The sequence below is a fragment of the Dyella choica genome (assembly GCF_003977665.1).
Taxonomy (GTDB): domain Bacteria; phylum Pseudomonadota; class Gammaproteobacteria; order Xanthomonadales; family Rhodanobacteraceae; genus Dyella_B; species Dyella_B choica.
The window spans coordinates 173,014-288,356 of record NZ_RYYV01000003.1 but is presented as its reverse complement, the minus strand read 5'-3'; the positions used below and the strand labels follow the sequence as shown (position 1 = coordinate 288,356).

Below are 115,343 nucleotides of genomic sequence, written 5' to 3'. Positions count from 1 at the left end.
GATCTGGTGGCCGAAGGCCTGGATGCGGGCATCCGGCTGGGTGAACGCCTGCAGCGCGACATGGTGGCCGTTCCCATCGGCGGACCGATGCGTTCGGTGGTGGTGGGAGCGCCGGCGTACTTCGAGCGCCGTGGCCACCCCAAGGAGCCGAAGGAGCTGCAGCATCACAACTGCATCAAGCATCGCCTCGACAGCAGCGGCGCCATTTATCGCTGGGAATTCGCGCATCGCAGCGGCCCGCAGAAGGGCCGCTGGTACGAGATAGCCGTGGACGGGAGCCTCACCGTGAACGACGTACCGCTTGCGCTACGCGCTGCGGAGGATGGCATCGGCCTGGCCTGCGTATTGGACATCTCCGCGCGCGCCGCCCTCGATGCAGGGCGGCTGGAAAGCGTGCTCGATCCCTGGCTGCCGCCTTTCGACGGCTTCTACCTGTATTACCCGAGCCGTTTCCAGGTCCCGCCCAAACTGCGTGTCTTCATCGACTTCATTCGCGAATGGGGCGCGCGCGATGCGCCCCATCCTGTGCATCCACGTTCTTAGCGATAGCGATAATAACCGCCCACCCACACATGCGCCGGTGACCAATAGCCGGGTACCCAAACGCGAGCCGGACGCGGCTCGACCACGACGCAGCCGGTCTGCGCCAGGACACCGCCCAATACGGCCAGCGCAATCAGCAACTTGGGAAAGGAGCGAAGCATGATGGTTCTCCCTGTTAAGTGGTGGCAACTCCCTGCGAGAAACGCCGGGGAAAATCTTTGCGATGACGGCACCAAGCTGAACTGATGCCGAGGGTTCAGGCAGCGGCGCAACTTGGCGCCTTGGCGTTGCCGGTAAGGCAAGGGAAACGCTGAATAAGTTCAGAGTTTCCGCGGGCCAGGGATGGCCCGCCGCAGATCAGGCACGCAAGTGCCTGATCTGGCGTAGCTTAAGTCCGGGCATGTACCGGACTTGAGCGCGTCTGAAAAAGTCCATGACGGACTTTTTCAGACCATCCCAGGCTGCGCACTCCTTCGCAGCAACGTCATCGTCCAATCCGCTATAACCAGCGGTGTCGATAGGCGGGGGAGCCATGGCGTTGCGCAGTCTTGCGTGGAGATTGGCCCTGTGGCTGCTGGGCAGCGCGACGCTCGTCTTCGTTGCGAGCGGGTACCTGCTGTTTCGCATGGTGGGCCAGCAAGTGCTGCAACAGGCCCAGCGGGAATCGGGCGCCTGGGCCAGCCAGGGCAGCAGCCTGGTGCAGGAGCGGCTGGACAACATCACCAACACGGCCCGGGTGCTGGCTGCCATCATTGGCCCACGCCCGCTGGATGCCGCGCCGCTGATCCACGACGCCATGGCGGGAAATACGGATCTTGCGGGACTGGCCGCCGCCTTCGTGCCCGGCAGTCCCGCCGCGCGTGAAGCCGGGCAATCGCCTTTCGTGGGCAGGAGCAGCGATGCAAGCCTGAGCCAGCGCGACTTGTTCAAGGACACGCAGCCGTACTGGAACGCCACATGGTTCCAGTTCGGGCTGACTTGCAGCCGAGGATGCTGGCATGAGGTCTTCCGATCGCAATCAAGGCAGCGCCTGCTGGTCAGCTATTCGTCGTCCATGCAGGTCGATGGCAAAGTCATCGGCGTAGTGAATGCGGACGTCGCACTTGATTGGCTGCAGGGCATTTTGCTGTCGATGCATCTGCCGGCCGGCACGCATGCCTTCGTGATCGATCAACAGGGCCTGTACCTGGCCAACGATACGGTGGAACGGGTGGGTAAAAGGGCCGATCCCGCCCTGCTCAAGCTGCTGAATGCACCACGCTCGGCGGAATATGCGAATGCGCACCAGCTGGATCAGCAAGGCGTGCACGTGTGGATCTTCGACCAGCCCATCAACGGCACGCATTGGCAGTTCGGTGTAGCGGTGCCCGAGGAACTCATTTACGCGCAGGTGCGTGACGCTTTCGTTGCCGTGCTCGTAGTCGGCGCGCTGACATTGCTGATCCTTGCCTTGATCGTGATGGTCACCCTTCGGCGTACGCTGGCGCCGCTGGGCGTACTCGCCGAGCGTGCGGAGCAGGTCTCGCGCGGCGCACTGGATTTTGCCCTGCCACGAGTGCGTCATCACGATGAAATAGGACGCCTTACCCATGCGTTTGACAAGATGCGGCGCGAATTGGCTGCACACCTGGAAGAACTCACGCGCTTCGCAGGCGAGCAGGCGCGCCTTGCCAGCGAATTGGACATCGCCCAGCAGATCCAGATCGCCCTGCTTCCTGGCTCGCATTATCTGGATGCCCGCTGCCACAACTTCGAGCTGTTCGCCGCCCTGAAGCCCGCGCACAGCGTCGGCGGCGATCTGTACAGCTATTTCATGCTGCCGAGCCAGCGGTTCTGCTTCATGGTGGGCGACGTCGCCGACAAAGGCATTCCGGCCGCCCTGTTCATGGCGCGTACCATTACGCTCGCCAAAGCCATGGCGTCGCGCGCCCAATCGCCGCAACAACTGCTGCAACTGATCAACCAGGAGCTGTGCCGGAACAACGACAACTGCATGTTCGTGACCTTGCTGTGCGGTTTTCTGGATGTGGCGACCGGCCACCTGACGCTGGCCAGCGCTGGCCACGATCCGCCGGTGCTGTGGGGCAATCATGCAGCGCGTTGGTTGCCCGTTGCCTCCGGTCCTGCGCTGGGATTGGACGAGGACGCCTCGTTTCCCGTGATGCGCATGCGCCTGCGCGCGGGCGACACTTTGTTGGTGTATACCGATGGCGTGACCGAAGCCGCCAATGAGGCGCTGGAGCATTACGGCGGCGAAAGGCTGCTGGCCAGGCTGGACCAGTTCCACCAGGCCGGCGACGAAAGTCGGCACGGCGACCCGACCCGATTCCTGGCCGAAGATGTCCAGAGCTATGCGGCGGGCCACGGCCAGAGCGACGATATCGCCTTGCTTGCATTACGCTGGAATCACGTCGGACTGGAGGACGGAACGTCGATGCTCGACCTGGTCTTTCCCGCCACGCTGGAAAAAGTGTTCGACACGCTCGACCACTGCGAAAGGAAACTGCATGACGCCGGCGTACGCAGCGGCGTGCAGGCCGATGTGCGCCTAGTGTTGGAGGAGCTGATGGTGAACATGGTTCATCACGGCTGCTCCGGCAACCCGGAAGGCTGCATCGGCTTGCGCCTGATGATCGTGGAAGAAGCGGTGCTGGTGGAACTCAACCACGAGGGGACTCCGTTCGACCCGCTGCAATTGGCTGAGCCCGCCCTGACCGGGGATCTTGCCGACCGCCATGACGGCGGAGGCCTGGGTATCCATCTGGTACGGGCGATGTCCAGCGAATTGAACTACACCCACGACGAATACGGCAACCATCTGCAATTGCGCTTTGCCAATCCTTCGGAGCACGGCCATGGCACTTAACCTACGCATCGATCCGTTCAGCCCGCAACGGTCCACGTTTTACCTGGAAGGACGCCTGGACGCGATGAGCTTTGGCGAATTCGACAAGGAAGCGGAAAAGGTGCTGGAACAAATGGGGATGGGCAGCACCCTGGTGCTCGATCTGTCCGCGCTCGACTACATCAGCAGTGCGGGGCTCAGAAGCATCGCCAAAGCCAGGAAAGCCATGCGCGCACGCGACGGCCATACCCTGCTGGTGAATCCGCAGGCACAGGTTCGCAAGGTGTTCGACATCGTCAAGGCGGTGCCGGTCAAAGAGATTTTCCAGGACGTACGCGAGCTTGACGATTACCTTGATCGAATTCAGCGCAAGATGGTGAACGAGGGAGGGGAACTGGAGTAAACGGGGACACGGTCATCCCCTTCGCTGCGGCATCACACCGAAATTACGCATTTTCTACGCCGGCGCGTGCGCTCTTTACTCGCTTTACATGCCGCTTCCACCACAATGCCCACAGATGTCCAGCAGGCTTGCAGCCGGAGGCCGCCACCCAAGGTAGCGGGCAGCAGCCTTCCGATGATCCGGCTCCGGCTGCAAACCTGCTGGACATTGCAAACCTACGCGCCGGCCAGGCGCATGACAGCGGCGCGATAACGCGCGGCAATGCGTGTTTCATCGCGATGCACGAAGTCACGCACCACCCATTTACCGCCCGCCATCACGTGGCGTACCGGCGACCTGTTGCCAGCAAACAGCAAACTGTCCATCACCGAACGACTGTCACGCGCAGCCAGCGAGGGCGCTTCCGGATCCAGCACGATGAAATCCGCTCGCTTGCCCACTTCCAGTGCAGCGATCGGCATATCCGCCGCTTGCGCTCCGCCTTTCAAGGCTGCCCGCCACAAGGTTTCGCCCACGCTATCGCCGGCATGGCGTGCAGCAACGTTACGGTGGCGTGTACTGAGGCGCTGGCCGTATTCGAGCCAGCGCAGTTCTTCGATCGGCGATACCGAGATATGCGAGTCGGAACCCACGCCGAGCGTGCCGCCCGCATCCAGATAGCGCGCAAGCGGAAACAGGCCGTCGCCGAGATTGGCTTCGGTGGTTGGGCACAGGCCGGCAATCGCCCCGCTGCGCGCAAGCTGCGCCGTTTCCTGTTCGGTAAGATGCGTGGCATGCACCAGGCACCAGCGGCTGTCGACCGGCGCATGCTCGAACAGCCACTCCACCGGACGGGCACCGCGCGTGGCCAGGCAATCCTGCACCTCGCCGATCTGCTCGGCGATGTGGATATGGACCGGGCCGGTTTTCAGCGCATCCTGTTCAACCACACTGCGCCATGCGCTTTCGGGAATGGCGCGCAGCGAATGCAGGGCAACGCCCACGCGCACGTCACGGCTTTCATGTTTGCGCAGGTTGGCGAGCAGCTGCAGATAGCCGTCCACGTTGTTGCCGAAGCGCCGCTGGCGTTGCGACAGCGCACGGCCATCGAAACCACCGCTCATGTACAGCACGGGTAGCAAAGTGAGTGCGATGCCCGCTTCGCGCGCAGCTTCGATCAGCGCCAGCGACATGGCCTCCGGCTGCGCATAGGGCACGCCGTCGGGCTGGTGATGCAAGTAGTGAAATTCGCAGACCTGCGTATAGCCGGCCTTGAGCATTTCCACGTACAGCTGCGCGGCAATGGCCTGCAAGCTGTCCGGGTCGATGCGCTCGGCGAAGCTGTACATGGTTTCGCGCCAGGTCCAGAAGGAATCGTCGCCCGGGCCGCGGCGTTCGGCGAGGCCCGCCATGGCGCGCTGAAAGGCATGCGAGTGCAGGTTCGGCATGCCGGGCAAGACCCAGCCATCGAGGTAGGTGGGGACATCGCCGGCAGCGGCACAAATACCGCCGTGGCTGTCCACGCCGAAGCTGGCATCGCTGCGCCACTGCGCGTCAGCCCAAGCATGCGCCGCACTGAACTGGTAGACCGCTGCCGTTTCACTCATGAATAATCTCCGTATAGCCCGCCAAGTGTAACCGGCCCAGGGAGATCAAAGGCTCCCCAACGGCCATACTCGCATCTGCTTCACCTTCTCTGCGAAAGGATGAAGAGCATGGCTAAGAAGAATGAAAACGCCCCCCTGCTGAACCTGCGCCAAGCGGTCCCGGGCGATGTGGCCGCGTTGGTCAACCTTACTGCTCGCGTCTACACGCCCGAATGGGGGCACTCGGCGGAAATGCTGCGCTCCCAGCAGACGCATTTCCCCGAAGGCCAATTCGTGGTGGAGTACGAGGGCAACATCGTGGGCTATTGCGCCACCTTCCGCCTCGACGAGTCATTGGCGCTGAAACCGCACACCTGGATGCAGATCACCGGCGGCGGCATGGCCTCGCGCCACAACCCGGACGGCAACTGGCTGTACGGCATGGAGGTGGTGGTGCATCCGGACTACCGCGGCATGCGCATCGGCCAACGGCTGTATCAAGCACGCAAGCGCCTATGCATGGACCTGAAGCTGCGTGGCATCACCTTCGGCGGGCGCATCCCCGGGCTGGCCCGAAACGTCCAGCGGTATGGCGGTCCGGAGACCTATGTACAGGCGGTGGTGGAAGGTCGCCGGCGCGATCCCACCCTGAGTTTCCAGCTGGCGAACGATTTCGAGATCATCGGGCTGCTGCGCGGGTATGTGCCGTCGGACTACGAGTCGCTTGGCTACGCGGCGCACCTGGTATGGCGCAACCCGGCCCTGCTCGATCAACCGGACATACCCGCCGTACAGTCGCCGCGGCACCTGCCCGATTCGGTGCGCGTGGCAACCGTGCAATATCAGCAGCGGCGCATCAAGTCGTTCGACGAATTCGCCACGCAAGTCGAATACTTCACCGACATAGCGGCGGACTACAACGCGGATTTCGTGACGTTCCCGGAAATGCTCACGCTGCAGTTGCTGTCGATCGAGAACGAAGAACTCTCGCCGGTGGAAACCATCCGCAAGCTGAGCCATTACACGCCGCAGGTGAAGGAACTCTTCAACCACCTGGCGGTGCGCTACAACATCAACATCGTGGGCGGTTCGCATCCTACTGAACAGTCCAATGGCGACATTCACAACGTGTGCTACGTATGCCTGCGCGATGGCTCGATCCACGAGCGCGAAAAACTGCATCCCACGCCCAGCGAACGCAACGTGTGGAACGTATCCGGCGGCGACGGCGCCGCGACCATCCAGACCGACTGCGGCCCGATCGGCGTGATGATCTGCTATGACGCCGAGTTTCCCGAAGTAGCGCGGCATCTGGCGGACCAGGGCGCCTTGATGCTGTTCGTGCCCTTCTGCACCGACGTGCGCGAAGGCTATCTGCGCGTTCGCTACTGCGCCCAGGCACGGGCGATCGAAAACCAGTGCTACGTGATCCTTTCCGGCAACGTCGGCAACCTGCCCGGAGTCAACAATTTCGACATCCAGTACGGGCAAAGCTGCATTCTGACGCCCAGCGATTTCCTGTTTGCACGCGATGGGGTGGCGGCGGATTCCACGCCGAACATCGAAACGGTGCTGTTCGCCGATCTCAGGCTGGAAGGCCTGGCGCGCGCGCGCAATGCGGGTACGGTGCAGAACCTGAAGGATCGAAGGTATGACCTGTATGAGACTCGGTGGCTGAGACAGTCGCGCTGAATCGCCTGCCCCTCCCCTACTACCTATAGGAGAGGGAGCAAAGCTGCGCGTCTGCCATAATCTGCCGATGCCCGCGCCAGCCCCCAAAGCCTCCAACCCCCGCCTGCGCGCCGTACTGGGTCACGAATTCTTCGCGCCCTACCAATGGAAACGCCGCATCGCGCTATGGAGCGGCGCGGTACTCGTCGCGCTCGCCGCGATCCTGTTCGCCAAGGCCAGCGACTGGGCATACCGCCTGTTCCAGCTACTGCTGACTCACGGGAGCTGGCTGCCGCTGGTGTTTACTCCGCTGGTTTTCGGCCTGCTGTGCTGGGTTACCGAAGGGCGCCTGCGTGCTGCGCGCGGCAGCGGCATTCCGCAAGTGATTGCGGCCATCCAAGTGGACGATGCCGGCTTTCGCGCAAAGATGCTGGCCCTGCCGATCGCGCTCAGCAAGATGGTGCTGACCCTGCTCGCGCTGGCCGTGGGCGCTTCGATCGGCCGTGAAGGGCCTACCGTGCACGTCGGCGCGGGACTGATGCACTGGCTTGGCCGGCGCTTCGGCTTCGACGATCCCAAGGCCCTGTCGCGCTTCGTGCTTGCCGGTGGCGCCGCCGGCATCGCCGCCGCCTTCAACACGCCGCTGGCGGGCGTGGTGTTCGCCATCGAGGAACTGGCCGGCACCTTCGAACACCGGTTCAGCGGTTTGCTGCTCACCGCCGTGTTCGTGGGTGGCGTAGTGTCGATGGGCATCCTCGGCAACTACGCCTATTTCGGCACAGTGCAGGCCAGCCTGCCCCTGGGGCATGCCTGGCTGGCGGTTCTGGAGTGCGGCGTTGTTTGCGGCCTGGCGGGCGGCCTGTTCGCGCGGCTGATCCTGCTGGGCAGGCAGGGCCCGCTGGCGGCCATCGGCAAGCTGCGCGAACGCCACCCCGTGCCATTCGCGATCGGCTGCGGGTTTGCCCTGGCGGTGATCGGCGTGCTGTCGCATGACACGGTTTATGGCACCGGCTACGCGCAGGCGCGCGCGTTCGTGCAAGGTGCCGCCGATACGCCCGGACAAGGTTTCGGCGTGCTCAAGCTGTTGGCCAACGTGGTGTCCTACTGGGCCGGTATTCCGGGCGGCATCTTCTCGCCGGCATTGGCAGTCGGCGCGGGCCTGGGCCACAACATTGCCTACTTTCTTCCCCATGTACCGGGCGAGGCAGTCGTGCTGCTGGGCATGAGCGCCTATCTCGCAGGTGTGACCGGTTCGCCGCTCACTTCCGCGGTGATCGCGATGGAACTCACCAACAACCAGAACATGGTGATACCGATCATGGCCGCGTGCTTGCTGGCGCGTGCCGCGTCATCCATCGTTTCGCCCACGCCGGTGTACAAGGATTTTGCCGAACGCATGATCCAGGACTTCGAGCGGCTGAGGGCCGTACCGATGGCTCCCATCCATTCCCATAGCGAAGAATCCGACTGATGAACTGGGATCTGCTACTCACCCACGCCTCGCTGGCGACTTTCGTTGGCCAAGCCAGCTATGGTCAGCTGGACGATGCCGCCGTCGCCTGCCAGGACGGACGGATCGTATGGATCGGCTCGATGCGCGACCTGCCTGCAGCATCAGCCTCCGCCGCACGCGTGGTGCATGACGTCGACGGCGCGCTGGTCACGCCAGGCTTGATCGACTGCCATACGCACCTGGTATTCGGCGGCGACCGCGCGCAGGAATTCGATCTGCGTCTCAATGGCGCCACCTACGAAGAGATTGCACGCGCCGGCGGCGGCATCGTCTCCAGCGTGCGCGCCACGCGCAACGCAAGCGAAGACGAGCTGTTCGACCAGTCGCTGCCACGCGCACGCGCTTTGCTTGCCGATGGCGTCACCACGCTGGAAATCAAATCCGGCTACGGCCTTGAGCTGGAAGCGGAACGGCGCATGCTGCGCGTGGCGCGCCGTATCGGCCAGGCGCTGGGGATTCACGTTCAGACCAGCTTGCTTGGCCTGCATGCCCTGCCTCCCGAATACAAGGAGCGCCGGGATGAGTATGTCGACCTGGTCTGCCATGAATGGCTGCCCGCCCTCGCCGGCGAAGGCCTGGTGGACGCGGTGGATGCCTTCTGCGAAGGCATAGGCTTCACCCGCACCGAAACCCAACGCGTGTTCGAGCACGCGCGGCAGCTTGGCTTACGCGTGAAGCTGCATGCCGAGCAACTCTCGGATCTGGACGGTGCCGCGTTGGTAGCCGAATTCGGCGGGCTATCGGCCGATCATCTCGAATACCTCAGCAGCGCGGGCATTCAAGCGATGTCGCGCGCAGGCACCGTCGCCGTGCTGTTGCCAGGCGCATTTTATGCGCTACGCGAAACCAAGCTGCCACCGGTGACGGCTCTGCGCGCCCATGGTGTTCCCATCGCGATCGCGACGGACTGCAATCCCGGCACGTCCCCCCTGCTTTCATTGCGACTTGCCGCAAACATGGCTTGTACGCTATTCCGCATGACGCCCGAGGAGGCCCTGCGCGGTATCACCGTGAACGCCGCGCGCGCGCTTGGCCTGGCGGATCGCGGCACGCTGGCGCTCGGCAAGCGTGCGGACCTGGTGGTGTGGAATGTGAAGCAGCCGGCTGAGCTTTGCTATTGGATCGGCGGCGGGCTGCTGAGACGGCTATGGGTCGGCGGCGTGGCTGTACCGGTTCCATAACAAAAAACCCCCGACTGGCGGGGGCTTTCCGTACCTGCGAGCGGACTCGTTCAGGCCGACTTCTTCTTCGGAGCGGGAGCAGCCTTCTTCACGGCAGCCGGCTTGGTCACGGCCGAGCTGGCGCCGGCCACTGCAGGCTTTGCGGAGTGCAGGCGGGTGTTGCCGTAGCTGCTACGGTAGGTCTTGCCGCGGCGGGTTTTGCGATCGCCCTTGCCCATGGGAAGCTCCTTGATTCGTAATGCTGTTGATGGCCAATCATCGTAGCAGCCGTAGGCCAAAGCGCAAGGCGCCCAGGCTTAATGATGATGCTGCGCATTGCAGCCCGGGCTGCCGTCCGGGCAATCGCCCGGATCGATCTGCACCGTGGCGTGACGGATGCCAAAACGCTCCAGCAAGGTGCGGTTGACCGCTGCCAAGGCACGCGCGCCGGCGTCCCGATCATGCAGTTCCAGGTGCAGCGTGGCCATGCGTGAACCGGAAGCGAGCTGCCACACATGCAGATGGTGCACGTCGCGGATCGATGCATCGGCACTACGCAAGGCCGTTTCCACTTCGTGCGGATCCATGCCTTCGGGCACCCCCTCCAGCAGGATATGCGTGGAACGCCGCAACAACTGCCAGGCGCTGTGCAGGATCAACAGCGACACCAGCACCGATAACGCCGGATCCGCCCAATTCCAGTCCAGCCAGCGAACCGCCAGGGCAGCCAACACGGCACCGACCGATCCGAGCAGATCACCTAGCACGTGCAGGCTCGCCGCGCCGATGTTCACGTCGTCGTGGGCGTGGTCGTGCAGGCTGCGCAGCACGATCAGGTTCACCAGCAGGCCGATGATCGCCACCACCAGCATCACGCCGGAAAGTATCGCCACCGGCTTGAAGAAGCGTTCGATGGCTTCATAGGCGATGAACCCGACCAGCACGAATTGCGTCAGTGCATTCACGAAACCGGCCAGCACTTCCATGCGGCCGTAGCCGTAAGTGCGCTGCGCATCGGCCGGACGCCGTGCCATGCGCGCGGCAAACAAGGCAAGCAGCAATGCGGCCGCGTCCACCAGCATGTGGCCGGCATCGGCGAGCAGTGCCAGCGATCCGGACCACCAGCCGCCGGCGGCTTCGCCAAGCATCATGCCCGTGGTGAGCACGAAGGCAAACAGCAATTTGCGCTCACGCCCGCCTACGTTCGTGGCGTGGGGATGACTGTGATGATCATGATGATCGTGGATGTGGCCGTGCGCGTGATTCATGCCGCCATGCTAGGAACCAACCTGCCCGTTACACAATCACCGCGTCCCTGCACGGTTCAGCCGTGTGCACATTGCGGACCATGCACATGGCCATGCAGCCGGTCGAAACGAAGATTGAAGAAATGCGCGGAGGCGAGCAGCAAGCCACCGCAGGTCACCATCACGCTGTGCACGATGATCGAATGGCTTTCCGCGAAAGTAACGCCTATCACCAGCAGCGTGAGTCCCGGAAACGCCAGGCGCAGCGGCAGCGGTCGATGGTGGCGGCGATAGCCGTTGACCAGTGCGACCAGCGCCAGCGCACTGGCAAACAACACGAAGTTGCGCTCAAAGGCGTGATCGGCGAGAAAGCTCAGGCCGACCAGCGGGAGTATCGCAAGTACGAAGGGCAACGCGGCGCAATGAATGGCGCAAAGGAACGATGCGGCGGCGCCGATGCGATCGGCGAGGTTCCACCAGCGGGCGCTCTTTTGCGTGGGCGTGGTATCCATAGGCAGGGACGGCACAATGCGAAAAGGCCGGCGCGGCACCGGCTTTTGATACATTATAACATTCGCAAGATACCTGCAAGCTTCGTCCCTGCGCGGTCAGGCCTTGCGACACTGCTTGCACACGCCGTGCACTTCCAGCGTCTGCGCCTGGGGACGGAAACCGAACGCCTTGGCCTGGGCTTCGATCAGCTCGGCCACCCGCTCGTCGCACACTTCCTGCGCGCTTGAGCAGATGTCGCAGATCAGGAACGGCACCTGGTGCGCCTCGGCCGGGTGATGGCAGGACACGAAGGCGTTGATCGATTCGAGCTTGTGGATGAAGCCGTTTTCCAGCAGGAAATCCAGCGCGCGATAGACGGTGGGCGGCGCTGCATTGCCATGGCGTTCACGCAGCTGATCGAGCAGGTCATAGGCCTTTACCGGCTTGCCGGCTGCCGCGATCAGCTCCAGCACTTCCTTGCGCAGCGGCGTGAGACGCAGGCCGCGCTCCTCGCTGGCATGCTCCACCGCAGCCACGAACGCCGCGGGGCCTTCATGATGATGGTGGACGTGGGTTTTGCCGGACGTGCTGTCGCTCAAGGGAATTCACCTCGGTAACGATGATACAGCGCCTAGCGCGGCAGCGGCGGCGGTTTGGCTGATTTGGGGGTCAGCAGCACGACCACCCAGCCTATCGGTCCCAGCACCAGCGCCCAGATCACGCCGGCCAGCAGCTTGCCGCGCCACCAGCCGAGCAGGGCGCCCACCGCCACGAACACCAGGTTCCACCAGAACAGCGCGGCCCACGGAATCATTGCCATCAGGTTCATGAGGATGTGCAGATAGGCGTCGGGGGCGTCCAGGTCGACACCCTGGCTGGCTTTGGCGAGGAGTTCTTCCATCTACGACGAGGCTCAAGGATGCAGGCTGGGATGATCATCGTAGGCTGGGATGGCAATCCCAGCACGAAGACGCCGGATGCGAAGCTGGGATTGTCATCCCAGCCTACTTAACTGCTGCCGCCAGCTCAATCCTGGGCCAGCGCCACTGCCTCGTCGATGCGCTTGAGCGCCACCTCGCGCCCGGCGAGGTAGATAGTGTGATCGATCGATGGCGACACTTGCGTGCCGGTCATCGCCACCCGCAGCGGCTGGGCGATCTTGCCCATGCCAAGCTCCAGCTTCGCGGCGATCTGCTCGATCACCTGATGGATACGCTCGGGTTTCCAGACGCAGTCGGCGAGCAGTTCGCGCGCGGCTTGCAATACCTGCACGGCGCTGGCGTTTTTCAGGTGCTTGGCGACTGCCTTGTCGTCCCATTCGGTGATCGGGCCATACCAGATCTTCGCGCGCTCGGCCATTTCATTGAGCGTGTGCACGCGATCGCGCAAGGCGACGATCACGTCGGCCGGTGCGGGGCCCTTGCTGAGATCGACGCCGGCACGCGCGAGGTGCCAGCGGAATTCCGGCGCCAGCGCTTCAGGGTCATCCGTCTTCAGATAATGCTGGTTGAGCCACAGCAGCTTTTCGGTATCGAAGCGCGAGGCAGCCTTGTTGACGTCAGCGGCATCGAACAGCTTGATCATTTCCTCGCGCGAGAAGATTTCCTGGTCGCCGTGCGACCAGCCCAGGCGCACCAGGTAATTCAGGATCGCGTGCGGCAGAAAACCGTTTTCGCGGTACTCCATCACGCTCACCGAATTGGTGCGCTTGGAAAGCTTCTTGCCTTCCTTGTCGAGGATCATCGGCAAGTGCGCGAATTCCGGTACCTGCGCGCCCAACGCCCGATAGATGTTGATCTGGCGTGGAGTGTTGTTGACGTGGTCGTCGCCGCGGATCACCTCGGTGATGCCCATGTCGATATCGTCGACCACCACGGCGAAGTTGTAGGTCGGCCACCCATCGGAACGGAAGATCACCAGGTCGTCCAGCTCGGCATTGGACCATTCCACCCTGCCCTTCACCTTGTCCTCGAACACCACGGTGCCTTCCAACGGGTTCTTGAAGCGAATCACGCGGTTCGGATCGTCGCGGCAGGGCTCATTGCGATCGCGGTAATAGCCGTTGTAGCGCGGCTTCTCACCACGCGCCATGGCGGCTTCACGCATCGCCTCGATTTCTTCCTTGGTTTCGTAGGCGTAGTAGGCCTTGCCGGCCGCCACCAGCTCGAGGGCGACCTGCTTGTAGCGGTCCAGGCGATGCGTCTGGTAGATCGGCGCCTCGTCGGCATTCAGATCCAGCCATTGCATGGCGTCGAGGATCGCCTGCACGGCCTCGTCGGTGGAGCGCTCGCGGTCGGTGTCCTCGATGCGCAGCAGGAACTCGCCGCCGCGGCGGCGCGCTTCCAGCCAGCAGTACAGCGCGGTGCGCGCACCGCCGATGTGCAGGAAACCGGTGGGACTGGGGGCGAAGCGGGTGCGGACGGTCATGAGCTCAAGCGTGGCATCGGGACGGAACCTGAAATTTTAACCGATCGCGCCGCCGAACTCCCCTCTCCCTACCGGGAAAGGGGGTTGATGCCATGGCTACTTCACATGCACCGTGATCGGCTTAGACACCACCGGCGGATCGAACGGAATGTGATTGGTATCGCCCAGCTCCAACTGCAGCGTGTGCGTGCCGGGCGGCAGTTTCAGCGTGGTTTCCGTCTGGCCGCCGCCGAAGTGGATGTGCTGCTCGTCCTTCGGGATGGGCTGGCCGGCCACCGGCAGTGTTTTCACATCCACCAGCAGGTGGTGGTGGCCGGTGTTTTCATGGGCGACGCCGGCAGGTGCCACGCCCATACCCTTCAGGCCGAAACGGACGGTAAAGGATGGCGCTACGGTGGCGCCGTCCTGCGGCGATAGGATGTAGACCTCGGCGCCGGCCGGGGCCTTGGTCACCGGTAGAGCGGGCGCGTCGGCGGCAAAAGCAGCCCCGGCCACGGTGGTCAACGCAAGAGCAAGTAGCATACGTTTCATGCGGGAACCTCCTATGCAAACTTCCGTTCACGCAATTTAGCCGAGTTGGGCCCTCCAGGACACCGTTTTCGCCGTTCCGTAACACGCGTAACCGCCCTGTCACGTTAGCGCCATCGCCGCGAAACGGCGCAAGCTCAAGCTGTCGCCGTACAAGACGAGGATGCGCCATGCGTATCGGCATCATTAGCGAGACGTATCCGCCGGAAATCAACGGTGTCGCCCTCACCGTGCATAGTCTGGCGACCGGCCTGGCCGCGAAAGGCCACGAGATCGATCTCATCCGTCCTCGCCAAACGGTCAGCCACACCGACGAACCCGGCATCGTTGCCCTGGAGACACGCGGCGCGGCCCTGCCCCGCTATCCAGGCCTGCGCTTCGGACTCCCAGTGCCACGTACCTTGCGGCAACGCTGGACCCAACGCCGACCTGATGCAATCTACGTTGCCACCGAAGGCCCGCTCGGCCGTTCGGCAGTCAAAACGGCGCTCCGACTGGGCGTTCCCGTCGCCACGGGTTTCCATACCCGCTTTGACGCCTATGCCAATCACTATGGCGTGGGTTTTCTGACACCTGTGGTGCATGGCTACCTGCGCCGCTTCCACCAGCGTGCAAACGTCACGCTGGTGCCCACCGACGCCCTTGCCGCCGAACTCACGGCGATGGGCGTCGATCACGCGCGTCTGCTGCGTCGCGCCGTGGATACCAGGCTGTTCCATCCATCCAAGCGCGACAACGCCCTGCGCGAAAGCTGGGGTGTGGATGCCGACACGCCGGTGGTGCTCTACGTGGGCCGCATCGCGCCGGAGAAGAACCTGGAGTTGGCGGTGGGAACCTTCCGCGCGATCCAGAAGGCAACGCCCAAGGCCCGCTATGTGTGGGTAGGGGATGGTCCGGCCCGCGCGGCACTGCAGGCTGCGCACCCGGATTTCATCTTCGTCGGCATGCAGCGCGATGAAGCCCTGGCCGCGCATTACGCAAGCGCGGATCTGTTCCCGTTCCCCAGCCTCAGCGAAACCTTCGGCAACGTGATCCTGGAAGCGCTCGCTGCCGGCTTGCCGGTGGTGGCCTATGCGGAAGGTGCCGCACGCGAGCACCTGTTCGATGGCATCAACGGCTTCCGCATCAATTCCGGCGATGCCCAGGCCTTCACGTCGGCTGCCGTGACGTTGGCCGGCGACACTCCATTGATCCGCCACATGGGGCGCGCGGCGGTGGAGAGCGTCGAGCGGCTTTCACCGGAAGCGGTAATCCGCGAATTCGAAAACCTGTTGCGCGAACTGGTCGAGGAGAACATGCATGACCGCCATGTCACCATCGCACCTGCCTGAGCCTGTCGCGCTGCCGCGCCACGCGTTCGACCGGCGCATGTGCATCGCCGCCAACCGCTGGGGCGCGCGACATGCCGTCGGCTTGTTCTTCGGCATCATCAGCCGCCTCGGCGACGGCGTGTTCTGGTACTCGCTGATGCTCGCCCTGGCCCTGATCGACGGCCTGCGCGGGCTGGAAGCCGCTGCGCACATGGCCATTACCGGCCTGGTTGCACTAGGCCTGTATCGCGTCCTGAAGCGCTGGACGCGCCGCCCGCGTCCGTTCCGCACCTGCCCCGGCGTGATCGCGCACGTACCGCCGCTGGATGAATTCAGCTTCCCCTCCGGACACACGCTGCAAGCCGTGGGCTTCACCATCGTCGCATTGGCGTGGTATCCGCTGCTCGCACCGCTGTTGCTGACGTTCACTGCACTGGTAGCGGCATCGCGCGTGATTCTTGGCTTGCATTATCCGAGTGATGTGCTCGCGGCGATTTTCGTTGGCAGCGGCCTAGGCGCGCTGTCGCTTTGGATGGTGCACAGCGCGCCGCAGCTGTTCGGCTGATCAATCGTTGATCACACCGTCCTTGCACGCTTTGCGCTCAACGACATAGCGCACCTATCCACAGGCTCTCCCGGATACTTTCCACAATAGTTGTGGAAAAGTACGCGCATTTGTTGCGCAATTTTTCATCACGCTGTGCCAAGTGCTTGATGGAAAAGATGCCTGCGCGGGTTTTCCACAGGGTTTCCAGCAAGGCTTCCACACAAGTTGTGGAAAACATCCAGCTCACGATGCGTGCGGCTCGTAGGCTGGGATGACAATCCCAGCATCACCACGCATGCAAACCGCAAGATGCTGGGATTGTCATCCCTGCCTACTAGGTAAGCGCAGGACAGAAACGACAACGCCGCCCGAAGGCGGCGTCGTTTCAATACTTCATGCAGCGCAACTCACGCCGCACGCGGCACCTTGCGCAAGATGTTCATCACATCGGCCAGCTTGTCGCGCATCTGCCGGCGATCCACGATCATGTCGACCGCGCCGTGTTCCAGCAGGAATTCCGATCGCTGGAAGCCTTCCGGCAACGTCTCGCGCACCGTCTGCTCGATCACGCGCGGACCGGCGAAGCCGATCAGCGCCTTCGGTTCGGCCACGTTGATGTCGCCCAGCATGCCAAGGCTCGCGGAAACACCGCCGGTGGTCGGATCCGTGAGCACGCTGACGTACGGAATGCCAGCCTCGCGCAACCGCGCCAGCGCAGCGGAGGTCTTGGCCATCTGCATCAACGAAAACAGCGCCTCCTGCATGCGCGCACCACCGGTGGCGGAAAAACACACCAGGGCGCTGCGTTCGCTCAGGGCACGCTCGGCGGCGCGGGTGAACTTCTCGCCAACCACCGAACCCATCGAGCCGCCGATGTAGCGGTACTCGAACGCGACGGCCATCAGCGGGTGATCCTTGAGCTTGCCGCTCATCGCGACCAGCGCATCTTTCTGGCCGCTCGCTTTCTGTGCGGCAGTGATACGGTCGCGGTATTTCTTGGCATCGCGGAACTTCAGTGGATCAATCGGCTCCATGCTGGCCCACAGTTCCTGCGTACTGCCTTCGTCGAGGAACGCCAGCAGGCGCTCGCGCGCACCGATCGCATGATGATGGCTGCACTTGGGGCAGACCATCAGGTTGCGTTCCAGCTCCGGCTTGTACAACACGGCGCCGCAGCCGGCGCATTTTTCCCACACACCTTCGGGTACCTTGCCCTTGCCGGCGGCGGAACCTTGCGTCCGCGCGCGGGGTGTCATGATTTTTTGCAGCCAGTTCATGGATTCCGCCTCAATCTGGAAACAAGCGCGCCTGCTCGGCACGCCTGGGTCACCCCTATCTCCATGGTGTCTTTTCCACCGAGATAAAGGGCGAGGTGACCAAAGCCTCGGGCTGGGGGCCTGGTACACATCCCCTCAGCCGTTTCGTTATGGTTTCGTAACCCCCGACGCCCTCGCCCAGCCTGCTCCGGACAGGAAGAATGAGGTTGTCAGCCGGCGTCCAGTGCCGCGCGTATCGGGCGGAGAAAATCGCCGACCCGGGTCACGATGTCCTGCGCCGTTGCCGCACCCTCCAGCCGCTCCACCAGCGCGCTGCCGATGACCACGGCGTCGGCGAACGCACTGATCGCTTTCGCGCTCTGCGCATCCTTCACGCCAAACCCCACGGCGACGGGTGCTTTCGCACGCTTGCGGATATCGGCCACGCGCACGGCGATATCCTGCGTACTCAAGCGTCCTGCCCCGGTGATCCCGGCGAACGACACATAGTACAGGAAACCTTCGGCAGCCTCGCACAGTTGCGCCATACGCTCGGGTGCGGTAGTGGGCGCAGCCAACAAGATTTGCTTAAGGCCGGCGGCGCGCAGCGGCGCCAGCACTTCAGTTTCCTCCCATGGGCAATCCACCAGCAACACACCATCCACGCCCGCCGCCACCGCTTCCGCTGCAAAGCGCACGTACCCACGGATTTCCACCGGATTGAGGTAGCCCATCAATACGACCGGCGTGGCTTGATCGCGCTGGCGGAATTGGGCCACCCATTTGAGCACGTCGCCCAGACCCACGCCCTTGGCGATGGCACGCTCGCTGGCGTGCTGGATCACCGGACCATCGGCCATCGGATCGGAGAACGGTACACCCAGCTCGATGACGTCGGCGCCGGCATCGACCAACGCATGCATCAAGCTCACCGCATGCTCCGGCACGGGATCGCCGGCGGTGACGAAGGGAATCAAGCCCGTGCGGCCGGCGGCCTGCAACGCGGCGAAGCGCTTGTCCAGGCGGCTCATACCTGCACTCCTTCGCGGGCGGCGATCGTGTGGACGTCTTTATCCCCTCGACCGGAAAGATTGCACAGCACGATGCCGTCCTTCGGCAGTTCACGCGCCAGCTTCAAGGCCTGCGCCACGGCGTGGCTGGATTCGAGTGCGGCCAGAATGCCTTCGGTGCGTGCAAGCAAGTGGAACGCCTCCAGGGCTTCGTCGTCGGTGACGCCAACGTATTGGGCACGGCCGGCGTCTTTCAGGAAGGCGTGCTCAGGACCGACGCCCGGATAATCCAGGCCCGCCGAGACCGAATGCGTTTCGGTGATCTGGCCGTTGTCGTCGCACAGCACGTAGGTGCGATTGCCGTGCAACACGCCAGGCCGCCCGGCCGCCAGCGAAGCGGCATGATGGCCGGTGGCAATGCCTTCTCCCGCCGCTTCGGCGCCGACGAGGCGCACGCTGCGGTCGTTGAGAAACGCATGGAACAGACCGATCGCATTGGAACCGCCACCCACGCAGGCAGTGAGCACGTCCGGCAGACGGCCGTATTGCTCCAGCATCTGTGCGCGTGCCTCGCGCCCCACGATGGCGTTGAAATCGCGCACCATCATCGGATACGGATGCGGCCCCGCCACCGTGCCGATGATGTAGAACGTGTCGGCGACGTTGGTGACCCAATCGCGCATGGCTTCGTTCAACGCATCCTTCAGCGTTTTCGATCCTGACGTGACCGGCACCACGTCCGCACCCAGCAGCTTCATGCGGTACACATTGATTTTCTGCCGCTCGATGTCGACAGCGCCCATATACACCACGCATTTCAAGCCAAATCGTGCGGCTACGGTCGCGGTTGCCACGCCATGCTGGCCGGCGCCGGTTTCGGCGATGACGCGCGGCTTGCCCATGCGCTTGGCTACCAGCGCCTGGCCGATGGTGTTGTTGATCTTGTGCGCTCCAGTGTGGTTCAAGTCCTCGCGTTTGAGCAGGATGCGCGCGCCGCCGACGTGCCTGGACAGCCGCTCGGCGTGGTAGATCGGACTGGGACGGCCCACGTAGTGAGTAAGGTCGCGATCCAGCTCGCGCAGGAATTCGGGGTCCTCGCGCAGGCGCAGATAGGCTTGCTTGAGTTCGGCCAGCGGCGCCATCAAGGTCTCGGCCACGTACTGCCCGCCGAAGTCGCCGAAGCGCCCCTGCTCATCGGGCCATTGATGGAAATCCTGGAGCGTAGGCATTGGTCAGAAATCCTAGGCAATGACGGGCAGCGGAGGGATGCCCTGAAGCCAAGGAAAATAGCGCGAATGTACGGAGCGAAAAAGCGATATGATCGCCCTTAATTGTTAAATAAACTCACAGCATCCGTGCGTGACCTGCCCTCCCTCAACGCCTTGCGCGCCTTCGAGGCCACCGCCCGCCTGGGTAGCGTGGGCCGTGCAGCCGAGGAACTACACGTCACCCACGGCGCCATCAGCCGGCAACTGCGGGTGCTGGAAGAAGCCCTGGGCCAGCCCCTGTTCGCCCGTCAGGGACGCGGCGTAGCCCTTACTTCCATCGGGGAGCAATTGCGTGACCGTGTAAGCGGCGCTTTCGAGCAATTGCGCGATGGCTGGGCCGACTTGCAACGCGGCCGCGCGGATGCGCCCTTCGTGCTCGGCTGCGCCGGCAGCCTGCTTGCCCGCTGGATCATCCCGCGGCTGGAAAGGCTGGAACGCGACATACCGGAGCTAAGGCTGCATTTGTCGCCGGAAGAAGACCCCCTCTTACCACGGCATGCGGAGCCGGATGCCGCGCTTGCGCTGGCTGCACCGCCATGGCCGCCTGGCTGGCAAGTGCATGTCCTGGCGCCTGAGCGCATTGGACCTGTCGTCAGCCCGCGTTATGCGGGCCTGGAGCGCTTACTGGAATGCGGCGCCACTGCCTTGCTGGATGAAGATCTATTGCACACCCGTTCGCGTCCGCAGGCATGGCCCGCCTGGGCGCAGGCGAAGGGAATGGCTGCCCAATCCCTGCATTACGGACAGGGCTTTACGCATCTGTTCTATTTGTTGGAAGCCGCGGTTGCGGGGCTGGGCGTAGCGATCGCACCCATGCAGCTTGTGCAGGACGATCTGGATGCGGGACGCCTGCTTGCGCCGTGGGGGTTTCAGCAGACGGCGGCCAGCTGGATTCTGGCGACGCCACAACACCGAAGCGACAACCGCGTCGATGCGTTGGCGGATTGGATGCGCAATGCATTAAGCACGTAGGCTGGGATGACAATCCCAGCCGTCGTCGTCATTCCCGCGCAAGCGGGAACCCATTTTGATCCGGTACGGAAGGAAAATGGATTGACCAGCATCCGCTGTTGAAAAGCGCTTCCGCTTACGCGGGAATGACGGCAATGAGAGCAAGGACTAAACAGAGCGAACAGCGGCAATGAACTCGCGCATCTTGTCGGCATCCTTGATTCCCGCTGCCGACTCGATCCCGCTCGACACGTCCACCGCCCAAGGCCGCGCGACGCGGATCGCCGTGGCAACATTCGCCGCATTCAAACCACCGGCGAGTATCAGCGGCTGACGCAAATCACGCGGCATCAGCGACCAGTCGAAGGATTTGCCGCTGCCGCCCGCCTCGCCCAGGCCATGTCCATCCAGCAGCAGCGCCGCAGCGTGAGGGTGATCACGCAGCTGATAGAGCGCGGCGGCACCCTCGCCCATCGCGATCGCCTTCAGATAAGGCTGGCCGAATTGCTTGCACCATTCATCGCTCTCGCTGCCGTGGAACTGCAGCATCGAAGGGCGCACGACGTCGATGACCTCCTGCACGAAGCTCGCTTCGTCGTCCATGCACAATGCCACCGTGGTGACGAAGGGAGGCATCGCCTCGACGATGGTGCGCGCCTGCTGCAGCGACACCTGCCGTTTGCTGTGCGCGGTGAGTACCACGCCGATCGCATCGGCGCCCAATTCGGCCGCCAGCAAGGCATCCTCGATCCGAGTCATGCCGCAACATTTGATGCGTGTCATTCGCTCACCTCCTGGGGCAAACCCCAATGTCGTGGGTAGCGCGGACCGATGAACGCAAGCCCTGAAGCTGCCGCGGTGGGCCCGGCCACTTCGCGATTGCGCCCGGCCAGCAGCTCAGCAATCCATGCCGCCGGTTGTTCGCCTCGTCCCACCGGCAAGAGCGAGCCGACGATATTGCGTACCATATGGTGGAGAAACGCATTGGCCTCGATCTCCACGATGACCTGCTCTCCGGCGCGCCGAACGCTCAGGGATTTCACCTCTCGCCGTGCATGCGCCGCCTGGCAGGACAGCGCGCGAAAGGCGGAAAAGTCGTGCTCGCCGATCAGCGCCTGCGCCGCGGCGTGCATTTGCTCCGCATCCAGCGGCAGGCGCTCCCAGGCGACGTAACGCGCATCCAGCGCAGGGCGAATGCCGCGATTGAGAATGGTGTAGCGATAGCGCCGGCTGCGCGCGGAGAAGCGCGCATGAAAATCATCCGGCGTCACCTTCGCCCATAGCACCGCCACGCTGGTGGGAAGGTTGGAGCATGCGCCAAGCACCCAGCCGCGCAGATCGCGCTGCACCCCGGTATCGAAATGCACCACCTGGCAACGGCCATGCACCCCGGCGTCGGTGCGCCCGGCGCAAGTTACCTCGATGGCTTGGGCCGCTACGAACGAAAGCGCCTGCTCCAGGCTGGCCTGCACGCTGGCGCCGTGGCTCAGCCGTTGCCAGCCGAGGAAATCGGTGCCGTCGTATTCGATCCCTAAGGCAATGCGCATGCGTGAGGTAACGCTCGAAAAGCTCAACCAGTGGATAAGAGTAGCAGGTGCCGAAAACGCATCGGGCCGGCATGGCCGGCCCGATCGAGTGCGCCTCTAATTGAGCAAAGGTCAGCTGATCTTTTCCAGCAACTGCTTCGCCATGTCCCGCTGCATCTGGGTGCCTTCGTGGATCACTTCTTCAAGCATCGCGCGAGCGCCGTCCGGGTCGCCCATGTCGAGGTAGGCACGCGCCAGGTCAAGCTTGGTGTCGACCGGATCATCGTGCAGTTCGCCGAAAGCGTCGTGCTCGGTGTGCCCGGCGTGGGCAGTGTGCCCAGGGTGGGCGGCGTGCCCGGCCTGCGGCTCGTCGGCCAGCTCTTCGTCGAACTTCCAGGTGGAAACCGGCTCCTCTTCCGGCTCATGGATCGACGGCGCGGCGCCTTTGGTCACCGGCTCGGGCTGGTGAGGGGTCAGGTCGAAGTCGAAATGGTATTCACTGACCTTGGCGGGCTGCGGCGCCGGGCTCTTGGCCGGGGCAGCCGGCTCTGCAGCCGGCGGATGGCCATAGCTGTCCAGATCGAAATGATGCACCGGCTCGCGTACGGACGTAGCGTCGGCGGCCACTTCGGCGAACAGCGGATGGCCTGGCGCCAGGTCGCGCCCCATGTGCACCACGTCCTGCCATTCCGGCTGGTTCGGATCGGTGATGTGCGCATGCATGGCTTCCGCGGAGGCTTCGAAATGCTCCACGTCGCGACGGGTGTAGTACAGGCTCACCAGCTCCAGATGCAAGCCGATGTCGTCGGGCTGCTCAGCCAGCTGGTCGAGCAGCTCGTCCTGATCCGGATCGGAACCGGGCTGATCGCCCTCTTCTGCCGTGCCGAAGCGATCGGCCAGCGAGCCGCCCTTGGACGGTACGGCGGTCTTCGGTGGCTTGGTCGTGGACTTGCCGCGACGCGACAGCAGTACGCCCACGAGGCCCAGCACGATGACACCAGCGCCTGCGGCCCAGGCCCAGGTCTCCATATACCAGGGCTGCTCTTCCAGCGCCGGTGTCGGTACATGGTGAGGCTGGACTGTCGGCTTGGGCTTTGCCGGGGCGTTCAGTGGGGTGGTGACTACGCCGTGTTCTGCACCCGCCGCAGCAGCCGGCGGCGTGACCGGCTTGGCGGCGCTCGACGCGGCAGCCACAGTCGGAGCAGGCGCAGCAGCTGGATGCGGTTCCGAAACGGGTGCAGGCGGTGCCACCGGCTTGTTCGCAGCCACCGGCGCCGGCGTCGGTGCCGGCGCAGCGGGGACCGTGGCGGCCGGCTTGCTCGCCTCTTTGCGGGCCTCCGCGAGCTGCTTCTGCAGGTCGGCGATCTGGTTGTCTTTCAATGCCAGCAAGCGCTGGTTCTTGGTGTTGAGGTCTTCCAGATCTTTCAGGCGCGACTTCAACTCGCTGCTCTGCTGCTGCAATGAGGCGAGCGTTTCCTGGCTGCGCTGCAGTTGCTGGCGCACGGCGGCATTGGCGCCGCCCTTGCCGCTGGTGCCGCCGGCCGCCTGGCCTTCGCTGCCCGGTGGCGTCAGCGCCAGACGATCGGCATTGCTGTTGGCAGTCGGGGCAACGGAAGTGTTTTCGCGCGTACCGCCGGCTGCGACGGCGACCGGCGTACTGGTGCCATTGCGCCAATCGGCGTTCTGCTGCTGCACCGTCGCGGCGGCGACAGCGGCGGCGGTGGCCAGCGCGTCGTCGCGTGACGGAACGCGCAGGACCACACCAGCCTTCAGGGCATTGATGTTGTCACGGTAAAAGGCATTCGGATTGGCGGACTTCAACGCCAGCATCATCTGGTCGACGTTGACGCCGGACGGCGTAACTTCGGCGGCGATATGCGAGAGCGTGGCGCCCTTCTCAACCGGACCAATCTGGCCGTTCTTCACTTCGGCTGCGGCGGCGCGGGCCGGCGCTGCACGGTGCGGCGCGGGAGCGCTGGCGGTATTGGCGGGGGCCGACGTGCCGCCTGCCGGCGCGCGATGGCGGGCCGGTGTGCTACTGGCGGCCGCCTGCTCCACCTTGGTCGGCGGATCAAGCAGGATCGCGAATTCGCGCACGCTGCTGCCGGTGCTGCTGTTCACCTCCACCAGCAGATCCAGATAGGGATCGTCCACCGCATTGCTGCTGGTGACACGGATCACCTTGTGGCCGTTTTCGTCCACAACGTTGAATTGCAAGGGAATGCTCGGGCGCTGGCCGCCGGCCTTGCTGAAGGCATCGTTGGAGGCAAGCTGGGCACTCAGGCTTTGCAGCTCCGCCGGGGTGGCCTGGGTCACGGGTATGTCGACCAGCAGGGGCTGTCCCAGCGCCGACTTGACGTGCGCTTGACCGAGTTCCACGGCGGCTGCCTGACCGCTGCCCAGCGCGAGCGCCAGCAGTATCGACAGCTTCAACGAACGATTCATTGCTTGGCTCCCCCGAGACACCCCGGACACTTTACCGAAACGGCACCGCAGCTTGCGGCACCTTCCTCTTGAAAGGCGTCACTTTAGTTAGATAAGCATCAATCAACAATACCAGATTTGCCCGCCCAAGCTTTTGCAAGGCGTTTTCTTTGCCTGGCGTGACGGCCGTCAATGCGCGGCGGCGGGTGCCTTGGGACCTTCCTGCGCCGCCTTGAGCTGCCGGCGCAGCTCGGCGATGGTGCGGTCCTGCTGCTCAAGCCGGCCCGCCGCCTCCTGGCTGGCGGACTCCTGCTGGCTTACGTCGTGCTGTAAACGCTGCACCTCGGACTGGTGCTGGGCCACCCGCTGATTGGCCGTCTCCACCTGGCGGGCGGTATCGTTAGACGATTGGGCAAAAAGATTCGAAACCAGTAGACAGCCCAGCAAAACCAATCCAAAGCGTTGCATTACAGATAGTCCTCGATCAGCAGTTCCGCGATCTGCACAGCATTGAGCGCGGCGCCCTTGCGGATATTGTCGGCCACCACCCATAGGTCAAGGCCGTGCTCGTGCGAGATGTCCTCGCGGATGCGGCCCACGTACACCGGATCCTGCCCCGCCGCGTCGCCCACCGGAGTGGGATAGCCGCCGGCCTTGCGCTCGTCCTGCACCACCACGCCCGGCGCCTGTTCCAGCAGCTCGCGCGCCTGTTCGGCGGTGATCTTGTCGCGCGTTTCGATGTGCACGGCCTCGGAGTGGCCGTAGAAAACCGGTACGCGTACCGCAGTGGGGTTCACCTGGATGGATTCGTCCTCCAGGATTTTGCGCGTCTCCCACACCATCTTCATTTCTTCCTTGGTGTAGCCGTTAGCCTGGAATTCGTCGATGTGCGGGATCACGTTGAAGGCGATCTGCTTGGGGAACTTGGACTTTTCCACGTCCTGAAAATTGAGCAGCGCGGCGGTCTGCTTGCCCAGTTCCTCCATGCCCGAACGGCCGGCGCCCGACACCGACTGGTACGTGGCCACATTGATGCGCTCGATGCCCACGGCGCGATGGATCGGCGCCAGCGCTACCAGCATCTGCATAGTGGAGCAATTGGGGTTGGCGATGATGCCGCGCGTGGTGTACTGCGCAATCGCATGCGGATTGACCTCGCTCACCACCAGCGGGATGTCGTCCTGGTAGCGGAATTCGGAGGTGTTGTCGATCACTACGGCACCCGCAGCGGCGGCACGTGGCGCATGCACGCGGCTTACCGAGCCGCCGGCCGAGAAGAAGGCGATGTCCACGCCTTTGAAGTCGTAGTCATCCAGGTTTTGCACGGTGATCTGTTTTCCGGCGAACTCCACCTTGCTGCCGGCCGAACGCTCGCTAGCCAGCGGCACCAGCTCGCTGACCGGGAATTCGCGCTGGGCCAGGATGCTCAGCAGGGTCTCGCCTACGGCGCCGGTGGCGCCCACCATTGCTACCTTGTAGCTACTCTTCTTGCTCATCGCTTAGGTCACTTTAACCGTCATGGGTTGGCTGGGTTGAGAGATCACCGCCCGGCCAAACCCCAAGCCAGGGAATCTAGCCTGGGCGGCGTGCGAACGGCACGGCACAGCTCTGCTGACGTGAGATGCATCACGTTTTCGCTTCATGTCCGCCCACCGGCTTCGGGGTTGAGCCATGAACGGGGACGTCCCGCGTCAGGTCCATAGCCCAACGCTGCCAGCAGATTATCGGCTGCCAATTGCGCCATCGCACGGCGCGTATCGGCGCTGGCGCTGGCGAGATGGGGGCTAAGCACGGCGTTGTCGAGTTCGCGTAAGCCCGGGAGCACGGCCGGCTCGCCCTCGAATACGTCGAGCCCGGCCGCAGCCAGGCGGCCTTCGCGCAAAGCCGTGGCCAGCGCCGCATCATCGACGATGCCGCCGCGAGCGATGTTCACCAGCACGGCCGTGGGCTTCATCAAGGCCAGTTCGGCTGCGCCAATGGCATGATGGCTCTGTGCGCTGTACGGCAGCGCCAGCATCAAATGATCGGCGCGCCGCAGCAGCTCAGCTTTTTCCACCCAGGCAGCGCGACAATCGTGCTCGATGGCGGCCGACAGACGCGAACGATTGTGGTAGAGCACCGGCATGCCGAAGCCGTAGGCGCGACGCGCAATCGCCTGCCCGATGCGCCCCATGCCGAGGATGCCCAGCGTCTTGCCGTGCACGTCCAGACCCAGCCAATCGTCAAAGCGCATGTCGCCGCGCCAGTTGCCTGCGCGCAACCAGCGCTCGGCGCTGCTTACCCGCCTGGCCGCGGCCAACAACAAGGCCCAGGCATAGTCGGCGGTGGTTTCATTGAGTACGTCGGGCGTATTGGTGGCAAAAATGCCGGCCGCCGTCAGCGCGGGCACGTCGAGGTTGTTGTAGCCCACGGCAAGATTGGCGATCGCACGCAGCCGCCGGTTGCCGGCGATCACTTCGCCATCGATGCGATCGCTCAGGCCGATAATGGCGCCATCGACGCCCGCAAGCTTTTGGCGCAACTGGGCCGCCGTATGCCTGCGCTCGCTGGTTTCCGCCTGCACATGGACATACCGGGCCAAATGGTCCAGTACCTCGGGAAAGAGCGGACGGGAAACCCAGACCTTGTGTGACTTGCTCATGCCGATCAACTACCGTGGGGCGCTAGTCGCCTGCCGCCCAAGCATGGGCCTGCAGGTTCCTCTTCATCAGGGAAGGCGCGGTTTTATCTCACCCACGTCGCCGCACTGCGCGCGATGGCGCAGTGCATGGTCCATCAACACCAGCGCCATCATCGCCTCGGCGATGGGGGTGGCGCGGATGCCGACGCAGGGATCATGACGCCCCTTGGTCACCACTTCGACCGGCTCGCCGGCCAGGTTCACGCTATGGCCGGGAATAAGAATGCTGGAAGTGGGCTTGAGCGCAATCGAGGCGCGTACCACCTGCCCCGTACTGATGCCGCCCAGAATGCCACCGGCATGATTGGACGTAAAGCCGTCCATATGCATTTCGTCGCGATGCTGGCTGCCGTGCTGCGTGACCACCTCGAAGCCATCACCGATCTCCACGCCCTTCACCGCATTGATCGACATCAGTGCGGCGGCGAGATCGCCGTCCAGCTTGCCGTAGATCGGCTCGCCCCAGCCAGGCGGCACGCCTTCGGCTTCCACATTGACGCGCGCACCGACCGAATCGCCGGACTTGCGCAGCGCGTCCATGTATTTCTCCAGTTGCTGGACTTGCGGCTCGTGCGGCCAGAAGAACGGATTGCGTTCCACTGCATCCCAATCGAAGCCCTGCGGAGCGACCTCGCCCAACCGGGCCAGATAGCCGCGAATGCGCACGCCATGGCGCTCGGCCAGCCACTTCTTGGCTATCACCGCAGCCGCCACGCGCATGGTGGTCTCGCGGGCCGACGAACGCCCGCCGCCGCGCGGATCGCGGATGCCGTATTTCTGCCAATAGGTGTAATCGGCATGACCAGGCCGGAAGGTCTGCGCGATGTCGCCGTAGTCCTTGCTGCGCTGATCGGTGTTGCGGATCAGCAAGGCGATCGGCGTGCCGGTCGTGCTGCCCTCGTAGACACCGGAAAGAATCTCCACCTCATCGGCCTCCTTGCGCTGCGAGGTATGCCGGCTGCGGCCGGTGGCGCGCCGGTCCAGATCCATGCGGAACTCCTCCTCCGCAATCGCCAGCCCCGGCGGGCAGCCGTCGACCACGCAGCCGATGGCCGGTCCGTGGCTTTCGCCGAAGGTGGTGACGGTGAAGAGCTTGCCGGTGGAATTGCTGGACACGTGGGAACCGATGGCGATGGGACTGGGCCGGCCTCAGCCTGGCGCGGCTTTGCATCTTGCCATGGCCGGGGGCTTTACGCTTATGAGGCGTCGGCGTATAGGCGTCTTCAACCCCAACCTATCCGCGGCTGCGCTCGAGCGCTACCGCATGAATGGCATCGGCATGCTCGATCAGATCGCGTCGCTCCAAGGCGAATACGCCCATCTGGCCGACCTTGAACTCGATCCATACGAACGGCACCTCCGGCAACAAGGCCGTCAAGGCCTGCTCGCTCTCGCCCACTTCCACGATCAGCAAGCCGTCTTCGGTGAGGTGGTCGACGGCTTCATCGAGGATGCGCAGGCAGGCATCAAGGCCGTCCTCGCCGGAAGTGAGGCCCAGCTTGGGCTCATGGCTGTATTCGCCAGGCAGCGCGGCGTATTCGTCTTCGGTGACGTAAGGCGGGTTGGAGACGATCAGCTCGTACTTGCGGCCCTTGAGGCCCGCGAACAAATCGGAACGTATCACGTCCACACGCTCGCCGACGTGCTGGAACGCCACATTCTCGCGCGCCAGCGACAACGCATCGTCGCTGATATCGATAACGTCCACTTGCCAATGCGGGTTGTACGCGGCCATGGCGATGCCGATGCAGCCCGAACCGGTACACAGATCCAGCGCGCGCTCCACCTGCCGGCCATCCAGCCAGGGCGTAAAGCCGGCTTCGATCAGCTCGGCGATCGGCGACCGTGGCACCAGGGCGCGGCGGTCGCTCTTGAACTTCAGGCCCGCGAACCAGGTTTCGCCGACCAGATAAGCCACCGGTAGGCGTTCGCCGATGCGGCGTTCGATCAAGCTCAGCACGCGCAGGCGCTCTTCAGCGGTGAGCTTGCCGGCACCGTACGCCGGCGGAATATCCGGCGGCAGGTGCAGGCTGGCCAACACCAGGTGGGTGGCCTCGTCGATCGGGTTGTCGTGGCTGTGGCCGAAGGTGAGACCCGCCGCGGAAAAGCGGCTGGCGCCGTAGCGGATGAAGTCGATGATCGTTTCGAGTTCGGCAGTCACTTAGGGCAGGTCCGGCTTGGGGATTGTGAAGTATAGCGACTGCGCGTCACCCGGCTCATGCGCGCATGGCGCTCGCTCGTTCGGCAGGTCAACGGCAGGGCACGGACGTGCCCCAATCACATGGCCACCTTACCCCTGAGCCAATCGCGCTTGCCTGCGATCTCTTGAGCAAGCCCGCCTTCGCCAGGAATCGGCCCCATTCCTTATACTTGGCGGATGACCTTCAAGCTATTCCTGCAATACATCCTTCCCCACCGGGCCTTGTCGCGCGTGGTCTATTGGGCTACGCGCTGGACGTTCGCGCCGTGGAAGAATTTTCTGATCGGCCGGATCGTGCGCAGCTATCAGGTCGACATGGCCGAAGCGGCCCAACCGGATCCGTTTGCCTATTCCCATTTCAATGCGTTCTTTACGCGAAAGCTGCGCCCCGATGCCCGCCGGGCCGATACGGCTCCCGGCGCCCTAGTATCGCCGGCCGACGGCCGTATCAGCCAAGCAGGCACCCTCACCGATGGACGCATATTCCAGGCCAAAGGCCAGGAATACACCGCCGCCGAACTTTTGGGCGATGAGGCTGCCGCCGTGCCGTATCGCAATGGCCGCTTCGTCACCATTTACTTGTCGCCGCGCGATTACCACCGGGTACACATGCCTTTGCGCGGCATACTGAAGGAAACGGTGCATATTCCCGGACGCATCTTCAGTGTGGCGCCGTTTGCGGTGGATGCGATCCCGCGGCTGTTCGCGCGCAACGAACGCCTGGTGTGTCATTTCGAAGGCGAGCACGGGCCGTTCGTGGTGGTGATGGTAGGCGCGATCCTGGTGTCGTCCGTCGCCACCGTTTGGGATGGCCTGGTCATCCCGCCGTATGCACCGTCGGTTCGCCGCAAATCATTCACCGGGCAAAACATCGAGCTGGAGCGCTTCGCCGAGATGGCGCGCTTCAACATGGGCTCTACCGTGATCGTACTGTTGCCGGAGGGCACGGCCGAGCTGGACATGCTCAGCACGCAGCAGGTGATCAAGGTTGGCCAACGATTAGGTGAACTGCGTCACATTTAACGGCCCGAACCCACGTTCATGACAAGCCAGGTGTGCCGCGTTTTGACATTTGTCGTCATTTTGTGACGTTTTCGGCGCACTTCACCAAAACGCATCCGTTATCCTCTCGCTCACTCCGCAAGCACCCTTGCGGACTGTCCTACGAGGGGTCACATGCAGATTGTCACCCGCCTAATCGCGATGGGTCGCGCCCGGCTGTTGCACCGTCAATTCCGAAACATCGAGGGCAACATCTCGGCATTGCCGGCACGCGTGCGTGCCCGCCTGGCTGTTATGACACTGCGTGAAATCGGGCAAGCTTCCCGCTGCGAGTTCCCGCATCTGTACGGCACCGCCCCCGAACTGCGCTACGCGGCATGGGGCCAGGGCACCGAAATCGGATTCAGCCGCGCCAAATCGGACAACCCTGAAGTGGCGCTACGCGGCATCGCGTTGTGGCTGGCAGTGGCCTACCACGAAACCAAGGATTCTCCACACCCCAGCCTACAGCCGCAGCATCGCCAGGTGCTGCGTGTGCTGCGCGAGTTGCGCGATGCCACCGGCGAACAGTCGGAAACCATGGCCCAATGGATGCGCTCAGGCGCCGCCGCCTGAGCGTTCTTCGAAGCAGTAAAACCAACCCGGCTGAGCCAACGCGCCGCCGGCACGGCGAACTGCACCGCATGAAGGGGCGAGCGACGAGTAGCGAGGGCGTCCCAGCCTTTGCTCCCTGCCGCGGAATTATGGTGACTGACGAGGCGAACAAACGGATTGCTCCAGGCGGCGTCTGTTTCTAGCAACCTCGCTACTCGTCGCTCGGTCCTTGGATTGGCTGGGGTGCTGACCCCAACTGCCCCGTTTTTCGTCGTCGCACTGTTGCTGCATGTCGCTGGATGCTGCATTGCCTGCGGCGCTTTCGGTCGCAAGCGACCGAGTCACTTTTCTTTGCTGGCCCAAAGAAAAGTAACCCAAAGAAATGGCCTAAAAGGCTCTTGGCATGGGTAAAGTAACAGCCTGAACGTCCATCGCCAGATCGAAAATTGTTCGCCCCAGGTTCAACGCCCCCGCTATACCGCGAGGCGTCGAGGCGTTGAGGACTTAAGAGCAGGCAAGTCTCAGCAAGACTCAACCCGTCGGCACGCGCGCTTTAAGCCCTCAGTGCCTCGACGCCTCGCGGTATAGCGGCGCTGCAGAAGCTTGGCCCGCCATCGATCAAAGCATGGCGATATGGTTCAGGCTTGTAACCTGGGCAGTGCCGCACGCTCTTGAGGCCATTTCTTTGGGTTACTTTTCTTTGGGCCAGCAAAGAAAAGTGACTCGGTCCCTTTAGGGACCGAAAGCGCCGCAGGCAATGCAACCAGATACGACATGCAGCAACAGTGCGGGAACGAAAAACGGGGGATGTTGGGGGTTCACCCCCAACGGCGCCCCTACCGGCAACTGGGCAGCTTCAACACCTGCCCCGCCTTCACGTGATTGAACTTGAGGTTGTTCATGCGCGCGACCTCCGTTTCACTGCTGCAGCCGCCGTGCTTGCGCACGATGCTTCCCAAAGTATCGCCGCGGCGCACCGTATAACGCACAACGGGATCCGTCGCAGCCGGCGGATTGGGAAACACCGGCACTACCGCGCCATGCAGATCACTCGCCAGGATCGGCCATGGGCCATCCACGCAGCGCGCCGCGTAGACATTCTCCAGTGACTTGGGTATCCGCACCGAGGTGCCGACCGGCTGCTCCTGCTGCGGGTCGAGCCGCGGGTTGAGATTGCGCAGGGTCCGGAACCAGCCTTGCGGCATGTCGTTGAAGGAACCCAGGCATACGGTCAGCTCCGAAAGGGACGCGGTGCGCTTGAGGGTGACGTTGCCCTGCTGCCCGTCCACGCGCGGGAAGCGCAGGTTGTAGCTGTCCGGATGCAGGAATAGCCAGGCAGCCGCCAGTACCGACGGCACGTAATCACGCGTTTCCTGCGAAAGCTGCGCATAGATGCGCGGATCGTAGAAACTCACCGAGGTGTTGTCGCCGACCAGGCGTCGCATGCGTCCCTCGCCGCCATTGTAGGCCGCCAGGGTCAGTTCGAGATTGTCGTTGAAGGCTTTCAGCTGCTCGTTGACGTATTCGGCATTCGCCCTCGCGGACTCCGTCGGATCGAAGCGCAGATCGAAACCATCCTGGTCGGACAATCCAAAACGGATACCGGTGGCATACATGAACTGCAGCGGCCCGGCGGCGCCGGAACGCGACACCGCATGCACCTTCCCACCGGATTCCTTGGCCATGATGCCGAACAGCAAGGCCTCGGGCAGCCCTTCGCTCTGGTATTGCGGCCACATCTGCTGGCGCAGGAACTGATAATTGACGTAGGCCTCCGTCAGATTGCCTCGCCACTGCGTCAGCCACATCTCCAGCGCGGCCTTCACCGGACCGTTCATGGCGATCAATTCGGAAAGCTGATGTCCGCGCAGCAGCGTTACGCTGCGTTGCGCTTCCGGCAGGCTGCTTGCCCCGGCCTGGCCGGCCAAGGGCGCCAGCGGCGGGCCGCTGGCTTCCTCGTCCGGCGCCTGGTCGCCGATGAAACTGCCATCCTTCAGGCGCAACAGGTGATCGAACACCGAAAAGAACCGTTGCGAGTCGCAGCCGGGAGTAACGCCGCAATGCGCGGCGGCATCGCGCAGCTGGTCGAGCGAAGCGTCCAGGGTTTTCTGCGCTCCTTGCGTATCACCGGCGCGCGTCTGCTGCAGCGCGGTTTCGTAACTGCGGCTGGCCTGGTCGAGCTGGCCGTAAAGCGTGGTCAGCGAAGCCGGCGGAGGCTTGGGGGTGACGCTGCCGTTCGTGGAGGCGCAGCCAGCCAGCAGCACCAAGGCCGCCACCAAGGAGACCACACGAACAGAACGAAGAACGGCACGATAAGGCATGTCTGGCTACACCGGGTACTTAAGAGCGCAGCCTTGACCCGGCTGCGCGGGCAGACTCAAAACACGTTCTTGTCGATGTTGCGCGGCCGTTTCGAAACCGCACGCCTACACCGTTAAAATCGAGCCCCAGTCCTTGGAGGCCTTCATGCCAGACATTGGCAGCAAACGCAACCACTGTTTGCAGGAAACGGCCATGGCTCACCTCGCTGTTTGCTTGACCGCGTCCCGATGCGCTCCGGCATTCTGGCCGAAAACCTGTCCACTTCATCCAACCCGGAACCCCATCCTGCCATGACCCGCTGGCGCCCCCCTGCTCCACGCTCCACCGCAATCATCACCCGCGAAGGCTTTGAAAGGCTCAAGAGCGAACTCGATCACCTTTGGCATACCCTGCGCCCCGAAGTGGTCAAGGCGCTGGCTGCCGCGGCGGCCGAAGGCGATCGTTCGGAAAACGCCGAATACACCTATCGCAAGAAGCAGCTTGGCGAGATCGACCGTCGCGTGCGCTACCTCAGCAAACGCATCCCCTCCCTGAAAGTCGCCGAAGGCGCACCGGCCGATCGTGGAACGGTGTTCTTCGGCGCCGTGATCGAACTAGAGAACGTCCAGAGCGGCGAGACGGCACGCTATCGCATCGTCGGGCCGGACGAGACGGATGCGAAGCTTGGCTGGATCAGCATCGATTCGCCGCTGGCGCGCGCTGCATTGAAGAAAAAGCTGGACGATGAATTCGAGGCGGAGTTGCCAGGCGGACCTACCCGGTTCGCGGTGATCGGCGTGGAATATGCCGACGCGGAGAAACTGTAGGCTGGGATGACAATCCCAGCATTGCCATGCATGCAACCGCGCGATGCTGGGATTGGCATCCCAGCCTACCCTTCGATTCGAAGCGGCGAGGGGTAAGTACGCCCCTCGCGCAACGGCTGATAGCAAGCGGCATCGCGATGAAACGCCTCCTGCCCGTTATCCGCATGCCACCCTGGGATACCCGACAACGGCAACGGCCGCAGTTCCTGCGGATCACGCAGCCAACGCGCACTGGCAATCGCGTCCGCGCAACATGCGATGGCATCCGCACTGTCGACGCCCTCTTCCACCATCACCGCCAGCGCTTTACCCACCAGCAGCTTGCCCGGCGTCAACGCATGCTCAAGCAACGCGTGGCCGAACACCTCCACGGCGATCGAACCGTCCAGCCACGCCGAACGATGCCGCCAGAACAGGCCGTGCCAATCATGCCGGTCCCATAGCTGCAGCAAGCGCGGTTCCTTGACGAGCACGATCACACCTGCCTCGTCGAAATGCGTTTGCGCACATTGCGGGCGCGAACGCTCACGCCGCCCGACCTGCGCGATTTCAGCCATCTGCTGGCGATTGAGCGCACGCTTGAGCTGTGCATAACGTAGCCAGATCACGGCATTGAACAAGTCGTGCCAGTTGCCTTCACGCGTAGCGATCAGGCCGTGAGCGGCGATGCGCTCTTCGTAGTGCAGCCCGTCGTCAAGCAATTCTCGTGTCTGCGCCACGAATCGCTCCTGCGCATTCGATGGCCAGCGCGCGTTGAGTTCGTCGATCGACGGCCATCGTGGTCCATGCAGCCAAACTGCGAATTCTCCCCACGCGCTTAACGGCGCATGCGTAAAGACGTCTGGTTTGATTGCTTCGCGCGTTGGTGCGACGTAACGCATGAGCAGACACGCATCAGCTGATGAGCGTAGCGTACAGGTCGTGCTCGTCCGCAGACCCCACTACCACATCCACGAACTGCCCCGGCTTCAGCTTCTGCCCATTCGCGATGCGCACCACCCCGTCAATTTCCGGCGCATCGGCGGAGGAACGTGCGATGGCACCTTCCGCAGTCGCTTCGTCCACCAGTACCTTGATGGTGCGCCCAATTTTGCGTTTGAGCTTCGCTGCGGAAATCTCCGCCTGCACCGCCATGAATTGTTCCAGGCGGTCTTCCTTCAATTCTTCCGGTACCGGGTCGGGCAGCTCATTGGCCTTGGCGCCGTCCACCGGCGAATAGGTGAATGCCCCCACGCGATCCAGTTCGGCCTCGCGCAGGAAGTCGAGCAATTCCTCGAACTCCGCGTCGGTTTCACCGGGGAAGCCAACGATGAAGGTGCTGCGCAGGGTGATATCGGGTACCTGCTTGCGCCAGTTCTGGATGCGCTCCAGCGTCTTGTCGATGTTGCCCGGACGCTTCATCAGCTTGAGGATGCGCGGGCTGGCGTGCTGGAACGGGATATCGAGGTAGGGAAGGATCTTTCCTTCCGCCATCAAGGGCATCACCTCGTCCACATGAGGATAGGGGTAGACGTAGTGCAGGCGCGTCCACACGCCAAGTTCGGCCAGCCCTTCGCACAACTCCGTCATGCGGGTGCGATAGCTCTTCTCGCGCCAGCTGCGTTCGGCATATTTGATGTCGACGCCGTAGGCACTGGTGTCCTGCGAGATCACCAGCAGCTCCTTCACGCCGCCCTTCACCAGGCGCTCGGCCTCCAGCAGCACCTCGTCCACCGGCCGCGAAACCAGATCACCGCGCATCGAGGGAATGATGCAGAAGCTGCAGCGGTGATTGCAGCCTTCGGAAATCTTCAGGTACGCATAGTGCTTGGGCGTCAGCTTGATCCCTGTGTCAGGAATGATGTCCAGCAGCGGATTGCGCTTCGGCGGCAAGGCGCTGTGCACCGCGCTCATCACGCTCGCGTAGTCCTGCGGCCCCGTGATGGCCAGCACGTCCGGATAGGCTTCGCGAATCAGCTCCGAGCGCTTGCCCAGGCATCCGGTCACGATCACCTTGCCGTTCTCATGCAGCGCTTCGCCGATCGCATCCAGCGACTCCTGCACCGCCGCATCGATAAAGCCGCAGGTGTTGACCACGACCGCATCCGCCGCGTCGTAGCTGGGCACGATCTCGTAACCCTCGACCTTCAGCTGGGTGAGGATGCGTTCGGAATCCACCAGCGCCTTGGGGCAGCCGAGGCTGACGAAACCGATTTTCTGGGAGCTGTTGGACATCGCCCTGGTTACCGTAAACACGCGGGAAACCGACAATTATACGCCAGACCGGCCGTCGAAGCCCGACGCTGGAGCCGTCCCCTGCCAGCCCTGCCGTTGACGCGGCCTCGCCATGGGCTGGGCCATACTTATCCCGTGTAACCCTGATAACGGGCCGTCAGCGGCCGGGAGGGGGCCTCTATGCGATTCGTGGCATTGGCGTACGGCGCGCTGGTCTACCTGTTCTTTTTGGCTACCTTTGCGTACACGATCGGCTTCGTGGAGGGCATCCCCGGCCTCAAGACCCTCGACAGCGGGCCGGTCGGCCCGGCCTGGGCCGCGGTCATCGTCAATGCCGTGCTGCTGGGCATCTTTGCCGTCCAGCACAGCGTCATGGCGCGTTCTGGATTCAAGCGCTGGTGGACGCGCTATATACCGGCGGCAGCGGAACGCTCGACCTACGTTCTTGCTGCCAGTCTCGCGGTTGCCCTGCTCCTGTGGCAGTGGCGTCCGCTCCCCGCTGTCGTATGGGCCGTGGATAACCCGGCGGCGAGAACACTGCTGCTATCGATCTCTGCGCTGGGCTGGGCGGTCCTGCTGGTATCGACTTTTCTGATCAACCATTTCGAATTGTTTGGCGTGCAGCAGGTATTTCAGCAATGGCGCGGAACACCCCCGGCGACAGTGACATTCAAGACGCCCGTGTTCTACAAGTACGTGCGCCATCCGCTCTATTTGGGGTTCATCGTGGCGTTCTGGGCTACGCCGCTCATGACCGCAGGGCATCTGCTCTTCGCAGTGGCGACCACTGGGTACATTTTCGTTGGCATCTTCTTTGAAGAGCGCGATCTGATCGCCAGCTTCGGCGAGCAATATCGAAGCTATCGGCAGCGAGTGCCGATGATCCTGCCGTTCCTCCCGAAGCATGTGAAGACCAAACCACCGGTAGCGCGACTGCGGCCCAAGTTCTAGTAGCCTCTTGTGTATCATCGCGCGAATTGAAGTCTTAGCGCGTAGGCTGGGATGGCAATCCCAGCATCGGATGCGGCATGCAAAGCTGGGATTATCATCCCAGCCTACGCGCTGAGCACGTTCATGGACGCAAGCGCGGAGATGGGCAACGCTGAGATCCTCGATTCGCAAACCGCGCCGGTCGTGACCCTGCACGACGCTGTCGAGCATGCGCATGATGCCGTCATGCATGCCAAGCTGGCACACCGGCTTGCGCGCAAGCTTCATACTATGCGCCTCAATAGCGGGTCCCCATCCCGCGCGAGGATTTCGTCATGGGCAAGCACATCAATCTTCCCACCAGCGGTACGCAGTGCATTGGCGCCTACCTGGCAGAGGCCGAAGGCAAACCCAAGGGCGGCCTGGTGCTGATCCAGGAAATTTTCGGCGTCAACGCGCACATCCGCAGCGTGGCGGACCGGTTCGCGGCGATGGGCTACACCACGGTCGCCCCTGCGTTTTTCGATCGCCTGGAAACCGGCGTGGAGCTGGACTACTCCAGCGAAAGCATGGCCAAGGGCAGACAGCTGGTGATGGAGCTTGGGTTCGAGCGCGCCATGGAAGATGTGGCCAGCGCCGCCGAAGCGATCCAATCCGTCGGCAGGATCGGCACGGTGGGCTACTGCTGGGGGGGCACGGTGGCTTTCCTTTGCGCCATTCGACTGGGGCTGCCCTCGGTGAGCTATTACGGCGCGCGCAATGTGCCTTTTCTCGATGAGCAGCCGCGAGCGCCGGTGATGTTCCACTTCGGCGAGGAGGACTCATCCATTCCGCCGGGCGTGGTGGCCAAGCATCGCCAGATGCTGCCGCAGATGGATGTCTACAGCTATCCCGGCGCCGGCCACGCCTTCAATCGTGACATCGACCCGGGTCACTATCACAAGGCCGGCGCCGATCTGGCGCTACAGCGCACGATGGCCTTCTTCGACAAATACGTGGCTGGCGCATGAGCGGCGCCGATTTCCTGCTCGATCCGCGGCTGCAGGCGGATACCCAGCACGTCGTCAGCCTGCCCTTGTGCGAGGTGCTGTTGATGAAGGATGCACGCTTTGCGTGGTTGATCCTGGTGCCACGACAAGCCGGTTGCGCAGAGATACTCGATCTGCCGGAAAGCGCTCGCGACCTGCTATGGCAGGAGATCAACCAGGTTGCTGCGGTGCTGCGCGAAGTCGTTCCCTGCGACAAGCTCAATCTCGGCGCGCTGGGCAATATCGTGCGCCAATTGCACGTGCACGTCGTCGCGCGCAGGGAAGGTGATGCTGCATGGCCTGGGCCTGTATGGGGAAGCGGCACCGCCACTCCTTACAGCAACGATGAGCTGTCGTCGCTCGCGCAAGGCTTGCGTCAGCGACTCTCACCACTCAGCCTTGCGTGAAACGGGACAGCTGCGCGCAGAAAAAACCGGGACACGCTCCCTCACGGCTCATCCACGCAAATATTCACGGCGCCTTACGCGTGCGACGCTATAGTCGCGCGGCTTCATCAAGGGGGACTTGGTGAAGCTTTGAGGGGAAACATTCGGCTGTACAACCAATTTGTTTCGTCGGAAGGCAACGCCCATGGCGCAGCCACCATGGGGCCGCCTTGACCGTGTCTGTTCAAAGAGCTTCCGCCGCTGCCGCAACAGCCGGCGGAGAGGCTCATGCAGATTCGCTTTCAGCATGGCTAACGCAACACTGTCCGCTTCCTGATTGAAGCATGTCTCTCGGAGCACGTTCTCCGACCACATCTGCATGGAGGGAATCACCGTGAAGCGCATCCCTAGAACGCCCTGCATTTCGTTCGCCCTTGCCTGCCTGTGCGCCGCACTGGTCGGCGCTTCAAGCCTTGCTGCAGCAACCACTCAGCCGGCATTCGTCCCGTTCCAGCAGTTCTTGCATGACATCCAGTCGGCCGATGCCGGCAGCTACTTGATACAGGGACGCAATGCCCTGAAGGATTCCGCGTCTTTGGTTGAAATGCAGCGATACGTGCTGAATCTCTACCAGGATGTCCATGTCTCGCAGAGCTTCCTGCTCGGCAACGACCACTTTGATTGTGTGCCGATGGCAGAGCAGCCCGGCGTGCGCAGACACGGACTCGCCCGCATCGCCACGCCGCCACCCGTTACGGCATCCCTGCAGCCAGGAACGATGGGTGGCGGGCAAGTCGGTAGTCTCGACCAGGTGACCGCGATCCCATCGCAATTGGCAGAGAATGACCGTGTGGACACACTGGGGCATTCTCGCGTCTGCGCAACCGGCACCATCCCCATGCGCCGCGTGACGTTGCAGGAACTGGCGCGCTTTCCATCCCTGCAAGCGTATTTGCAGAAAACACCGGACGGCGCCGAGCACCTCCCAAGCAAACGCATCGTTCCGCCGCAGGTGTATTCGCACAAATACTCCTACACTTATCAAAACGTCACCAATATCGGCCAGACCGACACCATCAATTTGTGGTCGCCGTATGTGGACACCGGCGCCGACCAGATCTTCTCGCTGGCGCAATCGTGGACGGTAGGCACTACCGGCACCACGCAGACGGCCGAAGTGGGCTGGCAGAACTATCCGGGCAAATACGGGGATGAGCGCTCCCGCCTGTTCATCTACTGGACCGCCGACGGCTACCAGAGCACCGGCTGCTACAACCTGGATTGTTCGGCTTTCGTGCAGACCAACAGCAGCTGGTACTTCGGCGGCCCGTTCTCCAACTACAGCACGGTGGGCGGCGCGCAGTACGAATTCCTGGCGCAGTATTACCTGTATCAAGGCAATTGGTGGCTCGGCCTGGGCACGCCCGGCAACGTCACGTGGGTGGGCTACTACCCAGCTTCGCTGTATGGCAGCGGGCCCATGAGTACCTCGGCGCAGCTGATCGAATTCGGCAGCGAGTCCGTGGGCTCGACTTCGTGGCCCGCCGAAGGTAGCGGCAATTTCGCCAGCGCCGGCTGGAGTTACGCAGGCTATCAGCGCCAGGTGTGGTACTGGGCGCCAGGTGGCGCGGCGTACTGGGTTTCGCTCAGCGTCGGGCAACCATCGCCAAGTTGCTACACGATCGACGGACCGTATTGGGGTGGCTACACGCCGCCGTCGAACTACTGGGGCTACTACTTCTATTTCGGCGGCCCGGGCGGAACGAGCTGCTGAGGCCTGAAACGAGAGCGCCCGTCATCGACGGGCGCTCTGTCTTCGACCTGTTGACGGGCTCGACGTCAGTGGCTTGAATCGCTGCCGCCCTGGTCGCCGTAGGCCTTGCCGCTGGCATCCTTGTTGGTGTCGCTGGTCGGCGCCGTGGCCGGTGCGTGGTAATCCTCCAGTGCGCGCGCCTGGGTCTCCACCGGGTTGATGCGGGCCAGCTTGCCGCCATCGTCATAGTAGGCGACGAAGCCGTAGTCCAACTGCAAACGAGCCATGTACTGCAGATGCTGCTTGCGGATCTTCGAATCGTCGCTGGGCAGCAGCAGCACCGTCTTGGGCAACTTGCCGGTGTCCTTGAGATAGGAGAAGTGGCTGCCGGCGTCGAGCGCGGAAACCACGGCACCATCGATCAGGAACTGGCCATTCTTGTAAGCCTTCATGGTCAGGTCGAACTGGCTCTGGGTCTGCGTGGTTCCCACTGTGTCCCTGGACGCGCCGCGATGGCAGCCGCCAAGCACCAGCAGGCTGCCGAACATCAGGACGGCGGCGCCGCGGGTTGACAGCGTGGAAAGACGGATCATGCTCGATCTCCTGCGAATATCAGCGTTGCCATGCAAGTGTAGCGCCGCCGGATGAAGGTGGTTGGGTGCAATACGCAGCGCGTTCAGGTGCGCGGCAAGGTCACGCCCTGCTGCCCCTGATACTTGCCGCCACGGTCCTTGTAGCTGGTTTCACACTCCTCGTCGGATTCGAAAAACAGCATCTGGGCCACGCCTTCGTTGGCATAGATCTTGGCCGGCAGGGGCGTGGTATTGGAGAACTCCAGCGTCACGTGGCCCTCCCATTCCGGTTCCAGCGGCGTTACGTTCACGATGATGCCGCAGCGCGCATAAGTGCTCTTGCCCAGGCACACCGTGAGCACCTGGCGCGGAATGCGGAAATACTCCACCGTGCGCGCCAGCGCAAAGGAGTTGGGCGGAATGATGCACACGTCCGCCGCCACATCGACGAAGCTGGTCGGATCGAAAGCCTTCGGGTCGACGATGGTGGAGTTGATATTGGTGAAGATCTTGAATTCGCGCGCGCAGCGCACGTCATAGCCGTAGCTGGAGGTGCCGTACGACACCAGTTTGTTACCGTCGCGCAGCTTGACCTGGCCAGGCTCGAACGGCTCGATCATGCCGTGCTGTTGCGCCATGCGGCGGATCCATTTGTCGGATTTGATGCTCACTCGGACTCCGGTGCTGCCTGCCGCGCCCGGTCGGTCCCGGGCGCAAAGCGGCAAAAATACATGGTTGACGGGGGCGTTCGCCAGCGCTGCGGCTCTTTCACTCCCTCCCCTGCTTGCAGGGGAGGGAGTGAAAGTGATCACGCCATCCCATCCAATCCGGCCCGCAGGCATCCCAGCGCGGTCGCCAGCTCCAAACAACGCGCCGGATCGGCGAGGACTTGCTCCAGCGTGCACCCGGCTCCCGGCAAAGCCACAGGCACCGGCTCCGGTGTAATCAGCCGGGCCGACATCGTCCGCAGGATTTCGCACAGCGCATCCTGCGCATGATGCGAGCCACGCGCCGAGGCGTTGATCAGCAGCACCGGCTTATCGGGGAATTCCAGGCTGCCGACCAGCCAGTCCAGCAGGTTCTTGAAGGCCCCGGGTACGCCATGCGCGTATTCCGGGCAGGCGATCAACAAAGCGTCGCTCTGCCCCACGGCCTCACGCAGCGCCTGCACGCTTGGGGGGAGGTTGCCAGCCTCCTCGTCCGGATTGAACAGCGGCAGCAAGCCCAATCCTGGGTAAAAGCTCAGCGACAGATCCGCCGGCGCCAGCTCGCGGGCGGCGAGCAAGGCCGCGGTATTGGACGAAACCCGCCGCAGGCTGCCGGAAAGGCAGAGCACGCGCCTCTGGGCAATCACGTCGCCGGCTGGCCCTGCACGACAATCTTGCCCAGGCCCAGCGACTTGTTGCGCGGCTGGCGCGCGAGCCGACCAGCCGTATTGCGCGCGATGGCACGATAGTGCGCCGCCAGTTCCGAGTCCGGCATGGCCGCCACGGTGGGGTTGCCGCCGTCGGCCTGTTCGCGAATGCGGATGTCAAGCGGCAGCGAGCCCAGGTATGGCACCTGGTATTGCTCGGCCATGCGTTCGCCGCCGCCGGCACCGAAAATGTGCTCCTCGTGGCCGCAGTGGCTGCAGATGTGCGTAGCCATGTTCTCGACGATGCCGAGCACCGGAACCTCCACCTTCTCGAACATCTTCAGTGCCTTGCGCGCGTCGAGCAGCGCAATGTCCTGCGGCGTGGTGACGATTACCGCTCCGGCCACCGGCACCTTCTGCGACAACGTGAGCTGGATGTCGCCCGTGCCCGGCGGCAGATCGATGACCAGGTAATCGAGCATGTCCCAACGCGTGTCGCCGAGCAGTTGCATCATGGCCTGGGTCACCATCGGGCCACGCCAGATCATTGGCGTTTCCTCGTCGACCAGGAAACCGATCGACATCGCCTGCAAACCGTGCGCGCTCATCGGCATGATGGTCTTGCCGTCCGGCGATTCGGGGCGGCCGTGGATACCGAGCATGCGCGGCTGGCTGGGACCGTAGATGTCCGCGTCGAGTATGCCCACCTTCGCGCCCTCCGCGGCCAGCGCCAGGGCCAGGTTCACAGCGACGGTGGACTTGCCCACGCCGCCCTTGCCGGATGCCACCGCGAGGATGTTCTTCACGTTCGGCAGCGGCGCCAGCGCGCCTTGCACCTTGTGCGAGTGGACGCGACTGGAAAGGGAGACGACCGCAGCTTCAATCGCCTCATCGGCCTCCAGTGCCTGCCTGGCCTGGGCGGTCAGCGATTCGATCGCCCCGGCCGCCGGATAGCCGAGCTGGATGTCCACCGAAACCCTGGCGCCATCGACCCCGACGGCGCGGATCGAATCGGCCAAGGGGGCGCCGGTGTGGGGATCGGTAAGGTCGCCGAGGATCCGGCGTACCAGGGCTTCATTCGCCTGCGTCATGGGAAAGGGGCTGTGATCGGGCTCTTCATTATGCCAGCAGGGCCATGGCGCAATGCAGCTTGACCCACTCGGCCACCGCTCGGCAGGCTCAGCCATACGCCAACGTAGGGAGTCAATTGTTATGAAACGCCTGTCGCAGTTTGCCTTCGCCGCCTGTCTACTGCTCGGCTCGGCCGTTGCCTGGGCCGCCAACGACACGCCGGTGGGCACCTGGCGGCAGATCGACGATGTCACCGGCAAGCCCAAGTCCGTCATCCAGATCACCGAAGACAACGGCAAGCTGCAAGGCAAGGTCCTGCAGGTGCTGCTTTCCGATGATGGCCCGCATCCGGTCTGCAAGAAATGCGAGGGCGAACGCAAGGATCAGCCGGTCGAAGGCATGGTGATCATGTGGAACGTCAGCAAGGACGGCGACGTGTGGGACGGTGGCAAGATCCTCGACCCGAAGAACGGCAAGGTCTACAGCGTAAAGCTCAGCCTGACCGAAGGCGGGCAGAAACTGGACGTGCACGGTTACATCGGCATTTCGCTGCTCGGGCGCAGCCAGGTTTGGGAGCGCATGCAGTAACGCGCACTGCATGCGTAGGCTGGGATGGCAATCCCAGCTTTCCATGCGACAACCTTCCGCTGGGATTTCCTTCCCAGCTACAACCCGGCGCCAAGTGCCCCGGGTTGTCCTCTCTCCGTCTCGCGCTCGCAACCCCACAGCTGCAAAGTCTCGCCCTTCTCACCACAGCAAGGGGCGTTTGCGTATGCGTAACCTACGTAAGTCATGCGTAAGAAAGATGCTTGCGACTGCCTGTCTGAGCGGCCTGTTCGCGACACCGGTGTTCGCCACCAACAGCGCCAACCTGCTGGTGAATGGCGATGGCGAAGCCGGCACCTGCACCGGCGACTGGTCCGCCGTGAATACCGTGCCGGGCTGGACGGTGACGCAAGGCAGCCCGTCGACCGTCTGCTATTCGATCGGCAGTTTCAGCAAACCTGGCAACGCTTCAGGCGGCAAGGCATTCATTGCCGATGGTCCGTATGGCGATTCGGCGCTGCGCCAGGACGTGGATGTTTCCAGTGCAGCCTATGCCATCGACGGCGGAAACATCAGCTACACGCTTTCAGGTTGGCTGGGCGGCTATACCGTTTACAACGGGCAAGCCATCCTGACGGCCACCTTTCTCGATTGCAATGGCAATCCGCTGGGCACGCCGGCGCAGCTGGCCGGCGTGAATGCCTCCGCGCGCAGCGACAAGACCGGCTTCATCGCCAAATCGGCTATCGGCAACGTGCCGGCAGGTACGCGTACGATCTCGGTGCTGCTGCAGTTCAACAACACTTCGGCGTCCTACAACATCGGCTATGCCGACAATCTTTCGTTGACGCTGTCCACGCCGGTCGCCGCCCCCAGCTTGCAGACGCCCGTCTCGCAAGTACCGGCGTTCGACCACGTCTTCATGGTGATGATGGAAAACACCAGCTACGACCAGGTGATCGGCGACACCACCCATGCGCCCTTCATCAACAGCCTCGCCAGCCAGGGCACGCTGCTGGACAACTACAGCGGCGTCTACCACCCCAGCGACGAAAACTATCTGTCGATCGCCGGCGGCGACACTTTCGTGAAGGGCGCGATCTACTTTCCCAACATCAAGGTGACCGCCCAACACATCGGCGACGAGCTCGAAGCGGCCGGTCAAACCTGGAAAGCCTATGAGCAAGGCATGGGCACGCCCTGCAACACCAGCAACAATTTCGACAGCTACTACCAGCCGGATGATGCGCCGTTCATCAATTTCACCAATATTTCGTCGAACACCACGCGTTGCGCTCAGCATCTGTTCGATACCACGCAGCTGAGCACCGACCTGCAATCGGCGGCCACCACGCCGAACTTTGCCTGGATCGCCGCGGACGATTATTACGACGGCGAGGCTTCCGGCAACGGTTCCGCCCAGAGCCTGCAGGCGCAAAACGGCTGGCTGCAGCAGACCCTGCAGCCGATCTTCAATTCGCCGGCATGGACGCAGGAGCGTTCGTTGCTGATTCTCACCTGGGATGAATCAGAATCTTCCGGCAGCAACCATGTGGCGACTTTCGTGCTCGGCTCGCCGGGCACGGTGCAGGCGGGCTATGTCAGCAATGCCAGCTACAACCACTACAGCATCGGCAGCACCATCGAAAACGCGCTGGGCATCGCACCGCTTACGCATAACGACCAGTACGCGCAACCGATCAACGATGCATTCGTTGCCACCCAGGCCATTAGCTCCCCCAGCCTCACCAGTTCCATGCCAAGCGTCAGCAAGGGCACCTATGTGCACTTCGACTACGCCACACCAGTAAGCCAGCTCAATGGCAAAAACTGGATTGGCATCTACGCGCCGGGCAGCAGTCCGGGCAATGGCGCATCCACCAGCTGGCAGTACACGCCGAACGCCAGCGGTACGGTGACGTTCGATACGTCCGGCCTCGCGCCGGGCACGTACAACGTCTGGTATTGCTACAACGATGGTTATACCGAGCTGGCGGGGCCGATTACGTTGACGGTGACCAATCCGTAAAACCGGAAGAAGGCCGTCCCGGGTTTGCCCAAGGGCATTGCTCTACCTAATGTCATTCCGGCGCAGGCCGGAATCCAGTTTCAATACGTCGTGCGAAGCACTCAACATAAAAGCTGTTGTGTCCTTCGGACGCGTATTTGAACTGGATTCCGGCCTGCGCCGGAATGACGCCCCGGCTTGAACCAGGCATGCTGTACCCCCACGGACTGGAACCGCCATGCCTACCATCTTCACCCACGCTGCCGTCCCTGCCCTGCTTGGCTCCGCCGCGGGCGAACCGCGTATAAGTCGGCGCTTGCTTTGTGCCGGCATGGTTGCCGCCATGCTGCCGGATGCCGACACGCTAAGTTTCAAGCTCGGCATTCCTTACGCCGATGCGTTCGGGCATCGAGGCGCCATGCATTCGCTGCTGTTCGCGTTATGCACAGCCATGTTTGCCGCGCTGCTACATCGGCCGTTGCGCACCACGGCACCGCGCGCTTGCGCATTTATCGGTCTTTCTGCTGTCTCGCATCCGCTACTGGACATGCTCACCGATGGCGGCCTAGGGGTTGCCATCGCCTGGCCGTTCAGCACGCAGCGCTATTTCTTTCCCTGGCATCCGATCCACGTTTCTCCCATCGGCGTGCGCTTTTTCAGCGCCCGCGCCTGCCCGGTGCTCAGTTCGGAGCTGCTGTGGGTATGACTACCTGTAGGCGTACTTGCGCTGATCCTGTGGCGATGGCGCATAACCCGTAGGCCGGGATGACAATCGTAGGCTGGGTTGCGAAACCCAGCATGCCATGCATGCAGCCGCGCGATGCTGGGATTGTCATCCCAGCCTATAAAGTCAGCCCGACACCGCCTCGGCCCTGTGCACCATCACCCCATGCGCCGCGAAAGCCGCGCGCGTTGCGCGATCCGCCGAGTGCTCCACCACCAGGTGCTGCACGCGCGTCAGTTCAGCCACCTGATGCGCCGCCACGGCGCCGAGCTTGTCATCGGTAGCCACTACTATCGTTTCATCGCTGGCTTCGATCATTGCCCGTTTGAACAGCGTCTCTTCGCTGTCGAAACCCCATAGGCCGTGCACAGCATCGATCGCGCAGGCGCCGGGAAAGCACAGGTCCGCGCGCACCCTTCGTACCTGCTCCACCGCCTGCGCGCCGATAGCGCCACCGATGGACGAATCGATACGGCCGCCGACCAGCATCACTTCAAAGCCTTCCCGGTCGAGCAACAGCTGCGCGATCTGGGGTGCATTGGTGATCACCGTGAGCCCCGCACCGACTGGCAGTGCAGCCGCGATCGCGGCATTGGTGGTGCCCGCATCGATCAGCAGCGCCTGCCCGGGCTTCACCAGGCTCACGGCTTTGCGTGCAAGGGCCTGCTTGCGCAAGGGATGCTCGGTGCGCCGCTGCTTGAGCGGAGTCACCGTGACCGCGGGCAACAGCGCACCGCCATATACACGCTTGCACAGGCCTTGTGCCGCCAGTTCGCGCAAATCGCGCCGGATCGAATCCTCGGAGACTTCGAAGGCCTCCGCCAGTTCGGCCGCCACTACGCGTCCTTCGCTGCGCAGCCGCGCCAGAATGCGCTGCTGACGCTCCTCGGGCAACGCGTTGCGATCGATGGTCGAAGCGGTGGATTTAGCCATGGCCGGTCGCCTGCGTTTCGCTTTCAAGCAACCCCAGCTGCATCAGGCGCTCGCGCAGACTTGCCGGGTCGCGGAACCACCAGCCGTGCAACCCCAAGGCTTCGGCCGCCACCACGTTGCGCTGGGAGTCGTCGATGTACAGCGCGCAAGCAGGATCCACCGTATAACGTTGCATCAGGCATTGATAGATGCGCGGGTCAGGCTTCACCAGGCGTTCCTCGCCGGACACCACGATGCCTTCGAACCATTGCAGGAAGGGATAGAGCTGGCGCGCGACCGGAAACGTCTCCTGCGACCAGTTGGTAAGCGCCAACAAGCGCACACCGCTCGCTTTCAGTTCCGCCAGCAGCGCAACGCTACCCTCGATCGGACCAAGCAGGGTTTCCTGCCAGCGCAGGTGATAGGCGTCGATCAGTTCGGCATGCTCAGGAAACTGCGCGCGCAACTGCGCCGTGCCTTCGGCCCAAGGGCGGCCCCGATCCTGCTGCTCGTTCCACTCGCTGCTGCACACCTCGCGCAGAAACCATTCCATCCGCGCTTCGTCCTCGATCAATTGGCGATACAGGCGACGCGGGTCCCAGCCGATCAGCACGTTGCCAAGATCGAAGATCACCGTATCGATACGTCCGCTCATCACCACGCCACCCCACCATTCGTCCACACTACGAACAAATGTACACAAACGTGCAATATCGTGCAAATCCAGACGAACCGCTTCCCGGCATCACCATTGCGAAGCGTCAGCGGCGCCGCATGCCATAATGCACGGCCCATTTGGAGTCGCTGCCATCCATGAGCCGTCGCCTACTCGTCACCCACGCCCTGCCCTATGCCAATGGCCCGCTCCATCTGGGCCACATGCTGGGCTACATCCAGACCGACATCTGGGTCCGCGCGCAGCGGATGATGGGCCACGAGGTGCATTTCGTGGCGGCAGACGATGCGCACGGCACGCCGATCATGCTCGCCGCGGAAAAGGCCGGGGTATCGCCGGAAGCCTTCATCGACGGCATCCGCGCCAGCCATGAAGCGGACTTCGCCGACTTCCATTTCAGCTACGACAACTACTACACCACGCATTCGGAAGAGAACCGCGAGCTGGCTTCGCAGATCTACGTGCGCCTGCGCGATAGCGGCTACATCGCCAAGCGCGACATCCAGCAGCTGTTCGATCCGGACAAGCAGATGTTCCTGCCGGACCGTTACATCAAGGGCACCTGCCCCAAGTGCGGTACGCCGGACCAGTATGGCGACAATTGCGAGAACTGCGGCGCCACCTACGCGCCCACCGACCTGATCAACCCCTACTCGGTGGTCTCCGGCGCGACACCGGTGCTGCGCGATTCGGAACACTACTTCTTCGAGCTGAGCAAGTTCGAAACGCTGCTGCGCGACTGGTTCGCGGGCAAGCTTACGCACGGCAAGCCAGTGGCCAACCCCGGCGTGGTGGCCAAGCTCAAGGAGTGGCTGGACGGCGGCCTGAAAGACTGGGACATCTCGCGCGACGCGCCCTACTTCGGCTTCCCCATTCCCGACGCGCCGGGCAAGTTCTTTTACGTATGGCTGGATGCGCCGGTCGGCTACCTGGCGAGCTTCAAGCACCTGTGCGGGCGCACCGGCCTGAAGTTCGAGGATTTCCTGGCGCCGGACAGCGATGCCCAATTGCACCACTTCATCGGCAAGGACATCATCAATTTCCACGGCCTGTTCTGGCCGGCGATGCTGCACGGCGCGCAGTTCCGTACGCCCACCGCGCTGCACGTCAATGGCTACCTGACGGTGAACGGCGCGAAGATGTCCAAGTCGCGCGGCACCTTCATCCAGGCACGCACGTATCTCGATGTCGGCTTGAACGCAGAATTCCTGCGCTATTACTTCGCCACCATGCTGAGCGATGCGCCGGTGGACGTGGATCTGGACCTGAAGGCGTTCGAAGAGCGCGTCAATTCGCACCTGATCGGCAAGTGGGTGAACATCGCCAGCCGCACCGCGGGTTTCGTGCACAAGTTCTTCGACGGGCGCCTGGCAGCCGGCTTTTCGGATGAGCAAAACGAGCTGTGGCAAGCACTGCTTTCGCATTACAACGAGGTGCCCCAGCTGTACGAAAGCGGTGAATTCGCCGAAGTGATGCGCAAGTTCGTCCTGATGGCCGACCTGGTCAATGGCCACATCGCCGTCAAGGCGCCATGGGTCATGGCGAAGGACGAAGCGCAGCGCAATGAGCTGCATCAAGTCTGCTCGTTTGCGCTTGCCGCATTCCGTTTGCTTGGCGGCCTGCTCAAGCCGGTACTGCCGGTCACGGTGGCAGCCGCGGAGAAATTCCTCGCTGCCCCCATCGTGCATTTCGATGCGGCCTGCGCCACCTTGCACAATCACACCATCCAAGTTTTCGAGCCGCTGCTCTCGCGCATCGATCCCAAGCTGATCGAAGCGATGATCGAGGCCTCGAAGGAATCGCTGGGCTCCGCGCCGGAGCCCGCCCGCCAGCTACAGCCCAAGAAAGAAAGCAAGCCCATGACTGAAGCCACCGCCGCCAGCACTGAATCCCCTGTCATCAGCATCGACGATTTCGCCAAGCTCGACCTGCGCGTCGGCAAGGTACTGGCGTGCGAGTTCGTGGACGGCTCGGACAAGCTATTGCGGTTCGAACTGGACGCCGGCCCGCTCGGCAAGCGCCAGATATTCTCCGGCATCCGCGCCGCGTACGGCGAGCCGGAAAAGCTGGTTGGCCGCAACGTGGTGTTCATCGCCAACCTCGCGCCGCGCAAGATGCGCTTTGGCGTGTCCGAGGGGATGATCCTTTCGGCTGGCGAGGGCGGCGGCGACCTGTTTCTGCTGGATGCGGATCAGGGGGCGGAGCCGGGCGCGACGGTACGCTGACCCAACTCGCCTGATTTTTCATCCGTCATTCCGGCGCAGGCCGGAATGACGATGAGGCAAGACCAAACATTGTCATAGCCATGACCACCCTCGCCGACCGCATCGACGCCCTGCTGCCGCAAACGCAATGCGAACAATGCGGCTACCACGGCTGTCGCCCGTATGCGGAAGCGATCGCCAAAGGCGAAGCGCTGATCAACCAATGCCCGCCCGGCGGCAGCGAAGGCATTGCCAAGCTGGCTGCCCTGCTCGGCTGCGCACCGCTACCATTGAACCCGGAAAACGGGGTCGAAAAGCCGCGCACACTGGCGCGCATCGTCGAGGCCGACTGCATCGGCTGCACCAAGTGCATCCAAGTCTGCCCCGTCGATGCCATCGTCGGAGCGAACAAGCTGATGCACACCGTGCTCACTGACGACTGCACCGGCTGCGAGCGCTGCGTGCCGGCCTGTCCGGTTGATTGCATCGTGCTTGAGCCCATGCCGCTGGCCCAGGCGAACGATTCTGTTCACGCCGAAGCGGCGCGCATGCATTTTCAGCGCCGAGAGGCACGCCTGGCGGCACAGCACGCGCAACGGGAAGCGGAGCTGGCTGCACGCAAGGCCCAGGTGCACGGTGCCAGCCAAAACGTGCTCGACGCCCTCGCCCGCGCCAGGGCGAAAAAACAGGAGCCCAAGCAGTGAAGAAAACGGATGTGGCCGAACTGTTCACCCGTCTGCGCGAACTCAATCCGCATCCCACCACCGAGCTGGCCTACACCACCCCGTTCGAACTGCTGGTCGCGGTCGTGCTGTCAGCCCAAGCCACCGACGTGGGCGTCAACAAGGCCACGCGCAAGCTGTTCCCGGTGGCCAATACGCCGCAGGCCCTCCTCGACCTGGGTGAGGAAAAGCTCAAGCGCTATATCAACACCATTGGGCTGTACAACGCCAAGGCGAAAAACGTCATCGCACTCTGCCGGATATTGGTGGAGCAATACGACGGCGAGGTGCCGGACCATCGCGAAGCGCTCGAAGCGCTGCCGGGCGTAGGGCGCAAGACCGCCAACGTGGTGCTCAACACCGCGTTTGGTCACCCCACCATCGCGGTCGATACGCATATCTTCCGCGTCGCCAACCGCACCGGACTGGCACCCGGCAAAGACGTACGCGCCGTCGAAGACAAACTGGAAAAAGGGGTGCCGAAGGAGTTCAAGCAGGATGCCCATCACTGGCTGATCCTGCACGGGCGCTACGTATGCAAGGCGCGCAAACCCGATTGTCCGCAATGCGTGATCCGGGACTTGTGCCGATACAAGGACAAGACGTCCGCGTAAATCGGCTGCCCCCTAAGAAAAGAGCCCCTTTTCCAAAGGGAAAAAGGGGCTGTCATTCACGCGGCCTGGCGCAAGCCTTCCACGCGCGCGTGCAACGCTTTCCAATCCACCACCAGTTCGCAACCGCGCGCCCTGGCATTGTCTTGCCATTCGGTCAGCACCTCCAGGCAGGCCTGGTCGACGTGATGCAGGCGGCCAACATCAAGCAGCACACGGGTGTTCGGGGGCACCTGATCCAGCGTGCGCGTCAACGCAGGCACCTTGAAAAAGGTGGCTGACCCGTCGAGTTCCAATTTCAACATGCCGGGCTCTTGGTGATCGGTGAGCCCCATCCGCAAACGCGAAGATTGCAGCGCCAGTTTGAGCACCGACAGGGCGAAGCCCACCAGCACGCCGGTCAGGAGATCGGTGGCAACGATGGCGAGCGTTGTCACGGCATACACCACGAAGTTGCCACGGCCATATTGCGCCAGCGATTTCATCTGCTTGAGGTTGACCATCTTGATGCCGGTAAACACCAGAATGCCGGCCAGGCACGCCACCGGCGTGGCGCGGATCAGCCACGGCAACAGCATGGCGAACACCAGCAGCCAGCCGCCGTGCAGGATCGCCGCCATGCGCGTGGCGGAACCGGCCTGCACATTGGCGGCACTGCGCACGATCACTCCGGTCATCGGCAAGGGACCCAGCAAGCCGCACAGCATGTTGCCCACGCCTTGCGCAGCCAGCTCGCGGTCGTAGTTGGTGCGTGCACCTTTATGCATGCGATCCACCGCCGCTGCCGACAGTAGCGTCTCGGCACTGGCGATCAGCGCAAAGGTGAGCGCCGCCACAAGCAGCGACGGCTGCGCCAATGAGGCAAGGCTGCTCAAGCTCGGCAGCTCGATCGTTGCGAACAGATTCGCCGGGATATTCACCTTGTTCACCTGCGTACCCAACAGGGTGACCAGGGCGGTAACTGTCACCACGGCCAGCAACGCCCCCGGCACAAAGCGCAGAGCGTGCGGACGCAGCTTCTCCCAACCCAGCATGATGGCCATGGTGGACAAGCCAACGATCAGCGCGGATACGCTGCCGACCTCACCCTTGAATGCACTGACCAACGCGTCGGGCAAGGCGACGAAATTTTCCAGGCCGCGCGCCTTGGGAGCGGCATCGATCAGTACATGCATCTGCGAAGCCACGATCAAGATGCCGATGCCCGACAGCATGCCTGCCACCACCGCCGGGGAGATCATGCGAAACCACACGCCAATCTTGCCCACGCCGGCAATGACCTGGATCAGGCCGGCGAGCAACACCACCGGTCCCAACGCCGCCACGCCATGCTCGCGCACCAGCTCAAACACCAGCACCGCCAGGCCCGCTGCAGGACCGCTTACCTGCAGGGGCGAGCCGGCCACGGCGCCGACCACGATGCCGCCAACGATTCCGGTGATCAGGCCCGCCGCGGGCGGCATGCCCGAAGCGATGGCGATGCCCATGCACAACGGCAACGCCACCAGGAATACCACGATCGAACCAAGCAGATCACGGCCGAAGAGTCCTTGTGAAAAATAGGATCGCATGGTTCGCTCCTCAGGACCCGGTGGCGGCAAAGCGCAAGTGCGGCGTCGCATCGGGTAACTTGCCGCTGCCGGGGTCGAGTTTCACGAAGCAGCCCTGCTCCGCATCGAAAACGTCGATCTCGGCATGGGCAATGTCGTACACCCAACCGTGAATATTCAGAATGCCGCGCGCCAATGCCGCCGCCACAACCGGCAGAGTGCGCAAGTGTTCCAGCTGACCGACCACGTTCTCGCGCGTCAGGCAGGCCAGTTTTTCGTCTTCCGGCAAGCCATGGCTGTTGTGCTCGACCACGTAGCGCGCCACGTCGCCATGCTTCAACCACGCCGCGACCGATGGCATGTCCTTCACGAGCGCAGGCTTTTGCAGTGCCTTCATGGCGCCGCAATCGGAATGACCGCAAATCACGATGTGCCTGACCTGGAGCACGCGCACCGCGTACTCGATGGCCGCCACCACGCCGCTCACATGCTGTGCATAAGGCGGGACGATGTTGCCGATGTTGCGATAGACGAACAGTTCACCCGGCTGCGCATTGAAGATCATCTCGGGCATCACGCGCGAATCGGCGCAGGTGATGAACAGGGTGCTCGGGCTCTGGCCCGAGGCCAGTTGCTTGAACAGCTCGCGCTGCTCGGGGAAAACTTCCTGGCGGAAATACCGGAAACCGTCGATCAGACGTTGCATGGGGAAAATCTCCACTAGACGTTCGCACAGCCGCGGCGAACGCGCTGGATGCAATGGGACGCCACGACAGCGACACGCGCCTATACGCGGCCAAGTGCTGCCGAAGCAAAGAACAAGCTCAGGGGATAAGCAGCGGCAGGAGCGCCGCAGAATGACGTCAGGCGGCGCGTGGTGGCCGCAGCGGGCCGGCGGAGGGCGTCGGCCGCAGGGATGGAGCGATGTCTACAGGAACACCGGAGCGCACGGGGGCCAGCACAACGTGCACGAGCGCCGGCGCAACCAGTTCATCGTCTAAGCCGCAATCATCATCGAGCTGGTCGTTGTTGCAATCGCTCGAGGCACCGCCAGCCTTTTCCGCCACGGCTTTGTCATGACCCGCAACCGCCATGGCCGATGCAAGCGAAGTCTGCGCGCAAGTCCCATGGCGAGGCTGCGCACCCAACACTTTGCTCGTGCCCGCCAGCAACAACAGGGCGAGTGCGCAAAGCGTCAGCAGCAGCGAGCGATGGCGGTTGAAGGAAGACATGAGAAGCAAAGTATCGGATTGCTCCCAGGCATCGCAAGCGCGTAGCTAAATGCAAATTCATGCAACTGAACAAGCCGCGCCGGTTGATTCATATGGGCTGGACGCCTGCACGTAAAAAAGCAAAACGGCGGGACATGCCCGCCGTTTTTCCTTCCTTGGGTCAAACTCCTTTCCGATAACTGATGGGGGAAACGCTGAATAAGCTCAGCGTTTCCACGGACCAGGGAAGGCCCGCGCCTGAAAAAATCCATGACGGATTTTTTCAGACCATTCTTAGAACGGGTAGTAACGGAAGCTGGTGAAGAACATGTTGTCCGCGGCCTTCGGCGCATGACCGGCGCTGTCGGTGAACAGCTGACGCGAAAGATGCGAGAACTGCGTACCGAACTGCAGGCGGCCGAACTTGCCCTGGTAGAACTTCCAGACCAAGCCGAGCGTTTCTTCCTTGACACTGCGGTTCTGGCCAGTGCAATTGGTGGCCGCGCCGTAGACGCCGCAGTTGCTGTTGTTGTAGCCGAGAGCACCAGCACCATAGCCGAGCGGCAAGCCGTTCACGCCAACGGTCTGGTAGCTGTCTTCCTGCTCGCGGCCACCTTCGGCGTACACGTCGAAGGCGTCGGTGGCATGCCACGTCAGCGTGCCCAACACCATGTTTTCCTTCAGCGGATGCGGAGCGCCGCTGGTGGTATAGGTGATGTCGTTCAGGCCGGAGGTGCCGTAACGGCCAATGCCCTTGCCGCTCATGCCCGAAAGCTGGAAGTCCAGCACCTTCGGCAGCAGCGGCAGCAGCATGCCGAAACCAAAGCCGCCGCCATGCGCGGTCTGGTTGGTGGTGGCGCCCGGACCGCCATTGGCGGCAGTCGGCGTGACGCGGGTGGTGAACTCGCGCGAAATGCCGAACACTTCGTAGTGGCCCCAACCCGGATCAGCCGCGAACTTCACGAGGATGTCCGGAATCTGGTTGAGCGACACCGAGTTGAGGGTGTCATACAGCGAGCCTGCGCCGACCGTGGCGGTCGTGGTCGCATACCCCTTGGTGCCCGGGCCGGCGGTACCGCCGATGCCTGCGGTCTGCGGATTTTCCACCGACACGCCCAGCCACCACATCTTGTTCCAATCCTTCACGAAGCGCAGCTGCGTTTGGCGCGCCCAGTTGAAGCCCGCGCCGTACTGCGCGTCGATGGTCGGCGGCAGCACTTCCTTGCCCGCGGTGATGCCCTGGCTGTCGAGCGTCATCAAGGACCACGCCTGACCGGCCAGCAGATGCATGCCGTAGTCGCTCCAGTCGACGTTGGCCCACAACTGGCGCACGCGCATATTGAACGAGTTGCTCTCGTTCATGTTCGCTGTCTGGGCGCCACCGAGGAAGTCCGTCTCGTAGTAGCCCGTCACGTGGGTGGAGTCGTTGATGTCGCCTTCCGCCTTGATCGACAGACGGCTCTGACGCGCGCTATAGACGAACTGGTTGTTCTTGGCGTTCGTAACCGGATAGGTGGTGGTAGCGCCGCTGCTCGTGTTGATCGGCGCGGTGCTGGTACCACCCTGGAACGGAATGGCGGTGAACTTGGTCGAGATGTCATCGGCGGTGTCGCGCGAACGGTAGGCCGATTCAGCCGCCAGGAAGCCGCCGAAGGTCCACTTCACGCCACCCGTACCACCGAGGATGTCGCCCTTGTGCTCGGTCGTAGCGGCCACAACCTGCTTTTGCGTGGCCTGGACCTGAGCCTGCGTAGCCTGCACCGATTGAGCGGTTTCAACCTGGGCCTGCTGCTGGGCCTGCTGCTGCGATTCCAGGTCCTGAACCTTCTGCTCCAGCGCTGAGATTTCGGCCTTCAGCTGCGACAGTTCGGACTGACTGATCGACACCTTCTTGTTCGAGGTCTGAGCCGACACAGTCGCCGTAACGCTGGTCAGGCCCAAACCGGCAGCGATCGCCACCGTGAGCATCTTTGAACGCATATTGTTGTCTCCGCTAGATCAAATGGAACCGCGCGGCATCACAGTCCTTCCCCTGGAGCGGCCTGCGGGCTGGGCGCATGATCGAGCGGCAGCTTTACCGTTAGATGGATGTTATGTGACAAAACGAAGACAAACCGTACGGTTCGTCATGCAGGGCGCTGATGAATTCTCGGGCGCGATGCTTACCGTTTGAGCTTCCCTGGCCTGCCCGTAGCTGACGAGCAGGCTTATAGAGATGCGGGTAGGCTGGGATGACAATCCCAGCATGGCGCGGGGGGCGCACAGGGCGATGCGGGGTTTCGCAACCCGGCCTGCGCATAGTTAGTGAGAACACCAACGGCAGCCGGCTGATATGCTTGTCGGATGGAGCAACTCAATAACAGTCTGGCGGCCCGCATGGCCGACCGTTTCCGCGGCTTCCTGCCGGTCATCGTGGACGTAGAAACCGGCGGCTTCGATGCCGAGCGCGATGCCTTGCTGGAAATCGCCGCCGTCACCGTGGGCATGGACCAGGAGGGCAGGCTCTACCCCAAACCGGTGGTATCCACCCACGTGGAACCCTTTCCCGGCGCGAATCTCGATCCGCGCGCCCTGGAGATTACCGGCATCGATCCGGACAATCCGTTGCGCGCCGCGTTGAACGAGCGGTCTGCGCTGGACCATATCTTTCAGGCGGTACGCGCGGCGGTGCGCGCCAACGAATGCCAGCGCGCCGTCCTGGTCGGCCACAACGCGGCCTTCGACCTTGGCTTCCTCAACGCCGCCGTGCGCCGTGTCGGCCACAAGCGCAATCCGTTTCATCCCTTCAGCTGTTTCGACACCGCCAGCCTGAGCGGCCTGCTGTACGGGCAAACCGTGCTGAGCAAGGCCGTGATGGCCGCCGGCTACAGCTTCGATGCGAGCGAGGCGCATTCGGCGGTGTATGACGCCGAGCGCACCGCCCTGCTGTTCTGCCGGATCGTGAACCGGCTGCGTTCGCTGGAACAGCTGGAGCTGGAGCACGTCGGCACGGCATTGCCGTAGCTAATCGGGGCTGATGCAGGGGGAGATATTGCGTTCGCACCCCGGCTCAGCCACAAGATTTTACGATTGTCATCAAGCTGACATATTCATCACATCTCATTGCAACACCTAACCTCTGCAATAGGCGGGTCGAAAGGCTGTAAGCCACTTCCCTCCAAAGGAGCCACTGTGTTGACCTCTCTGAAACTTCCGTCTCGCCTCGGCACGCTCGCCTTCGCGGTCGCCGCGTCCCTGTTCGGCATGACGGCCCAGGCCACCGACATCACCGGTGCGGGCTCCAGCTTCGTCTATCCCGTCATCTCCAAGTGGTCGGCCGCATATGCGGAGAAGACGGGCAACCACATCAACTACCAGTCGATCGGATCGGGCGGCGGTATCGCGCAGATCAAGGCCGGCACGGTGGACTTCGGTGCGTCCGACATGCCGTTGAAGGCCGAGGACCTGACCAAGTTCGGCCTGGGCCAGTTCCCAGACGTGATCGGCGGCATCGTGCCGGCGTTCAATGTGGCCGGCGTTGCGCCGGGTGCACTGGTGCTGGACGGCCCGACCCTGGGCGACATCTATCTGGGCAAGATCACCACCTGGAACGATCCGGCCATCACCAAGCTCAACCCCGGCATGCACCTGCCGAGCTCCAAGATTTTCGTGGTGCATCGTTCGGATGGTTCGGGCACGACCTTCAACTTCACCGACTATCTCTCCAAGGTGAGCGCGGACTGGAAATCGAAGGTGGGTGAAGGCACCGCCGTGCAATGGCCGACCGGTATCGGCGGCAAGGGCAACGAAGGCGTGTCCGCTTACATCAAGCAGATCCCCAATTCGATCGGCTACGTGGAATATGCCTATGCCAAGCAGAACAAGCTTGGCTACGCGAAGATGAAGAACGCCGCCGGCAGCGTGGTCGAACCGACCATCGCCAGCTTCCAGGCCGCCGCCGACACAGCCGACTGGAAGAACGCGCAGGACTTCAACCTGCTGATGACCAATGCCCCGGGCGCCGAGGCGTGGCCGATCACCGCCACTTCGTGGGTGATCATGTACAAGACGCCCAAGAGCGCCGGCAACACCAAGGTTTCCTTCGATTTCTTCAAGTACGCTTATGAGCAGGGCCAGGACGCAGCCCGTTCGCTGGACTACGTGCCCCTGCCCGCTTCGCTGGTGCAGCAGATCGAAGCCTACTGGGCCAGCCAGTACAAGAAGTAAGCTTGAGACTGTCGCAAGGATGCACAGCCAAAGCTCCTCTTGCGACGCGCGCAACGTCTCGTTGCGCGCGTCGTGCTGACTGAAACCATCGCAAAAAATCACGCCTGACATGTCAGCCCTAAGTGCCGAACCGATCCCCCGCGATACTGAACATCGTTCGCGCACCGATGCCCGCCACGACCTGATCTTCCGGCTCGCTTTGCGCTTTTGCGCCCTGCTGGTGCTGGCGGCGCTGCTGGGTGCGGCGCTCTCCACCCTGTGGGGCGGCCGCGACGTGCTGTTCAAGGATGGCCTCCATTTCCTGTTCAGCTCGGACTGGAACCCGGTCGAAAACCAGTTCGGCGCCCTGGCCCCCATCGTAGGCACGCTGGTCACTTCGCTGATCGCCTTGATCCTCGCGGTGCCGGTGAGCTTCGGCATCGCCCTGTTCCTCACCGAGATCGCGCCCCGCTGGATGCGCGGACCGGTGGGTGCCGCGATCGAGCTGCTGGCGGCGATTCCCTCGATCATCTACGGCATGTGGGGCCTGTTCGTGTTCGTGCCGTTCATGGCCACCTATATCGAACCCTGGTTGAGCGACTACTTCGGCGATACGTCGCCGAGCGGTGGTGCGCAAGCCGTGCGGCTCGTCATCGGCACCCTGATCCTGCTGATCCCAACGCTGCCCATGTTCTATGGCGCACTGCACCGCTGGGTGCATGGGATTGCGCTGACGGCCACGGCCATGGTGCTGGCACTGTCGCTGAGCGGCGCACTTTCCTATGTGCTGATGTTCAGCGTGTTGCCCAATCTGTTCAACGGCCCACCGCTAGGGCTTGGCCTGCTGACCGCAGGCATCGTGCTGGCCGTGATGATCCTGCCGTTCATTTCCTCGGTGATGCGCGAAGTGTTCCAGACCGTGCCGGCGCGGCTGAAGGAATCCTCTTACGCGCTGGGCTCCACCACCTGGGAAGTGGTGTGGGACATCGTGCTGCCGTATACCCGCTCGGCGGTGATCGGCGGTATCTTCCTGGGCCTTGGGCGCGCACTCGGCGAAACCATGGCGGTCACTTTCGTGCTGGGCAATTCGTACAACCTGACCGCATCGCTGCTGATGCCGGGCACTTCGATTTCCTCCAGCATCGCCAATGAATTCAACGAAGCGGTCGGCCTGCACCGTTCTGCGCTGATTGCGCTGGGCTTCCTACTGTTCGTCGTGACCTTCATCGTCTTGTTGATCGCACGCTTCATGCTGCGCCAGCTGGCGCGCAAGGAGGGCCGCTGATGTCCGCCGTCTACGCACGCCGCGCCGTCGTCAACGTCGTTGCACTGGCGTTGAGCGGGTTGGCCACCCTGATAGGCCTGGCCTTCCTGGTTTGGATTCTTTGGATTACCGCGCAGAACGGCCTGGAAGCCCTGAAGCCGACCCTGTTCACCAAGATCACCGCCTACGCCGACCAAGGCGGCCTGGCCAACGCCATGGTCGGCAGCCTGATCATGGACCTGATGGCGCTATTGATCTGCGCGCCGATCGGTGTGCTGGCTGGCACCTATCTGGCCGAGTACGCCAGCGCCAGCCGCCTGGGTGCCTCGATCCGCTTCCTCAACGACATTCTGCTGTCGGCACCGTCGATCGTGCTCGGCCTGTTCGTCTATGTCATCGTGGTGCTCCCAACGACGGAACTCACCGACGGGCGCATCACCTTCTCCGGCTTCGCCGGCAGCGTGGCGCTGGCGCTGATCGGCTTGCCGGTGATCGTGCGCACCACCGACGAAATGCTGCAGCTGGTGCCCGGCACCTTGCGCGAAGCAGCGCTGTCACTGGGCATTCCGCAGTGGAAGCTCACCATGCAGGTGCTGATGCGCGCGGCGTTCTCCGGCATTCTCACCGGTGTGCTGCTGGCGCTGGCCCGCCTGGCCGGCGAAACCGCCCCGCTGCTGTTCACGGCGTTCGGCAACAACTTCATGACCGCCCATCCGCTGGACAAGATGGCCAGCATGCCGGTCACCATCTACCAGTACACCAACGATCCCAATCCGGCGCTGCACGCGATCGCCTGGGCCGGTGCGCTGCTGATCACCCTGTTCGTGCTGGCACTGAGCCTGCTGACCCGCATCATGTTTTCGCGCAAGAAGGTGAGTTATGAATGACCTCGCCGCCGCCTCCGCGGCCGCCCTGACCGGTGCCTCGGCACAGCCCAAGCTGAAAGTGCGCGACGTGCACTTCTACTACAACGGATACCAGGCGCTGAAAGGCATCAACATGGATATCCCGGAGAAGCAGGTCACGGCCATCATCGGCCCCTCCGGTTGCGGCAAATCCACCTTGCTGCGCATCTTCAACCGCATCTATGCGATCTACCCCAAGCTGGAAGCGAAGGGTTCGATCGAGCTGGACGGCGAGAACATCCTCGACCCGAACTATTCGATGAACCGCCTGCGCACCAAGGTCGGCATGGTGTTCCAGAAGCCGGTACCGTTCCCGATGACCATCTTCGAGAACGTCGCCTACGGTATTCGCCATCACGAAAAGCTGTCGCGCGCGGACATGGAAATCCGCGTGGAACAGGCTCTGCGCAGCGCAGCTCTGTGGGATGAGGTGAAAGACAAGCTCAAGCAGAGCGCGCTGGGGCTTTCCGGCGGCCAGCAGCAGCGCTTGTGTATTGCGCGCGGCATTGCGCTGCGTCCGGAGGTGCTGCTGCTCGACGAACCGACCTCGGCGCTGGACCCCATTGCAACGGGCCGTATCGAGCAGTTGGTGGAAGAACTCAAGCACGAATACACCATCGTCATCGTCACCCACAACATGCAGCAAGCGGCACGCGTGTCCGACCGCACCGCCTTCATGTACATGGGCGACCTGATCGAATTCGACAATACGGAAAAGATCTTCACCAAGCCCGGCAAGAAGCAGACCGAGGATTACATCACCGGTCGCTTCGGCTGACCTTTCTTTTTTCTTCTCCCTTGCTGGGAGAGGGCCGGGGTGAGGGGCCAGGCTCGCGAAACCCCCTCCCCTATTACCGAATCGCACGAGGCCATCCATGAGCGGCAGCAGCAAGGAACACATCATCAAGAGCTACGACGACGAACTGTTGCGCCTCACCGGCGAACTGGTTCGCATGGGCGAGCTGGCGGTGAGCCAGCTGGAAGCAGCCATCGATGTCGTGGACCGTCGCGACGAACGCGCTGCGCAGCACGTCGTCAACAACGATGAAGCGATCGACCAGTTGGAGCAGGAAATCAGCCACGACGTGGTCCGCCTGCTGGCCCTGCGCGCACCGATCGCCGGCGACTTGCGCCACGTGTTTGCCGCGCTGCGCATCGCCGCGGATATCGAACGCATCGGCGACTACGCCGCCAACGTGGCCAAGCGTTCCATTCCGCTGTCCATGGCCGCCCCGCTCGCGCCCACCGGCGGCCTGGCGCACCTGGCCGAACTCGCCGCCGAGGAAATTCGCGGCGTGCTGCGCGCCTACCGCGACCGCGACGCCGAGCTGGCCTACAAGGTGTGGCAGGACGACGTGCAGCTCGACGAAGCCTATACGGCCTACTTCCGCGAACTGCTCACGTACATGATGGAAGATCCGCGCGTGATCACGCCCTGCACGCACCTGCTGTTCATGGCCAAGAACATCGAGCGCATCGGTGACCACGCCACCAACATCGCCGAAAACGTATGGTTCCTGGTCAAGGGCGAGCCGCTGACGGCGCAGCGCGACAAACGCGACCTGACCTCCAATCCCGAACCAGTAAAGCTCGGCAACCGGCCGGATTGATAGGGCGCGTAGGCTGGGATGACGATCGTAGGCTGGGTTGCAAAACCCAGCATTGCCATGCATGCAACCTGTTCGATGCCGGGATTGCCATCCCAGCCTAGAGGGTTGAAAACTCGCAGCCACGACCCTCGTCGAAGCGGTTGCTTATGCAGTGCGTAGCGAAACTCGTTGAAACATATTAGTCGCCATCCGGCGCATTCAATAAACATTTCATTCTTTAAAATCGCCATACTGGACGCACCACGGCGCGCACCAGTTCTTGCGGCATTTTACACACCCGAACAAGACGCCTGAATCGGCGCACAGCCTTCAATTATCCATCCAAACATACCTAAAGTCCGAAAACAATAAGAAATTAACGAGAATATCAAATGATCCTTAAAATTATTAATTCACACCTAAAAAAATTAAGCCCCTTACTTTTCATGCTTGCAGTCACAAATTGTCATGCCGTAACGTTTCTATACATATTTGTCCCAGCACCGAATGCCAATGCTCAGCAGATCATAAACAATGCATTTTCTCAAGGCCTGGCGCCGGACGGCACTCCATCAAGCAATAGTGGAACCGACTTTTGGAACTTCCTCAGTCGGCCAATTGATAATCCTCTATTCCTGCTGGCATATCAGAATGCGAACCACGTGCAACTCGCTTCCGAGCGTCCACTGGAAGGAGTTTTATTCGAAGTAGCACTGGACCGCAATATCAGAGCGATGATTCCGACGATGCATAACTTCCAGCAGGCATTAGACGATTTCAATGATCCCGAGGGAAGCATCAGAAGGATGATTAGTCGCCTTATAATGGACCAAGATCGTCGTTTGCCTCTTGGAATTATTGGATTTGATCGCAATCGTATTAATAACACTGCCATCCATGGAGCATGGATATACATCAATGGACAGCCACAACCTCTACAAGGCAACGGAAATTACCACGAACCCGCGGACGTAATGCCAGTTGGTTACGATTTCGGCCCCATGCGGTTGCAATTCAATAGAAATCTACAAGCGCTACCGAGAAATCGCGTCCATCAGATGTTGGTTTCACTTGCCTGCTTTGTCTGGCACAAGCGCAGCCCACCGCCGGGCCAGTTGGCGTCTACCGACTATAGCTGTACATCACCCATATCAGAAACCGTCGAACAATTCGACATGGAATACCAACCTATCGTTGGATTACCTTGGATTTCAGTGCTAATGAATTGAATACATGTACCGGTGAGTCGGAGCGCAGCGTCATCCGGGCAAAGGGCGCGGCGCCTTTGATTGTGGCAGAACTCTTCACTGCCACGTCACCAATGGCCGGCAAAAAAATATTCAGGGTTGGCATCCCATACCTACTACCTAATGGTGATCTTTGGCCCCGTCGCATGCGCTTCCTTACGCGCGCGCGCACTGCGCGCAATGCCGTAGATGCCGATCAGCAGCCATGCCGATTCCATGAAGAACGCTGAAGCATTGAACGCACCAAACAGCAACGACAGCATCACGCCGACCGCGCCCAGCACGTTCATCAATTGATAGGCCAAGCCGTTGCCATGCAGCTTATTCGCCTGTAGCAGCAAATAAGCCAGCAGCATCAGCACGACACCAATGTAACCGGCCCAATCATCCCAGTGGAAAGTCATCGTTCACTCCTTTGACGTAACGCTTCGAACAATACTACTCCGGTGGCCACTGATACGTTGAGGCTTTCCATGCTGCCGGGCATGGGAATCTTCGCCACGAAATCACAGGTCTCACGCGTGAGCCGTCGCATGCCTTCGCCTTCGCTGCCCAGCACCAGCGCCACCGGACCCTTCATGTCGATGGTGTAGATGGACTGTTCCGTATCGCCGGCCAAACCGGTGATCCACACGCCGGCATCCTTCAACGCACGCAGAGCGCGCGCGAGATTGGTGGCCGCCACCAACGGCACGCGATCCGCACCGCCAGCCGAGGCACGACGCACCACCGGCGTGATGCCGACGGCGCGATCCTTCGGCACGATCACGGCCGTCACCTTTGCCGCCGCCGCACTACGCAGGCACGCGCCGAGGTTGTGCGGATCGGTCACGCCATCCAGCACCAGCACCAGCGCGTCGCTGCCGGCTTTTTCCAGCAAGTCCGGCAAATCCTGTTCGCCGGCGAGGGACGGTGCCTGGTAAAGCGCCACCACGCCCTGATGGCGCGCTTCACCTGCCACCCGATCCAGCTGTTCGCGCGGGCGATGATGCACGGGAATCTTCAACGCCTTCGCCTTTTCCGCCAATTCGTGCACGCGCGGATTGCGCTGGCCATGTTCCACCAGCACTTCACGCACACGCTCGGCGTCGTTGTTCAGCGCACCCTCGACAGGATTGATGCCGACGATCCAACTCTCGCTCATCGCTTGCCCTTCGGTTTCGGCGCACGGATCTTGGCCGTTTTCGTGCTGCGCTTGGCGGCCGGCTTGCTGCCCGCGGCCTTGGTTTTGCTCTTGCCCGGAGGCTGGTCCGCTACCGCCTTCTTACCCGGCTTGGCGCCGCCGCGCTTCTTCGCGCCGGCGTGCTCCAATTCCGGCAACGGCGGTAGCGCAGGCAGCGGTTTTCTCCCCGACGGCAAGGAATAACGCTCCCCTGCCGCAGCATAATCGTAAGCACGTGGCGTGGAGGGCTGCGTTACCGCAGCAACCTCGGGCTCCGGCGCCTTCTTCTTCTTCGGCTGCACCATGCGAAAGTCGATCTTGCGATCTTCCAGGCTCGCGCGCAGCACCTGCACGCGCACGTGATCGCCAAGCCGGAACTGCAGGCCGGTGCGCTCCCCCTTCAGCAGGTGGCGGATCGGATCGAAGTGGTAATAGTCGTTGGACAGCTGGCTGATGTGCACCAGGCCGGAAACCTTCGACTCCTCCAGTTCCACGAACAGGCCGAATGAAGTGACGCCGGTGACCACGCCGTCGAACTCTTCGCCGACGTGCTTGGCCATCCAGGCACACCGGAATCGTTCGTCCACATCACGCTCGGCCTCCTCGGCACGGCGTTCACGCTGCGAGCAATGCACGGCCATCGCCGCCATCGCCGCTTCGGTGTAGTAGTAGGCCGAAGGCTTGCCATCTTTCAAGGCATAGCGGATCGCCCGATGCACCAGCAGATCCGGATAACGGCGGATCGGCGAGGTGAAGTGCGCATACGCCTCCAGCGCGAGGCCGAAGTGGCCGCGGTTGTCCGGCTGGTAAGCCGCCAGGCTTTGCGCGCGCAACAGCACGGACTGGATCAGCTCGCGCTCAGGACGATCCTTCACTTTGCGCAGCACGTCGGAGAAATCGCCGGGCGTCACGTCCTGCAGCGCCGGCATGCGCAGCTTGAACTCGCGCAGGAACTGCTGCAGGTCTTCGTATTTTTCTGCCGGCGGCGGCTCGTGCGCGCGGTACAGGGCCGGAATCTTGCGCTTGCTGAGAAACATCGCCGCCTGCACGTTGGCGGCGATCATGCATTCCTCGATCAGCTTGTGGGCGTCATTGCGCTCAACCGCCCCCACCGACTGCACTTCGCCCGTCGCATCGAGGCGGAATTTCACCTCGGCGGTTTCGAAATCGATCGCACCGCGGCGACGGCGCTGCTCGGCCAACGCCTGGTACAGCGCGTGCAGGTTTTCCAACTGGGGCAGTACATCCGCCAGCTCGTGCCTGGCATCGGCCTCCTTCAGGCCGATGGCCTGCCACACCTTGTCGTAGGTGAGGCGCGCATGCGAACGCATCACCGCATCGTAGAACTTGGCTCGCGTGACTTCGCCATCTGGGTTGACCTGCATGTCGCACACCATGCATAGGCGTTCCACCTTCGGATTGAGCGAGCAGATGCCGTTGGACAGCGTTTCCGGCAACATCGGCACGACGAAGCCGGGGAAATAGGTGGACGTGCTGCGCTCGTAGGCTTCCTTGTCCAGCGCAGTGTCGACCGGCACATAGTGCGACACATCGGCAATTGCCACGATCAGGCGCCAGCCACCACCCCGCCTGGGTTCGGCATAAACCGCGTCATCGAAATCGCGCGCATCCGCGCCGTCAATGGTCATCAGCGGCAGCTTGCGCAGGTCGACACGGCCTTCGCGTTCGGCGGCGGTGACTTCCGGCTCCACCTCTTCGGCGCCGCGCAGGACCTCCGGCGGCCATTCATGCGGCAGGTCGTAACTGGCGATCGCCATGTCCACCAGCAGGGAGGGTTGCAGGCGTTCGCCCAGCACGGAGCGAACAACCCCCAGCGGACCGCGATAAGGCGTGGGCGGATCAGTGATCTCGGCCACCACGATCTGGCCCGAACTGGCGCCGCGCTCCTGGCCCGGTGCAATCATTATGTCCAGGTGCAGGCGACGGTCATCCGGCACCACCAGCGTGACGCCGTTTTCAATCACCACCCGGCCGACCAGCCGCGGCGAGCGCCGCTGCAACACCTCGACAATGGCGCCCTGTCGCCGCCCGCGTCGATCCACGCCCACCACGCTGGCCAGTACCCGGTCTCCGTGCAGCACGCTGCGCATCTGGTGCGGCGAAAGGTAGAGGTCGTCTCCCCCCTCGTCCGGGCGCAGGAAACCGTAGCCTTCGGCATTGGCCAGCACCACGCCGGGGATCAAGTCCAGCTTGCGCGCTGGCGCATAGCCGCCGCGCCGGCCGAGCAGCAATTGGCCGTCGCGCACCATCGCGGTAAGGCGCTTGGTGAGGGCGGCGATGCCGTATTCGTCGTAGAGCTCAAGCGCCTCGGCAATGCGCGCCTGGGTGAGCAGTTCACCACGCTCCTCCAGCAGCGCCAGGATGGCCTCGCGGCTGGGAATCGGCCGCTCGTAGCGCTGCGCCTCGCGCTCGGCAAACGGATCGAGCTGCCGTGGCGGTGCAATGGTTACGCCCGGTTCCGCTCCACGGCTACGACGCGCCTGCCTGGGCGCGCCCGCTGCACGGGTTTTCGGGGCCTTGGCCGCCTTGCGCGGCACCTGTCCTTTGGGTTTCTTTGTCTTGGTCACGCCCTAGTATCGCCTCTGGGCAGGCATTCAATAAATGGTTAGATGCAGCCCACACGGCTTCCGCTGTGAAGATGAAGAAATAGTTGACAACATGTCCATCGCCTCCTAATCTACGCGGCTCGCACAGCTCGAAAAGCAACGCGACACCTGCCCAGGTGGCGGAATTGGTAGACGCACTAGTTTCAGGTACTAGCGGGTAAAACCGTGGAGGTTCGAGTCCTCTCCTGGGCACCAGATTTGAAAGGCCAGCGATTCAGTCGCTGGCCTTTTTCATTTCACAGCGCCTGCAGAAATGGGACGCGACAAGCTTGGTCAGCCGGGGCGACCTCAGCCACCCAACTTCGACGCGAGCATTGCGTGTGACATCAAGAATGCCCCGATAGCGCGGATTTCCATCCCACCCTGACGGAACCAGAGCACTTCGGTCTGATCAGCGCAGCCGAATTAGTCCCATAGCTGCAAATCGTCCTCATGGAACTGCGTTGAAGAGCCGTCTTCAAATTCAACCGTATAGACGACTCCAGGCGGAAACTTATCAAAGTAAGTCCCCTGCTGCGGCCTCTTTTCAAATATCCCAACCACCCAAGCTTTCCTCGGGGAATCAGCGCCATCATTCACCCGCACGCTGACAATGTCGTTGTAAGTGAACTTTGACATGTCAACCACCCGCGTTTACCGGAGGGGCAGGTGGATTTATCGGCAGATGCGGATTTCCATTGGGATCGGTAACGCCCGGTCTGTGTGCATAGGGGGCTCGCGCTTGCGGGTCGCGCTGATTCGGATGCCCGCCTCGATCAAGCCGATCACCCGTGGGCTTAGAGTCAGTACCAATCACCTGCTGAAAATCGCCATATGGAGATGCATTGACCGATTGCCCAGTATCCACGGGAATGGCATTGCCGTTCTTGTCTACTACAACAACGGGCTTATCCACCGGACCTGCATAAAATCCGCAGCCTGCAAGTTCATCCAGGGATACTCCCCCATCCTCCACGACGTCGTGCAAGACCGCCACGATCCGCTCGTTCTCTCCCGAAGACTTCAGCATCAGCCGCAAGGGATGAAGGATGTACGGCTGCTTTGTCGCATGATCCCATCGAAACAGAACCTCTTCAAAGGGATGGTCGACGTACACGTCCCTACCCTTGAAGGCATCGCCTTTGTTTATCGGCATACATTACCTCTTAACACGTTCAGCGCGTCAGCCATTCAAGGTAAGGGATTCGCCTTGAAGAACTCCAGCATCTCGGTAGCCAGCACGTCCTTCTGTGGCCAACGAACATGCTCGTACAGGCCATGTGCTTTCCCGCACGTTTGAGCGCATTGCGCGCCCGGCCCGGCATCCTTGCCGTTCCAACTCAGATTGACGCGGCGAAATGGCCAATTCTGTTGCTGCAGCGTGTTGCTCCAGCTACTGGTTTCGCCACACGTGGCGAGTGCATCACACATGTTTCGCAACAGCGTGAGCGGCACCTGCCGGCCCGATGGCATGGCTACGGGGCAAGGCGTACGCTGCCATGGATCAGTGCCGGCATACTGGCCTACCGCCGCGATGCGCTCAGCACGCCATGCGCCATACAGCACTGCCATATCTGCGCCGTTGCTCCAGCCGAACACATAGATCTGCTTGGTATCGACCAGGCCCGTCGCCACCGCCTGGTCGATGAAATGGTCAATCGCTTGCACATCAAGGTTCGTCGTTGGGTCACGCTGCCACTCGTCCCAATGGAAGCCCGTTCCCGTATGCGGACCGTCCGATGCCCATGCCTGCGCACGCCGGCCTTCCGGCGCCAGCAGGATGAACCCTTTGCTGTCGGCGTGCGTTGACAGTGGGTAATCGCGGCTCAATTCGAACAGCGCGCCGCCGTCCCGATACAAGCTGTCGGGATTGGTCATCGAGCCATGCAGGTACACGATCATCGGCCATTGGGATGCGCCAGCGACGGCATGTGCCGGTAAGTTGAAACAGGCGTAGCGCGTCACTGCGTTTTGATCGAACGACAGCACCCGGCCATCCGTGCAAACTGGTCGCTTGGTCACCGGCGCGACGGTTTGCATCGGTGGCGTACCCGTTGCCGAACACGTCGGCGGTTCAACGGCGGAATCGGCCGCGCCAGCGGCAGCGGCGAAGGCCAACGGGATGAGCGGCACCAGTAAACGAAGGAACGTTGTGGCGCAGACATGGCGATGTTTCGGCATGGTCTTTCTCCTCGCGTTTGAATGACGTCGGATCGGGCATCACAACCCATACTCATTCATCAACAACAGCCGGCAGCCCACTTTTTTTCTTACGAGTCAAACCGCGGTCCGCTTGCTTATGGCCGTCATTCGCTGACAGGTTGCCGGACACAGGCCTGCAAGCGCGGTACGAAACGCAGCAGCTTCAACTGGCTGCCAGTCCATTCGTAAAAAGCAACGCCATCGTGTGACTCATCCTCGTTCGGCGCCCCAACAATGACCAGCAGCCGACTCGACAAGCTGAAGTAAGCCGGGAACTGCTCGTCGCGATCGCCATTGGCGTCGGCCTGGGTGGTATCGAGATCGCGCAGGCGCCGATCGAAGAAGACCTGGCCTGTTTGCGTATCGACGATGGCCCGCTCACTGCACGAAGAGCCGCAGCCCCAGGCCACCACGGCGAAATGCCCCGCAAAATTCGGCCCACTGGCCGTCCCTTCCCGTATCACCGTCCGGTAGCGGCGTGCTTCAGGTGAATCCAGGCGCGGCGCGGTGATCGGCGAGGAGCTGGCGCGAGGCACCGGAAAATCCTCGAACTTCAGGGGCTGCTTCACGTCCGCAAGTCGCGCAGTGCAGATTTCAGCAGCGTCAGCGGCCTGGGCTTGCCCAGCCCACGACACCAGCAAGCCTGCAGCCAGCCATGCGAGCGATTTCATGGCCGCCATGGTCGGTATTCGGATCGCATGATGGCTACCCTCGTTTTCGTTGGCATCAGCGCGCTTGTTCATACGTCGGTCCCAGCCCAAGACGCAGTGAGTCGGCCATTTGCTTGACCACCAGCGCCCACCTGGCCTGTTGCTGTGGAGGATATTCCAAGCGCACGGTCGCCAAGGTATCCACGAAAGCTGGGATGACGGCAACGTACAACTGAAGTTCGACGCTAATTAAGAGTCTTCATGTTTCTCCCCTTGAATAGGGGTTGAGCAGGAATACGACGTAACCCCGGAAATAGGGATTCGATGCCAAAGCCGCCGGCGCCTGCCATTCACCCCCCTGCAGCAAACCGATCCGGAACGGAATATGCAGCCGTCCCAGTCGCGCCAGATACGTGGCATAGCCTGGAATCACGCGCCGCCCCTGATAGATCTGTAATACCACTTCATCCACCACGCCGGCCAAGGCATTGAGACCCTCCGGATCGCCATGGCTGCTCCAGTCCAGCAAGCCGGTGATGCTCAGCCGGCAATCCGCTGGCAGGCGCTGACGCAGGTCGGCAAGAAAGGCGGCGTACTCCTGCAGGTGATGCGTGCGGGCATCGAAGTCGATCTGGATGCCCGCCACGCGATTGCCTGCACGCCGCCATTGTGCAAGCGAGGCGAGTACAGCTGCGTAAATGGGCGGCGACCATTGCAAGGTATCCACACGCACCACCATCCACAATTCCGCACTCTTGACGTGCGGCATGGCCGGGCGTTGCGCAACCAGCCGCGTAGGCTGCCCCGACCTGACTTCCGCCTGCAACAGATACAAACGTTTGGCCTGCTGCAACACCGGCTGCGATTGCACGCCCGCCCATAGCCAAAACGCGTCATATCGGCTGGCATCGACGATCTCCACCGACTGGCCTGCCTGGCCGCAGCCAAGCAGGCACGCGAGGAGCGCTGCTGACAGCCAACGCAAGAGCGGTTACCAGTAGTAGCTCAAGGCTCCGGCCCAGGACGAGCCTGGGTAGTCCTTTTTCAATTGCTGGAACCAGGCCTTGCGCTGCGCCGAAGGCACTTCCACTCCACCGCAACTGTTATTGCCCGAGGGCGCGTAGCAGTTGATGGCGCGATACAGCGCATAACCCTTGTCTTCGGGCTTCGCCTTGGCATCGGCGATCACGCTCTTGTAAACCTCCAGCCGCGAATACGGCTTGCCCGGAAACAGACTGTGACCACTACCCAGTCCGCTGGACATCCCGGCGTCCAGCGTAAAACCATCGAAACTTTGCACGCGCAGAAATTCGGCCAGGCACATCCTGGCCCGGATGTCGTCGACGTCCTTGGCCAAAGCCGTTGCGACGTCTTGCAAGGCCGGGCAAGCGTAGTGCTCTTCATCCTTCGCGCCGATCAGGAACACGCCCAGCGGCTGGTGCGGCTTATTCTCGGCGGCAGGATCAGACGACGGCGAAGGAGCAAAGCGATAGACCGTGATGTCGTCATCCGCTGTACTCGCGTTGGCCGGAATCAAGGCCTTGTCACGCAAAAAGTCGGCATAAAATCCGCGCGTGAGCTCCTTGTACAACAGCACGTACAACGCCGTTTCCCGCTCGTAGTCCGGCGCATGGGCATCCTGCGCCTGCTTGCGCAGCAGCGGCGCATCGGCAACGTAACTCAGCTCGATGCCCCGAATGGCCGGATTGCGCACGGGCGAATCGGCCTCGAACAGCTGCGATACCTGGCCGGCATGCTCGTCGATCAGCGCAATCGCCAGTTCCAGCGCCGAGCGCTGGAACGGCGCCGCGGCACCCGGCAGCATGTTCACGAACTGGTCGCGCGCGTGCGCGTCGTGCTGCGCCTGCAAGGCCATCCCGCGCAGCATCTGACGGCTGAACTGCACGTAATCGAGCCTGGCCTGCCTCGCCTCGTCCGGAATCAGGTCCAGCACTTGATCTGGTTTGCGGTCCACGTAAAACGCGTGGATCGCCTCAAGGTAGCCGAACAACGCCTGCTGATGGGCGAAGTGCGGGCGCTGGGTTTCCAGCTCCTGGCCGGTCAGGGTTTGGGGATGGGCATCAGCGCCAGCCCCTGCCGCCGACTGGCGCATGCGATACAGATCGATCACCGCCAGCAGGGTCGGATCGGTGGTATCCAGGTGCGGCGTCGGCATCCCGCCATCGCTGTCGTAAAGCTGGAACAGCTTGCGGTCGATCTCCTGCGCCAGGTCCGCGTCATTGACGCCACGCGCGGCTTGGTCCTGCGCAATGGCCTCGACGTAGTCCGTAGTCAATCGAGAGCGGTCACCGGACAGCCAATCCATGCGCCGCTTCAGGCCGCGCGCGGAAACCGTATACAGACCTTTGGGGTAGGTGGCGATATAGGCATCCAGCGCGGAATGCGCATTGGCCACTACCGCCGGATCGGCGCGCCAGTCCGGTTTCATGCTGCCTTGATCATCGAAGGCATCGAACTGTGCCGCGCGCACGGCGCTACGGCCTAGCAGATAGAACGAGGTTTCACGCAACCAGGCGGAATCGGCCTTGGTCAGGTCCGCGAAGTGCGCCACGGCCTGGTTTAGTGCATAGCCGTAAAAAGCTGCTGCGCCCTGCAGATAGTTGAGGTATGCCTTGCCGGTGGCGGAATGAACCTGGTCGACCGCCGCGGCCAACCGCTTTTCAAAGCCGGTATCGTCCTTGCTGCAATGGGTCAGCCCCTGATGCAGCGAAACCAGCAGCTCTTGTTCGGATGAAGGCACACTGGCCTCAGCCTTCAATGCGGCCTCGAAGGCAGTTTCCGCCGGCTGATTGCAACTGCTGCTGTCGTCGCCGAAACCCTGTACCACGTTCGGAGCGGCATCGGGAAATAGGGTTCCCTGCAGGTTCGACAGGTCGAACAAAGGCGGATTGTCGCTGCCGGCTTTCGCCTTGGGTGACACGCCATGCCGATCCGCCATCAGCAGGATCAAGTTGACGCGCGTGTCATTGCCTGGCGACAGCAAGGCCATCGAGCCCATGCTGCAGCTGACGTAGTAGCCCTGGTCGATGGTGTAGGCGGTGCTGCCGCAATCGTCGCTGCTGGCATGCACGGGGCTCTGCCAGGTCATGCCCGCCAGCAGCAGCGCCAACAGGGCAAACCAACGCCATTGGGAATCGTATCGAATCGTGCTCATGGACATGGTCGTCACCGACTTGGGGCGCGGCCCCTTCGCGCACTGCCGACACGCGAATACTGCCACGCGGTTTATGCACGAGATTTTTCGCACGATAGAGGAACACGCACATCCCTATCGTGTTGCCATCCCCTCAAGTTCTTGCGCATCGCTGCGCACACGAAATCTATGCCATGGGCAAGCCGATGTCGAGGGGGCGATTTCCGGCCACGGCGGCCCGCTCGGGGCCTGCCCCCGACTTATGTCTTACCTTATGATGTTTGGTCTTTACATCGAGTATCGTCGCGCCTGATTTGACCGGCATGATGATGCTTTCAAGCTGACATTGGCCTTCGCACGCATGCCACGCTCGCACGCTTCCCCGCTCGCCCCCGCTCTGTTCGCGGTCGGCGTCCTGCTGATCGCCATGGCGTCCTATCAATGTGGTGCGGCCATTGCCAAGTCGCTGTTCAAGGTGGTGGGCGCAGAAGGCGCCACCGCTTTTCGCCTGGTCCTGGGCGCCTTGATCCTGCTGGTGCTGCGGCGGCCGTGGCGATCGCGGCGCACGGCAGGCAACCCGCTCGTGCTGTGGGGCTACGGCTTGTCCATCGGCCTGATGAACCTCGTCTTTTACATGGCGCTGCAGCGCATACCGCTGGGCATTGCGGTGGCGGTGGAGTTCACCGGGCCGCTGGCGCTGGCGTTGTTTCATTCACGTCGCTGGCTGGACGTGGTGTGGATCGGCCTGGTGGTGGCGGGCCTGTTGCTATTGCTGCCGCCGGGCAATGCGCCGACGCGGCTTGACCCGATTGGCGTGGGCTACGCGCTGGCGGCGGGCGTCGGTTGGGCTTTTTATATCGTGCTGGGGCAGAAGGCCGGCGCGGCTTACGGCACCGATGCGGTGGCATGGGGTACTTCGGTGGCTGCGCTGGTCACTTTCCCGATCGGCCTGGCACACGCCGGCCATGCCCTGTTCTTGCCCGGCCTGCTGCTGCCCGCGCTGGGCATAGCCATACTCAGTTCAGCTCTGCCCTATACGCTGGAAATGATGGCCATGACACGCCTGCCCACGCGCACTTTCGGCACACTGCTGAGCCTGGAACCGGCCTTTGCCGCCTTGGCCGGCATGATCTTCCTCAAGGAACACCTCAGCTGGCTGCAGTGGTTTGCGATTGCGGCGATCATCGTGGCATCCGCCGGAACGGTGCTGAGCGCGCGTCAAACCATCGTAGAACCCGTATTGCCCTGAACCATCCCCCCCCCATCGAAGGATTGTCTATGTATCGGAGAGTGTTGCAAATCGTAGTTGCGCTCGTGCTCACGAGCATGACTTTGATGACCACGCGTACGGCCAACGCATGCGAAGTGCCGGCACCCGTAAAAAGCATCGATCCACCCGGTTTCTACGATGACGCAGCAGGCTATGCACGCGCTGTGCAGCCCATGCGCAATTTCATTGCCCAGCTCAACAAGTCGGCCGATAACGGCCAGTGGTCTTGCACCGTGGATCTACTGACGGCATGGGCCCGCGGCAATGCGCTGATGGGCCCCATCACCGGCTACCAGGGCTATTACGAGCGTTCCTGGGCGGGCACCGATTTTGCGTTGGTGATCCTGCGCATGCCCAATGAGGTCAAGGCGGCCCATGCCGATAAGTTCGCGCAGATCGACCCATGGCTGGAACGCATTGCCATCGCAACCCGCGATGCGGAAGCCATCAATCATCTGCACAACAACCTGGTCTACTGGGCCGGTTTGAACCTGGTGGCGATCGGAACGGTGACCAATCATTCCGACCTCATCGACTCGGGGCTATTGCGTGTACGTGAAGGCATCCATGACATCCGCGCGGACGGCTCCCTGGAACGGGAAGTGAAGCGCGGCGACCGTGCCCTGCACTACCACACCTTCGCCTTGCTGCCGCTGGTGTTCACGGCCGAACTCGTCCAGCGGCGCAACATCGATCTTTACCGGGAAAACGACCATGCCATCGCGCGCCTGGCGAATCTGGTGATCGATGCGGTACGCGATCCGGCGAGCTTTGCCAAGATCACGCCGGTCAAGCAGAACTTGTTCCCTTGGACATTCCAGGACGAACTGTCGTGGATGGAGCCCTACTACGCCCACACCAAAGATAAGCGGCTTCCTTCCTTGATCGCGCCGCGCCGGCCATTCAGCGAATGGCGTCTGGGCGGAAACGTCACGGACACCTGGGGTATCTCTTTACCCAACAACCCTTCCGAATGAAGACACGTAGACTGGGATGACAATCCCAGCATCGCGTGTGTCGCATGCATGGCTAGGCTGGGATTGACATCCCAGCCTACGATTCGTGCAGCACCGGGCGGAAAAAGCTGCGTTCGTAACTCAGGATGCACTTGCTCGTAGCAGCAAACGCGAAGGCTGCCTGGCATTGCGGATCGCTCTGGGAATCTGCACGATATTTTTCGTAGGCAGCGAGGCTTGGGAAAGAGAACAGCGCCAGCGCGATATTGTTGGCGCCCTCGGAACGCAGGAAATAGCCGTGATGCTGCCCGCCGAACTTCTGCACCAACGGTATCCACATCTTCGCGTAGGCCTCAAATTCGGCAAGCAGGTTCGGATCGAGAACGTATCGCACGTGGCACGTGATCATGGTTTCGCGAATCGCAAGGAGACCTGCCCGGCATCTTACCCGCAAGACGACCCTGCGTAGGCTGGGATGACAATCCCAGCGTCGCGCGGCTGCAAGCATGGCAATGCTGGGTTTTAGCAACCCAGCCTACAGCTCGCGCACGACACGAAACCCCACGCGCCCGCTGCGAACGCTCACATCGGCCCCCTGCCGGTACGCCGAATTGGCCTGCTCCGGCGAACTGCCCCACGAACCGCCGCGCACAACGCGTATCGAGCAGCCAGGATTGATCCACGCACTGCCATCCACCGGGGCACGCATGTAATTGTCGTGCCAGCAGTCGGACGTCCATTCCGATACGTTGCCATCCATGTCGTAGAGGCCAAACGCGTTGGGTGCGTAGCTCATGGCCGGCGCAGGCCCCCAATGACCGTCGCCGTAACCCTCGAAAGCATGACTCCAGCGCCGGCCGCTGGGTGAACGGTCGAGCGAGCCGGTGAGATTTTCCACCCTGCTCTTCGGCGCGCCGCCGCCCCACCAATAACGCGTGATGCTGCCGGCCCGCAGCGCATATTCGAACTCCGACTCGCTGGGCAGGCGGAACTGCTTGCCGGTGCGCTGGCTCAGCCATTGCACATAGGCACGGGCATCGTTCCAGGAAATGTTCACCACCGGCAGGTTGTCCGCGGCGGCGTGCCCGGCATAGTCGTCTGCCCAGGTTGCGTTGGAAACATCGCGCATTACGCCGGTGCGTTCGTCGTACACGCTGGCGCCGCCCTGCGTCACGGATTCGGGCTTGTAGCCGCTGGCACGCACGAACTCGCGAAACTCGCCGACGGTAATGTCGGTTTGCGCGATCGCAAAGCCCTTTTCGATGACCACTTCATGCTGCGGCGCCTGCGAATCGGCACGGCCGGGTTCGTCATCCGGCGCGCCCATCATGAACTTGCCGGTAGGCACCACCACCATGGTGGGCGATTGGCCGCCCATGTCCACATAGCGATCGGTGAACACCTGCCCCGGCTTGAAGCTGGCATACAGCCGCGCGTTGGTGATGCGCTCCGCGAATTCGTCGAGGCCGGCCAATTGCGGGCTGATCGACTGCGCCTGCCCGGCCAGCTGCTTGGCCAGATCGACGTTGCCGGCATCCAATGCCGAGCGCGCCTGGGCCAGCACGTTGGCGGCGCGCTGCTGTCGGATGTTGTCGATCTGGCTGCGCACGTCGTGCAGTTGCGGTGAATCTGGCTGGATCGGCGTGGCTTCGGCCATCGACTGTTCCGCGCCGGCGAAGTCGTTTTGCGCCACTGCCGCCAACGCATGATCGAGCACTACGCGCTGCACCTGCAGAATGCCCTGCGCCGCCACGGCGTTTTGCGGATCGAGGTTCTGCACCTGGCGATAAACCTCCAGCGCGTTATTACCGGTCGGCTTGTCCGCCTTGCCCTGCTGCAGCATCGCGGCCGCCTGGGCCAGCATCGGGCGCACTTGCAACAGCGTCTTCATGCTTGCTTCCAGCGGCGCGACGTCGTTGGCGGTATTGGGCAGGGCCTTGAGATAGTCCAGCAGCGTGCCGGCCGAGCCGGAATCGCCCACCGCGATGTCCTGCGTAACCTGCGCAATCAAATGAGTGCGCACCTGATCCAGCCCCTGCCCGGCGTCGCGGCTGTCCGGCTTGAGCTTGAGCGCCTCCTGGTACAGGGCCGCCGCACTGTTCTTGTCGCCGGCGATGCGCCCGGCCTGGAACGCCTTGTCCGCCCGTTGCACCAGCGCCTTCACCTCCGGCGAATCGGCGCTGGTCTGCTCCGGTAGCGGCACCGGCTTGCGCACGAGCCGCGAGGCGATCACTGCCGTGGGCGCCAGCGTCAACGGCGGGCCGGCGTTGACTTCGTCCTGCTCGGGAGCGGCTGCAAGGCTTGCGCGAGCGGGCACCACCGGCTTCACACGCCCCACACCGGGCGCGCTGGGGTTGGCCACCTCTTCCGGGCTCACATGAAAAAGCTGGGGAAAAAAATGATAAGTGAGCCCGAAAGCCAGCACGAGCACGCCGAGCGCCCCGCCGAATGCGCGTTGGCGTTGTACGGTTTCCTTGCTCGGCATGGTGGGCGTTCCGTGGCTGGCCTGCTATGGTTCGCTGCTTACCATATGGCACCCATGATGGCGGAGCAATCGCGACTTGCTTGTTCCGTGATCTCGAAGGAACGCAAATGCCCCTCCTTGCACCACCGCCCAAGGCGGAATGGATCGAACAACGCGGCGAACTTGAACAGTGGCTGGCCGAGCTATCGTCCGGCACGGTGCTCGGCCTCGACACCGAATTCATGCGTCGCAACAGCTTTTATCCCCAGCTGGCCCTGCTGCAGTTGGGCGTGAACGGCCGCTACGCCTTGGTCGATCCGCTTGCCTTCGACATCGGCACTGCGTTGAAGCCGCTGGATCGCGCCGACGTGATCACCGTGATGCACAGCGCCAGCGAGGATCTGGAAACCCTCTCGCCATGGTTGCCGGAAGGCCCACGCGTGTTGTTCGACACGCAGATTGCCGCGGCCTTCGTCGGCATGGGCCTGGGAATGAGCTATCGCGCCCTGGTGGCGGAGCTGATCGGCGTGGAGCTGGACAAAGGCGAAACACGCTCCGACTGGCTGCAGCGCCCACTCACTGCTTCGCAACGCGATTACGCCACGCTGGATGTGGTCTATCTCGAAGCCGTGCACCACCAGCTTGCCCAACGCCTGGCGCAACGCGACCGCGCCGACTGGCATGCGGAAGATTGCGAGCGGCTCAAGCGCAAGAGCTGCCCGCGCGAAGGCGACCCGCAGCCCCAGCTCACTTTTCGCGGCGCCGCCGAGTGGCCGCGCGAACAGCAGGCCCTGCTGCGCCGCATCTTGCTGTGGCGCGACGTCACCGCCCGGCTGCTGGACAAGCCCCGCCCGTGGCTGCTGGAAGACGCCCTGGCGCTCAGCATCGCCCAGCAGCCGCCGCAGAAACTGGAAGAGCTGGAACGCCGCTGCGCCGGCCAGCGCGCCCTTCGTTCGGCACAACGCGCCGAGCTCTTCGATCTACTGCAGCCCGCCGTCAGCCCCGAAGAAGTCGCGAACACCGCCGCCATTCCCCCATTTCCGCAAGGCAAGGCCAAGCAGGCCCTGGCCGAGATGAAGCAGAGCGTGGACACCCTGGCCACCCAAATGGACCTGCCCCCCGGCCTGCTCTGTTCGCGCCGAGTGCTGGAGGAATTCGTGGTCTCGGCCCGCTGGCCGGAAGCCCTGGAAGGCTGGCGCCGCAGCGTGCTCTACGACCGCCTCACCGGCCTGCTGCCCGGCTAGCCCCGGGGCTTGGCGCTCCCCCGCTCCGCTGCTACCATGTACAGCTCGCGTGGGGCGGTAGCTCAGCTGGGAGAGCGTCGCGTTCGCAATGCGAAGGTCGGGAGTTCGATCCTCCTCCGCTCCACCAATTCGTTCCCGACAAAACAGCGCTTTATGCCTTGCGGCGTGAAGCGCTGTTTTGTTTTGGGGCTTGGGACTTTGCGCACGCCACGATGAGAATTGCCTCAAATTGACAGACCTATCGATGACCGCTAACCACATCGACACGACGTATCGAACGGCTCAACCTCGTCGACGACAATGGCAGAATGAGTTGTAAACTAAGGCATGGAATTGCGTGGACAACTCTGACCAGCGCGGGTCCAAAAACGCCTCGCGTCATCGGTGTGTTACTTGGCCCCTCATTGACGCTGCCGTCGTCACCTCCTCTTTTGCCGTGTCGGCCATCTTGCTGCGGTGGGACCTCGATGGGCTCGTGTTCAGTTCGCCATCACGTAACCCGCCCCATGAAGACCAGGCCTATCGATTAATGGTCGCCCCCTGAAACAAGATTGCAGTTCGTCGATACGAAACCACCGCGAGGTCCTGCGTTGTCCTCTTCCCAGGTCAATACGGCGAGATCCAGATCTGCGGGAGTGGCCAGATCACGGACGGCATCTAATCCCCGCGTAGCATTCTGGTGTTGATCAGGCTGCCTCGGCCTTAGCCATCCATCCTCCTGATCTATAGGGCGCAATGAAAGCCTTGAACGCCAGCACAGGACAACATTGACAATCCAGACCAGTGTGCTTAAATATTAACCACTTATCTACTACACCTATCCGTTCGGGCCAGGGACTCCAAAGAGGTTGGACACTGATCCGGCGTATGTGTTGGTTCGGTAGACTCGTGACCTCCAGAACCTTTACAGGTTTAGCGCAGCGATCCGGTCTATTGCCGCAGCGGACGGTAAGAATAGTTAGATATCTTTCGAGAACGGGGACCAACGCAGTTGGTCCCCGTTTCTATTAGTGGCAGTCGTTGCTGAACATGTTGATATGCGTGCTCTGTGGCACATCAACCATGTCGTCATGACAGTTTGGAAAGCTTCCCTCAATTCTCGTTTCCTGCCCCCACTCATAGGTCACGTTGAAGTGCCTGTTTGTCGGGATACGCTTGCCGAAACGAAACGTCCCCGTTAATTCACACATCGTAAAGTGCGGCTCGCCGGTCGGAAGTTGTGCGTGAATCTCTTTTCCATAATCAAAGAGCTTCTGATCCTCATCGACGAAATACTGTGTCTTGTAACTGGTTGCCCTTCTTGGTCGCCGCAAATCTCTCAATGCCTCCACTAACGAAGGAAGTCTACGGGTGAACTCGTTATGGAGCGTCTCAGTTGCACATAGTGCTCTAAGCTCGCGAAGCTCCGGCGCGAGGAAATTGCGAAGAGGAAGGATGATAGCCTGCTCTTTGTCCGCCTCATTCATAAATGAAAGCAAACACGTGAAATTTTTCAAAAGTCGCGTCAATGCAGTTTTGATGACATTTTTATAGTGCGCGCTCTGCGTCGCATCCACAGTGGCGACGAAATAAGCATCATTTACCCTCAGCTTCGTGACGATGCTCTCGTGAATTTTGTCAACTACCAACATCGCCGCATCCACCGTTTTTGTCGAACGGTGCAAATACTTATCCATCAGTTCCAGGCTTGTGGTGGGATCAAAGATGCCAATTTGGAACGACAAATTGAGTTCCTGAACACGCCGCATACTCCGCGCTTCACTTGGAATGATGCCGACTTGGCTCTTTTTAAAAAAATCAATAAGCCTTTGATCCGAAGAAATCAACCCAAGAAATATCTGCATATCACTGCAATAGCTTGACGATGACGGAAACGGGAATGTTGATCTTCTCAAGCTCTTTTTCTGGAAGCGAACTTAGTGCTCTAAAAAAAGCAAGCATTGCCTCTTTGTTTCGGCCATGCAAAACCTGTGAAGCTGACTGGCTTTCCGGATTATTTTCCGGGGCCAATTTATAATTAGCTGACCTTGGAGCCAACATCACTTTCGCTGGATGAGACGGATGCTCGATCAACTCGTAATTACCCGCACTTTCGGTCTCTTTAATCATTCGCTTGAGTCTTAGATCACCTAGGACCTCTTGGAGATCGAGGTTTGGAAAGCGTTCTTTAAGAGCTCGCGGAATGTTACTCACATAGATGGGCTTCTTCTGACTCGCCCAGTGTTCGCCGGCAATCACTGCCAATGCGTCAATCAACTCTGCTTTGCTGGTCATATCCGGTCTTCTCAGTCAACGTGTGAAGTCATGCATCGATAGGTTCGTCCAAACGACTTTTCGGCCCTTCTGCCTTTGTGACATTAAGCAACCTAGCAGGCAGTCGGAGCTGCTCAGGTTTCCCGCAACCCCACCAACAATCTATATCCATGGATCTTTTCGGATTTCGACGTGATCGGCCAGGGGCCGACTCATTTGAAGTATCTTAGGACCTCTAGACGGACTTCGGAATCATACCAACTCCCTTTCCGCCATCCATCGCCCGCCTTCTGCTCTTAGTTTATAGAAGAACGATTCCAGGCTACCTTATCCTCCGCCACAAAACTAAACCTGGAACCGTTATCTGTATTTCTGCCGGCTTTTCGAGTCGAGTGAGCAATGTTTTATCTTTGGAGCGAAACGTCCACAGGTTGCCTCTGATCCACGATGTGGGCGTCATCCAACTCCACCCTCGACAAGCTACTCTCCGCAGCTATTTTGTTCCACGAGGCGTTTCGCTGCCGGGACGTGCTTCAAAGCCGTATTTCACCGCATAGGTGGTTTACAAAAGCTCGTACTCTCGCTGCTTGAGCCATTTTGCCGCCGCATAGGCGGTTTCAACGCCCGCGCCGCCGGGCGTTGTGTTTCGTGCCCCGTGAAGTCCCATGGCTCGCCCGCCGCACAATAATGAGTTAGATAGATATGTCAAATGGATCCTCTCCACCTGATGGTGGCAAATTGAGCGACGCCGCATCTGACACGGCCTTTGCGATTTCGAGGAACTGTTTGTCCGGATAGCCTGGATGCCTCACTAGAGACCATTCACGCTCCACATCCTCCTTAGTCCAGAGTTGGACTTCATGCTTTCGCAAGTAGTCACTGGGGTTGGCAACTTGATTGCCCGGGAGGATACAAACCAAACACGCCACGACCTCTGATGAGTGACTTGAATCCTTGAGTGCATCAAAGACCTTTGCTCGACGGCGGACCAGTTTGCTGAATTTCTTGCGAGCATCATCGAGGGTCACAGAGCATTCAACCAACATCCAACGACCACCTGGCGTCGTCATTACTATGTCGGCCGAGTCTGTATTCATTGAAAGGCCTGGATTGAACCCTCGCAAAAACAGGAGTGCCGCAACCGCTTGCTCAAATCTTCGGGCTTCCTGACCTGGGGTGAGCAAAAGCAGTTGGAGCTTCTTCAGCTCCGGATCGTTCTTCTCTATGGCCACGTAACGCGCGTTGCTGGCTCTGGTTGGATGCGGAAACGGCTGTCGGCTTGCAACGAGACCTCCAATTTTCAAGATGGCGGTCACATCACGCGCACCAGGAAAGGAGGTGCATGACCATGCGCTCTGCTTGCCTTCGCCAGATGCAATCCACTCGATGCCGCCGAAAGGCTTCAACGGTCCACGCATAGTTTTTGGCCCATCGCGTCCCATCAACGTAACAGCATTCCAGCTGGTGGCTCCATGAGCAAGGATCGCGATCTTTAGCCGGTCGCCATCCCAACCACTCCGTTCCATATCGAAATTGGCCGGCGGCTCAACGACGACTTCAACGTGCGGACTGACATTTCTTAGCCGCGGATCAGGCAGATCCAGACTGTGGAGCAAATGATCGAAGCCATCAAAAAGTGGCTCATGACGCCCAAGCTCCGCGTCCAAGGCGGGTGTGAAAATCTGATGCCATGACTCCATCACTTGGGATCCGCCAAGCGTGGAGACCATTTTGCATTGAAGAAACTCAACCTTTCGCTCCGGTACAGCATCAACTGGCTGAAAGGGGCGCCGACACTCCAAAAGGTCTTCATTTAATGAAAAGGTTGATTCCTGTATTTGAATGTTTCCGCTCAATGCTGAGTCAAAAATTTCGCGGAGCTTTGCGCGCGGAAGCTTGTCCATTCGAATTACACCAGCAACCAAATTCAGAGCACCCTTATGAAACGCCTCAAGGTCCGAACTAAGCCGCCAACCAAACCTAACTGAAGCAAAAAAAAGAACATTCTTGCCGGCGTCCTTATGCGCGAGGTATCGAATTTCGCAGGAATAGTCGTCCAAGATCCAAGCGTGGCTGTCGGTGCGAAATGCGGCAGTTTCCGTGTACTCCATAGCGTGGCCACCTTTAAAAGCTAGTTTGTGTTCGCGACTGGGCCAGCCGATTCGCCAACCCTTCGCACCTGAAATCAAATCGTGGTTCGACTATCAGTCGATCAAGAACTGCTCCAAGAACGGTTCCGGATCAACACATATTCCGAAAAAAAGCTAATCCACGGACCTCTTATCATGTTCCGATGCCACCTATCTTTTAGCGATAAACGAGTAGCTCGTAACATCGTTAGCACTTGGACAAGCCATGTCGCATGATATTCACCTGTTCGCCTTCATGACCATCTCCCTCGATCAAAGTGATATCGAAAACTGCATTGATTAAATCTTGGTCTTGCTCCAACGCATCCAAGGCGACGTCAACGAGGCTAACCATCATGATTAGGTCGCATGGACCATTCGAGCAAACCAAGACGGCATTATCGTAGCTTTGACATAGTGCCCACCGCTTCCGGAATTCCCGCGAAGGTCGCGGGAGTTCTTCGTCACGAAAATCAAGTCATCATTCAAAATAATAGGCATAAAATACCAATCTTATTTATCGGCGAGACCTTGTCATTCAATATGAACCGAATCATGGGAACCACGGTTTTTGCTTGTTTTGCAAGAGCAGCGCTGAGGCACTCATCAATGAGAAATTTTATCATCTCGCTCTTGCTTCCGTGCCGAGCTGTGCTTCAACTTTCGGAAAGGAACATTGCGGCTCTCTCGCACCGTGGCCCCTACTGGCGGCATGATGGGTTCGCGCGGCCGCCCTCGCATGGGATTGGTCTTTGCATACAACGCAGCCTTCTCCACATCCGACTTGGTGAGATTAGGGTAAGCCAGCAAGATTTCTTCAATCGGATAGCCCTTGTTAACAGAGTCAGCCACATCGTAGGCAGGAATACGCGTCCCCTTAATTACTGGAATTCCATTCAGAATGTCAGGATCGGAGACGGCCCAATCACGAGCGTCCACCAATTGATCATAATTACCAATGATGGCCTCCACGCATCGTCGCAAGTTGACTGACACTAGGTCCGAAGAAACAGTTATCCCCTCAAACGCCAAGGCCAAGTTCTTTTCCAAGAGCTCTTGCGTGACGTCATTCACTGAGGAAATAGGAATTAGCGCCTTCATTCGATCGATGATTTGGCCGCGTACCTTGGCCGTAAACAGTTCCGATGTTCGAAAGTAAACCGCCAGGAACAAACAGGCGGTCAGGGACAGCTCACGCCCTCCAACACGGAACAACTCGACCGGTAAGATACCTTCATCCATCGCACGATCAACGTCTTGGATTTCAACGCCCGCGACGAACGCCGCCTCAGCTGTCTTGAGGTGATGAGGCGTGTTCACAGCAGTTGAATGGGCAGTCATAGCATCACCACTAATCTTTCAATTGGAACATCGCTAATCGCCGCCACGGATATCATAGATACTGACGAAGTCGAGTCGCTCTATGCCTTCAAGCTACAGCGCACAAATCCAAGCGGCGATCGCCTACATAGCACACTCACGACATCTGTTACGGTGGATGTGCCATCGGCGCCATCTGTTTCCGGGCCACGCCGATGACCATTGCAGCAATGCAGTGAAAAAGCGCGGGTCGCAGGGATAGGAGCCCATACGACCCGCTAAATCACAATCAACCTGTGAGGTGTTGATCATGATCTGCAACGATAATACGACAAGCGAACGCCCTTCTGAACTCTTCTGGCTCATCCACGAGCCACAGCTTCCCCGAGACCCGGAGCAAGCGAAGCGGCACACCTCCCAAATGAAAATCGCCGGCACATCGCTGGCCATGTATGTGATTCGCAATCTCTTGAAACACGAAAAGGCCTTGCGCCGGAAGAAAGAGGCTCCCGCGCCGTCCGATACCGAGGCATGGCCGCTCAGCCCGACGCAATTGCAAGGTCTACGCGCGGCGCTGTATTTTCTTCGCATACATAGCGACCAGCTACTGCAGGCAGAGCGGGGCGAATAAGCTGTTTGCGTGTGCGTGATTTTCCTTTGGCGGCACACCTACTGGAGGTCGGCGTGCCGCATTAGGAATCAAGGTGCCCAGCGGCATGAGAGAACTATGGTTCCGAGTTGAATATCCGCTCGCTCAAACGAATCCTTGGACCCTCAACCAATTTAGATTCGCATCCGAGGACGTAACTTTTTTATGTTGAGTGCTTCGCACGGCACGTTGAAACTGGATTCCGGCTTTCGCCGGAATGACGGCTCGCGCTGGAACGGCATCTATGTGATGCTAATTTTTCAGGAACGGAAGCCCGAATAAGATGGGGAGAACCTCAGGTTCCAGATGGATTGTCTGCAAATCCATACGAAATCTGGAACCTTTACCAAGCCACAGTCGCCATCCTCAAACCCAACGGATCAGAATCTGGCAAGAGCCGCCTCGGGGATCGAATTCCGAGGTGATCTCGCCCCAGGGGTAACGATAAATCGCCTGCTGCGGCTTTTTCTCGGAGGGCTGTCCAAGCGCTTTCAGCAAAAAGGCTTCATGCTTCCCACGCAGCGCCTGCAGATCACTACCCGCCTCATCCGCAAACGAAAAGGCCACTGTTTTAAGTTTGTCATGCTCGAAGCCCAAGGATAGATGGGCAGCATGCCCTGCGATTTCGTAGGGACCGGCCATGTGAAAGACCCAGCCGGTCTTCATGTCGATTTCGCGGTTGAACGTTACTCCGTTCGACACGACGTCCTGCAGTGTCATGCCGGCCAGAAAAGTCAGCTTTAAAAGTAGGTTCCAGGTTGACTTACCTGTTACGACATATTTCACCGATCAAAACACCCCACTGTTCGCGCCCTGGCAAGTCAACGAATGGGATTCGAGTCCCCGAGAATTCGCTATGTCTCTCTACTTGTCATCCCTTCGCGCGCGTGGATGGGGATACGTAGTGCGAAATATCACGATCAGGTCTGCGCCGTAAGCCTTTTCCTACGTAGCAAAGCGATGTTTGCCCGTACACAGCATCGTAAGGTTGGCGTTAGCATCCCATGCTCTCAGGGAACGCATGGAGGGTTGAGCGATGCGAAGATTCGTCGCAAAGATGCGAGCAGAGACATCCACTGCTGCATCGCGAGCTGGAAAGCTCCGAGGTCATTAACTGGATGACCTCGTCTCTGTCCCCCTTTCACGGAGAAGCCACCATCGCTCATTACAGCAAGCGGTGGAGCGCACAGCGTGTCATGCATTCGACATCTGACCGTACCGCCTGAACCGACTTAAAACTTTGGTAACACCCCCCTTGCTAAGCTGTTGGACGGCGGGGAGTTCAACAGGGTTTACGCATGGCTCAGCGGCGATTTTTCGCCGCTGCACGGGCAGCGTCTCCGCCGAATCATCCACCTGTTTTCCGTTCGTCTTGAAAAGGATGTTCGTCTAAGAAGTGCGTCGAAGTATGTCCCCAAATCAAACGAGGATTTCACGATGCTTACCCTTCAAAGAGACTTCAAGTATGAGGGTGATGCAAGGCAGGCGATCTTTACCAGCCTACGCGTCAAATTCAATTACCCGGTTTTCAATTACGTCGCCGATCCGAACGGCGCCGCGGTCATGCGCACCAACGGCGTGGAAAAAACCCTGGCCATCGCCTGCGAGCTGACCGACACCAATTATCGCGCGGACCTTCCACCGCGTGACTTGATGGGGGAGAACCCCGCAAGCTTCGTCAATTACTTGCAGCAGGCCTTCGCCAACACGAATTTCAATGTCGAAGACATCGCTTTCAATGTCGACGTGCTCTACAGCGACGTTGTCAGCAACATCCCCGTCGGCGGCACTACCTTCGGCTGCTTATATTTTCCAAAGACTGCCGCAGCAGCGCCAACCAACGGCCTGGTGACGGCGACAGCGCTGCCGCAACCTGCCTTGCCCATCGCGAACCTGCTTTTTGCGGGCAATGTCTCGTTGATCAATCGAGCGCCCTATGAGCAGCTGTTCGAGGACTACCGCAAGCTGACCTCCTCGCAGGACGAATTCGGTTTCGCCAACTTACTGCGTCAATTCGTAGTCCTGGCGGACGATCGCACGCACGAACTCCCCACTCTCAACGAAGCCGTGCTGGCGCGCCTCACTACGATATTGACCGAACGCGGTGTCACCAAGACCAAAGAGGCGATTGCGCTGGTCCAAGAGCGCTTTGCACAGCTGTTCAATTTCGGCATTCAGGTCAAGGAAATCAAGCCGCTGGCGGTCGCCGGGCGTTTCACCATCAAGCCCAAGGACAACCAGCCGGTTACCCACGACGATGTGCAGCTCTACGACATCACCGTGAGCTATGCCGTCCTGAGCGAAAACGATGCGACCAGCTTTGCCAGCTCCCGCGTCGATTGGGCGAGCAACCCCAACAAGCTGGAAAACAACGCCATCGCTTTCACCTTCGACGATAAACACCCCATCGTCGCCAGCGCGGTGCACGGTTCGTTGACCATTTCGGTCAAGGCCTTCGACGGCTCAGTGGTGTGGAGCAAGGGCTATCGCCCGGACGACCCCGCCCTGCAGAAACTGGATATCGTCGTTGCCCTGCAGCGCCCCGGCACGCTCAGCACGGCGGATGGAAAGCAGGTCGCCGTTAGCCAGAAGCTGCGCGGCAAGTTGATTCTCGTCCATGCGGGCACCTCGCTCAAAGACGCCATGGTGCTGGTCCAAGCCAAGAAGAAAGGTGACACGACCTGGCGCATCGTCAGCGCCGGCGCCGCTGACAGCGCGGGCAACTTCACCATCCCTTACCCGGTTGGCAACTACGTTGCGGCTCAGGCGCTGGTCTCCCTGACGCCCAATAGCCCTGTCGATATCCCGGTTACGCCGGGTGATCCGGATGGCCATTCGATCAGCGACGATTTCCTGTACCTGCTGGTCGATCTTCCCTTGCCCCCGCCGGTAGAAGAAGAAAAGGAAGGTACGTGCGATTGCCGCTCGACGGAAATCGTGCCGCGCTTGCCGGATCACAATGACCTGATCCATTCGGATGCGTTTTCGCAGGATGTCGGCGGTTCGTGTGTCAGCCTCTCCACGCCTCACCGCACTCTGCGCGAATTCAACTATCAGGCCATCGTTCGCACTTCCGACCCGGACGTGGCGAACTACACCCTGATAAAGAGGAATGACGGCAGCTTCGATCTGACCGGTGGCAGCACCAAGGTTCAGCGCGGCCCGGTGGATCTGCACAATCCGGTCAAGTGGCAGGACGCCCCTGATTACCACAGCAACCTGTCGCTGTACCAGGCCGTCACGGTCGCCACCGGCCATATCCTGCACTACAAGGCCGAATTCAGGGCGGATGGTTACTCGCTCGGCGACATGCTGTATTCACTGCCGCTGGCGCCGGGTCAAAAGAAGCAAATCGTGATCTTCGACGCCGCGCACTCCCTGCAAGGCTCGGAATCTCAAGCCTTGAGCCAGGGCGAGCGCCTGGCGGCCAACCTGACCGACGATCGCGGGATCACCGACCAGATCGCCGGCAACCTGGGCGAATCGCTGCAAGGCAGCAGCGATGCCACCACCAGCGGCGTCAGCGCGGGCCTGGGTGCAGCGGGTTCTGCCGGTTTCTTCGGCGCGTCGCTGGGTGTCGCTGGCGGTTACGCCAATGCCAATTCTTCGGCGCAGCAGAATAGCGCGCGCAACGTCGGGGAGTATTTCCACGAAAAGCTGCGCCAGTCGATCATGCAGAACGCCAGCAGCTACCGCCAGCAGAATGCCTCGGTGGTGACGCGGGTGCAGGAAGGGCAGCATTACTCGGCCGAAACCGAAGTCGTCGCCAATCACAACCATTGTCACGCGGTGACCATGGCCTACTTCGAGGTGCTACGCCACTACGCGATCTTCCAGGAGCTGACCGACGCCGAAGAATGCGTGTTCGTGCCGCTGCTGATGACCCACTTCACGCCCGACAACATCAGCAAATGGCGTGATGTGCTGGCGCGGTATCTGTTGCCTCTGCATGGCGACACCTATCTGCAGCCGTATCGCACGTTGCGCATGGGCCGCGCCCATCCCTTGCTGGGTGCATTCGACGCCAACGACCGCATTCGCACCAACTACGCCAATGTCGATTTCCCGGCCTCCAGCTACGATGACGAGGTGATCAGCAACATCCAGGGCGAGTTGACCATGCGCGTCAACCTGCCCCGCCCCAAAACCCGCTATGACCGCATCAAGTCGCTGCCGATCATCACCAAGACGGTGACGACCCAGGAGGTCGATCCGGCTTCGGCTGCGATGAGCGCGGTGGCTGCGTTATTCACGTTCGGCTTGTCGCTGGCGGCTGGCGACGATGGTACGCATACCGTTACCCAGCAGGTCATGGCGCGCGCGCAGCTATTCGATGCGTTCATGCAGATGGATGCCAATTATCAGAGCGTGCCACCGGCACAATGCGTGCGCATCACCAATTTCCGTCCCTTCCAGATCAAGATCTTCGGTTCGGACCAGACGTTTACGCCTTTCAATTTTTTCCAGGAGAGCATCCTTGACCGCCAGGCCTGGACCGCCTACGCCAATATTCTGGGCTACACCGATGTGCTCGACTTCCTGGACTACTACTTCAAGGACCGCTTGATCGCCGAGTGGGACGGCATCTTTTACCAGGATATCGTGCCCTATGTGTTCCAACGCCTGGTGGATTCGCTGCATTTGGACTCAGTTGCCACCGAATGGACCAGTTCGCAACGCTACAAAGGCGGCGAGCGAGTGATGCGGCTGGATATGAACGGGTCGACCAGCCTCAAACGCAATCAGTTCAACCCGAAGCTGAAACTGTCTTGCGGCGATACCCATCTGAAGAGCATCACCGATCAGCTTACGCTGATAGTGGAGAACGTACGCCTGACCTATTCCACGCCTCACTTCAACGGCGTGTTGTTCTCGGGCCACTCGGGCATGGATCTGTTCCCCGAGGTCGAGCTCTACGCACCGGAAAGCGCCAACGAGAAGCGCAATCCGCGCAAGGAAGACGCGTACGTGGTGCAGCGGCTGATCGAGCATCTGAACAGCAACGTCGAGCACTACAACAAGGCACTATGGTTCAATCTCGATGGCGACCGGCGCTTCGCCTTGCTCGACGGCTTCAACATCCAGATCTACGACGATTTTGGCGAAGCCGTGGGTTACCGCAGCCTGGCCTCGGTGGTGAAGAACCAGTTGATTTCGATTGCCGGCAACTCGCTGGTGTTTCCGGTGGCGGCCGGCTACAAGGTCAGCAAGTCCTATATTGTGGAGCGCAACGCAGACGGCAATGCCGAAGACGTGTCCCTTCTCGACCATTACGCTCCCTTGGAGCCCACGCCACCTTACCGGGTGAGTATTCCCTCGCGCGGCGTCTATGTCGAATCGGTCAAGGGGCAATGCGATGCCTGCGAGGACGAAGAGGACAACACCTCGCAAGACTGGACCAAGTTCACCACCGACGAGCCGACGCAGATATCGCCGTTGACGCCACCAGTGCCGACGGTTACCGACTGGAAGGCGGCGTACAAGGATTTTGCACCGCCTATCGTCAATATCCAGAACGCGCCAGCCACCCCGGCCCCCGGCGTGGGGCTGGCCGGCATCACCGATCTGCTCGGCAAATCCGGCATCTTCAAGGACGTCACCGGCCTGGACGCGAACCAGCAGAACGCCATCAAGACGCTGCAGTCGAACAACGAGAATGTGCGTGCACTGGCCGATAGCGCGAAAGGCCTGGCCATGCAGCAGCACAACACCGACAACTCCGACAAGATCATCAATTCGCTGAAGAAGGCCAAGGACAGCGGCGGCATCACTCAGCAGGAATACGGCGGCCTGCTGAAGAATCACTTCCAGCAGGTGATCGACGGCGGCGAAAGCCAGAAGCTGCAGGCGGCACAGGCCAAGCCCTCCTTGACCGACGCGGCGATCGACGCTGCCAACCAGGGCAAGGGTATCAAGGCGCAAAAGACCACGCCGGAAGGAGGTACCGAATCAGTCGAGATCGAAGGCGGTAGCGGCGAAAACGTGCTGGCGCAAGTCAACGGCAACATTCCAGTCCTGCAACAGGCCAACGATATGGCCTGTTGGGCGACGGTCGCCACCATGATGGTCAACTGGAAGAACGGGCAGAACCAGACCGTTCCGCAGGTGCTGGCCATCGCCGGCACGCAGTATGTGAACAAGTTCAACAACAGTCAGGGCCTGATGGCGTCCGAAAAACAGGGCTTCATCAGCGCGCTGGGCATGACCGGGGAGGCACCGGCCAGCTATACCTTGCAGCAGTACATCACCTGGATGCAAACCTACGGTCCGCTATGGGTGACCACCGATTCGGCACTGGACGCCGGTCCGTTCTCGCCGCACGCCCGCATCCTCACCAAGATCACCGGCAGCGGCACGCCCGATGGCGTAGGCACCAACTTCACCTTCATCGACCCGGCCACCGGCAGCACCACCAGCTCGTCCTTCGGTGACTTCATCAATGCCTACGAGCAGATGGTGACGGATAATCCGTCCGACAATCTGTTCGTACAGATAGTCCACTTCACGGATAACGTCAGTGCCGGCGGCAGCTCCAGCACTAGTGGCGGCGAGGGTGCGAGTGAAGGTGGCACGGTCGATACCGATCCACGCCGCGAACAGGTCGAAGTGGCCCGGCAATTGTCGGTGTTCAGCGGCGCGCCCGCCGGTTCGGTGCGCAAGATGTTCGCTGACTACGTCACGAAGAAAATGGCGCAGGTCTGGAATGGCAGCGGCGGCATCATCTGCTTTGCCGATTACAAGGATCAGTCCAGGCAAGTGGACTACCTCAATTCCAACTTGGTGCCGGCAGGCTACGCCGCCGCGGCGGCCAAGGCCAGGGATGCCATCACGGAAGCGTTCGACGAGTGGGACAACATCTCGGCGGGCAAGCCCGATCCATTGACCTGGGCCGACCCTGGCACGTGGGCCTACACGCGTAGCTTCGTGGTCAACAACCAACGCTTCTGCGCGATTCGCTGTTTCCCGCTGGTCAAGCCCAATTACGCCAAGGACTATTTCCCGGTGTTGGCGCACGAGGTCTGCCATTACCTGCTGTCGTTCAGCGAGGACGCGGTCCTGGCCGATACGCGCGCCTATTTGTTCGATCCGTCGATCACCGCCGCAGCCGATCTGACGCTCGGTGCCACCGCGCGCAACGCATTGATCCAGGAAGTAGTGGGAAGGCGCCTGAACTATCTGGCGCACCTGGAAATCGACACAGCGACGCCCGTCGCGGATGCCTCCACCGGGGCCAACATCGGCAAGAAGGTGTTCGAATGGGCGAAGGGGCCGTTTGCCGCCAATACCTATTACGGCCCGATCACCCAGTTCCTGACCAAGCTGCCTAGCGATGCCGCTCGGCGCAATCAGGTCGGGATATGGCTGCAGAACTTCTACACTTCGGTGGACATGTACGACGACAGCGGCTTCACCACCAAGCTCAAGAACGATCTGAACATGGCTGGTGAATTCCTCAAGAAAGCAACGCAAGCGGACTACGACGCACAGGCACCGGACGGTATCCACTGATCCGATGGGCGCTTCCTCCCCTGCCGTGATGGGCAGGGGAGGAGCGCATTGTCCTTGTAAGTCAGCGCATCACACCCGTTCAGATGCCCTCGGGAATGCCGCTGCGACCGTCCATTTTCGAGATCTCCCAGTCGCAGGCAAAAAGCCAGATCAAACTTTAATGAGCTGAAACGTACCCTGCCCAGGCAGTGCATTGATCATCTGGGCACCTTTGTCGATCAAGCTCCTTGCCTCCGGGCCGACGTAGTAGTCCCCGCCTGGCAGCCGCCCCCATTCCTTTTTCATCCAACGGGAAATTTTCTCGAAATAAGGTCTGGTTTGCACCGCCAGCGTCGCCACGTCGTCAGACCAACCGATATGTCCAGCAACGAGGTAAGGATTTTTGAAATAAGCCCGCATATATGCCAGCAAAGGATCCCTGGCGTCCGTAAGTCTTACAGGGGGATGGCCGAATGGATGCAGTTCGGATCCAGAAACGACTGAAAGATAACAAAATGGCCCATCCACCGGATCAGCGCTGAGCTCCCTGTCGATCAAAGGCGCAAGGATATGCAGACCTATAGAAGTAGAGAATCTCTGCAAAAACTCCAGGTCCGACGATCCACAGTAAAACCCGATGCTACGTCCCATAATTCACGCACTCCTCAACACTTTCCCGCAAGCTTACTCATTCGTTGCAAAAATGCAGGAACCGTCATCTACCTCTACGCACAGTGAGACATAAGCAAATACCTTTTAGCGCACCTTCTTTTTCGGATTTTGCAAAAGCCCGGTAGGCTCAAGCTCCTCTATGACCTTCCTGATTCTTTCAACCCCGTCGCCATTCGCCGCCGATATAGGCCCGTCATTCACCTGAACCAGCGCGCCAGACTTAAACCCGTTCGCCGTGTGTTTCGGTGAAAGATGATTCAATACATCAGCATTGGAAAAATACGTCAGCCAGCCTATTCGCACATCGCCAATCGGCTGGCGCAGCAGGTTATCGACTTCGGACCGCGTAACCGTGGCATGGTGTGGCGTCCAATAGGAAACCGCGATGTCCAGCAACTTCCTGGCAACCTCTTCTGATTCGAACTCTGGCGCCAAATGAAGAGTGACGTTGTCAAGATTGCGTCCGTTGCTTCCGATACTGACTTGAACCGAAAGATCTGCAGCCCCTTCCATCGTACCCAGGACAAACCCAGCCCGAAAACTCAATGCTGGGCGGCAGTTATCCGAGAACTCCTTATTTCTCGGATCCTCGTTTACGTACACCCAGTCCTCGGGTAGGGACGCAACAACCTCTTGGTCAAAATTGGAAAAATCCTGCTTGACCACTCCGGAAGATTCCTTTGGGTCGCGAACAACCTGCAACATTGCCAGCCCCGGAAAAGCATCACGGATATTCATCAAAAAATGCTTGACCTGATCAATGAACTGTCTTCCCGACAAAGGCCTATCGTACCAATAGCAGCTGACACTCAGGCTTTGCATGGAAAGTAGCATTTCTTAAGATTCCAGCAAGTTACGACCATGTTGGTCAAGCGAGTAGGCTGGGATGACAATCCCAGCTTTCCGGTGGCATCTCGCCGCTGGGATTGCCATCCCAGCCTACGCATCGCTCCAGGCAGAGCGGAATGGACAAGCCGTTCGCCTACGCATGACTCTTTTTGCGCCGCACCCCATGGTGATCGGATTACCGTGTCTGGAATCAGAGGTGGCCAAAAACATGGGGAAACGCTTGCGTCTGGCTATCTGTGCATTACACCAGGTTAGATACCCTCGGGAATTCCGCTCCGCCCATCCATTTTCGAGATCTCCCAGCGGTGCAGATCGTCCCATTCGAACTTGATGTCGTAATCGAGCTTGTTGTCCACGGTTAGGAGGAAGACGCCTTTCTTTTTGTCGAGGTGCTTCAGAAGCTCAGAACCCTTTTCGTTCATCAGCTCATAGAACGGCCCATTCCTGATCGCTCCTACAAGAGTCACCCCAGCCCCGCCCACATAAGAGGCGTTCGAACCGTAACGAAGCTCTTCCGCTCTAAAACGGTAGTAGGCCTTCGTCCAACCCGGATCAAGCGATCCGACCAGGCTTACAAACTCTTTTGCGAGGTCAATGACGATTGCGGAAGCTTCATTATTCATGTCTAGAAGGCTCTTCTGGTGTAAGTCTGACCAGGCTGGTTCAGGAATTTGTCGGCGAACGTATCAACCAAGTTTCCATTTGCATCGGTCACTTCGTATTGAACGCTAAGCGACCCGGGCCTGCCTGTTACAGGGTCGAAGTCGCCAAGCGTGTGCACAAAATCTACCTGATAGCCTTTGGCAGTATAGCGGGCATAATCGTTCTCGAGGGTCTTGAAGGCAGACATGTTGAAGTTGCCTTCTTGCGGAAACATATTTTGGGAACCTTGGTCAAGCACAAACCGGTGGCCAACCAGATGCCCGCCCTGATCTCCGGCAACGCCAGCCGCTGCTGCATCCGCCTGCGCCTGCACCTCAGCAGAACTTCTTGCTGCTCCCGAAAACGCCTGTTTCAGAGTGCCTGACGCCGAAATCGGGTTGCCGTTGGCGTCAAGCGTCCATGTCACGGTGTTCTTACCGACACTCTTCGTTACGGTGCTGGCCGCGACTTTGCCCGCAGGCGCCTTTGTCGCAGCTCTTTGCTGCGGTGAAGGACTACGCGCTGCTTGATTGGCCTCTGGCTCCTTCTCACCGGCCGCCCGCGCCCGTATCTTCGGTTGCAGACGCTCATCCTCCAGCAGCTTGCCCTTGTTCTCCGCCAGCCAGTCTGCGAATTTCGTTCCCAGACGCTCGCTCTTGCGGACCGCCTGCATCAGCGCTTCTTCGCTTTTGCCGCGCAGAAGGTAAGCCACCAGCGCGATCAGGATGGCGATGATCATCAGCACGTGGCCATCGGCGAAGCGGTGCGCGGCCATGTCCTCGCTGTGGTAGTAATCGGCGCTGTAAGGAGCATCGGGGCGGTCCTGCTCCACCGGTCCCCACGCGATACGAAAGCCTTCCACGTAGAGGCGCAGCGCCTGCGGAATCGTGTCGACCAAGCCTTCGGCGAGCATCTTCAGGCCAAGGAAGATCAGCACCCACTCGCCCAACAAGCTTCCCGCCTCAGCGCCAACAACCGCGCCTGGGATGGCACCAACGCCGCCGGCCAGTGAGCCCAGGCCGGCGCCCACGGCCGTGCCGAGCACAACGCTTCCGCCGTAGTAGAGCGCCATGTCCCGCACGGTGGTGAACAAGATGTCCCAGACGGCATCCAGGCTGATGCCTTCCAGCTTCCGCGCTACCGTCTGGCGCGCAATGGGGCCGGAGTCGGCCAGGGCGGCACGCAAACGAATGACACGGCCTTTGTAGCCGTAGATGGTTCGGTAAACGCCTTGTGCTGCCTCGGAGGCTTCGGCTTCGAGCCGTGCCTCGGTCCGCTGCAGCGAGTTCCAGAAACTATCCAGCAGTCCTTCGGACATCCCTTCCCCCTTTTATGCACAGCGAAAAGCCCCGAGCAATGTGGGGCGTTGCCTAGACCGGGCGTCAGAACTACTTACCGTGCTCCTACTGGCGGAACCTTAGCATGCGGCCAGCCGCCAGGTGTACGGCCTGGTTGGCAAGGCGTGGCGACTTGTTTTTGTCACATTTCTTGGCAGACGCTGCGGATGCGGCAGCTGTCTCCTCTACCCATGGAATCCCCTAACACCGGGGTAATCGATTACGACCTGCCGCCCTGCACCTTTCACAAGCCCATCACGCCTCCCTGTGGCTTGCTGAATGGCGCTCTCACCGCCCGTAGCGTCACCTTTCCTGAGCAGGTCGGGAGCCAGATTGCCTACCACTTCAATAATTCAATTAACCGTTCACCGTGCAAGGGGAAACATCATGCATAAACTGACTCGTGCCGCGCTCGGCGTATGCCTGGGCTTGAGCCTATCCGGACTGACCGTGGCTGCGGAGCCTCCTGCCACCGGTCTGGGCGAGGCCTGGCCCAATGCCGTCGACGTCAGCACCAGCCCGCACTGGCACGTCTATGTGTTCGTGTTGAACGGGATCCAATATATCCAGGTCAACGACCTCAACGGCCATGTGATTGGCGCGGTCGGCACGGCAGGCGGGCAATTCATTACGCTGCCGGTCGGCAAATCTTCGCAGTATGTGTCGACGCCTCAGCAGCGTGCGACCAGGATTTCTTCGGTTGGAGCGGCAACGCCAACGACGGTCTATAGGGACAGCTCGACCGTGATTACGGTAACGCCACAGGGTAACGGCATGACGAATCTGAACGCGTCTCCCGCGGGCACATGCACAGATCCATACTCATGCGGTTCATTCAACGGACAACGCTAGGACTCCATCCAATGCCCGGTGGGGCTGATCGCGACACCGGGCACGATGGCGTCGACCAAAAGGATACTTACCTGATGTCCGGAGGCTATAGACCGGTATCGCGTGCGTCCTTCGAATATAGCGGCTCTATCCCGTACTGCGCGCAAACCGAGACCGCTGGTTCCACGCACTACCCGCGGAACCAATTCATTCCAGTCGACGGATGCAAGCCGAGCGGGATGCGCCTGGAAACGGACAACTACCAACGCGGCAATCCGCTCCTGCCTTTCTGCTACTCGTACCCGAATACGAATGTCACTCACATTCTTCTTCATGCAAGCGTCTGCAACCGTTTCCCAGATAACGCGATGGACGGTCATGCGCAATGCATTGGAAAGCTTGCTCACCGGCCCACGCAAGTCGCATGAATAGCTCAATCCTGCCTCATTGAGCATCTGTGGCAGCGCACCTTCCCGCAAAGCGCTGGGAAGGCCTCTTTCCCGCAGCATGAAAGGATAAAGACTGTCGGCGAGACGATGAAGCTGGTCTTGCGCAGCCAACGCATGACGCTGATAGCCGCGATCGTCAACAGCTGGTTGCAGCTGCCGAAGCCGCCCCAGCATCACGGTAAATCCAGCCTGGACGCTTTCCTTGATCTGTTCCAGTGCCTGCGAGGTCATGCGCAACTGCATCTCGCCCAGGTAGACGTTTCGCTGCGCCAAAGCCAGCGCCATGCGAACGTCGGTACGCTCCTGCTCCATATGCTTGTCGAGCGATCCGACCCGCGCCCCCATGATCAACATGGTTGAGATCGCAAGCGACAGGATGGATTCCGCTTGAAGAGTAATGGGATCCCATACCTTGGGCATCAACAACATCACCGCGCAGCTTGCCGCCGCCCCTCCTACCGCAGCACCTTGCCAGCCATGCCGAAAAGCCAGCCACACCACCGGGAGGAACATGGCAACCTGGGCCATTTGCCGCGCTGGAGCGTACGGCAGCGCGCTATATCCGATCCACAGCAACAAGGCAAGAACAGGAAGTCCGAGGCAAACACTCTCAAATAAAAGACGGCTATTTTCGATTCTGCCTTGCAACTCCGACCAATGTTTGGCAACCAGTTTCTGATAGCAGAGCAAAACAAGCGGGGTAACGGTAAGAGTGCCCAAAAAACCGCCAGTGAAGTAACGTGATGCCCACTTGTAGTAATTCAAGTCATAGTCAACCGGAACATTTTTCAAGAGCGTAATCAAGCTCAAGTCGCGCAGCGTCAAAGGCACGCATGCCAGCAAGGCACAGCCGAGCAAATGTCCCATCCTGATATGCGCAGCATTTCCAAGCATTGGCGGCCAGCGTCTACATACCCAATAGACAACCGGAGCCACAAAGACGATAGGCGGTATGGCGCAGCCAATGCCCCATGCCACACCCCAAACCGGCGAACAAACAAAACCGATGTAGACGTAATACCACGACTCACCGACGATCAATGCCGGCCAATAGCGATAGGGGACAAGCAAAAGGGATGCAAGCCTCAATCCGGCGGTGATCTGCCACTGGGCAGGCGACAAGGCTCTGAATGCCAAGTACGCAAGACCATAGCTCAAGACCACAGCAAGCTGACGAACCCACGGCCGCTCCCATAATCCCTTCCCCATCGATCACCCCTTATATATTTTGACCGACTCCTGCACGACGCCGGCATGGACGTCCAAAGCGGATCGATCATTCGATTGCAGGTGTGAAGCTGTGGTGAAGCGGCGTGCGCCCCCTGTGCGACGAGCTTTCGCCGTGTGCGACAATGCGCGGCTCGCCACGGATTTTTTGCGATGCCTATCACAGGGATCGAAGCGGGCGCGTAGGCGCTTTCTCTTCCGAGCACGGCACGAATCAGTCCTTTCCGACACGCCTGCACCGAAGCGGACAGGGTCGATTGCGGCTAGAATCCTCCAGCGTCCCAACGACCTGCCGTGCAGGGTGATCGCAAGCTGCGCGACAGGGCGAAGTCATCTTCATCCGCGCCATAACAATAAGGAAGCGCAAGCAACCGTGAGTGCATCCGAGCAACAGCCTCACCTTCCCTTCGTCGAACCCGGCCTGATGGTGATCCACGGCAATCGCCAGGAGGATCTGCGCGATTTGCTGGCGGCCTGGCTGCAACGCACCCCCCTGGCGCCGCTGGAGAACGAGCTGATGCTCGTGCAGAGCAACGGCATTGCCCAGTGGCTCAAGCTGGCATTGGCGCGGCCAGTTGCAACCGGCGGTTTAGGCATCAGCGCAGCGGTCGACATGCAGTTGCCGGGTCGATTCCTGTGGACAGCTTATCGCGCCGTGCTGGGTGAAACAGCGGTGCCGGTCACTTCGCCGTTCGACAAGTCGCGCCTGGTTTGGCGCCTGCTGCGCCTGCTGCCCCCGCACTTGGCCGAGCCGGCTTTCGCACCCTTGCGCGCCCTGCTGGGCGAAGCTGGCGACTGGCGGCGGCTATACCGCCTGGCCATGCAGGTGGCCGACCTGTTCGATCAATACCAAGTGTTCCGCGGCGACTGGCTGGAAGACTGGGAACACCGCAACGACGTACTGCGTGACAAGGCACGCAACCGCGTCGTGGAATTGCCGACCGCGCAGCGCTGGCAGGCCAGGCTGTGGCGGATGCTGCTCGATGACGTTCCTCCCGCGCAGCGCGACAGCCATCGCGCGGGCGTACACAAGCGTTTCATTGAGCGAATGCAATCGCCGGACCGACCGGCGGGAACGCTCCCGCGCCGCATCGTGGTGTTCGGCATCACTTCGCTGCCGCCGCAGGTACTGGAGGCGCTTACGGCATTGGCTCGCGATAGCCAGGTGCTGCTGCTGGTCACCAATCCCTGCCGGCACTATTGGGCCGACATCATCGAGGATCGCGAGCTGCTGCGCGCCGAACACCGGCGCCACGCGAACAAGCCGGGCCTGCCGCCGGAACCGCGTTACGAAGATCTGCATTTGCAGGCCAATCCCCTGCTCGCCGCCTGGGGCAAGCAGGGACGCGATTTCATTCGCCAGCTCGATGCCTTCGACCAACCTGAGCGCTACCGCGACCGTTTCACGTCGATCAAGCGCAGCATCGATCTGTTCCGGGAATTCGGTAACGACTCATTGCTGCACCAGGTGCAGCAGGCCGTGCTGGAACTGGAGCCGGCGCCCGCCGATCCGGCCTTGCGCAAGCGGCTGCCCGATACCCGCTCGCTGCATTTTCATGTTGCGCATAGCCCGCAGCGCGAGGTGGAGATTCTGCACGACCAATTGCTCGCCCTGTTCGAACGGGCCGCGCGCGAGGGCCAGCCGCTGTCTCCCCGCGACGTGATGGTGATGGTGCCGGATATCCGCACCTACGCCCCGCACGTCCGGGCGGTGTTCGGGCGGATAGCCATCGACGATCCGCGCTACTTGCCCTACAGCGTGGCCGACCAGCCGGGCCGTGGCACATCGCCGTTGCTTACTGCACTTGAACGCCTGCTCAAGCTCACCGAGTCGCGCTTCACCGCCAGCGACGTGCTGGACCTGCTCGACGTGCCCTCGCTGCGCCGACGTTTCGGCATCGCCGAAGACGACCTGCCCATGCTGCGCCGCTGGATTGCCGAAGCCGGCATTCGCTGGGGCCTGGATGGCCTCCAAAAACAGACTTTTGGCCTGCCGCCGGAGGAGCAGAACAGCTGGCGCTTCGGCCTGCGCCGCATGTTGCTCGGCTATGCGACCGGAGATGGCCCATCGCTCAACGGCGTTGCCCCCTATGCGGAAATCGGCGGCCTGGACGCCGAATTGATCGGTCCACTGAGTCAATTGCTGGAAACGCTGGAGCGCTACTGGCAGTTGTTCTCGTCACCGGCAACACCGGTGCAATGGAGCGAGCATCTCGGTCGTTTGCTGCGCGACTGCTTCGACACGCGTGGCGACGAAGACGACGCCCTGCGCATCGGCCGTCTGGAAGACGCACTGGACAGCTGGCTGGATGCCTGCCGGGAGGCGAATTTCTTGCAGGCCATTCCCCTTTCCATCGTGAGCGAGGATTGGCTGCGGGCAATCGACCAGCATCAGCTGTCGCAACGCTTCATGGGCGGCGCGGTGAATTTCGGCACGCTGCTGCCGATGCGCGCGGTTCCCTTCCGCGTGGTGTGCCTGCTCGGCATGAACGACGGCGACTATCCCCGTCGCCTTTCTCCCCCCGATTTCGACCTGGTGGCGAGCCCCGGCCAGCATCGCCCGGGGGATCGCTCGCGCCGCGAGGATGATCGTTATCTGTTCCTGGAAGCTTTGCTCTCGGCGCGCGATGTGCTGCATATCAGCTGGGTGGGACACAGCGTGCGCGACAACAGCGAGCTGCCGCCGTCCGTCCTGGTGGGCCAGTTGCGGGACTACCTTGCCGCGGGCTGGTGTTTGCCCAAGGCCGCCGAATCCCGCGATGGCGTGCTGGGTGCCGTCACTACCCTGCATCCGCTGCAGGCGTTCAGCGAGCGCTACTTCGATCCCGCCTCGCCGCATTTCACTTATGCATCGGAATGGGCGCATGCACGCCGCGCAAGAACTCCAGCGGAAGCGGCGCCACTACCGGCTTGGCAAACGGCGCCGGTGTTGGATATCCGCAGCTTGCAGCGTTTTCTCGCCAGGCCGGCCGCCTGCTTCTACAGCGAGCGCTTGAAAGTGCGTTTCGAGGACATCGACGCCGGCATGGATGATGAGGAACCCTTTGGCTTGGAGGGCCTGGAAAATCACTCCGCCACCCAGGCGCTGCTGCAAAGCGTCCTGGCGGTGGACGATGCGGATGCCGAAGCGGCCCTGCTCGATGCTGCGCGACTCCTGCGGCAGCAAGGCGTCGCACCGGCCGGTGGATTCGGTGCGCTGGCGGTGGAAGCCATCGGTGGCGATGTGCGTCGGGTCCTGCGCCGTTGGCGCGCATCGCTTGCCCACTGGACGGAGCAGGTGCCCGCACAAGAGTTGCGCCATACGCACGGTGAGCTGGTCGTGGAAGGCTGGCTGGACGATCTGCGCATGGGCGATGACGGCAGCCTCGTGCGCTTGCTGCCCATGGCCGGCCAGCTAGCCCAAGGCAAAGTCGTTCGCTACGACAAACTGCTGCAGACGTGGGTGCTGCAATTGCTTGCCAATGCGAACGGCGTCCCCATGGCCAGCCGCTTCCTGGCTTCTGACGCTACCGTGGTATTGAAGCCCCTCGCTGACCGCGCAGCCGGCGAATTGCTCGACACGCTGCTGGATGCCTGGCAAGTAGGCATGCACAAGCCCTTGCCGATTGCGCGCCGCACCGCCTACGCGTGGCTGCTGGCGGAGCGCAACGAAAAGATTCCGGCCGATGCGGCCCGCCCCTGCTATGAGGGCAGCGATGCGCCTGGCGCGCCGCCTGGTGAAATCAACCGCGAACCCTGCCTGGCCCGAACCTGGCGCAGCTTTTCCGCGCTGCATGCCGATGGCTTCGAGCAATGGCTGGCGCTGTATCGCCCGCTGTTCGACGCCGCCAGCGTGGAGAGTGACGCATGAGCGAGATGACGCCACTCGACCCCTTGCACCTGCCCTTGCAAGGCGTTCGCCTGATCGAGGCCAGCGCGGGCACCGGTAAAACCTGGACGCTGGCTGCGTTGTATCTGCGGCTGGTGCTGGGGCATGGCGGCCAGCAGGCGCAATTGCCGGCACAGATCCTGGTGGTCACCTTCACTCGTGCCGCCACGGCCGAATTGCGCGAACGCATACGTGAGCGTCTTGCCACCGCGGCAGCCGCCTTTCGTGGGCAGCGGGAGGGCGATGATTTTCTGCTGCAGCTGATCGCCGAATACCCGCATCCTGACCAACGCGCGGCAGCGGCTCGCCAATTGGATCTCGCGGCGCAATGGATGGACGAGGCCGCTATCCACACCATTCATGGCTGGAGCCAGCGCATGCTGGCGCAGCACGCCTTCGAAGGCAGTGAAGCGATCGATGATGTGGCCGATGAAAACGAGCGCCTTGCCGAAGCCGTACGCGACTACTGGCGCAGCTACTGCGCACCGCTGGGGGAAGCCGAGGCAGCCTGCATGGCGACGCAGTGGCGCAATCCGCAAGCATTGCAGCGTGCCGTGCGCCCCTTGTTGCTCCTCCCGCTGCAGCGCGTGCGCGTTCAGGGCCAGCCGTTACCGAAGCTTGACGATCTACCCGAAGCGTTGCGCCGGCATCAAGCGCCGAGACGCCTGGCCGAACTAGCTGCACGCGCACTGTGGCAAGCCGATGCCGATACGATCGAATCGATGCTGCGCACGGCCGTGCAGGCCAAGGTGCTGAAGAACAATATCTTCCTGCCCAAGACACTGGAGCGCGAACTACCCGCCCTGCGTGAGTGGGCCAACGGTGCCGACGTCGACCCGGCAACGCTTGAACGCTATACCCAGACCAAGCTCGACAGTGCGGTGAGCAAAGGCAACGAGCCGCCCGCGCATCACGTGTTCGAAGCGATCCAGAGCCTGCTAGATGTCCGCAAAGCCGAACCGCCGCTTGCCCCTTTGCTGCTTTCGCACGCACTGCCCTGGATCGCCACGCGTACCGAGCAGATTCGCGAACGCCAGGCCAAGCCCGGCTTCGACGATATGCTGCGTCAGCTCGATGCAGCGTTGCAGGGGCCACACGGCACACAGATGGCGGATACCATCGCCGGGCAATATCCCGTAGCCCTGATCGACGAATTCCAGGATACCGATCCGCTGCAATGGCGCATTTTCCAGCGTATCTACGCCGACCGCCCAGGCACCGGCCTGCTGTTGATCGGCGATCCCAAGCAGGCGATCTACGGCTTCCGCGGCGCGGACATCCATACCTATCTGGCCGCGCGGGACCAGGCGCAATCGCCGACCTGGACGCTCACGACCAATTACCGCTCCGTTTCTCCCTTGGTGGCGGCGGTAAACCGGATCTTTCACTATGCGGACCAATGGCCGCAGGGTGCGTTTGCATTCGGTCACGGCGCCCGCAGCCTGCCGTTCTCGTCCATTGATGCCGCCGGTGCAAAACGAAGCCTCTTCCACGCTGGCCAGCCCGTCGCCCCGATCCATCTGGAAGTCTTCGCCGGCGACAAACCGTTGAGTGTAGGCACCTACATGGAAACGGCTGCGGCTCACGCGGCAGCATACGTTGTCGATTTGCTGGAAGCCGCGCAAGCCGGACGCTGCCATTTCATCGATGAAGCTGGCACGCAAGCCGCGTTGCGTCCCCGCGACATTGCCGTGTTGGTGCGTAGCAAGCGAGAAGCAGCCTGTATTCGCACAGCGTTGCGCCAGCGTGGCGTGCACAGCGTCTATCTTTCGGAAAACGATTCGGTCTACGCCGCCGAAGAGGCGCCGGACGTGCTGTTGTGGCTGCAGGCCTGCGCCATGCCGTCCTCCGATCGCGCCATGCGCGCGGCGCTCGCCAGCGCCACTTTGCAGCGCAGCCTGGAGGAGCTGGATCGCCTCAACCACGACGAAGCCTACTGGGAATGGTGCGGCGAAAGGTTTCGTGAACTGCAGTCCTTGTGGCAACGGCACGGCGTGTTGGCCATGCTGCACAACCTGCTGCATGCGTTCGACCTGCCCGCACGCCTGCTGGCCAGGCCCGATGGAGAACGCGTACTGACCAACCTGCAACACCTGGCGGAACTGCTGCAGCATGCAGCGGCGAACCTGGATGGCGAATACGCGCTGATCCGCTACCTGGCCTCGCAGATAACGCGCGCCAGCGAAGGCGATGCGGAAACCTCCGAAGAACAAGTGGTGCGCCTGGAGAGCGAAGCCGACCTGGTCAAGCTCATCACCATCCACAAATCGAAGGGTTTGCAGTATCCCGTGGTGATGCTGCCTTTCGTCAGCCGTTACCAGGAAGCGCCGCGCGGCAGCGTGCAACCCTGGCATGACGATGCAGGAAGAACCTGGATCGACTTGGCCCCCGATGCGCAGGCGCAACAGCGCATCGAGCATGAACGCCTGCAGGAAGACCTGCGCCTGTTCTACGTGGCGCTCACGCGGGCCGAGCATGCGTGCTGGCTGGGTGTGGCCTGTGTTGCCGATCGCAATAGACCCTTGTTGCACCGTTCTGCCTTCGGCTACGTACTTTCGGGGGGCGAACAAGCCATCGAGCCGGCCGAGTTGCTGGCACGCGTCGAAGCGTTGCGCGACGGCTCACGCGATATCCAGGTGCACCTGGCCGAGGCATTCCCGGGTGGGCGCATCTACCGTCCTACGCGCCGCGCGGGTGCCGAACCCCAGGCGCGCGCGTATGCGCTGCCACCGCCTGAACCGTGGTGGATATCGAGCTACAGCGCACTCACGCACGGCGAGGCCGCGCTGGCGCGCCAGACTGCGCCGGACACCGCCATGCAGGATGTGCTTGCGGAAGCTGCGCGCGAATCCGCCGAATGGACAACCGCCGGCATCGACTACGGCATGCATGCCTTCCCACGCGGCGCGGAGGCTGGCACCTTCCTGCATGACTTGCTGGAATGGATCGCCGAAACCGGCTTCGCTGCGGTCGCCAAGGATGTCACCGAACTCGAACAGCAAATCGCTCGCAGATGCCAGCGCCGTGGATGGCAGGCCTGGATCGCCCCCCTCAGCCAATGGTTGCCTGCCTTGCTACAGCTGCCATTGATGTTGCCTGATGGCGGCACGTTGACACTTGCGCAGGTAACGGATGCAAGACGCTACCAGGCCGAACTGGAATTCTGGTTCGAGGCGCATCGAGTCGACACGCAACTGCTGGATCAGCTCGTTACCCGCCACACTCTGGGCGGCGTGCGGCGTCCCTTGCTGCCGTCCAATCGCATCAACGGCATGCTCAAGGGCTTTGTCGACCTGATCGTCGAGCAGCAGGGCCGCTACTACGTGATCGACTACAAATCCAACTGGCTGGGTGATTCGTCCGCGGCCTATACGCCAGCCGCCATGCGCGAAGCTACTCTGCAAGCCCGCTACGATCTGCAATACGCCATCTACACGCTGGCTTTGCATCGCCTGTTGCGGGCCCGGCTGCCGGGATACGACTACGAACGCCACGTCGGCGGCGTGCTTTATCTCTATCTGCGCGGCCTGGATCAGACCGGGCATGGCGTTCACGCCGAGCGATTGCCATTCGCCTTGATCGAAGCCATGGACCGGCTGTTCGCGCAGGAGGCGCATGCGTATGTCGCGTGACGCCATGTTGGCGATGCTTGCGGAAGCCGTAACGCGGCGCGTATTGCGTTCGCTGGATCTTGCGTTTGCCCGCTTTGTCGCGGAGTGCGATCCGCATGCCGAAGCTTCATTGCTGCTGCTGGCGGCACTGGCGAGCCGGCAACTGGGCGATGGCCATCCGTGCCTGGATCTGCAGGCACTCGACGCCCTGGCGGCAGAACAGGAATGGCCGGCGACGTGGCTGGAACTGCTTTGCGCCGCAGCCTTGCCGGTTTCCCCGGTAGTGGCCGACTCGCACGGCATGCCGGCCGCAGCCCCCCTGGTGCTGGATGGCCGCCGCCTGTATCTGCGCCGCTACTGGAATTACGAGTGCCGCGTGGCCGAAGGCATTGCCGCCCGGCTCGGTGAAAGCATGCTTCCTGCGCAAGCGCTGCACGAAGAATTGCGGCGTTTGTTTCCCGCCCGTGCGGACGACCATGTCAATTGGCCGCGCGTGGCCTGCGCGCTGGCTGCGCGCGGTGCTTTCAGCGTCATCACCGGCGGGCCAGGTACGGGCAAAACCACCACCGTCGTGCGCTTGCTCGGCCTGCTGCAGACCCTGCATCTGCGCCAGCAGGCGGCACCGCTGCGCATTCGCCTGGCCGCGCCAACCGGCAAGGCGGCCGCGCGCCTGAACGCCTCGATCGCGCGCCAGATCGCCTTGCTCGACGTAGAGGAAAGCGTGCGCGTGGCTATTCCACTCCAAGTGGAAACTTTGCATCGTCTGCTGGGTGCACGCCCAGACAGCCGCCGCTACGCCCACGACAGCCGGCACCCCTTGCACGTGGATGTGCTGGTGGTCGACGAAGCCTCGATGATCGACCTGGAAATGATGGCCGCCGTGCTGGATGCACTGCCGCCGCATGCGCGGCTGATCCTGATCGGCGACAAGGATCAGCTTGCCTCGGTGGAAGCCGGCGCGGTGCTGGGCGAGTTGGGCCGGCGCGCGGAGCAAGGTTGCTATAGCGAGGCCACCGCCAACTGGTTGCAGGAGGCAAGCAGTGACGACGTCGCCGCATACGTCCAGGAAGGCGCGCAAGCGCTCGATCAGCACATCGCCATGCTACGCAGCAGTCATCGTTTCGACGCCGCCAGCGGTATCGGACAGCTTGCCTCTGCCGTGAATGCAGGTGATGCAACGGCGGTGAATGCCCTGCTCGGCTCGGCTTCCGGCGACATCGCGTGGGTGGCTTCCAGTGTCAGCGCTGCCTCGATCGAAGCGCTGGTCATGCACAGACAGGCCGGCCAGCTTGCCGAGAGCGGACCGCAGGGTTTCCGCTACTACCTCGACCGATTGCGTCAGCATCGCCCTGCCCTGGATGCCGATGACGCGAGCTATCGGCTTTGGGCGCACGAGGTGCTGGAAGCCTTCAACCGCTACCAGGTGCTGTGCGCGGTTCGCCATGGACCTTGCGGCGTCGAACAGCTCAACCGTGACGTGGCCTCCACGCTGCTGGGCGCAGGACTGATCGAGGCCGATCGCGGCTGGTACGAAGGGCGCCCGGTGATGATGACGCGCAATGACTACAGCCTTGGCCTGATGAATGGCGACGTCGGCATGACTTTGCGGATGCGCGGCGTCGATGGCGAACTGCGCCTGCATGTCGCCTTTCCGATTGCGCGCGGCACTTCATCCGAAACGCCGCAAAATGACCATGCTCCCGTACGTTGCGTATTGCCGTCTCGACTTGGCGACGTGGAAACTGTCTATGCGATGACGGTGCACAAGTCGCAAGGTTCAGAGTTCGAGCACACGGCGCTGGTACTGCCGGAAGATGCGCCGGCCGTGCTCACCCGGGAACTGCTGTACACCGGGATTACCCGTGCACGGCGCTGGCTGACCTTGGTTGGCACGCAAGCCGCGATCGAGCATGCGCTGGCGCAACGGACACGGCGCTATTCGGGGCTTGCGCAGAGACTTGGTAGCCACGCCTCTTAGCGTGTCACGCTACGAGATGGTCGCGTAGGCTCGGATGACAACCCCAGCACCACTTGTGCCGCATGCATGGCAATGCTGGGATGGGCATCCCAGCCTACCGGTTATGAGGAGTGTAGCTATGAAACTGAAGGTCATTCTGGCTGATGACCACCCTATTGTCAGGCTTGGACTCCACCACATGCTGAAATCCTCGGGGATCGCCGAGGTCGTCGCCGAGGCGAACTCTCCCTCAAAATTGTTGCATGCGCTGTCCACCGTTCAGTGCGACATCGTTGTGACTGATTTGTGCATGCCCGATGATCACAGCCGCGATGGCCTGTCGCTCATTCAGCGGCTTACCCGTCTGTATCCCGGTATTCCGGTGATTGTCATCACTGTTTTGCGCAATGCCGGCTTGTTGCGTTCCGTACTACAACGAGGCGCGCGAGGTCTCATCAACAAAGCAAGCGATGTGAGCGAGCTCGCTCTGGCCTTGCACGCAGCAAGCAAGGGGCGTACGTACATCGACAAGGGGCTTCGAGCTACGCTGTCGACGCACACAGCGCCACTGCACGTGCCCCCGCCTCTGACCGTGGCCGAAACAGAAGTGCTTCGTCTGTTTGCCTGCGAGAGCCTCTCGGCCCAGCAAATTGCCGCACGCCTGCACCGTAGCCACAAAACCGTCAGCCGCCACAAGCGCAGTGTTCAGGCCAAGCTGGGTTTGGAGACCAACCAGGAGCTGCTTGACTACTGTCGGCATGTAGATTTGGGTGCGGCCTAAGCGCGTAGGCTGGGATAGCAATCCCAGCATGGGATGCCGTGTGGAAGGCTGGGATTGGCATCCCAGCCTACACGCTGTCGGCATGGTGGCCGAAGGCGACCGTCATTCGCTTTCCATCAGGATTTCGCGGCCAGGCCATGCATAGCCGCGCTCTATCGGGCTTGCCAAGACATTGGCCGACACGCAGCCGGGAAAGAGGTTGCGAGTCTCGTTCTTGTGATTGCTGGCGTTGTACAGATAGGGCACATGCGACCAGCAGCGGTACCCCAGCTGCTTCAAGGCCCTCACTTCAGACTCCGCTTGCTCGGCACCCGGCAAACGGAAGTAGATCATCGGCCTATGGATGCGCAGAGTGTCGATTCCACCGGCCAGGAGATCCATCAAGGCACCTTGCTGGTTCACCTTGACCAGATGCAGGGCGGGTAAGCGCAGTTCATCCAACGGCACGGCGTGGATGATTTCGCCCTGCTCTCCCTGTGCTTGCAGCGAGATCGGCAAGGACATGGGGCCAGCGCTGGGTCCGAGCCAGCGGGCATGCGGGTAGACATTGGTCAGCTGATTGATGGCGACGTTGGCGCACATGTGCTGGAAAGCCAGGCGGCGGGCTTCGGTCACGTGGACCGCGCCCTTTGCTCCGACCACCCGCGCCAGCCACAGGGTATGCGCCGCATGCTGCCCACCCAGTTCCAGAATCGTCTGCCCTGCATCGACCAAGTCACTGAGAAAATCGATTTCCTGCTCGATCCATTCCCCGTACAAGGCCAGGGATCGTGCCATGGGCGAGGCATCCTCGATGGCAGTCATCAAGCCATAGCGAGTCGACCAGAATCGAATGCCGGGTTCCGCAGGGAAGCTAATAGCAGGCATGGGGCAAAAATCACTACTCGATGGATGAGGCCCGGATGGGCCGGAGCCAGGCAGATCGCGATCGCCAACCACCTTGCCGGCAGTCGGCAGGCTCCAATGCAGGAGCCTCGACGACGGCGGCTCCGATGCAGCCGAGCGGCGCGGCGGCGCCAATAAAGTCGTAAGCGTAAGCGCATGCCGGGGCGATGCGGGCAAGGCATCCTGCGCGGTCAAGCCGAAGTCCGGTGCACGGCGCGCGACTAGGCGAAGCGGGCCTGCATGCTCGCGCCCAACCCTTCCAGCCACGCTGAGCGAGACTCGGCCGTAAGGCGCAAAGCGATCGGGACAAGATGCGTACAGGGGCAGCAGCCGGGGCGACGTTGGCGCTGAGGAAGGCTGCTGGTTTATCGACATTGCTCATCTATAAAAAACGCCACTCCGGTTTACGGATGCAAGCTGGCCGGTCATCGTTTGAACTTGTGCGATGTAGGAAGTGGCGTGTGCCCGTCCAACACGATTCACCGCGTAAGTGTGGACTTCGGTCGCCCCGCATGCATGCGGATTTATCTCAAAGCTCGCTTATTCCCGGTCGCCGGGTTTTGCACTTTGAGATCAATCCCAAGGCAGTCCAGCCGCCGCTTCGATACCTTGATTCGCGTTGCGGCTCGCCAAGAGGCAAAGGGGGCGCCGCACATGGCTTCATCTCATTGCTCCTGTCATCCACTGCTTCGCGGCGACTGGCACGGGCTATGCCCGTTCGTTGGTTCAAACCTTTTCCAGCCAAGGTATTCCCATGATCAAGCGCTCTCTCCCGATGGCTCTGTGTATCGCCAGCACCATCCTGGCAGCTTCCTCGGCAATGGCTGCGGACGGCACCATTACCTTCACGGGCAAAGTGCTCGACAACAGCTGCACCATCGCTGGCGGCGGCGGCGGCACGGCCAACTTCGCCGTGAATCTGCCCAATGTAAACAAGACGGCGCTCGCCTCGGCTGGCGCGTTTGCCGGCGCAACGCCTTTCCAGATCCAGCTCAGCAATTGCGAGAGCACGAAAGTCTCCACCTTGTTCGAAATGGGGCCGAACGTCGACGTCAACACCGGCGACCTGAAGAATACGGCCCCGAGTGGCGCCAGCAACGTCCAGGTTCGCATCACCAATGGCGACGATGACTCCCCCATCAACATCGCCCAAGCCTCGCAAGGCTCGCATAAGGTGGACATCGATAGCACGAGCAAGAAGGCAATACTCAAGTACTACGCCAAATACATCGCCACTGGTGCAGCGAGCGCCGGCAACGTGGACACCACGGTGATGTACTCGATGATCTACGAGTAAGCCGCTGCGGAATCATCGCCCCGGCCACCGCGAGGTGGCTCGGGAGGGGACACGCCCTTGACGGCGCCGTTTTCTCTCTCACTCCTTTGATGGACAAGGTGGTCTGTCCGTGCGTTTGTCGACTGTAAAAACCCTTATGCTGATGGGGGGCTTGACGGCCATGCTGCCGTTGCAGGCCTCAGTGGTCATTACCGGTACCCGTGTCATCTACCCGGCCAGCGAATCGGAAGTGACCGTCAAACTGTTCAATGATGGCAAGCATCCGGCGCTGGTGCAGGCCTGGATCGACCAAGGCGATCCGCAGACCACGCCCACCAACGCGAAGGCCCCGTTCACCATCACGCCACCCATAGCACGCATGGATCCGGGCAAAAGCCAGACCTTGCGCTTGAGCTATACCGGTGAGCCGCTGCCGACCGATCGCGAATCGGTGTTCTACCTCAATGTGCTGGAAGTGCCGCCCAAGCCCCAGGCGCAAGCCCATGGCTCCAACAACTGGTTGCAGTTGGCGATCCGTTCGCGCCTGAAACTGTTCTTCCGCCCGGACTCGCTCAAGAACTCGGTGCAGGATGCCTTGCCGCAGCTGACCTGGCAGCTGACCCGCGAGGGTGGCAAGCCGGCGCTCGCCGTGCGCAACCCCAGTGCGTATTACGTCACCCTTACCGACGTGGAGCTTCGCGGCGACGGCCACACTGTCAGCGCCAAGGTGGATCGGATGCTCGCCCCCGGCGATCAGCAAACCCTGTCCCTGCAGGGCGAGCCCCCCGCTGGTGCGCAGGTGCATCTGCGCGCCATCAGCGAGCTTGGCGGCATTCTCGAAGCAGACCGCCCACTGGCGCCCTGAGCAAGCAACGCAAAGCCAGCCTTGTGCCGGACCTGCCAATCAGCGATGTAAAGAGGGGACAACAAACGCTCTTGGGTCCATGGCTGTCCACGTCGTAAGGATTTATGTCACTGGTGCTTTCCCTTCCCTCGCCGCGCATGCGGCCTCGTCCGTGCAGCATGGCCATTGCCGGACTGCTGGTGAGCGCGCGCGCCTGGAGCGCTGCCGCAGCGGCTCCGGTCGAGGTGCAGTTCAACGAGCAGTTCCTGCATTATCCCGGTAATCAGCAGGCTGACCTGAGCCGCTACGAACGCGGCAATCCGGCCTTGCCCGGCACGTACACTGTCGATACCAATGTCAATGAGCTGTGGCAGGGACGCCTTACCGTGCGCCTGGCCCAGGTCGGCGCAGACAGCGCCAACGTCCAGCTGTGCGTGAATCGGGATTTGCTCGATCGCCTCGGGGTCGACCTGACCCAGTTGAGCGAAGCTGCGCAAGCATCACTGGTCGGCAGTGGAAGCTGCGCGTCGATCGACAAATTGATACCGCAAGCCAACGCCGTGTTCGACAACGGCGAGCAGCAGCTCAATGTCAGCGTGCCGCAGGCGATGCTGCGCCACCATGCCCGCGGCTGGGTCGATCCCAAATTCTGGGACAACGGCGTCACCGCCGCTACGCTGCAGTACAACGCCAATACTTATCGCAGTCATACGAACGGCAGCGGCTATGACAGCAACACCTACGTGGGCCTCAATGCCGGCCTCAATGTCGGTGCCTGGCGCCTGCGCCATAGCGGATCGCTCACCTATGGCCAATCCTCGGGCCAAGCGGGCAGTTATCACTACCAGCGCAACCAGACCACATTGCAGCGCTCCCTGCCCTCGTTCAAGACCCAGCTTTTGCTTGGCGAGGGCTACACCGACGGCGAGGTCTTCGACAGCGTCGGCTATCGCGGCATGCGCTTGGCTTCGGACGATCGCATGTACCCGCAATCCCAGCGCGGTTACGCCCCTACTATGCGCGGCATCGCCAACACCAACGCCCGCGTGCAGGTACGCCAGAATGGCATGGTCATCTACGAAACCACCGTAGCGCCCGGTGCCTTCGTGATCGATGACCTCTATCCCACCGGCTACAACGGTGATCTGGAGCTGGTGATCACCGAGGCCGATGGCACAGTGCGCAGTTCGAAACTGCCCTATGCGCCCGCGGTCAAGGCGTTGCGCGTGGGCGCCATGCGCTACAGCGTAACGCTGGGGCATTATCGCGATCCACAGATCCAGAACACGCCCTGGCTGATCGAGACCACGCTGCGGCGCGGCGTGACCAACACCATCACCGGCTATGGCGGCGTTACTGCCGCCCAAGGCTACCAGGCCACTCAAGGCGGCGCGGCGCTCAACACCCGCTACGGCGCCGTGGGCCTGGACCTCACCCTGGCCCGCGCCCAACTTCCCATGCACCCGGCCATGAGCGGAAAGAGCGTGCGCCTGTCCTACAGCAGGCTGCTCAGTTCCGATACCAACATCACCCTGGCTACCTATCGCTACTCCAGCGCAAGCTACCTGAGCCTGCGCGATGCGATGCTGCTGCGTAATCCGGTTCGTAACCTGTGGTACGACACCGGCAGCCTGCCCGATCAGTGGTCGATTCCGCGCCCAGGAACGCCGCAGCTCCATGGCGTGAATCCGCTGCCTTATGGACGCATGCGCGGGCAATTTCAGATCACCCTCAACCAGACCCTGCGCGCCGGAGCCGGCAGCCTCTATCTCAGCGGCTCCACCCAGGACTACTGGGATCGCCGCGGCCGCACCACTCAATTCAACGCCGGCTACAACAACAGTTGGCGTGATGTGACTTACGGCATCGCGCTGGCCCGTCAGTACGATTCCACGTTGGGCCGCTGGGACAACCAGGCCATGCTCAACGTCAGCGTCCCGCTCGGCTCCGTGCACCGCCGCAACCCGCTGCGCAGTACCACTCAAGTGCAATATGGCCAGCGTGGCGGCAGCAACTTCAATGAGACCCTGACCGGCTCCGCCGGTGTCGACAACAACTTCAGCTACAGCACTACGGTCGGCCGCAACACTGGTAATAACGCCTCCACCACTGCCAGCACCAACTTCACCTACCAGGCGCCCTTGACCACCCTGACCGCCAGTGCCGCTCGCGGCAACGGCTACAACCAGTTCGGTGCGGGTATGTCCGGGGGCATCGTCGCGTATCGCGGCGGCATCGCCTTCACTCCCAGCATGGGCGACACCGTCGCCATCGTCGAAGCCAAGGGCGCCAGCGGCGCGCGCGTCACTTCCGGTTCCGGCCTGCGCGTCGATCGCTTCGGTCACGCGGTGGTGGCCAACCTCATGCCCTTCCAACAGAACGAGATCGAGATCGATCCCAAGGGCCTGCCGATGAACATCCAATTGCAGACCACCACCCAGCGCGCCGTGCCGACCGATGGTGCGGTGGTGCCGGTGAAGTTCGAGGTGCACGGTGGCGGCCGCGCGGCGCTGGTAGAGGCCATGCTGCCGGATGGGCAACTGCTGCCCTTCGGCGCGGAGGTGCTCGACGCCGAGGGGCAGGCGGTGGGCGTGGTCGCCCAGGCCGGGCGGGTA

Annotated in this window: 96 protein-coding genes, 2 tRNA genes and 1 pseudogene (2 of these 99 only partly in view); 44 read left to right on the top strand and 55 right to left on the bottom strand. The window is 61.6% G+C overall.

Annotated elements, in window-relative coordinates; all coding sequences use genetic code 11:
* Positions 1–543: the 3' portion of a LysR family transcriptional regulator gene (locus EKH80_RS05710; RefSeq protein ID WP_126683762.1), read on the top strand. Its footprint begins 396 nt before the window's first position; the window shows 543 of its 939 coding nt (coding positions 397–939); its start codon lies off the left edge, out of view; the stop codon is at positions 541–543.
* Here EKH80_RS05710 and EKH80_RS23760 read toward each other — a convergent pair.
* On the bottom strand, positions 540–704 hold the full coding sequence (locus tag EKH80_RS23760) for a hypothetical protein (RefSeq protein WP_158628760.1): 165 nt from the start codon (positions 702–704) through the stop codon (positions 540–542). The genes EKH80_RS05710 and EKH80_RS23760 overlap by 4 nt on opposite strands.
* A 371-nt stretch (positions 705–1,075) precedes the next feature.
* Here EKH80_RS23760 and EKH80_RS05705 point away from each other — a divergent pair, with 371 nt between their 5' ends.
* The gene (locus EKH80_RS05705) at positions 1,076–3,409 is read left to right on the top strand and encodes a SpoIIE family protein phosphatase (protein WP_126683761.1); all 2,334 of its coding nucleotides are present in this window, start codon (positions 1,076–1,078) and stop codon (positions 3,407–3,409) included.
* Positions 3,399–3,791 carry an STAS domain-containing protein gene (locus EKH80_RS05700; RefSeq protein WP_126683760.1) on the top strand — a complete coding sequence of 131 codons (393 nt, stop codon included), beginning with the start codon at positions 3,399–3,401 and terminating at the stop codon, positions 3,789–3,791. Before EKH80_RS05705 ends, EKH80_RS05700 begins: the two co-directional genes overlap by 11 nt.
* Before the next feature lie 215 nt (positions 3,792–4,006).
* Here EKH80_RS05700 and EKH80_RS05695 read toward each other — a convergent pair whose 3' ends face one another.
* Positions 4,007–5,377: a formimidoylglutamate deiminase gene (locus tag EKH80_RS05695; protein WP_126683759.1), complete on the bottom strand. Its 1,371-nt coding sequence runs from the start codon at positions 5,375–5,377 to the stop codon at positions 4,007–4,009.
* A gap of 108 nt (positions 5,378–5,485) precedes the next feature.
* Between EKH80_RS05695 and EKH80_RS05690 the strand changes: the two genes are divergently transcribed.
* From EKH80_RS05690 to hutI, 3 genes are all read left to right on the top strand, one after another.
* Positions 5,486–7,048, top strand: coding sequence for a bifunctional GNAT family N-acetyltransferase/carbon-nitrogen hydrolase family protein (locus EKH80_RS05690; RefSeq protein ID WP_126683758.1), 1,563 nt, complete (start codon positions 5,486–5,488; stop codon positions 7,046–7,048).
* A 67-nt stretch (positions 7,049–7,115) separates the two neighbouring features.
* Positions 7,116–8,498: a chloride channel protein gene (locus tag EKH80_RS05685; protein ID WP_126683757.1), complete on the top strand. Its 1,383-nt coding sequence runs from the start codon at positions 7,116–7,118 to the stop codon at positions 8,496–8,498.
* Positions 8,498–9,721 (top strand): imidazolonepropionase, encoded by a 1,224-nt coding sequence (hutI, locus tag EKH80_RS05680; RefSeq protein ID WP_126683756.1) that lies wholly within the window; start codon positions 8,498–8,500, stop codon positions 9,719–9,721. The genes EKH80_RS05685 and hutI overlap by 1 nt, the downstream gene beginning before the upstream one ends.
* A gap of 50 nt (positions 9,722–9,771) precedes the next feature.
* Here hutI and EKH80_RS05675 read toward each other — a convergent pair whose 3' ends face one another.
* From EKH80_RS05675 to EKH80_RS05645, 7 genes are all read right to left on the bottom strand, one after another.
* Positions 9,772–9,939, bottom strand: coding sequence for a 30S ribosomal protein THX (locus tag EKH80_RS05675; RefSeq protein WP_126683755.1), 168 nt, complete (start codon positions 9,937–9,939; stop codon positions 9,772–9,774).
* A gap of 78 nt (positions 9,940–10,017) precedes the next feature.
* Positions 10,018–10,968, bottom strand: coding sequence for a cation diffusion facilitator family transporter (locus EKH80_RS05670; protein ID WP_126683754.1), 951 nt, complete (start codon positions 10,966–10,968; stop codon positions 10,018–10,020).
* A 56-nt stretch (positions 10,969–11,024) separates the two neighbouring features.
* Entirely contained in the window at positions 11,025–11,459 is a 435-nt protein-coding gene (locus EKH80_RS05665) for a MerC domain-containing protein (RefSeq protein ID WP_126683753.1), read from the bottom strand.
* Between the two features lie 96 nt (positions 11,460–11,555).
* Positions 11,556–12,038: a transcriptional repressor gene (locus EKH80_RS05660; protein ID WP_126683752.1), complete on the bottom strand. Its 483-nt coding sequence runs from the start codon at positions 12,036–12,038 to the stop codon at positions 11,556–11,558.
* A gap of 32 nt (positions 12,039–12,070) precedes the next feature.
* Positions 12,071–12,340: a hypothetical protein gene (locus EKH80_RS05655; RefSeq protein WP_126683751.1), complete on the bottom strand. Its 270-nt coding sequence runs from the start codon at positions 12,338–12,340 to the stop codon at positions 12,071–12,073.
* Between the two features lie 125 nt (positions 12,341–12,465).
* A complete protein-coding gene (gltX, locus tag EKH80_RS05650) occupies positions 12,466–13,866 on the bottom strand; it encodes a glutamate--tRNA ligase (RefSeq protein WP_126683750.1) in 1,401 nt (466 codons plus the stop codon).
* A 96-nt stretch (positions 13,867–13,962) separates the two neighbouring features.
* Positions 13,963–14,397, bottom strand: coding sequence for a DUF4399 domain-containing protein (locus tag EKH80_RS05645; RefSeq protein ID WP_126683749.1), 435 nt, complete (start codon positions 14,395–14,397; stop codon positions 13,963–13,965).
* Positions 14,398–14,564: 167 nt separating this feature from the next.
* Here EKH80_RS05645 and EKH80_RS05640 point away from each other — a divergent pair, with 167 nt between their 5' ends.
* Together EKH80_RS05640 and EKH80_RS05635 are read left to right on the top strand one after the other, a co-directional pair.
* Complete coding sequence (locus tag EKH80_RS05640) at positions 14,565–15,725, top strand: glycosyltransferase family 4 protein (protein ID WP_126683748.1); 1,161 nt, start codon at positions 14,565–14,567, stop codon at positions 15,723–15,725.
* Positions 15,694–16,269 (top strand): phosphatase PAP2 family protein, encoded by a 576-nt coding sequence (locus EKH80_RS05635; RefSeq protein WP_126683747.1) that lies wholly within the window; start codon positions 15,694–15,696, stop codon positions 16,267–16,269. Before EKH80_RS05640 ends, EKH80_RS05635 begins: the two co-directional genes overlap by 32 nt.
* Positions 16,270–16,658: 389 nt before the next feature.
* Here the strand turns inward: EKH80_RS05635 and accD are convergent, their stop codons facing one another.
* The 3 genes from accD to trpB form a co-directional block, all read right to left on the bottom strand.
* The gene (gene accD / locus EKH80_RS05630) at positions 16,659–17,528 is read right to left on the bottom strand and encodes an acetyl-CoA carboxylase, carboxyltransferase subunit beta (protein ID WP_126683746.1); all 870 of its coding nucleotides are present in this window, start codon (positions 17,526–17,528) and stop codon (positions 16,659–16,661) included.
* Positions 17,529–17,737: 209 nt separating this feature from the next.
* Positions 17,738–18,538 carry a tryptophan synthase subunit alpha gene (gene trpA, locus EKH80_RS05625; protein WP_126683745.1) on the bottom strand — a complete coding sequence of 267 codons (801 nt, stop codon included), beginning with the start codon at positions 18,536–18,538 and terminating at the stop codon, positions 17,738–17,740.
* A complete protein-coding gene (trpB, locus tag EKH80_RS05620) occupies positions 18,535–19,746 on the bottom strand; it encodes a tryptophan synthase subunit beta (RefSeq protein ID WP_126683744.1) in 1,212 nt (403 codons plus the stop codon). The genes trpA and trpB overlap by 4 nt, the downstream gene beginning before the upstream one ends.
* A 126-nt stretch (positions 19,747–19,872) precedes the next feature.
* Here trpB and EKH80_RS05615 point away from each other — a divergent pair, with 126 nt between their 5' ends.
* A complete protein-coding gene (locus EKH80_RS05615) occupies positions 19,873–20,757 on the top strand; it encodes a LysR family transcriptional regulator (protein WP_126683743.1) in 885 nt (294 codons plus the stop codon).
* 147 nt (positions 20,758–20,904) lie between these two features.
* Here EKH80_RS05615 and EKH80_RS05610 read toward each other — a convergent pair whose 3' ends face one another.
* From EKH80_RS05610 to prmB, 8 genes are all read right to left on the bottom strand, one after another.
* Complete coding sequence (locus EKH80_RS05610) at positions 20,905–21,519, bottom strand: phosphoribosylanthranilate isomerase (RefSeq protein ID WP_126683742.1); 615 nt, start codon at positions 21,517–21,519, stop codon at positions 20,905–20,907.
* On the bottom strand, positions 21,516–22,283 hold the full coding sequence (gene truA, locus EKH80_RS05605) for a tRNA pseudouridine(38-40) synthase TruA (protein ID WP_126683741.1): 768 nt from the start codon (positions 22,281–22,283) through the stop codon (positions 21,516–21,518). The genes EKH80_RS05610 and truA overlap by 4 nt, the downstream gene beginning before the upstream one ends.
* Before the next feature lie 111 nt (positions 22,284–22,394).
* Positions 22,395–24,707, bottom strand: coding sequence for a motility hub landmark protein FimV (locus tag EKH80_RS05600; RefSeq protein ID WP_126683740.1), 2,313 nt, complete (start codon positions 24,705–24,707; stop codon positions 22,395–22,397).
* A 168-nt stretch (positions 24,708–24,875) separates the two neighbouring features.
* Positions 24,876–25,154 carry a hypothetical protein gene (locus tag EKH80_RS05595; protein ID WP_230473445.1) on the bottom strand — a complete coding sequence of 93 codons (279 nt, stop codon included), beginning with the start codon at positions 25,152–25,154 and terminating at the stop codon, positions 24,876–24,878.
* Positions 25,154–26,182, bottom strand: a complete 1,029-nt coding sequence (locus tag EKH80_RS05590; protein WP_126683739.1) for an aspartate-semialdehyde dehydrogenase — start codon at positions 26,180–26,182, stop codon at positions 25,154–25,156. The genes EKH80_RS05595 and EKH80_RS05590 overlap by 1 nt, the downstream gene beginning before the upstream one ends.
* Before the next feature lie 143 nt (positions 26,183–26,325).
* Positions 26,326–27,327: a 2-hydroxyacid dehydrogenase gene (locus EKH80_RS05585; protein ID WP_126683738.1), complete on the bottom strand. Its 1,002-nt coding sequence runs from the start codon at positions 27,325–27,327 to the stop codon at positions 26,326–26,328.
* Positions 27,328–27,393: 66 nt separating this feature from the next.
* Complete coding sequence (gene aroC, locus EKH80_RS05580; protein WP_126683737.1) at positions 27,394–28,482, bottom strand: chorismate synthase; 1,089 nt, start codon at positions 28,480–28,482, stop codon at positions 27,394–27,396.
* A 118-nt stretch (positions 28,483–28,600) separates the two neighbouring features.
* Positions 28,601–29,527 carry a 50S ribosomal protein L3 N(5)-glutamine methyltransferase gene (gene prmB, locus EKH80_RS05575; protein WP_126683736.1) on the bottom strand — a complete coding sequence of 309 codons (927 nt, stop codon included), beginning with the start codon at positions 29,525–29,527 and terminating at the stop codon, positions 28,601–28,603.
* 216 nt (positions 29,528–29,743) lie between these two features.
* Here prmB and asd point away from each other — a divergent pair, with 216 nt between their 5' ends.
* A complete protein-coding gene (gene asd, locus EKH80_RS05570) occupies positions 29,744–30,589 on the top strand; it encodes an archaetidylserine decarboxylase (protein ID WP_126683735.1) in 846 nt (281 codons plus the stop codon).
* 153 nt (positions 30,590–30,742) lie between these two features.
* Positions 30,743–31,183, top strand: coding sequence for a hypothetical protein (locus tag EKH80_RS05565; RefSeq protein ID WP_126683734.1), 441 nt, complete (start codon positions 30,743–30,745; stop codon positions 31,181–31,183).
* An 815-nt stretch (positions 31,184–31,998) separates the two neighbouring features.
* Here the strand turns inward: EKH80_RS05565 and EKH80_RS05560 are convergent.
* The gene (locus tag EKH80_RS05560) at positions 31,999–33,483 is read right to left on the bottom strand and encodes a transglycosylase SLT domain-containing protein (RefSeq protein WP_126683733.1); all 1,485 of its coding nucleotides are present in this window, start codon (positions 33,481–33,483) and stop codon (positions 31,999–32,001) included.
* Positions 33,484–33,774: 291 nt separating this feature from the next.
* Here EKH80_RS05560 and greB point away from each other — a divergent pair, with 291 nt between their 5' ends.
* On the top strand, positions 33,775–34,290 hold the full coding sequence (greB, locus tag EKH80_RS05555) for a transcription elongation factor GreB (protein ID WP_126683732.1): 516 nt from the start codon (positions 33,775–33,777) through the stop codon (positions 34,288–34,290).
* A 65-nt stretch (positions 34,291–34,355) separates the two neighbouring features.
* Here greB and EKH80_RS05550 read toward each other — a convergent pair whose 3' ends face one another.
* Together EKH80_RS05550 and rimO are read right to left on the bottom strand one after the other, a co-directional pair.
* Complete coding sequence (locus tag EKH80_RS05550) at positions 34,356–35,171, bottom strand: DUF3025 domain-containing protein (RefSeq protein ID WP_126683731.1); 816 nt, start codon at positions 35,169–35,171, stop codon at positions 34,356–34,358.
* A 13-nt stretch (positions 35,172–35,184) separates the two neighbouring features.
* A complete protein-coding gene (gene rimO, locus EKH80_RS05545) occupies positions 35,185–36,504 on the bottom strand; it encodes a 30S ribosomal protein S12 methylthiotransferase RimO (RefSeq protein ID WP_126683730.1) in 1,320 nt (439 codons plus the stop codon).
* 180 nt (positions 36,505–36,684) lie between these two features.
* Between rimO and mddA the strand changes: the two genes are divergently transcribed.
* The 4 genes from mddA to EKH80_RS05525 all read left to right on the top strand — a co-directional run bounded on the left by mddA (position 36,685) and on the right by EKH80_RS05525 (position 40,622).
* Positions 36,685–37,455, top strand: coding sequence for a methanethiol S-methyltransferase (mddA, locus tag EKH80_RS05540; RefSeq protein ID WP_126683729.1), 771 nt, complete (start codon positions 36,685–36,687; stop codon positions 37,453–37,455).
* Between the two features lie 314 nt (positions 37,456–37,769).
* On the top strand, positions 37,770–38,444 hold the full coding sequence (locus tag EKH80_RS05535; protein ID WP_126683728.1) for a dienelactone hydrolase family protein: 675 nt from the start codon (positions 37,770–37,772) through the stop codon (positions 38,442–38,444).
* The gene (locus EKH80_RS05530; protein WP_126683727.1) at positions 38,441–38,869 is read left to right on the top strand and encodes an HIT family protein; all 429 of its coding nucleotides are present in this window, start codon (positions 38,441–38,443) and stop codon (positions 38,867–38,869) included. Before EKH80_RS05535 ends, EKH80_RS05530 begins: the two co-directional genes overlap by 4 nt.
* A gap of 373 nt (positions 38,870–39,242) precedes the next feature.
* The gene (locus EKH80_RS05525) at positions 39,243–40,622 is read left to right on the top strand and encodes a neprosin family prolyl endopeptidase (RefSeq protein WP_158628759.1); all 1,380 of its coding nucleotides are present in this window, start codon (positions 39,243–39,245) and stop codon (positions 40,620–40,622) included.
* A 65-nt stretch (positions 40,623–40,687) separates the two neighbouring features.
* Here EKH80_RS05525 and EKH80_RS05520 read toward each other — a convergent pair whose 3' ends face one another.
* The 4 genes from EKH80_RS05520 to apbC form a co-directional block, all read right to left on the bottom strand.
* Positions 40,688–41,194: a hypothetical protein gene (locus EKH80_RS05520; protein WP_230473444.1), complete on the bottom strand. Its 507-nt coding sequence runs from the start codon at positions 41,192–41,194 to the stop codon at positions 40,688–40,690.
* Positions 41,195–41,277: 83 nt separating this feature from the next.
* On the bottom strand, positions 41,278–41,844 hold the full coding sequence (dcd, locus tag EKH80_RS05515) for a dCTP deaminase (protein WP_126683725.1): 567 nt from the start codon (positions 41,842–41,844) through the stop codon (positions 41,278–41,280).
* Positions 41,845–41,981: 137 nt separating this feature from the next.
* Entirely contained in the window at positions 41,982–42,527 is a 546-nt protein-coding gene (locus tag EKH80_RS05510) for an NADPH-dependent FMN reductase (protein ID WP_126683724.1), read from the bottom strand.
* Entirely contained in the window at positions 42,524–43,618 is a 1,095-nt protein-coding gene (apbC, locus tag EKH80_RS05505) for an iron-sulfur cluster carrier protein ApbC (protein WP_126683723.1), read from the bottom strand. Before apbC ends, EKH80_RS05510 begins: the two co-directional genes overlap by 4 nt.
* A 121-nt stretch (positions 43,619–43,739) precedes the next feature.
* On the opposite strand from apbC, the gene EKH80_RS05500 reads away from it, so the two are divergent.
* The 3 genes from EKH80_RS05500 (at position 43,740) to EKH80_RS05490 (ending at position 46,858) form a co-directional block, all read left to right on the top strand.
* The gene (locus tag EKH80_RS05500) at positions 43,740–44,186 is read left to right on the top strand and encodes a DUF2147 domain-containing protein (protein WP_126683722.1); all 447 of its coding nucleotides are present in this window, start codon (positions 43,740–43,742) and stop codon (positions 44,184–44,186) included.
* Between the two features lie 184 nt (positions 44,187–44,370).
* Positions 44,371–46,173 carry an alkaline phosphatase family protein gene (locus tag EKH80_RS05495; protein WP_158628758.1) on the top strand — a complete coding sequence of 601 codons (1,803 nt, stop codon included), beginning with the start codon at positions 44,371–44,373 and terminating at the stop codon, positions 46,171–46,173.
* 217 nt (positions 46,174–46,390) lie between these two features.
* Positions 46,391–46,858, top strand: a complete 468-nt coding sequence (locus EKH80_RS05490) for a metal-dependent hydrolase (protein ID WP_126683720.1) — start codon at positions 46,391–46,393, stop codon at positions 46,856–46,858.
* 144 nt (positions 46,859–47,002) lie between these two features.
* On the opposite strand, the gene EKH80_RS05485 is transcribed toward EKH80_RS05490, so the two are convergent.
* Complete coding sequence (locus EKH80_RS05485; RefSeq protein WP_126683719.1) at positions 47,003–47,809, bottom strand: DeoR/GlpR family DNA-binding transcription regulator; 807 nt, start codon at positions 47,807–47,809, stop codon at positions 47,003–47,005.
* Positions 47,802–48,443 (bottom strand): HAD family hydrolase, encoded by a 642-nt coding sequence (locus EKH80_RS05480; protein WP_126683718.1) that lies wholly within the window; start codon positions 48,441–48,443, stop codon positions 47,802–47,804. Before EKH80_RS05480 ends, EKH80_RS05485 begins: the two co-directional genes overlap by 8 nt.
* A 158-nt stretch (positions 48,444–48,601) precedes the next feature.
* On the opposite strand from EKH80_RS05480, the gene metG reads away from it, so the two are divergent.
* From metG to nth, 3 genes are all read left to right on the top strand, one after another.
* Positions 48,602–50,689, top strand: a complete 2,088-nt coding sequence (gene metG, locus EKH80_RS05475; RefSeq protein WP_126683717.1) for a methionine--tRNA ligase — start codon at positions 48,602–48,604, stop codon at positions 50,687–50,689.
* A gap of 80 nt (positions 50,690–50,769) precedes the next feature.
* Positions 50,770–51,372, top strand: a complete 603-nt coding sequence (locus EKH80_RS05470) for an RnfABCDGE type electron transport complex subunit B (protein ID WP_126683716.1) — start codon at positions 50,770–50,772, stop codon at positions 51,370–51,372.
* Positions 51,369–52,004: an endonuclease III gene (gene nth / locus EKH80_RS05465; protein ID WP_126683715.1), complete on the top strand. Its 636-nt coding sequence runs from the start codon at positions 51,369–51,371 to the stop codon at positions 52,002–52,004. The genes EKH80_RS05470 and nth overlap by 4 nt, the downstream gene beginning before the upstream one ends.
* Before the next feature lie 56 nt (positions 52,005–52,060).
* Here the strand turns inward: nth and EKH80_RS05460 are convergent, their stop codons facing one another.
* From EKH80_RS05460 to EKH80_RS05445, 4 genes are all read right to left on the bottom strand, one after another.
* A complete protein-coding gene (locus tag EKH80_RS05460; protein WP_126683714.1) occupies positions 52,061–53,572 on the bottom strand; it encodes a SulP family inorganic anion transporter in 1,512 nt (503 codons plus the stop codon).
* Positions 53,573–53,582: 10 nt separating this feature from the next.
* Positions 53,583–54,257, bottom strand: a complete 675-nt coding sequence (locus tag EKH80_RS05455; RefSeq protein ID WP_126683713.1) for a carbonic anhydrase — start codon at positions 54,255–54,257, stop codon at positions 53,583–53,585.
* Positions 54,258–54,414: 157 nt separating this feature from the next.
* Positions 54,415–54,783, bottom strand: a complete 369-nt coding sequence (locus EKH80_RS05450; RefSeq protein WP_126683712.1) for a hypothetical protein — start codon at positions 54,781–54,783, stop codon at positions 54,415–54,417.
* 273 nt (positions 54,784–55,056) lie between these two features.
* The gene (locus EKH80_RS05445; protein ID WP_126683711.1) at positions 55,057–56,742 is read right to left on the bottom strand and encodes a coiled-coil domain-containing protein; all 1,686 of its coding nucleotides are present in this window, start codon (positions 56,740–56,742) and stop codon (positions 55,057–55,059) included.
* A gap of 363 nt (positions 56,743–57,105) precedes the next feature.
* On the opposite strand from EKH80_RS05445, the gene rnt reads away from it, so the two are divergent.
* The 7 genes and pseudogenes from rnt (at position 57,106) to EKH80_RS05410 (ending at position 63,934) form a co-directional block, all read left to right on the top strand.
* A complete protein-coding gene (rnt, locus tag EKH80_RS05440; RefSeq protein ID WP_126683710.1) occupies positions 57,106–57,765 on the top strand; it encodes a ribonuclease T in 660 nt (219 codons plus the stop codon).
* 171 nt (positions 57,766–57,936) lie between these two features.
* Positions 57,937–58,968: a phosphate ABC transporter substrate-binding protein PstS gene (pstS, locus tag EKH80_RS05435; RefSeq protein WP_425481131.1), complete on the top strand. Its 1,032-nt coding sequence runs from the start codon at positions 57,937–57,939 to the stop codon at positions 58,966–58,968.
* A 178-nt stretch (positions 58,969–59,146) separates the two neighbouring features.
* A pseudogene (locus EKH80_RS05430) lies at positions 59,147–60,232 on the top strand (ABC transporter permease subunit); the annotation flags it as partial.
* Complete coding sequence (pstA, locus tag EKH80_RS05425) at positions 60,232–61,098, top strand: phosphate ABC transporter permease PstA (RefSeq protein ID WP_126683708.1); 867 nt, start codon at positions 60,232–60,234, stop codon at positions 61,096–61,098. The pseudogene EKH80_RS05430 and the gene pstA, both read left to right, overlap by 1 nt.
* The gene (gene pstB, locus EKH80_RS05420) at positions 61,091–61,894 is read left to right on the top strand and encodes a phosphate ABC transporter ATP-binding protein PstB (RefSeq protein ID WP_126683707.1); all 804 of its coding nucleotides are present in this window, start codon (positions 61,091–61,093) and stop codon (positions 61,892–61,894) included. The genes pstA and pstB overlap by 8 nt, the downstream gene beginning before the upstream one ends.
* Positions 61,895–61,991: 97 nt before the next feature.
* A complete protein-coding gene (gene phoU, locus EKH80_RS05415) occupies positions 61,992–62,726 on the top strand; it encodes a phosphate signaling complex protein PhoU (RefSeq protein WP_126683706.1) in 735 nt (244 codons plus the stop codon).
* 371 nt (positions 62,727–63,097) lie between these two features.
* Positions 63,098–63,934 carry a hypothetical protein gene (locus EKH80_RS05410; protein WP_126683705.1) on the top strand — a complete coding sequence of 279 codons (837 nt, stop codon included), beginning with the start codon at positions 63,098–63,100 and terminating at the stop codon, positions 63,932–63,934.
* A 134-nt stretch (positions 63,935–64,068) separates the two neighbouring features.
* Here EKH80_RS05410 and EKH80_RS05405 read toward each other — a convergent pair whose 3' ends face one another.
* From EKH80_RS05405 to rnr, 3 genes are read right to left on the bottom strand one after another with little or no spacing between them, the layout of a single operon-like run.
* Positions 64,069–64,356, bottom strand: coding sequence for a CBU_0592 family membrane protein (locus tag EKH80_RS05405; RefSeq protein ID WP_126683704.1), 288 nt, complete (start codon positions 64,354–64,356; stop codon positions 64,069–64,071).
* The gene (rlmB, locus tag EKH80_RS05400; RefSeq protein ID WP_126683703.1) at positions 64,353–65,096 is read right to left on the bottom strand and encodes a 23S rRNA (guanosine(2251)-2'-O)-methyltransferase RlmB; all 744 of its coding nucleotides are present in this window, start codon (positions 65,094–65,096) and stop codon (positions 64,353–64,355) included. Before rlmB ends, EKH80_RS05405 begins: the two co-directional genes overlap by 4 nt.
* Positions 65,093–67,702, bottom strand: coding sequence for a ribonuclease R (gene rnr, locus EKH80_RS05395; protein WP_126683702.1), 2,610 nt, complete (start codon positions 67,700–67,702; stop codon positions 65,093–65,095). The genes rlmB and rnr overlap by 4 nt, the downstream gene beginning before the upstream one ends.
* 149 nt (positions 67,703–67,851) lie before the next feature.
* Between rnr and EKH80_RS05390 the strand changes: the two genes are divergently transcribed.
* A tRNA-Leu gene (locus EKH80_RS05390) sits at positions 67,852–67,936 on the top strand.
* Between the two features lie 210 nt (positions 67,937–68,146).
* On the opposite strand, the gene EKH80_RS05385 is transcribed toward EKH80_RS05390, so the two are convergent.
* From EKH80_RS05385 to EKH80_RS05355, 6 genes are all read right to left on the bottom strand, one after another.
* Positions 68,147–68,359, bottom strand: a complete 213-nt coding sequence (locus EKH80_RS05385) for a hypothetical protein (RefSeq protein WP_126683701.1) — start codon at positions 68,357–68,359, stop codon at positions 68,147–68,149.
* A gap of 1 nt (position 68,360) precedes the next feature.
* Positions 68,361–68,876, bottom strand: a complete 516-nt coding sequence (locus EKH80_RS24055) for a hypothetical protein (protein ID WP_230473442.1) — start codon at positions 68,874–68,876, stop codon at positions 68,361–68,363.
* Between the two features lie 35 nt (positions 68,877–68,911).
* Entirely contained in the window at positions 68,912–69,901 is a 990-nt protein-coding gene (locus EKH80_RS05370) for an alpha/beta hydrolase family protein (RefSeq protein ID WP_126683700.1), read from the bottom strand.
* A gap of 125 nt (positions 69,902–70,026) precedes the next feature.
* Positions 70,027–70,665, bottom strand: coding sequence for a hypothetical protein (locus EKH80_RS05365; RefSeq protein ID WP_126683699.1), 639 nt, complete (start codon positions 70,663–70,665; stop codon positions 70,027–70,029).
* A 166-nt stretch (positions 70,666–70,831) separates the two neighbouring features.
* Positions 70,832–71,557 (bottom strand): DUF3142 domain-containing protein, encoded by a 726-nt coding sequence (locus EKH80_RS05360; protein ID WP_230473441.1) that lies wholly within the window; start codon positions 71,555–71,557, stop codon positions 70,832–70,834.
* Between the two features lie 6 nt (positions 71,558–71,563).
* A complete protein-coding gene (locus EKH80_RS05355; RefSeq protein ID WP_126683698.1) occupies positions 71,564–73,747 on the bottom strand; it encodes a PA5441 family protein in 2,184 nt (727 codons plus the stop codon).
* Between the two features lie 340 nt (positions 73,748–74,087).
* Here EKH80_RS05355 and EKH80_RS05350 point away from each other — a divergent pair, with 340 nt between their 5' ends.
* Positions 74,088–74,975: an EamA family transporter gene (locus EKH80_RS05350; RefSeq protein WP_126683697.1), complete on the top strand. Its 888-nt coding sequence runs from the start codon at positions 74,088–74,090 to the stop codon at positions 74,973–74,975.
* 86 nt (positions 74,976–75,061) lie between these two features.
* Positions 75,062–75,973 carry a mannuronate-specific alginate lyase gene (locus tag EKH80_RS05345; RefSeq protein WP_230473440.1) on the top strand — a complete coding sequence of 304 codons (912 nt, stop codon included), beginning with the start codon at positions 75,062–75,064 and terminating at the stop codon, positions 75,971–75,973.
* A 76-nt stretch (positions 75,974–76,049) separates the two neighbouring features.
* On the opposite strand, the gene EKH80_RS05340 is transcribed toward EKH80_RS05345, so the two are convergent.
* Both EKH80_RS05340 and EKH80_RS05335 read right to left on the bottom strand, forming a co-directional pair.
* Complete coding sequence (locus EKH80_RS05340) at positions 76,050–76,346, bottom strand: NIPSNAP family protein (RefSeq protein WP_230473439.1); 297 nt, start codon at positions 76,344–76,346, stop codon at positions 76,050–76,052.
* A gap of 141 nt (positions 76,347–76,487) precedes the next feature.
* Positions 76,488–78,437: a formylglycine-generating enzyme family protein gene (locus EKH80_RS05335; protein WP_126683694.1), complete on the bottom strand. Its 1,950-nt coding sequence runs from the start codon at positions 78,435–78,437 to the stop codon at positions 76,488–76,490.
* 107 nt (positions 78,438–78,544) lie between these two features.
* On the opposite strand from EKH80_RS05335, the gene EKH80_RS05330 reads away from it, so the two are divergent.
* A complete protein-coding gene (locus EKH80_RS05330; protein ID WP_126683693.1) occupies positions 78,545–79,660 on the top strand; it encodes a ribonuclease D in 1,116 nt (371 codons plus the stop codon).
* Positions 79,661–79,711: 51 nt separating this feature from the next.
* Positions 79,712–79,787 (top strand) — tRNA-Ala (locus tag EKH80_RS05325).
* A gap of 880 nt (positions 79,788–80,667) precedes the next feature.
* Here the strand turns inward: EKH80_RS05325 and EKH80_RS05320 are convergent.
* The 4 genes from EKH80_RS05320 to EKH80_RS05305 all read right to left on the bottom strand — a co-directional run bounded on the left by EKH80_RS05320 (position 80,668) and on the right by EKH80_RS05305 (position 85,383).
* A complete protein-coding gene (locus EKH80_RS05320) occupies positions 80,668–81,504 on the bottom strand; it encodes a hypothetical protein (protein WP_126683692.1) in 837 nt (278 codons plus the stop codon).
* A gap of 1 nt (position 81,505) precedes the next feature.
* Positions 81,506–81,934: a hypothetical protein gene (locus tag EKH80_RS05315; protein WP_126683691.1), complete on the bottom strand. Its 429-nt coding sequence runs from the start codon at positions 81,932–81,934 to the stop codon at positions 81,506–81,508.
* Between the two features lie 671 nt (positions 81,935–82,605).
* Entirely contained in the window at positions 82,606–84,024 is a 1,419-nt protein-coding gene (locus EKH80_RS05310; protein WP_126683690.1) for a hypothetical protein, read from the bottom strand.
* A gap of 624 nt (positions 84,025–84,648) precedes the next feature.
* Positions 84,649–85,383 carry a DUF433 domain-containing protein gene (locus tag EKH80_RS05305; RefSeq protein ID WP_126683689.1) on the bottom strand — a complete coding sequence of 245 codons (735 nt, stop codon included), beginning with the start codon at positions 85,381–85,383 and terminating at the stop codon, positions 84,649–84,651.
* Between the two features lie 289 nt (positions 85,384–85,672).
* On the opposite strand from EKH80_RS05305, the gene EKH80_RS05300 reads away from it, so the two are divergent.
* A complete protein-coding gene (locus EKH80_RS05300) occupies positions 85,673–85,993 on the top strand; it encodes a hypothetical protein (protein ID WP_126683688.1) in 321 nt (106 codons plus the stop codon).
* A gap of 384 nt (positions 85,994–86,377) precedes the next feature.
* Here the strand turns inward: EKH80_RS05300 and EKH80_RS05295 are convergent, their stop codons facing one another.
* Entirely contained in the window at positions 86,378–86,797 is a 420-nt protein-coding gene (locus EKH80_RS05295) for a hypothetical protein (RefSeq protein ID WP_126683687.1), read from the bottom strand.
* Between the two features lie 651 nt (positions 86,798–87,448).
* Here EKH80_RS05295 and EKH80_RS05290 point away from each other — a divergent pair.
* Positions 87,449–93,520 (top strand): papain-like cysteine protease family protein, encoded by a 6,072-nt coding sequence (locus EKH80_RS05290; protein WP_126683686.1) that lies wholly within the window; start codon positions 87,449–87,451, stop codon positions 93,518–93,520.
* A gap of 150 nt (positions 93,521–93,670) precedes the next feature.
* Here EKH80_RS05290 and EKH80_RS05285 read toward each other — a convergent pair whose 3' ends face one another.
* The 4 genes from EKH80_RS05285 to EKH80_RS05270 form a co-directional block, all read right to left on the bottom strand.
* A complete protein-coding gene (locus EKH80_RS05285) occupies positions 93,671–94,150 on the bottom strand; it encodes a hypothetical protein (protein WP_126683685.1) in 480 nt (159 codons plus the stop codon).
* Positions 94,151–94,255: 105 nt separating this feature from the next.
* Positions 94,256–94,993 carry a hypothetical protein gene (locus tag EKH80_RS05280; RefSeq protein ID WP_126683684.1) on the bottom strand — a complete coding sequence of 246 codons (738 nt, stop codon included), beginning with the start codon at positions 94,991–94,993 and terminating at the stop codon, positions 94,256–94,258.
* Between the two features lie 278 nt (positions 94,994–95,271).
* Positions 95,272–95,643, bottom strand: coding sequence for a hypothetical protein (locus EKH80_RS05275; RefSeq protein ID WP_126683683.1), 372 nt, complete (start codon positions 95,641–95,643; stop codon positions 95,272–95,274).
* A 2-nt stretch (positions 95,644–95,645) separates the two neighbouring features.
* Entirely contained in the window at positions 95,646–96,980 is a 1,335-nt protein-coding gene (locus tag EKH80_RS05270; protein WP_126683682.1) for a DUF6861 domain-containing protein, read from the bottom strand.
* 406 nt (positions 96,981–97,386) lie between these two features.
* On the opposite strand from EKH80_RS05270, the gene EKH80_RS05265 reads away from it, so the two are divergent.
* Positions 97,387–97,851: a hypothetical protein gene (locus tag EKH80_RS05265; protein WP_126683681.1), complete on the top strand. Its 465-nt coding sequence runs from the start codon at positions 97,387–97,389 to the stop codon at positions 97,849–97,851.
* Here the strand turns inward: EKH80_RS05265 and EKH80_RS05260 are convergent.
* Positions 97,848–99,488: an MASE1 domain-containing protein gene (locus tag EKH80_RS05260; RefSeq protein ID WP_126683680.1), complete on the bottom strand. Its 1,641-nt coding sequence runs from the start codon at positions 99,486–99,488 to the stop codon at positions 97,848–97,850. The genes EKH80_RS05265 and EKH80_RS05260 overlap by 4 nt on opposite strands.
* Before the next feature lie 391 nt (positions 99,489–99,879).
* Here EKH80_RS05260 and recC point away from each other — a divergent pair, with 391 nt between their 5' ends.
* From recC to EKH80_RS05240, 4 genes are all read left to right on the top strand, one after another.
* Complete coding sequence (gene recC, locus EKH80_RS05255) at positions 99,880–103,356, top strand: exodeoxyribonuclease V subunit gamma (protein WP_230473438.1); 3,477 nt, start codon at positions 99,880–99,882, stop codon at positions 103,354–103,356.
* On the top strand, positions 103,353–107,006 hold the full coding sequence (gene recB, locus EKH80_RS05250) for an exodeoxyribonuclease V subunit beta (protein ID WP_126683679.1): 3,654 nt from the start codon (positions 103,353–103,355) through the stop codon (positions 107,004–107,006). The genes recC and recB overlap by 4 nt, the downstream gene beginning before the upstream one ends.
* Positions 106,990–108,963: an exodeoxyribonuclease V subunit alpha gene (gene recD / locus EKH80_RS05245; protein ID WP_230473437.1), complete on the top strand. Its 1,974-nt coding sequence runs from the start codon at positions 106,990–106,992 to the stop codon at positions 108,961–108,963. Before recB ends, recD begins: the two co-directional genes overlap by 17 nt.
* A 118-nt stretch (positions 108,964–109,081) precedes the next feature.
* On the top strand, positions 109,082–109,723 hold the full coding sequence (locus EKH80_RS05240) for a response regulator (RefSeq protein ID WP_158628757.1): 642 nt from the start codon (positions 109,082–109,084) through the stop codon (positions 109,721–109,723).
* A 102-nt stretch (positions 109,724–109,825) separates the two neighbouring features.
* On the opposite strand, the gene EKH80_RS05235 is transcribed toward EKH80_RS05240, so the two are convergent.
* Positions 109,826–110,500: a hypothetical protein gene (locus EKH80_RS05235; protein WP_126683676.1), complete on the bottom strand. Its 675-nt coding sequence runs from the start codon at positions 110,498–110,500 to the stop codon at positions 109,826–109,828.
* A gap of 862 nt (positions 110,501–111,362) precedes the next feature.
* Here EKH80_RS05235 and EKH80_RS05230 point away from each other — a divergent pair.
* The 3 genes from EKH80_RS05230 to EKH80_RS05220 form a co-directional block, all read left to right on the top strand.
* On the top strand, positions 111,363–111,905 hold the full coding sequence (locus tag EKH80_RS05230; RefSeq protein WP_126683675.1) for a fimbrial protein: 543 nt from the start codon (positions 111,363–111,365) through the stop codon (positions 111,903–111,905).
* Positions 111,906–112,014: 109 nt separating this feature from the next.
* A complete protein-coding gene (locus EKH80_RS05225; RefSeq protein ID WP_230473436.1) occupies positions 112,015–112,749 on the top strand; it encodes a fimbria/pilus periplasmic chaperone in 735 nt (244 codons plus the stop codon).
* A 113-nt stretch (positions 112,750–112,862) separates the two neighbouring features.
* Positions 112,863–115,343: the 5' portion of a fimbria/pilus outer membrane usher protein gene (locus EKH80_RS05220; RefSeq protein WP_230473435.1), read on the top strand. Its footprint extends 456 nt past the window's final position; only the first 2,481 of its 2,937 coding nucleotides appear in the window; it begins with the start codon at positions 112,863–112,865; its stop codon lies off the right edge, out of view.

Bases quoted from the DNA above. Each gene is read 5' to 3' on its own strand.
- EKH80_RS05270 (WP_126683682.1), bottom strand. From the start codon at position 96,980: ATGTCCGAAGGACTGCTGGATAGTTTCTGGAACTCGCTGCAGCGGACC.
- EKH80_RS24055 (WP_230473442.1), bottom strand. From the start codon at position 68,876: ATGCCGATAAACAAAGGCGATGCCTTCAAGGGTAGGGACGTGTACGTC.
- EKH80_RS05610 (WP_126683742.1), bottom strand. From the start codon at position 21,519: ATGACACGCATCAAATGTTGCGGCATGACTCGGATCGAGGATGCCTTG.
- EKH80_RS05365 (WP_126683699.1), bottom strand. From the start codon at position 70,665: ATGAACAAGCGCGCTGATGCCAACGAAAACGAGGGTAGCCATCATGCG.
- EKH80_RS05330 (WP_126683693.1), top strand. From the start codon at position 78,545: ATGCCCCTCCTTGCACCACCGCCCAAGGCGGAATGGATCGAACAACGC.
- asd (WP_126683735.1), top strand. From the start codon at position 29,744: ATGACCTTCAAGCTATTCCTGCAATACATCCTTCCCCACCGGGCCTTG.
- EKH80_RS05585 (WP_126683738.1), bottom strand. From the start codon at position 27,327: ATGAGCAAGTCACACAAGGTCTGGGTTTCCCGTCCGCTCTTTCCCGAG.
- EKH80_RS05645 (WP_126683749.1), bottom strand. From the start codon at position 14,397: ATGAAACGTATGCTACTTGCTCTTGCGTTGACCACCGTGGCCGGGGCT.
- EKH80_RS05305 (WP_126683689.1), bottom strand. From the start codon at position 85,383: ATGACTGCCCATTCAACTGCTGTGAACACGCCTCATCACCTCAAGACA.
- apbC (WP_126683723.1), bottom strand. From the start codon at position 43,618: ATGACGCAGGCGAATGAAGCCCTGGTACGCCGGATCCTCGGCGACCTT.
- EKH80_RS05595 (WP_230473445.1), bottom strand. From the start codon at position 25,154: ATGCAACGCTTTGGATTGGTTTTGCTGGGCTGTCTACTGGTTTCGAAT.
- EKH80_RS05300 (WP_126683688.1), top strand. From the start codon at position 85,673: ATGATCTGCAACGATAATACGACAAGCGAACGCCCTTCTGAACTCTTC.
- hutI (WP_126683756.1), top strand. From the start codon at position 8,498: ATGAACTGGGATCTGCTACTCACCCACGCCTCGCTGGCGACTTTCGTT.
- EKH80_RS05235 (WP_126683676.1), bottom strand. From the start codon at position 110,500: ATGGCACGATCCCTGGCCTTGTACGGGGAATGGATCGAGCAGGAAATC.
- EKH80_RS05265 (WP_126683681.1), top strand. From the start codon at position 97,387: ATGCATAAACTGACTCGTGCCGCGCTCGGCGTATGCCTGGGCTTGAGC.
- rnt (WP_126683710.1), top strand. From the start codon at position 57,106: ATGGAGCAACTCAATAACAGTCTGGCGGCCCGCATGGCCGACCGTTTC.
- EKH80_RS05370 (WP_126683700.1), bottom strand. From the start codon at position 69,901: ATGCCGAAACATCGCCATGTCTGCGCCACAACGTTCCTTCGTTTACTG.
- EKH80_RS05690 (WP_126683758.1), top strand. From the start codon at position 5,486: ATGGCTAAGAAGAATGAAAACGCCCCCCTGCTGAACCTGCGCCAAGCG.
- gltX (WP_126683750.1), bottom strand. From the start codon at position 13,866: ATGACCGTCCGCACCCGCTTCGCCCCCAGTCCCACCGGTTTCCTGCAC.
- EKH80_RS05335 (WP_126683694.1), bottom strand. From the start codon at position 78,437: ATGCCGAGCAAGGAAACCGTACAACGCCAACGCGCATTCGGCGGGGCG.
- accD (WP_126683746.1), bottom strand. From the start codon at position 17,528: ATGAACTGGCTGCAAAAAATCATGACACCCCGCGCGCGGACGCAAGGT.
- mddA (WP_126683729.1), top strand. From the start codon at position 36,685: ATGCGATTCGTGGCATTGGCGTACGGCGCGCTGGTCTACCTGTTCTTT.
- trpB (WP_126683744.1), bottom strand. From the start codon at position 19,746: ATGCCTACGCTCCAGGATTTCCATCAATGGCCCGATGAGCAGGGGCGC.
- greB (WP_126683732.1), top strand. From the start codon at position 33,775: ATGACCCGCTGGCGCCCCCCTGCTCCACGCTCCACCGCAATCATCACC.
- EKH80_RS05600 (WP_126683740.1), bottom strand. From the start codon at position 24,707: ATGAATCGTTCGTTGAAGCTGTCGATACTGCTGGCGCTCGCGCTGGGC.
- EKH80_RS05310 (WP_126683690.1), bottom strand. From the start codon at position 84,024: ATGGAGTACACGGAAACTGCCGCATTTCGCACCGACAGCCACGCTTGG.
- recB (WP_126683679.1), top strand. From the start codon at position 103,353: ATGAGCGAGATGACGCCACTCGACCCCTTGCACCTGCCCTTGCAAGGC.
- EKH80_RS05530 (WP_126683727.1), top strand. From the start codon at position 38,441: ATGAGCGGCGCCGATTTCCTGCTCGATCCGCGGCTGCAGGCGGATACC.
- EKH80_RS05565 (WP_126683734.1), top strand. From the start codon at position 30,743: ATGCAGATTGTCACCCGCCTAATCGCGATGGGTCGCGCCCGGCTGTTG.
- EKH80_RS05345 (WP_230473440.1), top strand. From the start codon at position 75,062: ATGACCACGCGTACGGCCAACGCATGCGAAGTGCCGGCACCCGTAAAA.
- EKH80_RS05705 (WP_126683761.1), top strand. From the start codon at position 1,076: ATGGCGTTGCGCAGTCTTGCGTGGAGATTGGCCCTGTGGCTGCTGGGC.
- EKH80_RS05230 (WP_126683675.1), top strand. From the start codon at position 111,363: ATGATCAAGCGCTCTCTCCCGATGGCTCTGTGTATCGCCAGCACCATC.
- pstA (WP_126683708.1), top strand. From the start codon at position 60,232: ATGTCCGCCGTCTACGCACGCCGCGCCGTCGTCAACGTCGTTGCACTG.
- EKH80_RS05280 (WP_126683684.1), bottom strand. From the start codon at position 94,993: ATGCAAAGCCTGAGTGTCAGCTGCTATTGGTACGATAGGCCTTTGTCG.
- EKH80_RS05695 (WP_126683759.1), bottom strand. From the start codon at position 5,377: ATGAGTGAAACGGCAGCGGTCTACCAGTTCAGTGCGGCGCATGCTTGG.
- EKH80_RS05635 (WP_126683747.1), top strand. From the start codon at position 15,694: ATGACCGCCATGTCACCATCGCACCTGCCTGAGCCTGTCGCGCTGCCG.
- EKH80_RS05460 (WP_126683714.1), bottom strand. From the start codon at position 53,572: ATGCGATCCTATTTTTCACAAGGACTCTTCGGCCGTGATCTGCTTGGT.
- pstB (WP_126683707.1), top strand. From the start codon at position 61,091: ATGAATGACCTCGCCGCCGCCTCCGCGGCCGCCCTGACCGGTGCCTCG.
- rimO (WP_126683730.1), bottom strand. From the start codon at position 36,504: ATGTCCAACAGCTCCCAGAAAATCGGTTTCGTCAGCCTCGGCTGCCCC.
- phoU (WP_126683706.1), top strand. From the start codon at position 61,992: ATGAGCGGCAGCAGCAAGGAACACATCATCAAGAGCTACGACGACGAA.
- EKH80_RS05405 (WP_126683704.1), bottom strand. From the start codon at position 64,356: ATGACTTTCCACTGGGATGATTGGGCCGGTTACATTGGTGTCGTGCTG.
- EKH80_RS05520 (WP_230473444.1), bottom strand. From the start codon at position 41,194: ATGATCCGTCTTTCCACGCTGTCAACCCGCGGCGCCGCCGTCCTGATG.
- rlmB (WP_126683703.1), bottom strand. From the start codon at position 65,096: ATGAGCGAGAGTTGGATCGTCGGCATCAATCCTGTCGAGGGTGCGCTG.
- EKH80_RS05385 (WP_126683701.1), bottom strand. From the start codon at position 68,359: ATGTCAAAGTTCACTTACAACGACATTGTCAGCGTGCGGGTGAATGAT.
- EKH80_RS05355 (WP_126683698.1), bottom strand. From the start codon at position 73,747: ATGAGCACGATTCGATACGATTCCCAATGGCGTTGGTTTGCCCTGTTG.
- EKH80_RS05665 (WP_126683753.1), bottom strand. From the start codon at position 11,459: ATGGATACCACGCCCACGCAAAAGAGCGCCCGCTGGTGGAACCTCGCC.
- EKH80_RS05320 (WP_126683692.1), bottom strand. From the start codon at position 81,504: ATGCAGATATTTCTTGGGTTGATTTCTTCGGATCAAAGGCTTATTGAT.
- EKH80_RS05450 (WP_126683712.1), bottom strand. From the start codon at position 54,783: ATGTCTTCCTTCAACCGCCATCGCTCGCTGCTGCTGACGCTTTGCGCA.
- EKH80_RS05240 (WP_158628757.1), top strand. From the start codon at position 109,082: ATGAAACTGAAGGTCATTCTGGCTGATGACCACCCTATTGTCAGGCTT.
- EKH80_RS05315 (WP_126683691.1), bottom strand. From the start codon at position 81,934: ATGACCAGCAAAGCAGAGTTGATTGACGCATTGGCAGTGATTGCCGGC.
- EKH80_RS05700 (WP_126683760.1), top strand. From the start codon at position 3,399: ATGGCACTTAACCTACGCATCGATCCGTTCAGCCCGCAACGGTCCACG.
- EKH80_RS05445 (WP_126683711.1), bottom strand. From the start codon at position 56,742: ATGCGTTCAAAGATGCTCACGGTGGCGATCGCTGCCGGTTTGGGCCTG.
- EKH80_RS05495 (WP_158628758.1), top strand. From the start codon at position 44,371: ATGCGTAACCTACGTAAGTCATGCGTAAGAAAGATGCTTGCGACTGCC.
- EKH80_RS05675 (WP_126683755.1), bottom strand. From the start codon at position 9,939: ATGGGCAAGGGCGATCGCAAAACCCGCCGCGGCAAGACCTACCGTAGC.
- EKH80_RS05260 (WP_126683680.1), bottom strand. From the start codon at position 99,488: ATGGGGAAGGGATTATGGGAGCGGCCGTGGGTTCGTCAGCTTGCTGTG.
- EKH80_RS05350 (WP_126683697.1), top strand. From the start codon at position 74,088: ATGCCACGCTCGCACGCTTCCCCGCTCGCCCCCGCTCTGTTCGCGGTC.
- EKH80_RS05685 (WP_126683757.1), top strand. From the start codon at position 7,116: ATGCCCGCGCCAGCCCCCAAAGCCTCCAACCCCCGCCTGCGCGCCGTA.
- EKH80_RS05640 (WP_126683748.1), top strand. From the start codon at position 14,565: ATGCGTATCGGCATCATTAGCGAGACGTATCCGCCGGAAATCAACGGT.
- EKH80_RS05275 (WP_126683683.1), bottom strand. From the start codon at position 95,643: ATGAATAATGAAGCTTCCGCAATCGTCATTGACCTCGCAAAAGAGTTT.
- truA (WP_126683741.1), bottom strand. From the start codon at position 22,283: ATGCGCATTGCCTTAGGGATCGAATACGACGGCACCGATTTCCTCGGC.
- EKH80_RS23760 (WP_158628760.1), bottom strand. From the start codon at position 704: ATGCTTCGCTCCTTTCCCAAGTTGCTGATTGCGCTGGCCGTATTGGGC.
- EKH80_RS05490 (WP_126683720.1), top strand. From the start codon at position 46,391: ATGCCTACCATCTTCACCCACGCTGCCGTCCCTGCCCTGCTTGGCTCC.
- EKH80_RS05470 (WP_126683716.1), top strand. From the start codon at position 50,770: ATGACCACCCTCGCCGACCGCATCGACGCCCTGCTGCCGCAAACGCAA.
- EKH80_RS05480 (WP_126683718.1), bottom strand. From the start codon at position 48,443: ATGAGCGGACGTATCGATACGGTGATCTTCGATCTTGGCAACGTGCTG.
- EKH80_RS05455 (WP_126683713.1), bottom strand. From the start codon at position 54,257: ATGCAACGTCTGATCGACGGTTTCCGGTATTTCCGCCAGGAAGTTTTC.
- EKH80_RS05500 (WP_126683722.1), top strand. From the start codon at position 43,740: ATGAAACGCCTGTCGCAGTTTGCCTTCGCCGCCTGTCTACTGCTCGGC.
- metG (WP_126683717.1), top strand. From the start codon at position 48,602: ATGAGCCGTCGCCTACTCGTCACCCACGCCCTGCCCTATGCCAATGGC.
- EKH80_RS05670 (WP_126683754.1), bottom strand. From the start codon at position 10,968: ATGAATCACGCGCACGGCCACATCCACGATCATCATGATCATCACAGT.
- EKH80_RS05485 (WP_126683719.1), bottom strand. From the start codon at position 47,809: ATGGCTAAATCCACCGCTTCGACCATCGATCGCAACGCGTTGCCCGAG.
- EKH80_RS05285 (WP_126683685.1), bottom strand. From the start codon at position 94,150: ATGGGACGTAGCATCGGGTTTTACTGTGGATCGTCGGACCTGGAGTTT.
- EKH80_RS05590 (WP_126683739.1), bottom strand. From the start codon at position 26,182: ATGAGCAAGAAGAGTAGCTACAAGGTAGCAATGGTGGGCGCCACCGGC.
- EKH80_RS05410 (WP_126683705.1), top strand. From the start codon at position 63,098: ATGATCCTTAAAATTATTAATTCACACCTAAAAAAATTAAGCCCCTTA.
- EKH80_RS05290 (WP_126683686.1), top strand. From the start codon at position 87,449: ATGCTTACCCTTCAAAGAGACTTCAAGTATGAGGGTGATGCAAGGCAG.
- recD (WP_230473437.1), top strand. From the start codon at position 106,990: ATGCGTATGTCGCGTGACGCCATGTTGGCGATGCTTGCGGAAGCCGTA.
- EKH80_RS05535 (WP_126683728.1), top strand. From the start codon at position 37,770: ATGGGCAAGCACATCAATCTTCCCACCAGCGGTACGCAGTGCATTGGC.
- EKH80_RS05560 (WP_126683733.1), bottom strand. From the start codon at position 33,483: ATGCCTTATCGTGCCGTTCTTCGTTCTGTTCGTGTGGTCTCCTTGGTG.
- trpA (WP_126683745.1), bottom strand. From the start codon at position 18,538: ATGAGCCGCCTGGACAAGCGCTTCGCCGCGTTGCAGGCCGCCGGCCGC.
- EKH80_RS05655 (WP_126683751.1), bottom strand. From the start codon at position 12,340: ATGGAAGAACTCCTCGCCAAAGCCAGCCAGGGTGTCGACCTGGACGCC.
- EKH80_RS05550 (WP_126683731.1), bottom strand. From the start codon at position 35,171: ATGCGTTACGTCGCACCAACGCGCGAAGCAATCAAACCAGACGTCTTT.